The following is a 115,343-nucleotide window of genomic DNA, read 5'->3' as shown; positions in this document are numbered from 1 at the left end:
GATTTGAACATGGAAACAAGCGTGCGCGGTACAATCGCCACCAAAGCAAGATGGACGACAATAAAACCAACGATTAAAATCATCATTGCCAAATGAATGTTACGGGCCAGTACAAAACCGCCAAATAGCGAAACCAGCCCGCCAAACTGCACCGGTTTCCAGATCGACATGCCTGTCAAAACCTCGATCACGAGAATGCAAATCACACCGCCATACAACAGGCGTTGAACAGCATTGTAATGACCGGTCTTATGGGGCAACCGCAGGCAAACTGCGGCCCACATGTCCCGCAGGAACGCTTTGGGTGACGGTGGCGGCAAATCGCGTTTGAAATGGCCCGAAAAAATGCCGTACAGCACATAGGCGGCCCCATTGATCACCAACAACCACATGGCACTAAGGTGCCACGCCAGCGCACCGCCCAGCCACCCGCCCAATGTTGCCCATTGGGGAAACAGAAACGGCAAGTCGGGCGAGGCATTGTAAATTTCCCAACCGCTGAACAACATGCAGCAAAGGGCATAAACATTTACCCAGTGCATGATGCGCACAGGAAGGGAATGCGCGGGTCGCGTCGATGCTTGCGCAGGATTTTTCATAAAAACCACCCTTTTGAAAACCGGTTTGCCGGCAAACGACCCGTTAGGTGGGGCAAGGCAATAATGCACAACGCACATACCCCACCTGAACAAGCCGGATTTTGCCGTTTACATCGGCGGGACAACGCCATCTTTACCAACGGCAATCAACTTGGCCGTGGTGTTATCGCCATCCTGAATAGCCACGATGAAAATGCCTGCACCCGCTGCCAGATCGGCCTTTGTACCGGCCTGCAAGGCAACAATCGGGGCGGTTGGCGGCACAAGAACAGTTTGTTCACCGCCCTTATAGGTGACATTTAAAACGGTAAGTCCGCCTTTGGCCGCAGCAGTGGTTACATTGCCATTGGTCATGGCACTGTTAACATCGGTTTCACCCGAACTGGTAACGGTGGCAACATTGCCATTGGTCATGGCACTGGCTGTGGCCGCACCGGCGGAAAGGGTGGTGTCGGAAATTTTGTCCCATGCATAATGGCCTTCGCCAGCGCCCCGCATTTCCGGCGGAAAGATTGAAACTTCAAGGGCAATCAGTTTGGAACCAATTTCTTTGGTGGCGGTGCCGATATAACTGCCTTCTTTCAGGTTATCGAGACTGGATTTAACCACCGCAGCATAATGGGTCTGATCATCCAGAGTGACAGTAATATCCTTGTCATCGCGGGTATGAACAACCAAAGATTGCGGGTTAAGTGTTGTAATTGTGCCGCGCAAACGGGTTGGCGCGGGATCTGCGCTGGCAAGAGGTACAAACGCAACAGACAGGCCCAATGCAGCCAGGGTAATAGCGATAAAAGGTTTCATTTTAACTTCCTGTAGATTTGGGGGACGGGGGAAACGCGGTGAACTACTTGCTGAAAACCGGCTGGTTTTAGCCAAGCAGGTTCGTTTTCCCGTCAATGGTGCAACCAGTTGACGGCAATGGAAGGCTGGATGGGACGCATTGATCTGGCAGGCCAGAACACAAATGCGCATCGCAAACAAATAAGATTAAAAATGGTGAAGACGGCAGGCCAGGTTGCCAGTGCGGCATTATCGCCCGGCAATGCCCCGGGCTATTTTTCTGGCCGCTGCCAATTCTGATTTACGTCGGATCGTTACGGGGGGCCATCAACAAGCAACCTTTCAAGGGCGGGCCACGCACTTATCCCATAGACGTCAGGGTCCCGCGCGGCACGTGCGGAAATCATCGACCCGTGAACCAGCGTCATTAACATACGCGCTTCTGCCTGGGCCCCGGCCCGCAAATGCACGAGCCCCTTTGCCTCGGCCCGAAGCATCACCTCTGTCAGCCAACCAGCCAAATCATCGAAATGCCCCTGGACTTCATCGGCAACGCTTTCGGGGATTAACGGCAATTCAGATGCCAGCATCACACAAATGCAAAATGGCAACGGTCCTTCGTGCAGGCAACGCTCCCAAAACTGGACAAAAAGCCGCAAAAGCTGAACCGGGTCGTCAATTTCGGCGGCCGCCAAACGAAGCTGATGGTCGGATTGTGCGCGATAACTGACAACAACAGCCTTCACCAGGTCGGCCTTCGCCGGAAAATGGTAGTGAATGCTGGCATTGGTCACACCAAGGGTTTTGGCAATATCGGCATAGCTAAAACCGTTATAGCCGGCATTGGCAATCAGCGAACGCGCAAGATCAATAATTTCGAGGGCTTTGGGCGATGTTTTTTGGGTCATGAAGAAAACTTACTTACTAGTTAGTAAGATGACAATCATCAAATCATGATCCCGAATGTCCCCGGTCGTGCAGCCTTGCCCGTCAGCCCAAAGCGGGAATTAAAATTTATTAATAAAATCAATATGATAAATGAAAAATGCCATCCGTTATCAGGGACATTTCCCGCATCACACCTTTCCGTGAGCTTGTTGTGAGCAGTCTTTTTCATGCTGATTGGGCCCGAATTTACAAATCCGCAAGCACGAATCCTGATCATTTCAGCGCGCAACATGCCCCACCTGCCAGACATAACGACAAAACAGGAAAGATGCCGCCGCATCGCCAAGCATATTGAGGTAGCCCCCCAATAGGCAGCCCGGCGGCGTTTTACGAGGAAGCCCGCGCAATTTCAGCCAGATAGGACCGCACAACCGGTGATGCATGATACCGCGAGGATAACAGCGCCCCGCGTGACATTTGCCGCGCCCCCAGCAGCGGGCGATAACAGATATCGGCAATTTTGATTTCGGCCAGTGTTTCTGGCACCACCGCAACACCCAGCCCCGCCGACGCCATGGTAAGCACCGTTAATGTATTGCTGACATGCACCACATGGGCCGGCGCATCACCAAGAACAGCCGATATATATGCCAGATGATCCCTGTCAGTGTCGCTGGCAGCATAAATAACAAAGGTTTCATCGCGCAAATCAGCTGGCGAAATGCGATCTTTCGCTGCCAGAGGATGATCGGGTGACAGGGCAACAACAAACGGCCAGGAACCGGTTTTCTGACGCAAAATTTCAGGATGTTGCGGGTCGTCAAAATCGGGCACATAGCCGATATCAAGCATCTGGTGAATAATCTGTTCAGCCTGCACGCCCGGGGGCAATTCAACCAGATCAATTGTCACAGCGGGGTAAACCTTGCGAAACTGCCTTAAATCCCGTGACAAAGCCCCGCTAAAAAACGCGTTGCCGACAAAGCCAATTCTGATGACACCAAGCTGGCCACTGGCGGCGCGCCTGGCCGCCAGCCGCGCATAATTTGCCTGGGCCATAATTTTACGGGCTTCTGGCAAAAAAATACGCCCAACGGCAGAAAGCGCAACATGGCGGCTGGTGCGGTCAAACAAAACAGCGCCCAGTTCATCTTCCAGTGCCTTGATCTGAATACTAAGGGCCGGCTGGGCAATGTTCAAAGAAGCAGCCGCGCGACCAAAATGCATTTCTTCGGCCACTGCCAAAAAATACCGTACATGCCGCAATTCCATGACGCCCCACATTCATATAATTTATATATCAATATGTATATTTACGGCATTGGAATTTATTAATCAAACAACGGAGCATGAGGTATTCCTTCATAACCGGAGTTCCCGCCATGTCTTTAGCTGCATCTGTTATTGCACCACGTCGTATTGATGTTCATCAGCATGTTATTCCCCCTGTTTGGGCACAGGCCCTGGGCAAACATGGCGGCGATCCATCGGGGTGGCATATGCCTGACTGGTCCCCAGCGCAGGCGGTTGAATTTATGGATCGTTTGCATATTCAAACCGGTATTCTGTCACTCACCGCGCCCGGTGTTGCCGGTTGGCACGGGCAGGAACGCCGCGATATGGCGGCACGGGTCAATGACTACAGTGCTGAACTGGTGTCCACGCAACCGGCCCGATTTGGCAATTTCATCACCTTGCCCTTGCCCGATATTGACGGCACCCTGCACGAAATTGACCGTGGCTTTGACAGTTTAGCGGCGGACGGCGTTGTTTTACTTACCAATTATGACGGCGAATATCCCGGCGATGCCAGGTTCGACCCGATTTGGGTCGCCCTTAATGCCCGCAAGGCTGTTGTCTTTGTCCATCCGACCAAACCCTTTGGCCTTGATGTGATTGCCGGTATTCCCGCCCCCACGCTTGATTACCCTTTCGACACCACCCGGCTGGCGGCACAACTGGTGTTTAACGGCGTAACCCGCCGCTATCGCGATGTAAAAATCATTCTGTCCCATGCCGGAGGATTTTTACCCTATGCCGCCCAGCGCTTTGCCGAACTGGCAACTGCCTTTCGCAGCGACATTACCGACCCGGCCACTATCCTGGAGGAATTTCGCCGGTTTTATTTTGATACGGCCCTGTCATCCAGCCAATATGCCCTGCCCAGCCTAACGGCATTTGCAAAACCCGGACACATCCTGTTTGGCAGTGATTTTCCCTATGCCCCGGCCCGTATCGGGCAATCGTTTGCCAACCAGCTTGATGAAAACACCACCTTGTCAGTTCAAACAAAAACAGCAATTAACCGCGACAATGCCCTGTCGCTGTTTCCCCGGCTGACACACGCAAAATAACCGCTGACAAACCTTTAAGCCGCGTTATCCGCAGGCTATGCCAGGTTACATTGATGGCTGGCATGGCCTGCTGCCCCGCTTAACAACAATTGCCGTGCTTTAAACTGTTCGGCCACCCAGTCTCCGGCAATACGAATACCTTCGGCCTTGCGTAAATCGCGATGCACAATCAGCCAGATGTCGGAATTTAACACTGCAATCGGTTGTGAAACACGCACCAGCCCCGGGTCTTTATCGCCCAAAAAACAGGGCAAAATGCCCGCCCCTACCCCACTTCGCACGGCGTGTTGCAGCATGGGCGTTGTTCCGGCGCGAAAAACCGGTTTGGCATCGCCCAGATGTCCCAAAATCCAGCGCTGGCTTTCATATAAGTCAAATTCTTCGGCAAAGCAGGCCCAGGGGGCATCGATAAAAATGCGATCTTTGGTCATTGCCAGCATTTGTGCCGCAAGGGCGGGGGCCGCATAAACCGCACAGCCGATCGATCCCAAACGCCTTGTGACAAAATCGCCGGTTAAGGGCAAACCATGGCGTACAGCAAAATCCGCCTCGCGTTTGGTTAACAGCTGGGTATCGTCAGACTGGCGAATTTCCAAAAACAAACCCTCGGGCCGCTGGCCGATTTCACCCGCCAAGAACAAGGCCGACCACGGGCTTGCTGTCAGGCGAACCTGCCGATCACGCACACCGGAAATGGCGTCGCCGTGCCGGTGAAATGCCAAAGCTGCTGTTTCCATCGCTTCGGCCCGCGGCATTAAATCGCGCCCGGCATCGGTCAGGCGTAATCCTTCGGGTAAACGGTCAAACAACGTAACGGCAAGGTCGGCCTCAAGTGCGGTTAAGTGACGGCCAACAGTGGGCTGGCTAATGCCCATTTCCAACGATGCCGCGCGCAGGCTTCCGGCACGGGCAATGCCCAGAAACATGCGAATATGGTCCCAGTCCGGTGTTTTTCCTGGCTGCATCCTGGTCCTGCCCCGTTTGATTTATGGGTTTATACACTGTCGGCCTGCCCCGTTTGTATCAGGCAAATTCGCCCTGCCCCATATCAGGTAAAGTGATACAAAAATGAATAGCCACATCAAAAATACAAGTATAGATATTCATTTCTGAAACGGCAACACTGGGCATAATCATACAAATTTGAGATTTTTCATATGCCTGTTGTCTTATTGCTTATATTAACCACCGTCACCTGGGCGAGCCTTTTGGTCGCCAATCGCGTTGCATTACTGCAATTTCATGCCGATGCCTATGCGATGACATGCTGGCAACTGGCTTTTGGCGGGTTGGCGCTGATTGTTTTATCACCGGGACGTCCCATTCCCTGGCGTCAATTTGCCTTGCCGGTAAACTGGTTTTACGGATTTTTACGTGTCCTGACCGGCGTAAGCTGGACGGCGGCCCTTATTTACATTTCATCGCCACAAAGCGGTATTTTATCGCAAACCGGGATGCCGATGGCCGCACTGGCCGCAACCTTTATTTTGGGGCGCCCACCCCACAAAAGCGAATGGTTTGGCCATGCTGTATTATTGATCGGCGCCGGATGGATGGCATTTCACTTACCCGGTGGTTTCACCAACCCCGCGGTGTGGTTGATGCTGGCAAGCGAGGTAACCGCCATTTCATCATCGGTGGTGGCGGAAAAACACCCCCATAACCAGGTCACCGACAGTTGGGCACATTTACGCTTTACCGGGGTTTTGCTGCTGATCACGTCTGCCATGTTTTTGATTTTTCCGCCCTTGATCGGCATAGTGTCGCCCATCGACCTGCCGTCGCTCTCCCTGGAAAATTTCTTTGGCCTTCAAACTGTTTTGTGCGGACTGGTAATCGGGGTTTTGCTGCGTGGTCCGGCTATGGTGTTAACACTTCGATCTATCAAACTGGCCGGCATTGAAACCTATATTCTGGCCACCAGCTTTTTGCCCTTTATTTTATTGGCCATCGAGGCCGTCGCCGCCCGCTTTACCACCACCCCCAGCCCCAAACCCGATGGTGTTTTCTGGGTCTGTGCCGCACTGGTAGTAAGCGGCATTGCCCTGATCACGCTAAGCAAACGGCGCGGGGCCAAACTACGGACTGCGCGCCTGGCTGCCAGCACTCAATAATTCACCAGGGCGCGTTGGCTGGCTCACAAGCAAGCCGACAGTACAGCGCAAATACCGGTTTGACATTACCCCGGCCCCAAAACCAAAACCCCCGAACCACACCGGACAAGCCGGGTAATTCGGGGGCATGGCAAACCGCACAGGCGGGGTCGGGGGGGAAGACCTTGCGCGGTTTTGTCGTCAGGTCCGAACCTGTTGGGAAATGGACCAAAGGGGATATTAGTGTGCGGGTGCGGCAGCCCCCGGTGTTTTTGGTTTTTTCGCCAATGGCAACAAAATCAGCGCGACCACAAAAGCCGCCGCCATAACCAGATGCACATCGTTAAAGGCGATCATGGTCGATTCACGGGTCAGAATATTGCCAATTGATTTCATGGCTGCTGCCGCGGGTTCGGCCACCCCCAGCGACTGATACCGTGTGGTAAGGGTATTTAGGTAATGCTGATAAACCGGATTGGACGGATTGATATATTCGGCCAGATGCGTCCAGTGCAGGTCGGACCGGTTATCCAGCAATGTGTTGATACAGGCCAGCCCAATGGCCCCGCCAAGGTTACGTGTCAGATTAAACAGGCCTGATGCATTCTTGATTTTATCATGCGGTAAAGTTCCCAATGCCAGATTGGTAATTGGCAACATACAAAACATCAAGGCAAAGCCACGCACGGCCTGGGGAACCAGTAATTCATCAAAGCCCAGTTGGCTGTTTTGAAAACCGTTTAAACCAACACCCAACGCAAACAGCGCCAACCCGAAACCCAGCAACACCCGCGGTGGTAAAACCCGCATCAGTCGCCCGGCAATCGGCGCGGACAGGAACTGGCATATTCCCGTTACCGCCATAATGGTGCCGATTTGCAAGCTGTCAAAACCACGCACCCGCGCCAGTTCAAGCGGCAAAATATACACACTGCCATATAAACCGATCCCCAGCGTAAAGCTGAAAATACACCCCATGGAAAAGTTGCGATCGGTAAACGAGCTTAGATCGACAATCGGCTTTTCATAGGTGAACATCCGCCACAGGAAATACAGCCCCGACAGGGTACAGATCACCGCGCCATACGTAATGGCCCGGTCATCGAACCAGTCATTTCGCGGTCCTTCATCAAGCACATATTCCAGACTGCCCAGAAACGCCGCCATTGCCACCAGGCCTTCGATATCAAAGCCTTTCAGCAAGGAACGATCCCCTTTATCGATGCGCAGGGTCATTGCAACAACGGCACCAACCAGAAGACCGGGTACAACATTGATCAGGAACAGCCAGTGCCACGAAAGCGACTGGGTAAGATACCCCCCCAAGGTCGGGCCAACAGTGGGGGCCATGGTTGCGATCAAACCAATGATCACGCTGGCACCGTTTTGGCGGGATTTGGGGAAAATAATATAGGTGGTGGCAAAAACCGTTGGAATCATCGCGCCGCCAAGGAAGCCCTGCAACGCCCGAAACAGGATCATGCTGTTGATGGACCACGCCATGGCGCTAAACACGCTCATGATCGTGAAACCGGCAGCGGAAAGCACAAACAGCCAGCGCGTCGAAATCAGGCGCGATAAAAAGCCCGACAGCGGAATCATGACAACTTCAGCGATCAGATAGGATGTCTGCACCCAGCCAATTTCATCGGGGCTGGCCGACAACCCGGCCTGAATATCTTCAAGCGAGCTTGCGACAATCTGAATATCGAGAATTGCCATGAACATGCCAATGACCATCGCGATCCAGCCGATAAAATGCAGCGGGTCAACGTGATCAGGGCCTTGCGGGGCACCGCCGCCAACCTTGGCACCACCGCCCGCGCCGCCGGATCCCCCGGCACCGCCAGATACAGACGGAGACGTTGTCGATGACGATGACAAGGACGAGGAAGATGACGTCACAGGCAGCGACGATTCGGACTGTGATTTTGCGGCCTGCTGGTCATTGCCTGCTTGCGCCGGAATATCGGCATGCGAGCGCGTTGACGAGGCAGAACTGATCACGGACCGGTCTGTTGCACTGGCACGCAAGCTATCGTCCTGATCACGCGTGTCATCGGCCATTATTGCAACTCCGATACTTCACGAACCTGGGCCTTGGAGGGCGCAAGCCCGGTACCCGCAGCGTGCATTTCGCCCGATGCGTCGCGCACATCAACATTCACCACCACCGACAGACCTGGACGCAGGGCGTCGGCCACGGGGCTGGAATCCAGTTTGATACGCACAGGAACACGCTGGGTAATTTTGGTGAAGTTACCCGTGGCATTTTCTGGCGGTAACAGACTGAACTGTGCGCCGGTACCCGGGGCAAAACTTTCGATGACGCCGGTAATTTCCGAGTCAGGAAAGGCATCAACTTCCAGTGTCACTTTTTGCCCTGGTGCCATATGGCCGATCTGCGTTTCCTTGAAATTGGCAACGGCGTAAACACCGGGCAACGGCACCAGAACCAGCAATTGCTGCCCCGGCTGCACCAAAGCCCCCAACTGCACCGACCGGTTGCCGATTACACCATCAAACGGGGCGGCAATACGGGTATCGTCCAGCGATTGCTGCGCCAGATCAAGATCGGCGCTGGCTTCGGATACCGCACGTTCAGCTTCAATTTTTTGCGCTTTCAGAACTTCAAGCTGGCCCTGCTGCACAGCAAGGGTTGCCTTGGCGGCATTTACCTGGGCAATGGCCTTGTTCCGGTCGGCAACGGCGTAATCATATTTCTGGCGGCTGGCCGCACCTTTTTTAACCAGGTCCTTATAGCGGTCAAAATCTTCGCCGGTTGTGTTCAGGTCAACCTTTGAAATGGCGACATTTGCGGCAGCCTGGTCAATAGAGGCCTGCTGCAGGGCAATTTGTTTGTCCATTGTATCAAGCGCGGCCATGCGCGATTCAAACGCAGCCTTGGCCTGATTGTACTTGGCCTGATAATCTTCATCGCCAATCACCATCAAAAGGTCGCCCTTTTTGACGGTCTGGTTATTTTCCACCAGCAACCGGTCGATATAGCCCGAAACCTTGGGCGAAATTGCCACCTGGTCGGCATGTAAATAGGCATTGTCGGTTTCTTCGTGATAGCGCCCCTCGGTCACCCAATAGAAACCGTAATAGGCAGCCCCACCAATTGCAGCTATCGCAATAACCGGCAGCAGGATTTTTTTAACGTTCATTTTGAAGCATCATTCCTTTTGGTATTGATTAGTACCATTTGCTGCAATATGGTACTGCTCAGTACCCCGGTCAAGAATTAAATTGATCAAAAATGGAATGGCACCTTGTCCGAAAACAAAAAAATCGATCCGCGTACCGAGAAACGGCGCGAAGCAATCGTTGAAGCCGCACGTGAACTTTTTTGCGAACACGGTCTGGCTGGCACAACACTGGAAATGATCACAGCTGAAGCCGGAGGCTCCAGACGAACGATCTATGAATTGTTTGGCAACAAGGACGGCGTGTTTGAAGCGGTGATTCGCAATTGCACAGGCCGCGTCACCAAAATTATGCGCGACCTGCCAATTTCGCAGCAGCCCCTGCGCGAAACGCTGATAATATTTGGTGAAACCCTGATGACGGTTTTAACCCAGTCCGACACGCTGCGTTATATGCGCATGTTTCTGGCCGAAGTTCCGCGCTTCCCCCATCTGGGCAGGGTATTTTATGAAACCGGCCTGATGACCGGTCGTCGCCTGATGTCGAACTATTTTGAGCAGCAAATGCAACAAGGCACCTTTCCCAAAGGCAACCCGGAACTGGCCGCAAGCTTTCTGATCAGCCTGATCAAGGCCGATTACGATATTCGGCAAATGGCGTTCATTGGCTGGGAACCGCGCGTGCCCGATTTAAAACAGCATGTGACAATTGCTGTCGATATGTTCCTGGCCGGTTACGGGTTGGGCGCACCGATTGACCCGGGCACTGCCCCATCCTCGCTTTTAAGCCCCCATGACGCAAACTTATCGCAAAACTGACCCGGCAAAATCAGGGGCGAAATTATATTGGCGATAACACCGGAACCACCAAATTCCAAAGCGTTACGCCCCTGGATACCGGGCACGTAAATGGCCAGGGCAATTTAACGTATATGGCGACGAAAAGAACTTGCGAGGGAAGTTAAGGCAGCCTATTTGATTTTGCGTTCGCATCCTGTATGTTGCGTTCTCCCGACGCGGCCAGGGCGCTCCCTCGCGCGCCGGATGAAGTTTGACCCACCTTGTCAAATGGCAGCCGCGCTGATACCTGGCAGCGGCCAGAAAGGGAGTATTCTATGAGCAAGATTCAAGTTAAGAACCCGGTCGTCGAGCTTGACGGCGACGAAATGACCCGGATCATCTGGGATTTCATTAAAAACAAACTGATCCTGCCCTATCTTGATATTGATCTGAAATATTACGATCTGTCGGTTCAGAAACGTGATGAAACCAACGACCAGATCACCATTGATGCCGCAAATGCCATCAAGGAACATCGCGTTGGTGTTAAATGCGCCACCATCACCCCTGATGAACAGCGCGTTGAAGAATTCGGCCTGAAAAAAATGTGGAAGTCGCCGAACGGCACCATCCGCAACATCATTGGCGGTACCGTTTTCCGCCAGCCGATCATTTGCTCGAACGTGCCGCGCCTGGTTCCGGGGTGGACCCAGCCGATCGTTATTGGCCGTCATGCTTTTGGTGACCAGTATCGTGCGACCGACTTCAAAGTGCCGGGTGCCGGTAAACTGACCATCAAGTTCCAGCCTGCTGATGGCGGCGAAGCCATTGAACATGAAGTGTTTGATTTCCCGTCTTCGGGCGTTGCGATGTCGATGTACAACCTTGATGACAGCATCAAGGGCTTTGCACGTGCCAGCCTGAATTACGGCCTTAACCTTGGCTGGCCGGTTTACCTGTCAACCAAGAACACCATCATGAAAGCCTATGATGGCCGTTTCAAAGACCTGTTCCAGGAAGTTTTCGACGAAGAATTCGCCGACAAGTTCAAGGCTGCCGGCATTACCTATGAACACCGCCTGATCGACGACATGGTCGCCTGTGCGATGAAATGGAATGGCGGTTTCGTCTGGGCTTGTAAAAACTACGACGGCGACGTTCAGTCCGACACCGTGGCACAGGGCTTTGGCTCGCTGGGTCTGATGACCTCTGTTTTGATGACCCCGGATGGGCAGACCGTCGAAGCAGAAGCTGCACATGGCACCGTGACCCGCCACTATCGCCAGCACCAGCAGGGCAAAGAAACCTCGACCAACCCGATTGCGTCGATCTTTGCCTGGTCGCAGGGCCTTAAATATCGTGGTGAGTTTGATGGTACCCCGGAAGTCGTCAAATTTGCCGAAACCCTGGAAAAAGTCTGCGTCGACACCGTCGAAGCCGGCTTCATGACCAAGGATCTGGCATTGCTGATCGGTCCGAACCAGAAATGGCTGACCACCACCCAGTTCCTCGATAAACTGGATGAAGGTTTGAAAGCTGCGATGGGCCTGTAATTGCCCGGCAGTTTTGCCCAACTGATAAACTCCGCCAGATTAATTTCTGGCGGGGTTTTGTTTTACAATGCAGGCTTTTCTTCAGATGGCCTCAATGCTCGCTGCCCCAATGTTCAGGGTTGGGCCGTAGAACGAATAATAATTTCGCCAACATCGACATCATCGGGTTGTTCAATGGCAAAGGCCATGGCGCGCGCCACCGCATCGGGTGACATACCAAAATCTTTTCCCGCCTGCGTTGCGCTATCACGCAAGGCCATATCGGGAATATGGCTGGCAAAGGCGGTTTGGGTCATACCCGGTGAAATAATGGTAACGCGAAAATCCTTACCCGCTTCTTGCCGCACCCCTTCGGACAGGGCGCGCACGGCAAATTTGGTGGCCGAATAAACCGATTGCACAGCAACAGTTTTATGCGCTGCCGTTGACGCCGTATTAATAACATGGCCCGATTTCTGACGCCGAAATATCGGTAAAACCGCTGCAATACCGTAAAGCACCCCTTTCAGATTAATATCGACCATTGCATCCCAATCATCGACTTTCAGATGATCCAGTGGTGAAATCGGCATCACACCGGCATTATTGATTAAAACGTCAACCCGGCCAAAAGATGTCAGGGCCAGATCCACCAGCGAAGCCACCTGTTTTGCATCGCGCACATCCACCGTCTGACACAGGCTGTTGCCGCCCGCAGCCGTAATTTCATGGTTAAGCTGGTCCAGTCGGCCCTGCCCGCGGGCGCCCAAAACAAGCTTCGCACCGCGTTGCGCCAGCAAGCGTGCGGTTGCCGCCCCGATACCGCTGCTTGCCCCGGTTAAAACAATAACTTTTCCTTCAATCCCCGATAACATGGCAGTTCCTTTCACGGCCGATTTCATATTTGCAAAGGGAACAGCACATATTGCTGATCACGATCAGATGATCTATGCATCAGCATCCAGTTTTTTATATTGATCGTCTAAAATATCGTGGATCCTTTATCGCAAATATTCGCCCTGTTCGAGGTTCGGTCCGTCGCCACTGCCCGTTTCGAGGCCGGGGGCGACTGGGCATTACAATTTCCAGCCAAGCCATATTTGAAATTCAACGCTGTTTTGCGCGGCAGTTGCTGGATCACAATCCCTGACGCACCCCCAATAAAACTGCGTTGCGGCGATACCTTTTTAATGACAGATGCACCGCAATTTGTGCTTTCAAGCGCGCCAGATCTAACCGCGCAGGAAGCAGCCCCGGTATTGTTACAGGAACCGCCCAATATTTTGCGCTTTGGCGGGGATGAAACAGTTTTGATCGGCGGCGGTTTTATTTTTGCCGATAGCGACACACAATTTCTGCGGCATATTCTGCCTGCGTTTATGCATATTCCCGCACAGCAGGAAATGGCGGAAATATCGCGTACCACGTTGGGGATGCTGGACCAGGAACTAAGTCTGCAGCCGGGCCAGATGGGGGCGTCGGTTATGACGCGACGGCTGGCCGATATTTTACTGGTGCAAGGGTTACGGGCCTATAGCAAACAACAGGCTGGTGCAAAAATAGCGGGCTGGATTGGCGCGCTGGCTGATCGCCATATTGGCAAGGTGCTGTTTCAAATTCATAACGACATTGCCCGTCAATGGACATTAGGCGATATGGCAAACATTGCAGGCATGTCACGGTCCGGATTTGCCTTGCGGTTCAAAACATTGGTGGGGGAAGCCCCGCTGGCATATATTGGCATGTGGCGCATGCAGGTTGCACGTACCGAGCTGCGCAATCCACAAACACCCGTTATCGATATCGCCACCCGGCTTGGCTATGGATCGGAAAGTGCATTTGGCAATGCGTTCAAACGCGCATTTGGCACGTCGCCCCGGCGATACTGGCAGGAATACCGGCAAAACGGCCCCACATTTAGCACCAGCAACGCCAATCTTTTGTCGCCCGGACGTTAAAATACATTCCGCCAAGGCTGATAACTATCAGCACAGCGCAGACAAATATGCTTGCCCTCTAATCCATCCGGCCCGATCAAAAAAAACCCCGCCAGATTACGTCTGGCGGGGTATTAGTTTGCACGTGTCCCAACGAGCGGCAGGGCTCAGAAACGACAGAATCACACGTTTCGAGCCGTCAGGTGCCGCTGGTCCCGGTCGTGCTTCCCGTGACACCGTTTACGCCTTGCGGCGCGACAATGGCGGGGCATTTCCCGTCATTGCATAATTTCGTTGCTGGCTCATTCGCCACCAGGTCATTTTTATGCCCGGTTTTTTGCGGCGGTGTTTGCCAACCGTCCCTGATAAACTTGCGTTCCTGTTCCAAACCAATGTCCGACCCGGCCGGTGCGCCAAAAACGTGCCATATGACATGGGGCAGTTCCCCCGCCATGCCTGGAATATCCCGAATACCGGGCGGCAAATCGCCTAACGCGTTTGCGCCCTGATCATTGTATCGGGACCCGGCATGCCCGCTTGCCACCGTGTCACTTTTCGGCAATGAACCATTGTCTGGCGCACCAACCGTGTCGTCCCCATTGGGAGACGGGCCACATGCAGTATCGAAAGAAGCACCTGCATCCGACCTTTCCGTACTGCCCGCACATGTCCCGGCCCCCGCCAGAATATGAAGCGCGCAAATTTCCTTGTGCCTTGCCGTTCCCGCCGTCTGCGTGGCGATTGGCCAAAAGCCATCACGCGCCGTATGGGCCGACAAGGGCGTTACCGCCAAAACAATCGTTGCAACGCAGCTAACTGTGCCTTGCAATAACCATTCAAGCAGCGCCATCTGTCCCTGGGCCATCCGCTTTCTCCCGATGCGAAACCCTGATTTTGTCTGCTCTTGAGGGAACAACGTTCACGTTGCCCTAATTCTTCCAAAAACTTTTTAAAAAATATGCGGAATAAAAATTCGACCCGGTACGTTGTCCCATTAACCGACTTATATGGATGCCATGCAGACAGATAGGTTCGACCCGGCACTGCGTGACGAAATGTCCCGCCTGTTGCCTCGCATACTTCGTTTTGCCCGGTCCCTGACCCGCGATGCTGCAACCGCAGAAGACCTGGTGCAAAACGCCTATATGAAGGCCGTTGAAAGCCTTGCGCAATTCGCACCCGGCACCCGGCTGGATAGCTGGATGTTTAAAATTGTGCAAAACACGTGGATAGATGAAAAACGGCGCGCACAACGGGCGGGAAACGTTATTTCGCTTCAGGATGCGCGCGAGGCAGGAATGCCGGCTCAGGGCCACGGGGGAAATGATCGCGTATTTTTGCGCGCAGCCCTGGCGACCCTGCCAGCAGATCAGCGATCGGCGCTGACGCTGGTACTGATTGAAGGGTATAGCTACCGCGAAGCTGCCGAGATATTGAAAGTGCCCGATGGCACCGTGATGAGCCGCGTCGCCCGCGCCCGCCGTGCGCTGGTTGATTTACATGACGCCGATCACGCTGTGCCACCGCGCGATATAAAACGGGGGACTCCATGACAACAACCCTTACGCCAAACGACGATTTGCTAATATCGGCCTGGCTTGACGACGAATTGGACCCGCCTGCCCGGCTTGAACTGGAACAACGTCTGGACACAGACAAAGCCCTGCGCGAGCGCCTGGAAATTATGGCGCTTCAGGCTGATATTCTGGAAAACCCGGCCGACGACACGGTACCGTTGCAACTTCAAAACCGCATCAATACCATCCTCGACACTGCCTTTGGTATGCAGGCATCATCGGCCGATATATCAGCGCGCCCGGGCAGCAATGTGACACCGGAAAAACACGATACCGATCTGCGCGACATCACGATGCTTTCGGCACCCGAAATGCAGAACGACGAGACGGATGACGTGAACAATAACGACGCGACACCGCAATCGCTGGTGCGACGCGAAAATGGGCAATTGGCACGTTTCATCGCGCATCCCCAATCCGGTCAGTCACATAAAGTTGGCCGGCAAATAGCAACCAGACCGAACGTAAATTATGGTAAAACACGGAACACTGGCGCAAAAACACCACGCTGGTGGGCTGGTGCCGGCATTGCTGCCGCCATTGCCGTGGCATTTGTTGCAGGCGGCTGGTATGGGCGCACAACATCGCCGATTGACCCGGTAATTGCAGCCAATAACAGCGATACCAAGGTGGATAATGCCGGGCTGGATATGCTGATTAATGAAACGCTGGAAACCACGCAAAGCGGACAAATCAAATATGCCGCACTTGCCACCAATTCGGAAAAAATCGGCAAGACCACCATCGAGCCACTGCGTACCTTTCAGCTTCAGGGCCGATTTTGCCGCGAATATCGCGCCGACATTGATTTGGGTCAGGATAAACCGATTACCTTTTTTGGCCGCGCATGCCGCGACCCCAAGGAAGGCTGGCAAACAGTATATCGCCTGTTCCCCGGCTCGTCCGTGGATTTAGGGCCTGAGCCCTTGGCCGCACACCAAAACCTGTAATGCAAATCGCATTTCAGACAAACAGCCATAAAAATAACGGGCGCAGATTTAAATCTGCGCCCGTTATTTCATTTAAGGCATATTTTCCGCAAAGGTGCTTAAACCAGTGCGTGGGTTCAACCTGTTGCTTTGGCCCGCACAAACCGGCCTTTTTGAAAATCTTCAAAAGCCTGCATCAGTTCTTGCCGGGTATTCATCACAAACGGGCCATGCCGGGCGACCGGTTCATTGATCGGGGCAGCCGCAATCAGCAACATCCGCCCGCCTTTGGCGCCACCCTTTAACAAAACCGAGTTGCCGTCTTTTAAAACTGCCAAATGATGGGTGGCAACCGCACGACCGGCAACTTCGGCATCACCGATAAACACATAAACAAACGCGGCATGACCATCTGGCACTGGCAACGTAACCTCTGCACCTGGCGCCAGTTTCACATCCATAAAGACAGGCCTGGTGGCAATGCCCGAAACCGGGCCGGTTTTGCCAAATGCCTTGCCTGCGACCAGGCGAATATCAACGCCCCGATCCGGGCTGATTTCCACAACCTGGTCGGCTTCAAGGTTTTGATAACGCGGACGGCGCATTTTGTCTTTGGCAGGCAAATTAATCCACAGCTGAAAGCCCTGCAAAAGGCCGTCTTCCTGCTCAGGTGTTTCGGAATGGATAATCCCGCTGCCTGCTGTCATCCATTGTACCCCGCCCGAACGCAAGACACCTTCGGACCCAATACTGTCATTATGGCGCATCGCCCCTTCGACCATATAGGTTACGGTTTCAAAACCGCGATGCGGGTGTTCGGGGAAACCGGCGATATAATCATCGGCCTTATCGCTGGAAATGGAATCAAGCATCAGAAACGGGTCAAGCATATCAAGGGCGGGCGACCCGACCGAGCGTTTCAGGCGCACACCGGCCCCGTCAGATGTATCCATCGCCCGGATAATACGGGCAACCTTGCGACGTTCAAGGGTATCAGTCATTTTTCATTCTCCGTGTCCGGGACCGGCACCAATGGCATCATCGGTGCGGTCAATTGGCACTGTTTTCTGCCCTTAAAATCGGCCTGATCGGCACAATTAACAAGGCCCGATGCAGCACCGGATTGTTTCCCGTTGCGAACAATAACAACCTGGCTGCAGCAAAATGCATCGAAAGACCGGAAACACAGCAGGCTGCCCGGTATTTCCAAGGGGCAGCCTGCGACAAAATATAAAAACGTAGGGTTATATTCGTATCAAACCCGTTCTAGCTTGCCAGTTTGGCAGCAAGTTCAGCAACATGTTTGCCTTGGAAACGTGCAATTTCAAGTTCGTTTTCCGAAGGCTGGCGCGAACCATCGGCACCGGCCAGGGTTGTTGCACCATACGGGGAACCGCCGGTAATTTCGTCCATATTGGTCAGGCCAGAACAGCTATATGGCACACCGACAATGACCATGCCGTGATGCAAAAGTGTGGTGTGGGTTGAGGTAATGGTCGTTTCCTGCCCCCCATGCTGAGTGCCGGTGGAGGCGAAGACGGAACCGATTTTGCCAACCAGCTTGCCCTGCGCCCAAAGGCCGCCGGTCTGGTCAAGGAAAGCCCGCATCTGGCTGCACATATTGCCAAAACGGGTAGGTACACCAAAAATAATCGCGTCATAATCGGCCAGTTCGGCAACGGTTGCCACCGGCGCATCCTGATCAAGTTTGGCACCTGCCCCCTTGGCAACGTCTTCGGGCATGGTTTCAGGCACCCGTTTGACATCAACCGTGGTGCCAGCCACACCGCCAGCCCCTTCGGCAATGGCCTTTGCCATTGTTTCGATATGCCCGTACATCGAATAATACAGCACCAATACTTTTGCCATTCCACGACTCCTGTTTAAAGGTTGCGACCAGTTTCTGATCATGTCGCAGGTATGATGGGCTGTTTGACGACCAACAAAAAGAGCGTGATTGGAAACAGTGTATTTCGCTACAAAATAGCGAAAGGGCCGGAACATTTCTGTCCCGGCCCTTTGGTTTTAATACCAATTTCCTGCGTGCCGGCAAAAAGTTTATTCCGGGGTCGCCGCCAGATAATCTACCACCTGATCGGGGAAGTCGGTGAAAACACCGTCGATCCCGGCATCATCAAATACCGCAGTCATGACAATGCGAAAGTCCCCGGCCCATGCCGGCAACTGATCGGCGCGCAGGGTATAAACATGTACGGGCAAATGGCGGCGCTGGGCAGCAACAAGGGTGGGTGTCATCACCGCATGGCCATCCTCGCTTAAGCCCGATATCACCTGGTCAAGCGAGGGGCCAATGGCATCCACCACCTTGGCCATTTCGCCAACACCCTCGTCGGTTTTCAGGAAATCGAAATCAACATTCGGGGCAATTTTCCAGCTATTTTCACCCAAAAGCTGAACCATACGGCCCTGATATTTAAGCTCGTTGCGAATACGTTTGGTTTCGTTCCAGTCAAAACACTGGATATATCCATTGGATTCGCGCGTGCCGTAGCCCCATTTTTCCATCACCTTGATCACGGCTTTGGAAATATCCTGCCCTTCGGAGCGGTGCCACGCCGGGTCTTTAATCTCGGCATAAACGCCAATATCGCGATCAGTGGACTTGTTTAAACCCTGGATCAGTTTGATTTCTTCTTCAAAGGTCGGAATTTTGAAAATGCCGTATTCCAGGGGAAAACGCGCGCCATAAACCTGCTTGCCGGTTTTGGCATCAACCCGTTCATGCACATTAAGGGTTTTCAATTCGGCCAGAGTAAAATCAATCGCATAAAACCGGCCATCCTTGCGGTGCCGTTTGGGGTATTTTTTGGCGACATCGGTGGTGGTATCAAGGTAAATATCGTGCATCACCACCGGCACACCGTCCTTGGACATCACCACATCCTGTTCGATGAAATCCGGGTCCATGCCATAGGCCAATGCCACCGCCGGCAAGGTATGCTCCGGCAAATACCCCGACGCGCCACGATGCGCGATCACAACATGATCATCGGTTATGGCCTGTGCCCTGGCCCCCGACACGGGCAACAGGGCCGCACAAAATAGTCCGGCTGCCAGCGCCATTACCTTAAACATCTGCAACTCCTTAATCCCGAAACGATTTTGCGCGATACTGACGCGCCCAAGCGGCAGGATCAAGGCAGTTCGATGGCATTGTTCACTGTTTATGGTATGGCACCTTCCGGCTCAGGCCATTATGCCCGGTTGTCGGGACAACGAAATGAACAGCAATTACCGGACAAAACGGCGCATTTGCCCGATAATCTGTGCGTTCCTCTGTTACACCAGCAATTTTGCGGCAATTTCGCTCAGAAAATCGGGTAAAACCTTATAACAATAGGGGGCATACAACCGTTCCAGGCGCTGATGATATTCCCGTCCCCACGGGCCAATATTAACCACCGGATATTCCAGCGCATCGGCCACCGGACGATCGACCAGCTCGCCCACAGGGGTGCTTTCGGCAAGAGCTTTCGATTCGTCACTTTCTGGACACTTTCCGAAAAACGACATATCGGAAATACCGCCAAAATAGCCCCGATCAATGATTTTGGTATCATGGCGGGCTTCAATCACCTGCCGGGCTTCGTGAATGGCATCGATAAATTCGCGATCGAGCGACCGGGTGGTATCAAGATGTACGGCAGGGTAATGCAGGCTGGCATTACCGATTACAATTGCCGGAGCCGAAAGGCGAGCCTCCGCCATTGCGGCTTGCACCAGCATGCGCGAACGCAAAAGTGGATTATTGCTATAACGATATTCTTCTTCCACCGCGCCAATACGGGCAAGGGCCGCATCGCCGCCCACATCGCGGGCCATTTCAATTAAGCGCGCATAGGAAACAACTGCCAACGGGCGATAGGCCATCGGGCCGGGTTCACCATTGGCCTGTGCATGGATTTTTGCCCGTTCAAACAGCCGGGTCAGCGCCCGGTTGGCGGCACCCTCAACAATCTCGCCAAACTCGGTCAAAACGTCGGTGGATGTTCTGCCTTGTATCAGCCAGTTAAACGCCATCCATACATGTTCAGGCGTGGTGACTTCGTAATTTTCACGCAAATCACGGCATTCAAGGCATACCGGCGGCGGGGCCATAACATTGCGGGCCATGTCGGAAAGATCGGTATTTCCCTCAATCATCTGCATAATTTCGGCACTGATAACATGGGCACTAATGCCATCAAACGGGTATCCCACATGGGTGGGCTGGCCAACAATCATGGCAAAGGGCATTATTTTACCGATGGAGCCGTGAAAAATCGCCCGGCCAATGTCGCCGTTTTCATAGTCGCTGCTGGCATCCAGATTAATACCGCCGACAATATCAATCCCCCAGCGGCGCACGAGTTCAGGCAGCGCATTGCGCAGGCTGCGCATCCCGCAGCTATTGCGTTCTTCATCCGGGGTTAAAAACAACACCACATTGCCGGTGCGATCTGCCTGTTGCGAAAAATGCTCTAAAAAGGCAATCCCGGCGGCATCGCCACTTTTCATGTCCAGCAAGCCACGACCGGGAATAAAATCGCCGCTTTGCAAATCTTTTAACGCCAGTTTTTCCTTGGCCGTCAGATCGTTACGCGCCGATAAATCCTTGATCAGGGCCGTGCAAAGTTCATCTGGTGAAAAGGCGAGGTCTTGCAAGTCGTGGTAATTTTCAATCGACACCACATCAAAATGGCCTGCCATCGCCAAGGTTTTGCGCCCCTGCCCGCGTACCAGCGCCACCACATTTTTCGCCATCGCCGTGCCATTGGCCACAAGGTGACTGTCAATCACCGCAATATCGTCAGGGTTTTCCTGAAAATAGGGAATTTCGCGCAGCAGCCCAACCAGCCTGTCAGCAAAATCGGCCTCGTCCTTGCTGCCAGTCACACTGGGCCAGCGGGTCAGGCGTTCGGCAATTTCGCGGGTGCGGGCTTCGGGGGCCCAAGGGGAAAATATGGTCGTCATGGCGGTGCGCTGCCCTGATTTGTTGGTATTGGTTAAGTCAAATTACCCTGTCATCAGATCAATAAAAACGTCAATTTTGTGCAATTTCAGGATACAAACTGCGTAAATCAGCTGATAAATTGCCGAAAACAGCAACGGACCCCAAAAATGGACGATCTGGACCGCCGCCTGATTGCCGAATTGCGCATCAATGCCCGCGCCTCTGTGCCCAAACTGGCCGACCTTTTGGGCGTGGCACCGGGCACGGTAAAAGCACGCATGACCCGACTGGAAGAAACCGGCGTCATTGCCGGTTACACCGTGCGATTGCGCGAAGATGCCAGCGACGGCACCATTCGCGGGGTAATGATGATGGAACTCTCAGGCCGTAACGTGAAGGCCCTGGTGGCAACATTGCGCAAAACCCTTGGCTTTCGCGCCCTTCACACCACCAATGGCGAATGGGATTTGATTGCCGAGGTTGAAGTAGGCAGCCTGCCGGAATTTAACCGCATCGTTACCCATATCCGCAGCATGGACGGCATTGCCAAAACCGAAACCTATTTGTTTTTGGGGCCTGCGTGATTTCTTAGCACGGCAAAACACGGATCAAACTGGTTTACGACGCACAAATTTCTGTTCCAGAACTTCACGCCCCCATTGCGTCCCCGGCCATTCGTCTTCCAGCACAAAACCAAAAGATTCATAAAGCCTCCGTGCCGCATCCAAACCACGGAATGTCCACAGACGGGTATTTTCAAACCCGGTATCATCACAAAACCGAAGTGCTGTTTGCAACAATTGCCGCCCGGCCCCTCTGCCGCGCAGGGCATCGTCCATCATGAACCAGCGAAGATGGGCGGTATTGTCGCCTAAATCCGCGCCATCAATGGCAATCGACCCTGCGATACGCCCCCCTTCCATCGCAGCCCAAATCTGGTTACATGGCATATCAAGCCTTCCGAAAAACTCTGCCAGCCCCGATGCAACCCTGGCCTCGAAAAAGGCACCGAAACCCTCGGTTCGGGCATAAAAACGCCCGTGCATTTCCGTCACCTTGCCAATCAGACCGGGCTGATAACCGGGCATGATTTGGATGTCGCTTGCATCGACTTCCTTACCATTTTGTCGGTTAGCAGCAAGGCCTTCGGCATAGGCAACCAACCCCTTCCGCACGGTTTCATGGGCCTGTTTGGGCAAATGTGAAAGGGCTGCGTAAACCTGATTGCGACCATAATGATTGATACGGCTTAACGTTTCACGTCCCTGATCGGTCAGGTGCAAAACCTTTGCCCTTCCATCCCCGGAATGGGCTTCTTCCGTTAATTCACCCGCCCGGATCAGCTTTTGAACCAGTCGGCTGATGCTCGATTTATCAAGCCCCAATATGACCGCAAGATCAGAAGCCTGTAACGCACCATGACGGCCAATTTCGATCAGACTGTGAACGGCAGACGGTGACAAATCGGTTTGGGCAAGGGTTGGTTTCATAAAGCCAAGCTCGCGTACCATCCGGCGCGACGCATCACGAATGGGGTCAATTATTGCGTCGGATATTTCTGCCATCTCGCCCTCATATGGTTGCACAATGCAACTATATGAGCAAACAACTTATCTGGCAAAATAATTCGCGCCGTCCGTTTAAGACCACATGGTAAAAACGCCGCCCTCTCGCCGGGCATGACAGGTCTATTTGGGGAAAGACGGCTGAAAACCTGAAAACAGCATGAACGCCCTAGCGGTTCAACTCGCCTGTCATCCGGTCCAGCCCCTCAAGGGTTAGCGGATACATCCGCCCTTCCATCATCTTATGCAAAATCTGGATCGAGGGGGTGTAATGCCACCATTTTTCCGGTTGCGGATTGATCCAGGCGGCATGTTGAAAATGATCGAGCAAACGCTGCATCCAGACCTGCCCGGCCTCGGCATTCCAATGTTCGACCGAGCCACCGGGATAGGTGATTTCATAGGGGCTCATGGTGGCGTCACCGACGAAAACCAGTTTGTAATCGCTGGAATAGGTATTGATCACATCAAGGGTGGACACCTGCTCGCTCCGGCGGCGGGCATTGTCTTTCCACAGCCCTTCATAGGGGCAGTTGTGGAAATAATAATATTCCAGATGTTTGAACTCGGTTTTGACCGCCGAAAACAGTTCTTCACACACGCGGATATAATCATCCATCGAACCGCCGATATCAAACAGCATCAACACCTTAACCGCATTGTGCCGTTCGGGCCGCATTTGCACATCGAGCCAGCCCTGCCGGGCGGTTGAACGGATGGTGCCCGCCAAATCCAGCTCGTCGGCCGCCCCGGTGCGTGCCCATTTACGGAGTTTGCGCAAGGCAACCTTGATGTTGCGGGTGCCAATTTCAACGCTGTCATCCAGGTTTTTAAATTCGCGCTTGTCCCACACCTTAACCGCACGGCGATGGCGCGATTTATCCTGACCAATGCGCACCCCTTCGGGATTATAGCCATAGGCCCCAAAGGGCGATGTACCCGCCGTGCCGATCCATTTGTTGCCGCCCTGATGGCGCTTTTGCTGTTCTTCGAGGCGCTGCTTTAAGGTCTCCATCAGTTTGTCCCAGCCGCCCAGCGACTGGATTTGCGCCTTTTCTTCGTCGCTTAAATATTTCTCTGCCAGCTTGCGCAACCAATCCTCGGGGATTTCCGCCGAAATTTCGTCCCCCGCATCCGCCAGACTGGCTAGCCCCTTAAAATGCGCGCCAAAAACCTGATCAAACTTATCAAGGTTGCGTTCATCCTTCACCAGCGACGCCCGGGAAAGATAATAAAAGTCCTCCACCGAATATCCGGCAACACCCTTCTCCACCGCCTCAAGCAGCGTCAGATATTCCCGCAAACTGACCGGGACGCGGGCCTCTTTGAGCTTGTAGAAAAAGCCGGTGAACATCGTATACTCACCCCAATCAAAAGTTATCCAACAACAGGAGGGCAGTCATGATCGAACTGGCGGAAAGCCTTGCGTCAGAAATTCGAGCAAGACACAAAGACTCACCCGAGAAAATCTCCAAAATTCATGCCTTACTGGGTGACATAATACCTCAGATAGATGCAAACATTCACTTCTTTAGCAGAAATCACAACTTTCATTTAGCCATTTCATTGATCGTTCTTCTAGATATGTCATGGCAAGTTCTCAGAAAAAACCGTAACGGCGTACAAAAAGATGATGAGTGGATAGAAAATTTTGTCCCAAATTCACCTCCTGAATTCGAGGAATATGTAGACAAAATCCTGTATCGTGAAGATAGAGCGATATTTGAAAATGCGAAGTTTGTGTATGAACTCCATACAGCTATTCGGCACCCTAACGATGAGTTAGCACAACTTCTTGAGAAATACCCTGGGCTATTCCATGATCCGTGGCCTGAAGAGCGTTCACGTAAGCTGTTACAAGCCGCCGAAAATATGCGCGAGATCTTTCAAATTATTCTTGAAAATTTAGATAATTCCTCGCCTTGGAGATCACCACAGCAATCTGTGTGACTTCAACGATTTTTCGTCGGTCTATAAGAATAGCAGCATTTGAGTTCACAGCCCTGCTTGGCGTACGGGCACTTGACCAGCACAACCAATCGGTATTTAATGTTCATTAAATTATACACAATAACTTTAATGTCAAATTTAATGAACACAATAAAGAACCATGAAACGCAAAAGAAGCTATTCACGCGCCACGCATCACGCGCTGTCTATTTTGGGCAGCATGATCCGCATTGGCCGCACCGAACGCAACATGACAGCGCAGGAATTGGCAGATCGCGCAGGCATTAGCCGCACCACCTTGCACAATATTGAAAAAGGTGCGCCGGGCCCCGAAATCGGCACGGTATTTGAGGTCGCCAGCCTTGTTGGCGTGCCACTATTTGATGCCGATAACCGGGTTTTGGCCCTGCAAGATGCCCGACTGCGTGAAAAACTGACACTTATGCCAAAAGCAGTGCGCCCGGTGACACAGGAGGTCGATGATGACTTCTGATGTAAGCGATGCCAGCGAAGCCTATGTCTGGATATGGTTGCCCGGCGAAACGGAGCCCGTGGTTGCCGGTCGCATAACACAAGACGGAGAGCGATTGGTTTTCACCTATGGGGCAAGTTATCGCAGCCGACAAAACGCCATCGCAATTTACGAACCGGAACTGCCACTTCGCCAGGGAACAATCGCACCCTTAGCTGGCCTTTCAATGGCAGGCAGCCTGCGCGATGCTTCGCCCGATGCCTGGGGAAGACGGGTGATCATGAACCAATTGACACGTCAAAAACCAGATGCGAGCCATATCGCACATTTCAGCGAACTGACCTTTTTATTGCAATCAGGTTCCGACCGGATCGGTGCACTGGATTTTCAAACATCTGCAACGCACTACCAGCCCAGACTGGCCGCAGAAGCAACACTGGATGACTTACAGGCCGCAGCAGACCATATCGAAAAAGGCCTGCCCCTCCCCCCGACACTGGACCAGGCGATAAATCATGGCACATCGATTGGCGGCGCCCGCCCCAAAGCCCTGATCGAGGATGTAGAGCGAAAATTTGTTGCCAAATTTTCAGCCAGTTCAGACCTTTATAGCGTCGTAAAAGCCGAGTTCATCGCCATGCGCCTGGCCAAACATTGCGCGTTGAATGTTGCGCCTGTCACCCTGACGCGGGCAGCTAACAAAGATGTTTTACTGATTGAACGATTTGATCGCGTAAAAAGCCAGCAAGGCTGGACACGACGCGCAATGGTTTCCGCCCTTACGCTGCTGGGCCTTGATGAAATGATGGCACGATATACCTCCTATGAGGATTTGGCTGAAATCATCCGTCATCGTTTTGCAGCACCCAAAGAAACCCTCAAAGAGCTTTATGGCCGGATAAGTTTTAACATCCTGTGCGGCAATACGGACGATCATGCCCGCAACCACGCGGCCTTTTGGGACGGCAATATGCTGCACCTAACCCCGGCCTATGACATTTGCCCACAGGGGCGCACTGGTAACGAGGCCACACAGGCCATGTTGATCAAAAATGACAACCGGGCCAGCACGCTGGCAAGCTGCCTTGCCGCCGCGCCCGACTATCACCTGCGCAAAGATGAAGCCGCATCCATCCTTGAAAGGCAGATAACCACCATCGCCGCGCAATGGGACGCTATTTGTCAAACAGCCCAACTGTCGCCGGTTGATCGCACCCTGTTTGCCGGGCGGCAATTTTTGAACCCCTATTGCCTTGAGGGCCTTGATCATCGTCATAAAGGCCTGAAGGATGCGTTCTTACAGGCTCGCGCCAAAATCATGGTCTAAAAACCAGACTTTAGCGCCGCCGTCCTGTTTTCTTAACGTCCTTCGCGCCGCGCCATGAAGGCCAGGCGTTCAAACAGATGCACATCCTGTTCGTTTTTCAAAAGGGCACCATGAAGTGGTGGCACCGAAGATTTGGCGTCTTTGGCGCGCAAAGCTTCAGGCGGGAGGTCTTCGGCCATGAAAAGTTTTAGCCAGTCGAGCAATTCGGAGGTTGAGGGCTTTTTCTTAAGTCCGGCGACATCGCGCATGTCGTAAAACAGGTTCAGGGCCTCGCTGACCAGCCGTTTTTGAATATTGGGGAAATGCACATCGACGATTTGCGCCATCGTTTCGGCATCGGGAAAGCGGATATAATGGAAGAAACAGCGCCGTAAAAAGGCGTCGGGCAGTTCCTTTTCATTGTTCGAGGTAATAATCACAATCGGCCGGTTGGTGGCTGTGACCATCTTTTGCGTTTCGTAAACGTAAAATTCCATCCGGTCGAGTTCCTGAAGCAAATCGTTGGGGAACTCGATATCGGCCTTGTCAATTTCATCGATCAGCAGAACCGGGGCTTCATCGGCTTCGAACGCTTCCCACAATTTGCCTTTAACAATGTAATTGGCAATGTCATGCACCCGTTCATCCCCCAACTGGCTATCGCGCAGGCGGGAAACGGCATCATATTCATACAGGCCCTGCTGGGCGCGGGTGGTGGATTTGATCGACCATGTGATCAGCTTTTTGCCCAGCGATTTGGCGATTTCCTCGGCCAGTACGGTTTTGCCCGTGCCCGGTTCACCCTTGACCAAAAGCGGTCGCTGCAAGGTGATTGCGGCATTGACCGCAACCATCAGATCCTCGGTCGCAACGTAATTTTCCGTGCCCTGAAACTTCATATCGTTCTGCCCTGCAACATAAGTTGACGTTTACGTTAACCTACGCTGCTGACAAGCATTGAGCAAGGGCTGTGGCAACAACTTACCAACCATGTTTCGGCATGGTTGGTATCATCACCAATATGCGCCACTCACGGCGTAAAGATCATTTGATCGCGCAAACGCTGGGCAATGAAGTCTACACACAGCCGTACCTTGGCGGCAACATGGCGCCGATGGGGGAAAACCGCGTGAATAGGCGATGCCGGAAGGGCGATATCGGGCAGCACTATTTCAAGTTTACCAGCTTCAATATCCTCGATCACATCCCAGATCGATTTAATCACCAGCCCCGCCCCTTGCACAGCCCAGTCATGGGCAATTTCACCATCGTTACACGATAGCTTGCTGGCAACACGCACGACCTGCCCGTCGGCAAAATGCCAGTGATCATCGGCGGCAGTGCCAAGCAAAATGGCGTCATGCCCTGCCAGATCGGCAAGGGTTTTGGGCCGCCCCCGGTCGCGTAAATACCCCGGCGCACCGACAATCACCCGATAATTAGGCGCGATCTGGCGGGCGATCAGGGCAGAATCCTGAAGCGCACCAAAACGAATGGCAAGGTCATACCCCGCATCAACAATGTTTACCACTGCATCGCTGGCATCAAAATGCACATGCAAATCGGGATGTTGCACCTGAAACGCACGCAAAATGGGGGCCAACCGTTTGCGCCCGAAAGCCACGGTTGCCGTTATGCGCAACCGGCCACGAACCGTATGGCTGCCTTGTGCTGCCTCGGTTTCGGCATCGGCAAGGTCTGCCAGAATTTGCACACAACGGCGATAAAACCGCTCTCCCTCGTCGGTCAGGGCAAGTGTGCGGGTGGTCCGGTTAAGCAAACGCACCCCCAGCCGGCCTTCAAGCCGGGCGAGCCTGCGGCTGACAACAGGCAATGTCATGTTCAACGACCGCGCAGCCGCCGACAGACTGCCATTCTCAACCACACGCACAAAAATCGTCATATCGTGCAGGTTATCAGCCACGTGTTATTCTTTCATTTTTTGCAATAAACTCTGTTTGAATTTAAGCATTCTTTCGCATGGCAGACAAATATAGAATATCGCCATACAGTCAAACACATGACCAGCACACAGGTGTCGCCATGCAAAACCTTGAAAACAAAAACGTCCTGATTATCGGCGGAAGTTCCGGTATTGGTCTGGCAAGCGCAAAAACAGCCCTTGCCGCCGGTGCCAATGTGACTATTGCGTCGCGCAGCAAAACCAAACTGGAAGCCGCCCGATCCGACTTGCAAAAAGACTTAAATACGCAGCAGTCCCTTGGGATTGCCGTACTTGATACGGGTGACAACGATGCCGTTATCAGCTTTTTTGCCGCCAACGCCCCATGGGATCATATTGTAATTTCAGCGGCGCAAACGCCGGGTGGGCCCGTGCGTGAACTGGCCCTTGAAGATGCCAAAACCGCCATGGAAAGTAAATTCTGGGGGGCTTACCGTGTGGCACGCGCCGCCCGCTTTGCCCCGGCTGCCAGTTTAACTTTTGTTTCGGGTTTTCTGGCCGAACGACCATCGCCCAAGTCTGTTTTACAAGGGGCGATTAATGCAGCACTTGAGGGCTTAACCCGGGGGTTGGCGTTGGAACTCGCCCCGATCCGGGTTAATGCAGTGTCACCTGGCATGATTATAACCCCACTTTGGGACCGGGTTGGCACGCGCGAGGAGCGTGATGCGATATTTGCCAAAACAGCAGAAAGCCTGCCGGTACAGCGGGTGGGTGAGCCAGGGGATATTGCCAATGCCATTCATTATTTAATGATTACGCCTTTCGCCACCGGATCAACGGTCCGGGTGGATGGCGGCGGCGTCATCGCCTGATACGTCCCCAATCAGGCAGGAGCCTTGCCCGGCACCCCAAGGTTAATGACCAGGCGTTCAGCCCCATGCCCGAAACAGCCCTTGCCTGAGCCAATTTAAAAATTATGTTGATACAATGCCTTACCCCGTAAAGGACCACGATATGAAAATTGACCTGACAGGAAAAACCGCCCTTGTTACCGGATCAACCGAAGGTATTGGCTTTGCCATTGCTGCGGGGCTGATCAGCGCGGGTGCCGAAGTTATCGTTAATGGCCGCAAGGATGACAAAACGGCCAAAGCCGTTGAAAAGCTGAAAGCGCAATTCCCTGATGCCACCATTCACGGTGTTGCTGCCGATCTGGAAACAGCCGAAGGATGTGACAAGCTGGTTAAAGCCGTGCCGCATGTGGATGTGCTGGTAAACAATGTGGGTATTTTCGGCCCGCAGGACTTTTTTGAAACACCAGATAGCGACTGGCAGAAATTTATGGATGTTAATGTCATGTCCGGTGTCCGTCTGTCGCGGGCCTATTTGCCGGGCATGGAAAAAAAGGGTTGGGGACGGGTCTTGTTCCTGTCATCTGAATCCGGCCTTAATATCCCCGCGGACATGATCCATTACGGGGTTACCAAAACAGCCTATCTGTCGCTATCACGTGGCCTTGCCAAGCGCATGGCTGGCACAGGGGTCACCGTTAACGCCATCCTGCCCGGACCGACCCTGTCGGAAGGGGTGGTTACGATGCTGGCTGACGATGTGAAAAAGACCGGCAAGCCGGTTGAAGACGTCGCCGCCGATTTTGTTATGTCGGCCCGCCCGACATCGATCATCCAGCGCGCCGCCACGGTCGAGGAAGTTGCGAACCTGGTGGTGTATGTGGCATCGCCGCTATCATCGGCAACAACGGGTGCTGCCTTGCGGGTTGATGGCGGTGTGGTCGATACCATCGCCTGATCTGCCTTATCCGAGCTGACAATACGCAGGATCAAAGCCAAATATTCACCCCCGTTCCAGCCCGAAAGCCGGAACGGGGGTGATTTGTTAGCCAGGAAGACGGGCGTGAGGGAACGCGGGGGGAGACCGCCTATTCCCGACCAACAAAACTTTGGGATTGATAAGCAACACGAACAGCACGCCGCCGGGGAAATTCCCCGTTTACATAACGATGCACCGCAACAAGCAAATCTTCACGCCACGGGGCATCGGGAAAAGCGGCCAGTTCGGCACGGGCCATCATGATGGTTTTCAGGCGATGCACGGGTTCAATATAATCGCTGCACCCATGGTTCAGCACACGGTCACGCAACAGCCCCTGCAAGATGCTTTCGCCATCCTGATGCTCGTCAATGCCCGCACTGGCGGCATAATCGGGCTGGTCCGGGTCGGTGTTAATGTATTTAACATTGCGACCAATGAAACAGCCGATTTGCAACAGGCCATCGCCCCATAATTCGGGCATTTCGGTTGCCAGTTCGCGCACCGCCTGCGCGGTTGTCAGGGCGTGGGTAACATCCAGCCAGTTTACATTCGTGCCAATCGGCATGTTGGTACGATACATAACGCTTTGATCAAAATGGCGTACCTGCCAGGCTGCCGCCCCCAGCAAGGCATGATAACACCCTTGTACGTCCCCGGCCGAACGGCGCACACGCGCCAATACCCGCGAAACAGGCAACCCCAGAAAATCATCCTTTGTCACCGGATCACTGCCAACAAGGCTGTCCCAATCCTTGCGTACAACATGAAACGCCCGAAATTCGGGGATCAAATCTTCGCGGGTCACGGTGCATAAATGCCGGGTTAACGGCAAAAGCAGGCTTTCCAGTGCATCGGCACCCAATACCGCCAGTAACGGGACGACCTTGGAAACATAAATTACCGAATGACCAAACCCGGCATAATGGCGCATGGCGCAACGGGCAAAAGCCGGGCGCAGATCATCCCATGTCAGGCCCGCCGCCATGGCCCCACGCACCAGGGCCACTGCGGTATTTTCATCTTCGGCCTCGACCGCACGGGAAAATTCGGGTTCGGACCAATCCGCCACGTCCGATGTAAACGGATAAACCGGTCGATAGCTGCTATCCCAGGCGATATGTCCGATGGTTTCAGCAAGGCTGGCCAAACGTTCGGTATCGTCTGTCAGTTCGTCACGATACGCCAGCCAGTCCGCCGCGCCCGGCATGGCGTGGGTGGTGCCATATTCAAACCGGTCCATGCGCAGGGAAAAGGCCGTTTTAATGGCCGCAAGCGGGTCCACACCGATCTGCTCCAAACGTGCCATTTCACGGCACAGTCGGTCATAATCATGTTCGTGCAAGGCAACATCAAGATTTGCCAGAATTTCAGCACGTTGCTGGTTTTGCGGCGGGTCGGTCATATCAAGCTCCACAACGCCATCATCGGTAACACGCACCGGATAACGGCGGAGTTTATCGCCGCCGACCAGGGTATCGCCGCTTTCAAGGTCGAACTTCCAGTTATGCCAGTTGCATGTCAGCACACAGCCCTGCGCCATAGAGCCTTCCATTAACGGGAAACCTTCATGCGGGCAGCGATTGTTGCAGGCATAAAGCCCGTTTTCGGTTTGAAAGATCGCAACCTGGCGACCATTGATGCGCACAAGTTTCCGCCCGTTTTGCGAAAGATCGGCCAGGGTTGTGGCGGCCTGCCAATCGCCGTCTGATGTGGCATGTTTTGCAACATCAGACGAAACCGAACCCGTCGAGGTCGGGTCAAAAGAAGGGTTTTGAGACGGTGTTGTGGCGGGTTGTTTTCCCGGCTGGACAGACGATGACATGGCGGCCTCTTTTATAAAGATTATTCTTTCAAAAACAAGCTACGCCGCTTTGCTTGCCTTTTCAATAGAATTTTCTTTATAAATACAACATGACAAAACGAAATCCCAAAGCAGCCGACGGGGAAACCCGCCGCGCCATCCTTGATATCTTGAAAAAGAACGGTCCGTCGCGTGCCGACCATATGGCAACATCCCTTGGGGTGTCGTCGATGGCGGTGCGTCAGCATTTAAAAATGTTGATGGATCAGGGTATGGTCGACGAACAACAAATTGCCTCGCCCAAGGGGCGCCCGGCAAAATTATGGGCACTGACCGCACATTCAAACACGGCCTTCCCCGACGGGCATCAGGAACTGGCGGTGTCGTTAATTGACTGTATGCGCGACAGTTTTGGCGCAGAAGGACTGGCCCGCATTGTAGACGCCCGCGCCGAACAACAAAAAATGATTTACCAGACCCGCCTGCAAAGCTGCGCCCCCGACCTGGAATCCCGGGTTCGGGCACTGGCCGCTGCACGTGACGCCGAAGGATATATGGCCACCACCCTGTACGAGGAAGACGGCACACTTCTTCTGGTGGAAAACCATTGCCCGATTTGTTCTGCCGCATCCGCGTGCCGGTCGCTATGTGCAAAGGAACTTGATGTGTTTCAGTCCGTTTTGGGCAACACCGTTATTGTGGAGCGAACAGATCATATTCTGGCAGGGGCGCGGCGATGCGCGTATCGTATTTACCAGCGCACCTGATCGCCCCCGCCAAAGCTGACCCAAAGCCAGCCCCAAAACCGCCCAATCAAACAGGACACTGCATATGACCACGGCTGATTTTACCAAAATGGGTTTGGAAGCCCTCTCACAAGGGCATTATGACGCCGCGATCAATATGTTGCGCCAAACCCTGGGGCGGAACCAGGACGACCTGCCCGCCCGGTTTGGCCTGGCCGAAGCCCTGCACCGGCGGGGAAATTTAACCGAATCGATTTATGAATATCGCAGTGTTTTGCGCGCCGACCCCAACCACCAACAAGCGCTGCAACAGTTGGCCGAGGTATATTTGCTGTCGGGCAAACCCCGCGAAGCGTTAAACAACCTTGATATTGCCCTGCGCAGCAACCCCGGCGATCCGGATTTGTTAACCGCACATGGCATGGCGCAGCTTGAACTGGGCCGCCATCACACAGCACTTGCCGATTTTCACAGTGCATCGCGCCTGCGCCCCGGCGACGGCATGATCCACCATATGATCGCCCTATGTTACCGGGCAGCAAAAGACAGCGACGGCGAACGCCGTGCGCTTGAACAGCTTTTGCGCATGACGCCCCATTCACTGGCCTGCCTGAATGATTTGGGCCGGCTGGAAATGCTGGACGGCGATTATCATTCCGCGCTGGAATATTTTGATCGCGCCCTGCAAGCCAACCCGAAATCGGCCACCGCGCTTGCCAACCGTGCCATTGCATTGACCGTTCTGGGCGAAGATCGCGCCAAACCGGCATGGGACGACGCCCTTCAAGCCGATGCCGACGCCCCGCAAGACGGGGTACGTACCGCCGCCATTTCGCAACTTTATGAACTTTCCGAAGGCTTGCTTGCCGCCAAAGCCAACACAGACGATGCCGGGCAGCGCCAGTATCTGGCAGCGGGGGCGCTTACAATGTCGACCATCGTTTAAGGACCAGGGCACGGCCCGTTTTGCCCGATTGCATGTTTTACACATCTCGCAAAACAGCCGTGCCCGTGAATGTTTAAGGGGCTGTCACATCGCCAGCATTATGACCCAGCCCCGGTACAGCACGTTTCCATGCCATGATACCGGCCACACAAACCATTGCGGCAACAAAGCCCATGAAAAACGGCGATTGCGGCGATTGCCCCGATAACAACCCACCTGCCAATACCGCCACCGCCTCGGCCATGACATGGGCGGAACGATAAACACCCAATGCCTGCCCCTGCTCGTGTGGTCCTGCGGCATCGGAAATAAACAGGCTGGTTGTCACCTCGCACCAGGCAATGCCAAACGCCGCCAGCGACATCGGCACAAAAATCCAGACCAGCCCGTCGGGCAGCAAAAACGTAATCATGCCAACACCCAAAAACACATGCGCCACCACACTTACCCCGGCAAGGCCGATACGTTTACGTGCCGGTTCCACCAGCAAACCCGCTGCAATCAGCGGCACCGAGATAATCGCAGAACAAGTCCCCAGGAACGAACTGCTGACATCGTGCATCTGCACCAGGTAAACGCCGAAAAAAGCAAAAAAGACATAAACCGCGACATAGCTGAAAAATGAAATGACAAAACCCGGCAGCAGCTTTTTGTCACACACCGTTTGCCAAACCGTGCGGGGCTTAAATGCCGGGTCTTCGTGCTGATCAGGCACCACCGCATCAGCATTGGCCGATAATTCCGCCGCAAGGGCGGGCGAAGATGAACCATCTTCCATGCCAACAGGGCCGGATTTTTCATCGACGGTGCGGCGACGGGCATAATCGGGAATGCGCAGGGTAAAAAACACCACAACGAGATTGACGCCAAACATGCCTGCAGCAAAGAAAAACGGCCAGGACACGTTAAAACCGGCATAAATATCAGGATCGGATAAAAAACCGCCCAGCAACGGGCCAATGATCCATCCAACATTAATGGCCACCGTAATGAGGCCGAAATTGCGGACCTTGGTTTTGGGTGTGCTGATATCGGATGTAATAGACTGCGCAATTGCCATGTTGCCTTCGCACAGGCCCGACAAAAACCGCCCGGCCAGCAATAACGGCAAACTGGCAATGGCAACACCAACGGCGGTTACCAGATAGCCCCCTGCCGCCCCCACAAGCGACCCTAACAAAACCGGACGCCGCCCGATCCGGTCTGACCAGCGGCCCAGCCACGGCGCACCAATAAACTGCCCGACCGGATAAAGGGCAATGGCAATACCCAGCAAAAACGGGCGAAATTCAACCGGAATGGACGGGTCCAGAAAGCCCAGTTCGGGTTTTAAAAACATTGGTCCGAATACCGGGTATGGCAGGCTGAACCCGGCAAAGCCGAACAAAACGGTCATAAAGACCGCGATCATTAATTTACGTTCCTGGGGCATGGGGGCGACTTTGTTTTCAAACGTTAAAACGTGGTAGGGGCGAAATTGGCGGGCAAAGCCCTAGTCACCGGCATCAACTGGCGCAATCGGTGTCATAGGCGCAAAATGCTGGGGCATATAGTGCTGGCCCAGACCGTAAATTACGCCCTGGGCCGCATCGGCCTGCCAACCCGCCCCGACCAGAATGGCGGTTAACCCGTCACAAAAGGTAGGCAACGCATTTTCGCGCAGCAGGCGGCCATAATGGGCATCGGTAATTTCAGAAAGTGCCAGCGCATTCATGCCAAAGGACAAGGCCCAACTGCCCAGATTAAGGGTACGCCCACGATCACGCGAATAATTCTGGCCCAATACCGGTGCCGCCTGATCCAGAAAATCCTGAAACATGCGGGTGGCATCGGCAACCTTGCGCAAAAAATCCTGATGGCGGCCAACCGTGGCCCGTCGCCACACCGACGGCGACATTGCCAGATATTCCATTTCAAATAATTCGGGGTTTTCGATGGAAAAAAGAATATCAAGCAGGCTGGCGACAATGAATTTTTCCAAAGCAGAACCATCATGGTCCCGTGCGGTTTCCAGAAACGCCGTTCGCCTGGCCCCGGCGCGCAAGGCAAGTCCTAACAAAAGGTCTTCCTTGCTGGCGAAATGAACATACAGCGTCCCCACCGAAATACCGGCCGCGCGCGCCAGATCCGACATTTTTAAATCAAAAAATCCATACTCACTGATCAGGTCCTGCGCACAGTCCAGAATAACCGTTTCGCGTTGCTGTCGCTTTTCCTGCTTTACCATCCACTACCTTGCCGGACCGAAAATGACTAAAAATCGAATTTTGTTCATTTTTTAATATCAGGCAATCGTCTTTTTTGCAAAGCTGCTCCACACTGGAAAATGTTCTTTTAATTTCAATGATGTGTGAAAAAAATTGCATTCCCCGACAGGTACCATCGCGGACCTGTCGCAATTTTTTCACATATTGCGCAATAACGGACAGGTTTGCAGGCCCGGCTTATGGCACCATCCGGGGCTATAACAACGGCACAATAAAGGGCGGCACAATTGCAAAACTATCTGGGACGGTTTCGCCGTGTCATGCGCTATATCGACGATCATTTGGCCGAAAACCTGAACGGCGAAAAACTTGGCACCGTCGCTGCCTGTTCGCGGTTTCATTTTCACCGCCAGTTCAGCGCCCTGTTTGGCATTAATCCCGGCCGCTATATTCAGCTTGCCCGGTTTGAACGCGCCGCCCGGCAGTTGGCCTATCGGCCACATGTGTCCGTTTTCGATATTGCACTTGATTGCGGGTTCGACAGCCCGGAATCCTTTAGCCGGGCCTTTAAAAAACTGCACGGGCAATCGCCGTCTGATTTTCGTAAAAACCCACAGTGGGATGTATGTTCCTCCATCTACCAGCCCCTAATAGACGCGCGGAGTAAAACCATGCCCGACAATATTCCCACCCCCGCCATCGAAATTGTCAATTTTCCACAAACCCGGGTTGCAACCCTGCGCCATCGGGGGGACCCGGCCCATATTGGCAATAGTATTCGTCCGTTTATTGACTGGCGAAAACGCAACCACCTGCCGCCACATAAAAACGCGACCTTTAACATCATTCATACCAACCCCGAAGAAACGCCCGCGGCAGATTTCGTTCTGGATTTGTGTGTGGCCACCTCAATTGCCATTTCCCCCAATCCCGAGGGGGTATTTGAACAGATTATGCAGGCCAACCGCTGTGCCCGCATTCGCCATATTGGCCCCGATCAGGATTTAAACCGGTCAATCATCCCCGTTTATGCACAATGGATGCCCCAAACCGGCGAACTTGCCGGTGACTACCCGTTATTTTTTCAACGTATCGCGTTTTTCCCCGATGTTCCCCGCCACGAAGCCATCACCGATATTTATGTCCCCCTTGCCGCCCCGCAACAGAATGCACCGTAAGCCCGCATTCACCCTTTGTGGGAACTGCAAGCGTGTGAAAACGTTTGGTTTACAGGGGCACGGGCATTTTGCCCGCTTGCATTAGTTGTTATCACCTGCCAGCGGTACGTAATATGTCCTGATTTATTCATCAGCTTTACGTCACATGCAGGTGACACTGGGAAAACCATATGTTTGAACGCCTGATCCGCATCTGGGAACGTCTGCGCCACAGTCTGTGGATTTTGCCATTGTTATTCGGGTTTGTCGGGGCATTTCTGGCCACCTGTATCATGTTTTTACCCGGCCTGCCCTTTGAGAAAACCTTAAAACCCCTATGGCCGATTTTTTCCGACACCAGCGATATTCGCAATATGATCGGCATGTTGTTACCTGCCCTGGTCACCATGTTTACGCTGGCCCTGTCGATCACGATGGTGGTGCTCACACTGGCCGCCCAAAATCTTGGCCCACGCCTGATTCGCAATTTTCTGGGTGACCATGCTACCCAAAGCGTAATTGGCATTTTTGTTGCCAATATTACCTTTCTGATCACCGTCCTGTTGATGATGGGCGATATTGGCAAACAAAACGATGTCGCCCAACTGGCCGGGCTTGTCGGGGCACTTATATTTGTCATCAGCCTGTTTTCGCTGATTATTTTTGTTCATCACCTGGGCCGATCGATTGTTGCGGATCAGGTGATCATCCAGGTTGGCGACAGGCTGGAAACCATTATATCTGAAACCCACGACCGGTTGGGCCATGCCATTATCGAGGCCCGCAACGCCGCAACCGTTATTCCCGCAGCCCTTGAAATTGATGCCAAATATGCCATTCAGGCACAACAGTCCGGTTACATTCAGGGAATTGATTATGACGGGCTTTGCCAAAAAATCGCACTCCACCACGCCAGCGTCGAACTTATTCGGCAGCCCGGTGAACACGTCATAAAGGATGAAATCATCGGTAGAATTACCTGTGATCGCGATATGATTGAAACCTTGTGCCCGGCAATTAACGAGGATGTTGCCAAATCGGTGATGATTGGCAATTACCGCACCGCCGCGCTGGATATTGAATTTTCGCTGCGCCAGATTGTTGAAATCGCGTTACGTGCCTTGTCCCCTGGCATCAACGACCCGTTTACGGCCATCGCGTCGGTTTATCGACTGGGTCGGGCCATGCGCCACACCCTGGCATTTGTTTACCCCGCCGGGTTATGGATGGATGACCACAACATCGCCCGCCTTAGTGGCCCCATTTCCGATTTCAGTGGCATGTTAAGTGCTGCAATTGACCAGATAAGACAGGCTGCCGTGCAAAAGCCCGATGTGCTCATTCCAATTGCCGAGGTGCTTGAAGGTTTGATCCCGTTTATCAGCTCGGCCCGCCAGCGCGACGAAATTCGCCGTCAGGCCCAAATCATCATCAATACCGCCCGGCGCGAAATTGGCGAACCTGACGATCGCCGCGATGTGGAAAAAGCCGCCCGTCGAGTTCTACGATCCAGCGCACAATGGCAGGAAACGCCTTTGGAAACCGGCCAAAACTAAGAAAAAACTAGTCCCGAATGAAGGGAGGCATACGGCGTTCCACCGGTTTGGCTTTCACAATTGATGTATTGGTTTCCGCATTATCAACAATTTGATCCAGCAATCCATCAAGCTCGGCGACACTGCGCACATATAAACGCGCCACAAAGCAGTCATCGCCCGTTACTTTGTCGCATTCACCAAATTCGGGAATTTCACAAATAAGCTGTTCAACAATATGCAGCTTTCCCGGTAAAGGACGAATACGCACAATTGCCTGCAACGGATATCCCAGGGCTTCGGGGTTTATATCAACGGTAAACCCCCGTATTACTCCGCGTTCTTCAAGGCGACGCACCCGGTCCGCCGCGGCCGGTGCCGACAAACCAACCCGGGCGGCCAGCTCTTTTTGTGACATGCGCGAATCAGCAATCAACGCGTTTAGTATTTTTTGGTCTGTTTCGTCCATCACCTTATCTTCTTTCGATTTGACCTAGTTTGACCTTTATTAAAAAGGCAAAACTGCAAAAACTTCAACTTCAAACCATATAACAAAAACAGAAAAACCGCGAAAATACCGCCATCACATATTTTCAGATGCGCGGAGAATTCCGATGAATGAAAAGACACGCGGTACAATCGAAATGGCAACCGCCATGATGATTTTAGGCACCATTGGCTGGTTTGTAATCGTTTCAGGGCAGTCAGCCATTAATGTTGTTTTCTGGCGCTGTACCTTTGGCGCGGTTGCCCTGGTTATCATATGCGCGGCCTTTGGCCTGTTACGCGGGCATTTAACCTGGCGCACCTTGTTATGGTCGGCTCTGGGCGGCGGGGCTATTGTTACGAACTGGCTGTTGCTGTTTGCTTCTTTTAAAATGGCATCCATCTCTATTTCCACCGCCCTTTATAACACGCAGCCCTTTATTCTTTTGGGGTTAGGTGCCCTGTTTGCAGGGGAAAAAATAACAGCAAACAAGCTGCTATGGCTTGGGGTGGCGTTTGGCGGGCTGTTGTTGATTATTGCTGGCAACAGCAATGGCAAAGACACCAGCATCACGCAATTTTCAGGGGTTTTTATGGCATTGGCTGCCGCGTTTTTCTGGGCTGTTGCCACCATCATCACCAAAAAACTGAAAGGCACTCCGCCACATCTGATCGCGCTAATACAGGTTTGTGTTGGCCTGCTGATGCTGGCCCCGTTTGCCAGCTTTGATAACCTGCCCGCCACTGCCTTTTCCTGGTTGGCACTAATCACTATTGGCGTGGTTCATACCGGGCTGATCTATGTGCTGATGTATAGCGCCGTTCAAAAACTGCCCACACATCTGCAAGGTTCATTGACCTTTTTGTACCCTGTTGTCGCCATACTGGTGGACGTCATCGCCTTTGACCATCGTCTAAGCCCCGGTCAAATTGCCGGTGCTGCGGCAATTTTACTGGGGGCCGCCGGAATGAATCTGGGCTGGCGCATCTTTACCGACAAAGCCGTTTGCCCCAAAGAACTGATCTGATTGACAGGGGTCAACACAAATAGCACCCACAAACAAAAAACCCCGCTACAGAAACGCAACGGGGTTTTTCGTTTGATATCAGCAAAACAGCACAACGGTTGTGCCGAAAATTTAACCGGCCAGTTTGGCTTCAATCGCGGCCAGTGCCTGTGCGGCCTTGTCACCATCGGGCCCACCGCCCTGTGCCATATCAGGGCGGCCACCACCGCCTTTGCCACCCAGTTCGGCCACACCAATGCGCAGCAAATCAACCGCGTTATGGGTTGCGACCAAATCTTCGGTCATACCAACCACGATGGATGCCTTGCCGCCGTCAAGCGCGATCAGGGCAGCAATGCCCGATCCCATCTGGCTGCGCAATTCATCGACCATGCCTTTAAGTTCCTTGGCCGGAATACCTTCAAGAACACGGAACGAAATTTTAACGCCGTTAATTTCCTTGAAACCTTCGGCACCGCCGGCGCCACCAGCACCGCCGGTCGCCAGTTTTTTGCGCAAATCGGAAACTTCGCGTTCCAGACGGCGACGTTCATCCTGAAGGGCGCGCACACGTTCGGGCACATCTTCGGGAACAGCTTTCAAATCACCGGCGACAGACTGCAACAAACGGTCACGATTTGCCATGTAATTGGCAGCATCAGCCCCGCTCAGGGCTTCGATCCGGCGCACACCGCTGGAAACCGCCCCTTCGGAAACAATTTTAAACTGGCCAATATCGCCCGTGCGTTTGACGTGGGTGCCGCCGCACAATTCCAGCGAATAGGCAAAGGATTTGTCTTCGGGCAGGCCCATGGAAACAACACGGACTTCATCGCCGTATTTTTCACCAAACAGTGCCATAGCGCCCAGTTCAATCGCTTCATCCGGGGTCATCAAACGGGTGACGACTTCGGTATTTTCGCGAACAAGGCGGTTCACATCGGTTTCGATCACGGCAATTTCTTCGGCTGTGACGGGTTTGGGGTGCGACACGTCAAAACGCAAACGATCCGGTGCGACGAGCGACCCTTTCTGGGTGACGTGGCCGCCCAGATGTTTGCGCATCACAGCATGCAGCAAATGCGTTGCCGAATGGTTGGCACGCAGGCTGGCACGGCGGATATGGTCCACCTTGAATTCGGCTTCATCGCCGGTTTTAATTTCACCCGAAACAACCTTGCCGATATGCACATGCAGGCTGCCCAGTTTTTTCTGGGTATCGGCAATTTCAATCACCGCGCCCTTGGCGGTTTTGATCACACCGGCATCACCCTGCTGGCCACCGGACTCACCAAAAAACGGTGTCTGATTGGCCAAAATGGCAACGGCATCGCCAGCTTTGGCTATGTCGGTTTCCTTACCATCCACGATGATGGCCGTAATGACGCCTTCGGCACTTTCCGTTTCATAACCCAAAAATTCGGTCGCACCCAAACGGTCATTCAAATCGAACCAGACTTCCTCGGTTGCCGCTTCGCCCGAACCTGACCATGCCGCACGGGCCTTGGCCTTTTGTTCTTCCATGGCGGATGAAAAACCGCTTTCGTCAATTTCGATCTTGCGCGGTTTAAGGGCATCGGCGGTTAAATCAAGCGGGAACCCATAGGTATCATACAGCTTGAACGCCACTTCGCCTGGCAGAACTGCGCCTTCGCCCATATCAAGCGTCGCGTCATCCAGCATCTTCAAACCACGGTCGAGCATGGTTTTAAAGCCGTGTTCTTCCAGCTTCAGTGTTTCTTCGATCAATGCCTGCGCACGAACCAGTTCGGGGTAGGCAGCCCCCATTTTGCGCACAAGGGCCGGAACCAGCTTATACATCAGCGGATCTTTGGTGCCGATCATGTGCAAATGACGCATCGCACGACGCATGATACGGCGTAACACGTTACCGCGGCCGGCATTGGACGGCAAAACACCATCGGCAATCAAAAAGCTGGTAGAGCGCAAATGGTCGGCAACCACGCGGTGCGACACATTAAACGGCCCGTCGGGGTCGGTATTGGTCACATCGGCCGATGCTTCGATCAGGGCGCGCATCAAATCAATGTCGTAATTGTCGTGCTTGCCCTGCAACACGGCAGCAACGCGTTCCAGCCCCATGCCGGTATCGATTGATGGTTTGGGCAGGTCCAGACGGGTGCCATTGGCCAGCTGTTCATATTGCATGAACACCAGGTTCCAGATTTCGATGAAACGGTCGCCATCTTCATCCGCACTGCCCGGGGGGCCACCCCAGATATGATCGCCATGATCAAAGAAAATTTCCGAACACGGACCACACGGGCCGGTATCGCCCATGGACCAGAAATTGTCCGAGGTCGGAATCCGAATGATACGGTCATCCGTCAGTCCGGCAATTTTCTTCCAAAGACCGTGGGCCTCGTCATCGGTATGATAGACGGTCACCAGCAATTTATCTGCCGGAAGGCCATATTCCTTCGTGATCAGGTTCCAGGCGAATTCAATCGCGTTTTCCTTGAAATAATCGCCGAACGAAAAATTGCCCAGCATTTCAAAGAACGTGTGATGGCGCGCCGTATGCCCCACATTTTCAAGGTCGTTATGTTTGCCCCCGGCCCGCACGCATTTCTGCGAGGTGGTCGCACGCGAATAATCGCGTTGCTCTTGCCCGGTAAAAACATTTTTAAATTGCACCATCCCTGCGTTGGTAAACATCAGGGTCGGGTCATTGCGCGGCACCAGCGGGCTGGAAGAAACGACCTCGTGGCCGTTTTTGCGGAAAAATTCCAAAAACGTGGTGCGGATATCGTTAACGGTCTGCATCTCTCTCCAACCCGGAAAACGCGGAACAAAACACCCGCTTTACGGCGGGTTGACTGCCCTGTTTAGCGGCTCGGCCTTGCGCTGTCCAGTCGGGGAAAGGCTTTTCGGTGTTTATGGCATGATTTCTGCGTTTTATCCGCCGCCAATCTCATGGCCGATATCATCGCAACCATAACCTTGCCGCACAGCCAATCGTAACCGCTAACCAAGAACCGGCCGCATGAAACTACGTTCATAACTCATGATACTGCGGTTACGCTTTTCAAGATCCAGCGTTGCAACACAGTCGGCATCATCCGCCATGCGATTGCGATAATCTTCGTACGCGGCAAGGCTGGGAAAGCTGAACAGGGCATAGGCAATGTTGCTGGCCCCTTCATGAGGCAGAAAATACCCGTGATGCGTGCCGCCCATGCGGTTAACAATGGGAATCCAGCGCCGGGCATAATCCTCGAATTCGGGGATTTTATGCATATCAATCACGTATTTCAAATAACAGGTAATCACGACAACCCTCTTTGGAACACAACACATCAACGTCTTGCAGCACGGCAACAATACAACGTGCTTCACCGGCATATCCGGTGCGACGGGCGCAAATGTGTATGATGTTAATTCGCCTTTTTCTGGATATTTTGCCCCAGCTTTTCCAGATCCTTGCCAAACCCGTCGGCGGTTTCACAACCTGCCAGCGCAACACCAAATGCCATCATCACCAAAATTACCACAGCATTGCGGATCCGCTTTTCCATTACCCGTATTCTCCTGCTTTCGCACAAAGCACATAAAACGTCACAACAAGGATCATGCGCCAGCCCCGAACAGGCAACCGGCGCAATGAACCCGATTTGATTAATGCGCAAAATATAACGAAATCATGCCCGCACCCTACAAAAATTGCGGTCCTGTTATTGTGATAACGGCATTTTCAACCAAAACCGGCAAACCGGCCCCATAACGGGCGACAAAACCCGCTGGTCAAAGTTTCAGAAATGCGGCAATTGCCTTGATAATCTGGTAATGCACCTCTTTTCGGCTGGTGCCTTGCGGGTCAGTGCAAACCGGGTCGTCATCGTCGGCTTGTTTTAATATTTCGGCGGCACCTGGCACACATTCCGCCAGAAATGTCAGGTGGAATGCCGGGCTGAAAACCACTTGCGACGCATTTTTCATTTTCGCCACAAGGTTACTTCCCGTTGACCCCACATCCCCCGCTTTCCAGCCATTTTCGCCACCAAGGCCAATGAACAAAACCGGGGCGGTAACGGCGGCAAGGCTGCTATTGTTAACCGCATAGGTCATGCCCGGTTCGATGGCAACGATCCGGCCAATACGCCCATCGCGGGACGTTGCCGAAAAATCAGCGGGAAGGTGGCTAAAATCGACCCCGCCTTTGCGATAAAACCGGCAGTCTTGCGCCTGATCGCCAAGTTTCGCACAATATTCGGCCATCAATTCAGGATCAAACCGGGCACCGGCCAGGTTTAAGACGGTTGTGCCGCCAAGCGAAAACCCCACGGCAGAAATACGGAACGGGTCGATATACGGCGCAAATTCGGGATTGGCGAGGATCTGATCAAGGGCGGCGGAGATATCGGCTGATCGTTGACCAACATACATGGTACGTCGAGGCGATGAATCACCGCTGGTTGTGCCTGGATGGTTAACCGCCAAAACAATCGCCCCGCGCAACGCCAGCTGTGATGATAACCAGCCAATTTGGTCCATATTACCGCCAGAACCATGCGAAAACACCACCAGCGGATGGCGGCCCGGCGCAATGGCCGCGCCAATATAAGCCTCGGTTGCTTGCCATATCGGGCTTTTGCCAACCGGTGCATGATAAATGTGCGTCCCGGCAGGATACCAGACCGATGCCGAAAGCGGCTGCGAACGATGGGCCGCCCGCACATCAAACCGGTCGTAACCGGCATAATCGCCGGCTGGTGGATTCCCCGCCAACGCCGCCGATCCAGCCAATAACCACAACCCGGTAGCCATACTCAAAACAGATGTTAGATATTTCATGATCTCAATCCGTGTTTTAAATTTCAACGGTTTGAAATTGCCCTGTTATGGCACATCGTTGCGTCCTGAAACCGGTTTTAGGACACGCAAAACCGGTTTTAGAACCCGTTTCTGCATATGTCTTCCTTGGCGAAAACTGGTATGAAACCTGTTGAACCTGATTAAACCCGCCAAAAGCCGGTTGAACCCCAATGGCCGTAAAGTGAAATCTCTCTGATGCTTGTTTTACCGCTGCCCATGATCATTGCCCTGGTGCTGGCTTTTTTGTTTCTGCGCAATATTTCGCGCAGGCGCGGGCAACCTTTTTTACTGGTATTGCTCGTGGCTTGCGCAGTGCAAAGTGTGATTACGTCGCTTGTACAATATTACGGCATAACAGCACTTCACTGGCTTCAACCTGTTACAGCATCGCTTATTCCCGCCATTGTCTGGGTGGCCTTTCTTGAAAGCTGCCTTCGGGTTCAAACCCGGATCAGGGATTACCTTCACCTGCTGGTCCCGGTGCTGGTTATCACCTGCATTTTTCTTGTGCCGATGGCCATTGATGCCCTGCTGATCATGCTGTTTACCGGGTATGGCATTGCCATTTTGACAATGCTGCATGTGATGAAGGACGATCTGGCCCATACGCGCCTGTCGGCGGGGCATTTGCCCGCCACAATATGGCGTGTAATCGCTGTGGCGCTGATCATATCGGCAGGTGGTGATGCGCTGATCAACCTGTCGCTGGCTTACGGCTTTGTCGCTTTTCCCGGCTGGATTTTAAGCATTTCATCCTCGGTTGCGTTGCTGGTAATTGGCTATTTGTGCCTGTCACACGATATCGAAACCAATTACGACACAGCATCGGCAGCCCGAACACCCCAAACCACCGCTACCACCCCGACCGTCCAAACCGATCAGCACGCAAAAATCATGCATCAGCTGGCCGCCTTGCTTGATCGTGACCCGCTATATCTGGACCCGGACCTGACGCTGGCGCGCCTGTCGCGTAAAATGGGATTACCCCTTAAACAGCTTTCAACGGCGATCAATGCGGTTACAGGTGAAAATGTGTCGCGTTATATTAACGGCTACAGGGTTCGCCACGCCTGTTCGTTGCTGTTGCAGGGTCAAAACGTAACGACAGCCATGCTTGATAGCGGTTTTAACACCAAGTCAAATTTTAACCGGGAATTTTTACGCATTACCGGAAAGCCCCCTGGCGAATGGCAGCAAAACGGACAAGAAGCGCAAAAAACATAATAAAAACTGTCGCAAACCCACCTTCCAGACACAAAAACGGACCCTTTGCAGGGTCCGTTTTTGTGTCTGTGGCAATCACTTGATTACCTTCATACGTATCGGCCTAAACGGGCGGGCGGCGCCCCCGCAGGGCGTTGACCAGCAACGACACCACAAATAGAACGATAAAGACAAAGAACAAAATCTTTGCGATTCCAACAAATGTTCCGGCAAGCCCGCCAAAACCAAGAACGGCGGCCAGCAATGCCAAGACAAGACAGAAAATTGCCCAACCAAGCATCAAAATTCTCCTGTTGTTATTATATTTTCAGGCGGCCGGTAAATTGCCCGTGTTTTCTGTTCAAGTTTTATACCAGCCGTCAGCCAAAACCGATCGGTCGCGAGCCTGCGCCCGGAAAGAATCAGTTGGCGCCTTCCTGAATGTTGTCACCCAGCTTTTCGACATCCTTGCCAAAACCGTCAGCGGTTTCACAAGCGGCCAACCCCATGCCGAAACCGGCAATGATGGCCAAAGCAAAAAAGCGTTTCAAGAAAGTAGACATGATGTTCTCCTGATCCTTGATCTTGAGATTGTTTTGTATTCTCTACACACCATCTCAAACGCGGGATGATGTTTCTTGTTCCGCACAAAAGATTGCAATAAGCATGACTTGCGGCTTTTTGACTCAAAATCACTTCAAAAACTGCGGTATTCTGCGATTGAGACAAATCGTGATCATTTTGGGGCAAGATCGGGCAGATACAGTTTTCACACGGGCATCACATTCAAATGCCGCTTTCGGGTTTTATGTGAAGGCTTCCGTAATGGTATTTTCCGCCACCAGCGGCTTTCGCATGAAAACACTGTTATCATCATCCTGATACGGACCGAATGGCGCACAACGAACAAAACCAAGCGACTGATAAAGCAAAATTGCCGCCGTTGATTTGACACCTGTTTCCAGATAAATCGCCTGACACCCCGATTTACGGGCATTATCCTCGATACAGACCATGATCTGTCGGGCAATGCCCTGCCGCCTTGCCAACGGGTCGACAAACAAACGTTTGATTTCCACTGTTCCGGCCCCTTGCCCCGCCGCAGGCGGAGATGGCAACATGTCCGGCACCTCGGTGCCATGATCAGGCATGGGCACATAACCACCGCATCCGACAATCTGGCCGCTGGTTTTATCACAAGCAGCAAAAAAACGTGCCCCCTGCGCGATCAAATGCTGTGCGCTTGTGCCCGAACGATCCAGCCCCGGATAAAGAGAGGCACTGCGATGATCTGCCTGTTGAAACAGATTTTTAATCGCGGGATGATCGGGGGATTGAAGACGTAAAATGACCATGGGAAACCCTGTCGCCGGAACGAAAAAACGAAAACCTGAAACATGCGCCATTGCCACATGGCACGCGCATCATACCGACCCGTTTGAAAAACGGGTCCACCCACCCGCCAAAGCTGCCGATAGAACATCAATATCAATTGCGCCCCAAGGACGTGGCGCAACAATGGGGAAGTATTTACCGGGTACAGACAACACAAAATATCGCCTGTGCCCGCCGCACAGGATCGGCGAATACAACATTTTTTGTGTCTGGTACGGGAAATTTCAGTGTAACTGCCAGGCTGGTTACCCCGCCATTACGCACTACGATCATGCTGGTAGCAAGGACAAACTGCACCATTCACATGACCAAAGACAGAGAAAAGAAAATTGGCCGCAAACCAACAACACCCCGTGCATTTACACGGGGTGTTGTTGGTTAAATTCGGCTTTTTAGATTAGCGTGGTTCGCTTGCCAAACCTTTGACGATGGCATAACAGGCAAGCAACAAAACAAAGGTAAAGGGGAAGCCTGTTGAAACCGCCATTGCCTGCAACGCCCCCAATCCGCCGCCTAGCAAAAGTGCAATAGCAACCAGCCCTTCAAAGCTGGCCCAAAAAACACGCTGCGGAAGGGGCGCGTCAACCTTGCCACCCGCCGTAATCGTGTCGATCACAAGGGATGCAGAGTCCGACGACGTGACGAAAAAGACAATCACCAGACAAATACCAATGAATGACGTGATCGCCTGAAGCGGCAATGCCTCAAGCATTGAAAACAGTTTAAGTTCGAGCGGTGCATCAACAACGGCCTGATACCCGTCATTGACGATCTGGCTGATTGCAGTGCCACCAAAGGCTGTCATCCAGAATACCGAAACAAGCGACGGAATAATGAGAACACAAACAATGAACTCGCGAACCGTTCGCCCCCGCGAAATCCTGGCAATAAACATACCAACAAAAGGTGACCACGAAATCCACCAGGCCCAGTAAAAGGCGGTCCAACCATCGCGGAAATTGTCATCCGTACGGCCAAAGGGGTTCGACAATTCGGGCAAATAGCGGGCATATTCGTAAAGGTTGGTGAAAAAGCCTGAAATGATTGCCCAGGTCGGACCGACAAGCACCACAAACAGAAGCAGCAATGCTGCCAGCACCATATTAATTTCTGACAGGCGCTTCACACCCGCATCAAGGCCCGCAACAACGGATACCAGCGCAATGCCTGTGATGCCGACGATCAGCAATACTTTTGAGACTTCATTAACCGGCAGGCCAAAAACGTGATGAAGGCCTGCATTGGCCTGCTCTGCCCCGAAACCCAATGACGTGGCAAGGCCAAAAAGCGTCGCGAAAACGGCAAGAATATCAATAATGTGACCAGGCCACCCCCATATCCGCTCGCCAAACACCGGATAGAATATCGAGCGCATCGTCAAGGGAAGGCCCTTGTTATACGAGAAAATCGCCAGCGACAGCGCCACAATGGCATAGATCGCCCACGGATGCAGGCACCAGTGAAAGATGGTTGCAGCCATCCCCAGATGCCGGGCTTCCAGGGCATTGCCTGGTGCACCGCCAAGTGGCGCCCAACTTGCTGCTGTTCCTGCATTGTCTGCGAAGGATGATGAAAAGTGAGAAATCGGCTCCGAGACGCCGTAGAACATCAGGCCGATGCCCATCCCCGCTGCAAACAGCATGGCAAACCAGCCGGAATAGGAATAATCCGGCGTTGCATCTTGTCCCCCGATCCGAACCTTGCCATAGGGCGAAACAATCAGAAACAGGCACAGCAGGACAAAAACATTGCCTGCAAGAAGAAAGAACCAGTCAAATGTCGAGGTAAGCCAGTCCCGTAGTTCGTTAAATACGGCGCCCGCCTGATTTTGAAGCGCCAATGTCAGCAGGACAAAAGCAACAATCGTCAATCCGGATATCACGAAAACCGGATTATGAATATCAAGGCCAAATGGGCCAATCTGTTTGGAAATATTATCCTGACCAATGACATAATCGGTCTCGATTACCTCTGAATCACCCTCTGGCGCGGGTATACCAGTCTCACTCATATACTGCCCTCCTCTGCCTGATTGCCCCCGAATATTTTGAGGCTTTGATTATTTTATTTTTTATATTTCCAATCACCTAAAAGGTGCGAACCCTGCCGTTTTATGAGTTTCGTCAGATATTCATTTTGGAATAAAAAAGATTCTCATCTTTTCAATGAAATGCAGAACCCAAAGCAGCGGCAGAAGGGAAATATTGCGTTTCGACGCCGCGCACCTTTCACCGGAACAAAAGACCATGTGAAAAGGCACCCTCAAAAAAATAAACCCAAAAGTTTATTATTTGCAAGGTTGACATAACCATTGCGGTGCAAATTGAATATTTGCGACAGAATGTTGGTACATTTGCGCGTTTTCTGTATAGGGCAATGCCAAAAGCCCACAATACTGGCCGATAAAAAAAGCAACCGCAGATCACAAGCCAGCGACATTGACCAAAGCTTGTTGACCGAAACCGGTTAACAAGCCGCTTACCCGGCGGGCGGACGCGACGAAGCCTTTGTCTTTCGCGGCACGGGGTGCGCAACACCGTCGCACCTATCGAATTATCGATGCGTTCTTCTTATCGATAATGGGTATAGAACGGAAAAAAGCCGTTAAACCCCGCGCAAATTACCCCACACATGGACATGCCATTGCGGCACGACACGCACATCAAACCAGCCTTTTTGCGCAACCTGATCTACCAGCCAGCGGTATTTTTCGGTCAGGGCATCAATATCGACGCCATTTGCCCCGTCGGGATGCGGGGCAGCAGGGGTGGCATTTACCGGTTGCAGATAGCACGGAATATCCGCATGTAACTGTCGCACATGATTGGCAAAAGCCAGGTCATCGTCATCTGCTACGGGAAATTTCAACGTAATGGCGGGCCCGGCTCCCTCGCCCTTGCGTGCTGCGACAATGCAGGCAGCAAGATCATCGGCCTTAAAAACGGTACCACTTGAGGGCGGCTTGGGGCTTAAGGTCAAATGATCAAGTTTGGCAAACCATGGGCGTGCGATGCTGCCCTGGGTTTCAATGGCAAAGGTAAAGCCCTGTTCATGCCCCTGATCAATCAGGGTTTCCAGCGGCTGAATGGCCGGGTTTCCGCCGGAAAGTGTCACTAAAACAGGCCGGTCATTGGACAGTTCGCAAACCCGGGCCAAAATGCCATTCGCATCCATTGGCTGCCAGTCGGCACGAAAGGCCGGGTCCACGGCATATAATGTATCGCACCACGAACACCGAAAATCACACCCGCCGGTACGGACAAAAACCGTCGGCATCCCCAAAAGCGCACCTTCCCCCTGAACCGTGGGGCCGAATATTTCGGAAATGCGAATTTTGCCGTGCTGGCGCACTTTGTCGCTGTCGCCATCCATAACGGGGTCGGCCACAGACGAACAATCCGGTGCAAGCAAGGCAGGGGCGCTGTGCTGGCTCATGGGCGATATTCCGCCCAGGTTTTAGGGGTTTCCGACACCCGTACAGCGGAAACCTCCGGCCAGCGGCCCTTGGCCCAGTCATAAAAAAACTGTGCCATGTTTTCAGCCGTGACGTGATCATGACCCAGAACATCATTTAAATGGCGATGATCAAATTCATCGTCAATCAGGCGTTTTAGCGGGGTCAATTCGCGATAATCGCGCACAAAACCCCGGCTATCAAGCGTTGCAGCCTGCAATTCAATCTCGACAATATAATTATGCCCATGCAGGCGCGCGCACGGATGATCCTGCGAAAGCCCCCCCAGAACATGAGAGGCCGAAAAAGCAAACTGCTTGGTAATTCTGAACATTTATTGGCTCTGTTATACGGCGCGGTCCGGGCGTTTCAAACCTGGCTGGGTATGACATATCCGGTCGCGCAAAATTTACACGGTATCATCCATGGTTAATCCCGCCCCCAAACAGGGCCGCATTAACCGGTGTTAGAAATAGCCATAATCGTACGGTGACCCGTTGTTGCGCCCGGCGAAAATGCCTTTTGTGCATGACCCGTAAAGATAACAAGACTGCCGGTTAGCCAACAGGTGCCGGAATTTTCAAACGTGCAAGGCTGGCACATGCTGTGTACCGCGCCCGGCATGTTTTTGCCTTCCGGGGCGGATCAAACCTTGGGGGCGTTTTCTGCCATTTTGCGCATGGCATGTTCAGCACGGGCCTGTTTCCAGTATTCACGGTCAATATAAACCGTGGGATCAGGTACACGGGCCAGTTCCAGCGCCTCGCGACGTTCAACACAGGTACCACAACGCCCGCAATGAACTTCTTCCCCTTTATAACACGACCATGTCCGGTCAATCGGCACACCCAGCCGTCCGGCTTCGGCGGCGATATCGGCCTTGGTCGCGTTGATAAACGGTGTATAGAGACGGATTTTCGCGACACCGTCCAATGCGTGGTTTTGCATTTTCTGAAAGGCGTCGATAAAGTCGGGCCGACAATCGGGATAGATAAAATGGTCACCGCCATGCATGGCCGCAGCAACCGCGTCAGCACCGGCACTGGCCGCCGCACCAAACGCCACTGACATCATAATGGCATTACGATTGGGCACCACGGTAATCCGCATGGTTTCTTCTGCGTAATGGCCATCGGGCACAGCAACATCGTCGCTGGTCAATGACGACCCCGTCAGCAATGCGCCAACCGGTGTTAAATCAACCACATGATGGCGAACCCCCAAATCCCGGGCGGCATCAGCGGCGAAATCCAGTTCCTTTTTATGGCGCTGACCATAATCAAAGGAAATCAGGGCGTGCAGACTGTGTTCACGCGCAACCTTATGCGCCAATGTAACAGAATCCAGCCCGCCCGAACAGACGACGATGGTTTTCATTATCCCAAACCTTTGCGTGTTTTTTACCTGGTGCTACGACAGGGGGAGCCATTACGCCGGTTTTTAACCCGACAGAACGGCTCGCCAAGCTTTCCATCTCGCACGTGCAGCAAAAAAAGGCAAGTTTTTTTGACCTATTAAAGTTTAAGTCCCCCTACTACCGGATAGGATATGAAAGCATACAGGCACCCGAAAATAAGCCTCATCAACAAATTGCGCCAGTTCTGCCCGCATGGCAGCATCAATTGCCAAACACCGTTTTTCCCCGGCATGGCGCAAATATGGTCCAAACAGCATTTCCATCTGCGGTCGCCAGAAGGCCGCATTTTCGGGAATGCGCCCCACGGGGGCCCGGGTGGAAAGCGATATATCGGTAAATCCGGCCTTTCTCATCCGTGCAAGTGATGTTTCCGGATCAGCAAACCCGAACAAATTCAAGCCGGCACTGTCAAATCCAATGCCGATTTCAGCACGCAAAACCTTATCCATTGCAATAAATAACGGGTTATCCGCCATGGGGGCCCACACCATAAACCCGGCCCTGCCCCCAGGCACCAAAACACGATAACTTTCAGCAAGAGCCAAATCGGGCCGATGACAAAACATCACACCAAACCGGCACGATATGGCATCAAACGTCCGAGCCGCAAACGGCAAGGCTTCCATGTCCGCCGTAACGACATTCAGGTTACCAATGCCTTCAGCCACGGCGCGCGCGGCCAACCCGCGACACATGCCTGACACAATATCAGAGGCAACAACCCGGCCCGCCAGCACTGGTATAGTCCCGTCGGCACCGTTTCCGTTGTCTTTGTTTCCGCCCGCACCAGCGGCACTATCGTCACCACGGCCGGTCGTATTCCCGGCCAGCATCTGCGCAATCGAAAATGCCGGTTCCCCAACCCCCGATGCCAGATCAAGCACCTGCAAATCCCGGCCCGGGGATGCCGCATCAAGGGCTGGCAGATTAAGGGCATCAATCAGATAACGATTAATTTTTCCGGCCTGCGCAGCAAGACGGTCCGCCCAGTTAAGCCAGTCAGCCGAAAGGTCTTGCCAGACATTAGGCGGGTTGTTCTTGGTCATGCATTTTTCCTGCCCTGCAAATTTTGTTTTTAACTGACGCAACGATCATTAAGCAGATCGTCAACCCGTTTGGACTAACAATACCTGTGCATGGTTTTCAGGAAATTGTTTTCTACCACAGGTGACAAAGCCACCCAATTTTCATGAAAACCGCTTACGGCTAAATGCCCATAAATTTAGCAAACTGCCTGTTTTAAAGGCAACATTCCGCGATGATGTGAACAAAATCACTGCATGAAAAAAGATGTTTAGAATCATCGAGTCGCATCACATTGCCCAACTGAAAATCTTCGTCGTCGAATCGGTTAACGCGATTTTGCCATTTTGAGAATTAATTATTTATTTTCAAACGCTTATTCCAGAAAAAATCACATGAACACCGGGGCTTGCCTGCCCATTCGCCCAGAAGGTGATTAGCAAAAAATTTATGCGCGCAACCCAGAAGGCAGGAAAATACATAGCTTGATCAAGCATATGGGCGGTTTAGGCCAGCCTGGTTGCCATGCTTTATCAAGCCTTGCGCAGCAACGGTTTAGGCAAATCTCATGACATTGTACTACGCCCCAACAGGCGCAACTATAAACCGTCAATTGGTTGTATTTGGAAATATCACCTAAAATTATCTCAATTTTGCGCAAATAATTTTCAATTGTTTCCAATTTATGGAATTGCCGCTTGCAGGAAACAATGTTTGTCATCAGTATTTTCGCGTACGCATTAGTGGGGATGCTTCCCGCTCCAGGGCGACCAAACAAAAACAAAGGGAGACATACTGAATGTCATTCATCACGAAGACCAAAGGGGGTCTCGTGCACGGCTTCTTTAATTCGTCACGAGCTTTCCTTATCGGCACTGGCCTTCTTGCAGGCAGCATGGCTGCACTCGCGCCGGTTGCAGCACAGGCTGAAATGGTGCTGAACCGTGGCAATGGCTCCGAGCCGGGCAGCCTTGATCCGCAAATTGCCGAAGATGTTCCAGCCTCGCACATTCTGCGTGATCTGTATGAAGGCCTGGTTGGTGAAGAAGCCAGCGGTAAAATTGTACCCGGCGAAGCCGAAAGCTGGAAAGTCAGCGAAGACGGCCTGACCTACACCTTCAAAATCCGCGATGATGCCAAATGGACCAACGGCGACCCTGTTACAGCCGGCGACTTTGTTTATGCCTGGCAGCGCGCAGTTGATCCCAAAACCGGTTCTGAATATTCGTTCCTTCTGGCGCCGATCAAAAATGCCGATGACATTACATCTGGCAAAATGGAGCCAAAAGAACTCGGCGCCAAGGCAATTGACGACAAAACCCTTGAAGTGGACCTTGCTGGCCCGACCCCCTATTTCCTCGGTTTGCTGACCCACTCCATCAGCTATCCGGTAAACAAGGCTGCTGTTGAAAAATTTGGCGACCAGTGGACCCGCCCGGGCAATTCGGTCACCAACGGTGCCTTCAAACTGGACGAATGGAACCCGCAATCGCGCATCGTGCTAAGCAAAAATGACAGCTACTGGAATGCCGATAGCGTCAAGCTTGACAAGGTTATTTACTATCCGACCGAAAGCACCACCGCCGAACTGAAGCGTTTCCGCGCCGGCGAACTGGACTGGACCTATGAAGTCCCGAACGACCAGATCAAATGGATCCGTGACAACATGAACGACGAATTCGTCGTGTCGAACTATCTGGGCGTTTATTACTACGGCTTTAACATGACCAAGCCGCCGTTTGATAATGCCAAGCTGCGCGAAGCCTTTTCGCTGGCAATCAACCGCGACATCCTGATGGACAAAATCGTCACCGCTGGCGAAGTTCCGGCTTATGCCTATGTCGTGCCGGGCATGACCGGTTACACCCCTGTCTATGCCGATTTCAAGGACATGACCCAAAAGGAACGTAACGAAAAAGCTTACAAGCTGTATCAGGAAGCCGGTTATTCCAAGGATAACCCCGTTACTGTCGAAATTCGTTACAACACCAACGACAACCATAAGAAAATCGCCATTGCGATTGCCTCGATGTGGAAAAGCGTCTTTGGCGCCAAGGTCAACCTGGTTAACGAAGAATTCAAGGTCTTCCTTGAAACCCGTAAAGCCAAGGAAAAAACCCAGGTCTTCCGCGCTGGCTGGATTGGCGATTACAACGACCCCAACACCTTCCTGGAACTGTGGAAATCAGACTCCGGCCTGAACGATACCGGCTTTGACGACCCGGAATTTGACAAGCTGATGGACGAAGCCTCGAACGAGCAGGATTCCGAAAAACGGATGGAACTGCTGCGCAATGCCGAGGAAATCTTCCTGAAAGCCAACGCTGTTGCCCCGATCTATCACTATGTGACCAAGCACATGATCAAATCCTATGTCAAAGGCTGGGATGCCGATGGCAAAGGCCATGTCAACGTGATGGACCATGTTCGTTCGCAGTACCTGTATATCGAAAAATAATCGTTCGATTAACAGTCTGAACGCACTGTCCGCCGCGTAACCACCTTGCGCGGCGGACAGGCTTTGGGGATAATCAGATGCTTGGCTTTACGCTCAAACGATTGCTCGGGGCGATCCCGACGCTTTTTATCATTGTCACCCTGTCATTCTTTCTGATCCGCACCGCACCGGGCGGACCGTTTGACAAGGAACGTTCTGTCCCGCCCGAGGTCGCCGCCAACCTGAACGCCGTTTATCACCTTGATGAACCGTTATGGATGCAATATGGCCGCTATCTGGGTGATGTGGTACAGGGCGATTTCGGCCCGTCTTTCCAGTATCGCGACTTTACCGTGACCGAACTGATATTTCGTGGCTTCCCCGTGTCGCTGACATTGGGGGGATCGGCCATTTTTCTGGCTTTGATCTTTGGCACGCTACTGGGAACGCTGGCGGCTTTAAAACAAAACTCCAAACTTGATTACGCGGTTATGGCAACGGCCATGACAGGCATTACCATTCCAAACTTCGTTATGGCGCCGCTTTTAACCCTTATATTCGGGGTTTATTTGCGCTGGCTACCTGTTGGCGGCTGGGAACAGGGGCTTGACCAGGTTGTTCTGCCCATTATCGCCCTTGCCCTGCCGCAAATCGCCTATATCGCCCGCCTCACCCGCGGCTCCATGATCGAGGTTTTACGATCCAACTTTGTCCGTACGGCCCGCGCCAAAGGCCTGCCGGAACGGGTCATGATCACCCGTCATGCCCTGAAAGCCGGTATTTTGCCGGTGGTTTCCTATCTTGGCCCGGCAAGTGCGGCAGTTATCACCGGTTCAGTTGTGATCGAACAGATTTTCTCCATCCCCGGGATCGGGCGTTATTTCGTCCAGGGGGCACTTAACCGCGATTACACGCTGGTGATGGGGGTCGTCATTTTCTATGGCACGCTGATTATTCTGTTCAATCTGTTGGTCGACCTTGTGTATGGCCTGCTCGATCCCAAGGTGAGGATGCAGTAATGTTTGCAAAAACCACACCCGGTTCCGCAACCGAGGCCGTCGATCTGGCCATGGCGGGCGGAAACGTCAAGGGCCGCTCTCTGTGGGAGGATGCCTTTCGCCGCCTGCGCGCCAACAAGGCCGCAATGGTCAGTGTCACCCTGCTGGTGCTGATCACCCTGACCGCCATCATTGTGCCAATGGTCCACCCCCATCCGTTTGATGAAATCTATTGGGACTACATTCAGGCCCCGCCCGATATTCAGGCCGGTTTCCTGTTTGGCACCGACACCAATGGCCGCGACCTTTTTGTTCGCTCCATGTATGGTATTCGGGTTTCACTGATGGTCGGCATTGTTGCCACCTCGGTTTCACTGCTGATCGGTGTGACCTATGGGGCGATTTCCGGTTATATGGGCGGGCGCACCGACAACATCATGATGCGCATTGTCGATATCATGTATTCAATGCCCTTCATGTTTTTCGTCATCATGCTGATGGTGGTTTTTGGCCGTCACATTTACCTGATTTTTGCTGCCCTGGGCGCGGTTGAATGGTTGACCATGGCACGCATTGTGCGCGGTCAGGCACTATCGATCAAAAATCGTGAATTTGTCGAGGCCGCACGGGCATCGGGCGTTTCAAACTTCAACATCATTCGCCGTCACATTGTGCCCAATGCGCTTGGCCCGGTGATTGTGTATGTCACCCTGACCATTCCACAGGTGATTCTGATTGAAAGTTTCCTGTCGTTTTTGGGGCTGGGTGTGCAAGAACCAATGACCAGCCTGGGTGTTTTGATTTCCGAAGGCGCGCAGCAAATGGAAAGTGCCCCCTGGACACTGCTGTTTCCGGCAACAATCCTGGCTGCCATTCTGTTTTGCTTTAACTTCATCGGCGACGGGCTGCGCGATGCGCTTGACCCGCGTGACCGCTAAAGGAGCATGACGCCATGAGCAATATTCTTGACGTTCAGGGCCTGACAACGGTCTTTAAAACCCACGATGGCGATGTGAAAGCCGTTAATGATGTCAGCTTTTCAATCAAAGCTGGCGAAGCATTGGGTGTTGTCGGTGAAAGCGGATCGGGCAAAAGCCAGACATTTTTGTCGATCATGGGTCTTTTGGCATCAAACGGTTATTCGACCGGGTCGGCCAAACTGACCGGGCAGGAATTGATCGGCCTGCCCACATCCGACCTTAACAAGGTTCGCGGGTTGCGCATGTCGATGATTTTTCAAGACCCGATGACATCGCTTAACCCCTATATGCGCATTTCAAAACAGCTTTCCGAAGTGCTGGTACATCACAAGGGCATGAGCGAAAAAGACGCCCGTGCCAGCGCACTTGCCATGCTAGACCGCGTACGCATCCCCGAGGCTCGCAAACGGTTTGACATGTACCCGCACGAATTTTCGGGCGGGATGCGCCAGCGTGTTATGATCGCCATGGCTCTTTTATGTGAACCCGAACTTCTAATTGCCGACGAACCGACAACGGCACTTGATGTGACGGTGCAGGCACAAATTCTGGACCTGCTGGGCGATTTGAAACGCGATTTAAACACCGCGATTGTCATGATCACCCATGATCTGGGCGTTGTCGCCGGTATTTGCGACCATGTGCAGGTGATGTATGCCGGGCGCATTATTGAAAGTGCGCCGGTCAACGAACTGTTTGCCAACCCGCAACATCCCTATACCGCCGGGTTACTGGCATCGTCACCGCGCCTTGATGTGGTTAATAGCGACGAAAAACTCATCACCATTCCCGGCCAGCCGCCCAACCTGCAACGCCTGCCTGCCGGGTGCAGCTTTGCCCCGCGCTGCCCGCATGCGTTTGATCGTTGTATTGCTGAATTACCCATACCACGAACAACCACAACAACAAGCAGCACGGATACCCCGCACATAAAAGCCTGCCACCTGGAAGACAACAAGGGACTTGCCGCATGACTGTTGAACCCGTTCTTCTGGATGTCAAAGACCTGAAGGTGCATTTCGATGTACCTGCGGGTGGTATTTTGTTCAAAAAAACTGTGCCGCTTAAAGCGGTTGATGGTGTCAGCTTTCAGATAAAATCTGGTGAAACACTGGGTGTTGTTGGTGAGTCCGGGTGTGGCAAATCCACACTGGGGCGGGCCATTTTACGCCTGATCGAGCCAAGTGCCGGTGAAGCCGTTTGGCTGGGCCGTGATCTGGCATCGATCAATCACAAACAGATGCAGGCATTACGGTCCGATCTTCAGATTATTTTTCAGGATCCGTTGGCATCGCTTGACCCGCGCATGACCATCGGCCAGATCATTGCCGAACCGCTGATCACGCACCGGCCCGAACTAACCAAGGCACAAGTGCGCGATGAAGTGCGCGAAATCATGGAACGTGTCGGGCTTCTGCCCGACATGATCAACCGCTATGCTCACGAATTTTCCGGCGGGCAGTGCCAGCGTATCGGTATTGCCCGGGCCATGATTTTGCGGCCCAAGCTGATTGTGTGTGACGAGGCCGTTTCCGCCCTGGACGTTTCCATTCAGGCGCAAATTGTTAACCTGTTGCAGGAATTGCAGCGCGAATTTGGCCTGGCTTTGCTGTTTATCAGCCACGACCTGTCGGTGGTGCGTCACATAAGCCATCGCATCCTGGTTCTGTATCTGGGCAACGTGATGGAGATTGCAGATCGCGATACCATTTATAACGCGCCCAAACACCCCTATACCAAGGCGCTGATTTCGGCTGTTCCCATCCCCGATCCGATTTTGGAACGCAACAAGGAACGCATTGTTCTAACCGGCGAACTGCCCAGCCCGATCAACCCGCCATCGGGATGTGTGTTTCGAACGCGGTGCCCCTATGCACGGGAAAAATGCACAACCGATATCCCCGCTATCGAGGTTTTAGGCCCCAAACATCAGGTCGCCTGCCATTTCCACGACGAAATGTAAGATCAATCGGGATATGAACATCAAAAGGGGTCGTTCTTACAACGGCCCCTTTTCACATAAAACACGGGATGATCTTATTGTGCCGTGGCCCGGTAAAGCAACGGCAAGGGCTTTAAAGAATTCCGCCCGTCGGCTAAGGGGCCTGTCGATCGGTTTCGATCAAAGAGCTTTGATATAGCGGGTGACATCAACCTCGTCACGCTGATCGGGTTGTAAATAGATATCACCATATTGGCGATAGGCACCGCTGGTTAGAAACAGCTCAAAAAGATCGCTGTCGATTTTGCCCTGATCGCGCATCCCCCCCAAAATATCAATACATTCCGACAGCTTCTTGGGCTTTTTATAGGGGCGGTCAACGGCTGTCAGGGCCTCGAAAATATCGGCAATAACCATGACTTTTTCCAGCGTTCCCATCTGGTCGCCCTTCAAGCCACGCGGATATCCCGAACCGTCCATTTTTTCATGATGGTTCCCGGCAATGGCAGGCACATTATGCAGCCCAGGCGGAAACGGCAATTGCAACAACATGTCCTGGGTCAGAACAACATGGTCATTAATAATGGCGCGTTCTTCCGGCGTTAACGTGCCCCGCGGGATCGACAGGTTATAAATTTCACCATTATTAACCTGGTTGTAAACCTGGTCCTGGCGGTCTGATAACAGGGGTTCAGGGCCGGGTTGCGACAGGATCGCCGCTTCTTCGGGGTTTATCCGGCTGCTTTCGGCCCATGAAAGGCCCGAAGTGCGGTCAAAATTGCGTTGCCAGTTCTGGCTGGCAATTTCACGCATGGCCGTGACGGTGTTAAGATCGATATTTTCGCTGCCAATATTGCTTTGCGCCACAAGTTCAAACTGCTGTTGCAACTCATCGCGCCGCGCGTTGAAATCGGCCTGGCATTGTGCGGCGTCCTCTCCGGCAAGCTGACGACGCAACATATCAATTTCGGCGTCGCGCAGCATCACTTCAAACCGGGTGCGAATTTCATGAATACGGTTATGAATGGTTTCAAGTTTGGTGGCTTTTTCCACCACATGTTCGGGCGTAACGATTTTGCCAATGTCATGCAGCCATGCGGCCAGGTCGAGTTCGTACCATTCCTGATCGCTTAGGCTGAAACCGGCAAACGGGCCGTTTTGTTGCTCGACCGCCGCCTGTGCGAGCATTTTGGCCAAAACGGGCACGCGTTCACAATGCGCACCGGTGTGGGGCGATTTGGCATCAATCCCCTGGGCAAGAATACGGACGAAGCTGTCGATCAGGTCCCGCTGGGATTGTAACAGACGGCGATTTTCCAGCGCCACCGCCGACTGACTGGTCAGGGCCGTAATCAACGGTTCGATCATGGGATCAAACGCAATAACCGTCCCGTCGTCGCTGCGCGCATTGATCAGTTGCAAAACACCAATCACCCGGCCCCGCGCACTTTTAAGCGGCACCGTTAAAAACGATTGCGACCGATAGCCGGTTGCAGCATCGAACCGGCGCGTGCCGGAAAAATCAAACCCGTCGGCAGCATAGGCATCAACGATATTGATGGTTTCCCCGCTTAGGGCAACATAACTGGCGATGTTCTGGTGGTTCGGGGTGCCATCGGGCAGATAAAGCGGCAAAGGCGGAAACGGATATTGCTGCTGGTCCCCGTCGGCAACATAGCGATCAAGGGTATCATTTGCCATAATCCGAAAATGCAGTTCGCTTTCATCTTCATTGATCAAATAAAGCGAACCACCATCAGCGTTGGTAAAATCGCGGGCCGCCTGAAGAATTTTTTGATTAAGGGCACCACGATCATGCTCTGCGGACAAAGCGATCCCCAGATCGACCAGCTTTGCCAATTGGCTTGCTGCGATGCTTTTATTCTGTCGGGCCGACCCGACATCCCGGGGAAAGGTATTTTCCGCTAGTCGCATTTCAAACTGCTTCCTGTGCCAACAGAACGAAGCACCACGCCATCCTGCTGGTTTTTACGTAATCCTGCCTAAAAGGTTTACCGCTCATTCTTAAGTATATGCAATCACAACTGCGTCAATCCAGCCATGCCGAACAAAAAACTTATCATCAGACTTATATCAAATGCGCCAAAAAACAAAAAAACGGGCCGGGCGACATCATCGCCCGGCCCGCCTGACCGGCTGCGCACCATTGGGGAAGGGAGGCCGATCAGAAAGTGTAAACAGCACCAAAGGACAAGCTCAGAATATAATCCTCGTCAACAATCGGGCTGTCGGTATAGGCATCGGGCAAATACTGAATTCCGGTTTTGCCAATAAGAACAAGGCTGTCATACAGCGGATAGCTTGCCATCAGATCCAGATGGGGAATAAAGGCCGCATCGGGTTTGTAATAAGCCCGATCACTGCGCACCTCGTTACGACGAACACCTGCCATGTAATCGGTCAGGTCCTCGCTTTGCCAGGTAACGCCACCGCCCCACACCAATGTTACGGCCTGCACCTGGGTTGGCTGGCCGTAACTGACATCAATTTCCTGGCCATCATGGGCGTCGCTAACATCAAAAAGGTGGGATGCCTTAATTTCCCCTGCCCCAGCCTTTGCCGTAAACTCCGCCCCGGCTTCAAAGGCGATATCGCGGTCTTCCATCCCGGCAAGGTAAGGTCCATCGCCGGAATCAAACGGAGACATTCGTACAGACCCGATGGCTGATACGCTAAACCTGTCATTTTTCCAGGCTGTAACCCGTAAACCATCTATGCCGACATGGAGGCGTTCGGCATCGTAGGCAATCAGCGGCAACCCGCCGGGTTTCCAATCATCGCCATCACGGTAAATGCTGGTCGACACCTCACCCATTGCGCCAATCTGCCACGTCCCGCCAAGCCACGGGTCTGCGTTTGGCGCGGTATTTCCCGGGATATTGGCGGGTAATTCCGTCATGACAGGTTCTGTTTGTGTCGGCTTAATTGTTGCAGTTGCAATTTCCTGCACCGCTGGCTCCGCCGGTTCCGCATGTGCCATTTCCGCCAATGTCAGCATAACCGCAAAGGCACAAAACCCCACCCCCAGGGCAATCGCCCCATAAGCAAGACCCTGCGATATGTTTTTAAACACCATTTATCCTTACACCCCGAAACTGGTTGGTGACCGGATAGTGCAGGGTATTAAATGAAACGGCGTCCGTTTCTACAAGTTCGAACCCGCCTTGAAACATAACCGTGGACGAATGAACATTCACACGGGTCAAACATTTGATATTGTTCGAAACACTCAGCTTCACCCCAAGCCCGCCTGTGCGTGCATTCAAACATCTGAAACCGGGCACGGCAGAGAACAGACAACCGTTTAAAGCACGCAAAAGCGTCGTGAGGCTTGATAATCGGCGGCGAATCCTCTATCCGACGCACACAGCGTGCGGATGACGTGCCAAAAGGGCCCCCGCACCGCAACCCTTGCCCGGAGACCCTGCATGATCCCCCGTTATTCCCGCAAACAGATGACCGCCATCTGGGAACCGGCGAACAAGTTTCGCATCTGGTTTGAAATCGAGGCCCACGCTGCCGACAAACTGGCGGAACTCGGTGTGATCCCGGCGGCTTCCGCCAAACTGGTTTGGGAAAAAGGCAACAAGCCCTACACCCAGGACCGGATCGATCGCATTGACGGTATTGAAGCCGAAGTCAAACACGACGTTATTGCATTCCTGACCGAGCTTTCCGAACAGGTTGGCGAAGAAGCCCGCTTTGTTCACCAGGGCATGACCAGTTCCGACGTACTTGATACCTGCTTTAACGTGCAGCTGGTTCAGGCAACCGACATTCTGCTTGAAGACATGGACAAATTGCTGGCCGCCCTTAAAAAGCGCGCCTATGAAACCAAAGACGTGCCCTGCATGGGCCGTTCGCATGGCATCCATGCCGAGCCGGTAACCTTTGGTTTGAAACTGGCAACCTTCTATGCCGAATTTAACCGCAACAAAAAGCGCCTGCTGGCTGCGCGCGAAGAAATCGCGACCTGCGCCATTTCGGGTGCGGTTGGCACCTTTGCCAATATCGACCCCAGCGTTGAAGAACATGTTGCCGCCAAACTGGGCCTGGCCCCCGAACCGGTTTCAACCCAGGTTATCCCGCGTGACCGCCACGCCGCCTACTTTGCGGCCCTTGGCGTAATCGCATCGTCGGTCGAACATCTGGCAACCGAAATTCGCCATCTGCAGCGCACCGAAGTCCGCGAAGTCGAAGAGTTTTTCTCAAAGGGACAAAAGGGTTCGTCGGCCATGCCGCACAAACGCAACCCGGTCCTGACCGAAAATCTGACCGGCCTTGCCCGTCTGGTGCGTTCAATGGCCATCCCGGCGATGGAAAACGTCGCCCTGTGGCATGAACGCGATATTTCGCATTCATCGGTTGAACGTAATATCGGCCCTGATGCAACCGTAACACTCGACTTCGCCCTGATGCGGTTGACCAATGTGGTTGAAAATCTGGTGATCTATCCTGAACGGATGGACGAAATCCTTAATCAGATGGGCGGTTTGGTGTTCTCGCAGCGCGTGCTGCTGACCCTGACCCAGTATGGCGTTTCACGCGAAGATTCCTACCGGATCGTGCAGCGTAACGCCATGAAGGTCTGGAACCGCGAAGGCGACTTGCTGTCGCTTCTCAAAACCGACGAAGACGTGACGGCACGTATCCCTAATGACAAGCTCGAAGCCCTGTTTGATCTGGGTTATCACACCAAGCATGTCGACACGATTTTTGCCCGCGTCTTTGCTGACTAACCCTGTTAGCTGACACCCGAAAATACCCAACACCCCTGCTTTGAAAGCAGGGGTGTTTTGCTTTGGCAACCAAAGCATTTTTAAATCGAGATGTCCTGTGCCTCGTTTAATATCCAGTCCCGAAAAAGTTTCACCTGCCCGCGCAGTTCAGCATTTTTAGGATGCACCAGATAATAGCCAAACGGCACCGCCAACACGCATTGCGGAAATAACGGCACCAGCTTGCCCTGCAATACATCTTCTTCGGCCAGTAATGGCACCGCCATTAAAACACCCTGACCATGAATGGCCGATTCAATTGCCACGGATGTTAAATCAACATCAATTTTACGAATCGCCTTGATCCGGTTTTTATCAAGCCCGGCAAATTCACCAAGCCATTCCGGCCACCAGGCATGTAACGTATCGTTCAAAAGCGTCGCACGCATCAGGTCGGCGGGCTGGTTTAACCCGATGCGTTCCCGGTATTCGGGCGCACAAAACAGGGCGGCTTGCCCACGATGCAATAATATTGATTGCAGGTGGTCGGCCTCGCCGCTGAAATACCGAATGGCAATATCGACCGGGTCGCGGTCAAAATCGGCCACCTCGGATGATGATCCAACATGCAGTTCTGTGCCGGGATGGGCGATTAAAAACCGCGACATCCGCCGTGAAAACCATTTGGCGGCAAAACTGGGCGGCATCACCACCCGCACCGAATGGGCGTGCTGGTGGCGTAAACTGCGACTTGCTTCTGTGATCTGGTCCAGCGCCGGGCGAATACGCGCGGCATAAGCCAGGCCATCGGCGGTGGCTTCCACCCGGCGGACATGGCGGGTAAATAACGCCACCCCCAGCCAATCTTCCAGTTTGCGTATTTGCTGCCCCACCGCCCCCGGCGTTACATTCATTTCCTCTGCTGCCAGAGAAAAACTATTCAATCGCATAGCTGCATCAAACGCATGCAGTGCTTTTAAGGGCGGCACATCAGACATGATATAGTTTTTCTACTTTATACATCAGATAACATGATTTGTAGCCGATATGACGGGCTTCTACAATCACGGTTAAATTCAGCCCTTCACGCAACGGATTCGCCATGAAGAATACCGGATATATCGCCTATATTATCCTTGGCCTGATTTGGGGAACGCCCTTTATTTTCACCCATTGGGCTGCGGTGCATATTAACCCCGCGCAAATCGTTTTATTGCGCGTGGTATCGGGGTTTATCCCGGTACTGGTCTTTGCCCTCGCCACCCGGGTATTGAAATGGTGGCATTTGCGCCATGCCCACCATTTTCTTGCCATGGCGGGTTTGGCGACGGCCCTTTATTATCTGGCATTTGCCAAGGGTACCATTTTGTTACTGTCCAGTGTTGCAGGCATGCTCAGCGGGGCAATCCCGTTATTTTCGTGCCTGTGCGCGCTGGTGTTTTTGCGAAGTGAACCTTTAAATCGACGCTCCATCGGCGGAATGGCGCTGGGCTTTGCCGGGGTACTTGTCATTGCGCGGCCCTGGGAAACCGGGCTTGGCACGGTGGACCCGTTTGGGGTGCTATACATTGTTCTTGGGTCGTTAAGCCTGGGCGCATCCTTTGTTTATGCCCGCAAATTTATCAGTCCACTGGGCATTGCCCCGGCGGCGCTGTGTACTTATCAAATGGGGCTGGGTGCAATCGCATTATTGGTAACCGTGGATATGAACGGTGCCGGCGCAATTTTTAACGAGCCAAAAGCCGCCATTGGCCTGATCGTTGGTCTTGGCGCGGTTGGCACCGGTATGGCGTACATCCTGTATTATCTGATCGTGCAAAAGCTGGGCGCTGTAACGGCAGCCAGTGTTACCTATATTCCACCGGTCGTGGCCCTGTTCATTGGCTGCGCACTGGCGGGGGAACCGCTGCACGGGATCGACGTGGTTGCAACAATTGCCATTCTGGCAGGTGTTTTCACCATGCAAACCGGCCGCCAGCCCCAACCGGAAACCAAAGCGCAGTGCCACCAAAAATGCCCGGCCTGATTGCCCCTTCCCCGCCATTTCCCTGGCCTTGCCGGGGCACCACACAATAATTGTCCGCTCTCAACCAGCGGGCTGGTTCCTGTGACATCCAACAGGAACATCAAAGCCCCCCGTTAACAAGAAACGGGGGGCTCTTTTTAATGGATCCCAGGTGTTCCTTAAGCGGCCATATGGGCCGCCGCCTTAACAAAGGCCGAAATCAACGGGTGGGTTTCGCCTTTCAGGGCTGATCGTTCGGGTTGAAACGCCGTACCGATGAAAAACGAATGATCCCGCAATTCAATTGCACGCGGATCGTCGTGATCATCCCACGCGCTGACAACCAGGTCACTTTGCGCAAATAGGGGCACATATTCCCGGGCGAACCCGTAACTGCAGCGATAGGTTTCATTGACGGAAACTGCACCGTAATATTTGGCGATCCTGCTGTGCGGGGCCAGCTTGATATCACCAGCCTGATCGATCAGGGCGCATACCAGCGGCGCGATCAGGGGCAAGGCCGCATCGGGGTTTGTCTCGGCATTGTCGGCATCAGATAACCCCAACACGTTACGGGCATATTCCAGCACTGCATGCTGATACCCGCCACAGGTGCCCAAAAACGGCACGTTATGTTCGCGGGCATACCGAATGGCAAACAGGGCGCCTTCCATGCTGTCATACGGGCTGGCTGGCACACACCAGATACCCGAAAAACCGGCCAGTAAAGTTTGCACGTCATCATCGGCCAGCCGCGACGTAGGGATCCATTCAATACTGGCATCACAGCCATTGGCAGTTGCGGCGATATCGATGGCGGGGGGAATGGCCTGATGGGCGGTAACGGCAGGGTTAAAATCGCCGATCAGGGCAATGCGGATTTTCGTCATGTTCAACCTCGTTCACCGGGGAAAATCCCCTTAAAAAAAACCGAGGGAACTGCGGCTTGCACAAAATAAAACCGGCCCGCAAAACGGGCCGGAATACAAAGCGTTTTCACCGCTGCCTTTGTCAGAAATACTACAAAGAACCTGATCGCGCCATATCTTCTAACGCAATTTTTACAGCCTGTGCCCGGTTGGACACATGCAGTTTGCGATAAACGTTTTTAAGATGATATTTAACCGTGATTTCACGCAAATCGAGATGACGGGCGATATCCTTGTTGGGTCGCCCCTCGGACAGCAACGCCAGCACTTCGCGTTCGCGCGGCGTCAGACGGGCAAAATCGCCATCAACGCCAAACTGGCCGGCATGGCGCATGCTGCCATGTTCGTTTTTATTACCAAATCCTTCGGCAAAATTGCTCAGGATGCTGGATGGCAGGTATTTTTCCCCGGCCAGAACCAGCCGAATGGCATTTGCCAGGGCTTCGCCCCGCAAGGTTTTCGGAATAAAACCCTGTGCGCCATTTTCGATCGCATGGCGAACATCTTCGCCGTTATATGCGCCGGAAAGCAGCACGACAGGAACCCCGACCCCAACCTTGTCAAGCGTTATCCTTAAACCGTCCAACCCGTTCATGCCCGGCATACGAAGATCAAGCAAAATCAGGTCAAACGGATTTTCCGGATCAATCTTTTCCAGCGCAGGCTCAAGAGAACCAGCCTCGACGACTTCGCACTCTTCGAAATACTGCTGGAATAAAAGAGATAACGCCTCACGGACCAGATCGTGATCATCTGCAAGAAGGATACGCAAAACTCTCGCCTTTCTCTAGCGGATGCAAGGCATTTTGCCCCAAACCGTATACATGTTTATATGTTGTCACTTATGCGATGACAATTCCGACCAAAGTCGATTGGACATGCAGAATAAGCGAGCCCCTAGTAGTTTGCAAATCCCAACTGGTTAATTTGAGGCGTTTTATTCAATTTGATGAATAAAACGCCTCTCAAGAACCATCCATGCATCCGGTTTTACAGAACTTCTGCCCGTGCCTGTGGGCGCAATTCCTCTAGTCTGGTGGTTAATTGCGATATCGTCATATCGATATTGTGGCGGGCGAAGTCAGCCAGAATGGCAACAACCACCCCGTTTTCACGGGGGTCGGCAACAACATCGCCGATAATTTTATGGGCATATTGTGCGCATTCCGCATCATTCATGCCCATTTCCCGCCCGGCCCACATTGCCAGTAATTTATATAAATGGGCCTCGACACGAAAGTTCTGCTCCAGATCAAAGCTGTATTTGGCTTCAAATCCGCGTTCACGATCCGACATTTTGCTCATGGGTGCCTCCCTTTCCATTGGGCCAGTAGCGATATATCCTGTCTTGCCTATATATCTGTGGCCGATAACAGTCTTTGTCACGCGACGAACCTGTTTTTTCTTTTCAATTTGACAAATACCACCTCGAACGGCTTTGATCTGGAACATGTGTACAGTCATTATTTTACGACGCCCCGACCACGAATGGCCAGTCCTGATCGGCGCCAATCGCGACGAAATGAAGAACCGCCCCTGGCAGCCCCCTGCCCGCCACTGGGATGACCGCCCCGATGTTATTGCCGGGCTGGACGAACTGGGCGGAGGCACATGGCTGGGCATGAACGAAGAAGGTGTGGTGGCTGCGGTTTTAAACCGCTATGGCACCCTTGGCCCGGCAGACGACAAACGATCACGCGGGGAATTACCGCTTGAGGCCCTAGACCATGCCGATGCCATTGTTGCCGCCCAGTCGCTGGCGGCCCTTGATGGTGACGCCTATCGACCGTTCAACATGGTTATTGCCGATAACCGCGATGCCTATTGGCTGGCAAACCGAGGTACGGGCAAAATCGAAATCCATGAAATCCCCGAAGGATTTTCAATTCTGACGGCGCATGACATTAACGACACGAAAAACAGCGAACGCACGGCGCGCAATCTGCCCCGGTTTATCAGTGCGCCCGTTCCCAACCCCGAAGCCGACGACTGGTTCGCCTGGCAAGCGTTAATGGCCGACACCGGTATTTTGCCGCCCGATGTTGATCATCACGATATTCGCGGGGACGCCATGCTGGTGCGCAGCAATATCGGATTTGAAACTGTTTGCTCGTCCCTGATCGGGCTTCCTGGTATACCTGTTGTCGAAAATGAACTGCCCCGTCGGCCGGTTTGGCTGTTTGCCAATGGCCAGCCCGACCACGCGCCGTTCCAGCCAGTTGAAATTTAGACCCGAACGTTGCAGAATTTGATTATCAAACCTGCGTAAATAGACCTTACGCGACAATTGAGTTTCCAGGCCAGCACTGCTATAGGAAGGGCGTTTCCAGGGTGCATGGGCCTGCCCCAACTGCCAAAATGTGAAAGATCCCGCCAGATGTCGAGAAAACGACCGATTTACGAGGGTAAAGCCAAGGTTTTGTACGAAGGCACAGAACCAGGCACGATCATCCAGTATTTCAAGGATGATGCCACCGCGTTCAACGCCCAGAAGCGCGGCACCATTGCCGGCAAGGGCGTTCTGAACAATATGATCACCGAATTCGTGATGCATCGCCTGGCTGAAATCGGGATCCCGACGCATTTCATTCGCCGCCTCAACATGCGCGAACAACTGGTTCGCAAGGTCGAGATCGTGCCGATTGAAGTTGTGGTTCGCAACATTTGCGCCGGTTCCATGGCCAAACGTCTTGGTCTTGAAGAAGGCATGAAACTGCCGCGTCCGATTGTCGAATTCTATTATAAAGACGACGATCTTGGCGATCCGCTGGTTTCAGACGAACATGTGCTTGCCCTTGGCTGGGCATCGCCCGAAGAACTTGAAGAAATTGTTGGTTATTCCTTGCGCATCAATGACTATCTGTGTGGTCTGATGCGCGGTATCGGCCTGAAACTGGTTGATTTCAAACTGGAATTTGGCCGGATTTTCGACAACGAATTTTCACAGCTGGTTCTGGCTGACGAATTCAGCCCCGACAATTGCCGCCTGTGGGATGCCATCACCAACGAAAAGATGGACAAGGATCGCTTCCGCCGCGATCTGGGTGGTGTCGAGGAAGCCTATCAGGAAGTGGCGCGCCGCCTTGGTGTCCTGCCTGAATCCGCCGAAATAGAGTCGCTGAATAAAGATGCGACGACCTGATTGCGAAGGGCCGCGCTTGCGCGGCCCTTTCATTATATATGCGCCGGCTCGGTGGTACGACCGGCATTGTCTGAATTAATTGACGATCGCCTTTGGCGACTGCGAACCAACCAAGGAGCTTCTCGTGAAAGCACGTGTTCATGTCACCCTGAAAAACGGTGTCCTCGATCCGCAGGGCAAGGCAGTTCATCACGCCCTGCAAGGCCTGGGATTTGCCGGCGTCGAAGATGTCCGCCAGGGCAAGTTTATTGAACTTGAACTTACCGGTACCGATGTGGACAAAGCCCACAGCGACGTTACCGAAATGTGCGAAAAGCTGCTCGCCAATACGGTGATCGAAAACTACGAAATCGACATCATCGCTTGAACCGGACGCGGGTCAGGCGCACAGCGCCCCAAAGCCCGCCCGAATAAACGGGAGATTGGCCAGTGAAAGCTGCTGTCATCGTATTCCCCGGTTCGAATTGCGACCGGGATGTCCAGGTCGCCCTTCAGAACCGGATGGGCACCGCACCGCATATGGTGTGGCATCGGGAAACTACCCTTCCCAAAACCGATCTGATCGTCCTGCCGGGCGGTTTTTCCTATGGCGACTATTTGCGTTGTGGCGCCATGGCCGCCAACAGCCCGATCATGCGCGCTGTTGTTGCCGCCGCCAGGGCTGGTACCCCGGTTCTGGGTATTTGCAACGGCTTCCAGATTTTGATCGAGGCCGGGCTGCTGCCAGGTGCGCTGATGCGCAACCGCGATCTGAAATTCATCTGCAAGGATGTGAATTTGCGGGTCGAAACCACCGACAGCATCTTTACCAGCCGCTTTAACAACGGCGAAATCATCAAAATCCCGGTTGCCCACCATGATGGCAACTATTTTGCCGATGCTGAAACCGTTAAACGCCTGAAGGGCGAAGGGCAAATTGTCCTGCGTTATTGTGATAGAGACGGCGAGGCGACCGATGCTGCCAATATCAACGGGTCGGTATCGAATATTGCCGGGATCGTTGATGAAGAACGCCGTATTTTCGGTCTGATGCCCCACCCCGAACGCGTGATCGAACCGCTGCATCGCGGTACGCACGGTGCAATGATATTTGATTCGCTGATGGAGGCGCTGGCATGAGCGAGATCACCCCGGACGTTATTAAAAGCCACGGCCTGACAGATGACGAATACAAACTTGTTCTCGATATCATGGGGCGCGAGCCGAACCTGACAGAACTTGGCATTTTTTCGGTCATGTGGTCCGAGCATTGCTCGTACAAATCATCAAAAAAATGGCTAAAAACCCTGCCGACCAAGGCACCCTGGGTTATTCAGGGCCCCGGTGAAAATGCCGGTGTCATTGACATAGGCGACGGCCAGGCCGCCATTTTTAAAATGGAAAGCCACAACCACCCGTCCTTTATCGAACCCTATCAGGGTGCGGCAACCGGTGTTGGCGGCATCATGCGTGATGTGTTCACCATGGGTGCGCGTCCGGTTGCCAACCTGAATGCCCTGCGTTTTGGTGCCCCCGAACACCCCAAAACCCGCCACCTTTTGTCGGGTGTGGTTGAAGGCATTGGCGGATACGGCAACTGCATGGGTGTTCCGACCGTCGGCGGCGAAACCAATTTTCATCCGTCCTATAACGGCAATATTCTGGTTAATGCCATGACCGTTGGTCTGGCTGATACCAACAATATTTTCTATTCCGCCGCTGCGGGTGTTGGTAATCCGGTGGTTTATGTCGGCTCGAAAACCGGGCGTGACGGCATTCACGGGGCGACCATGGCCTCGGCTGAATTTGATGATGCCTCGGCCGACAAACGCCCGACCGTTCAGGTTGGCGACCCGTTTACCGAAAAACTGCTGCTTGAAGCCTGCCTTGAACTGATGGCAACCGACATGATCGTCGCCATTCAGGATATGGGCGCTGCCGGTCTGACGTCATCCTCGTTTGAAATGGCATCCAAGGGCGGCGTCGGTGTCGAGCTGTGGCTGGATAAAGTGCCGATGCGCGAAGAAGGCATGACCCCCTACGAACTGATGCTGTCAGAATCGCAGGAACGCATGCTGATGGTGCTTAAACCCGGTTGCGAAGATGCCGCCAAGGCCATTTTCGACAAGTGGGAACTGGACTTTGCCGTGATTGGCAAACTGACCGACAGCAAACGCATGACCCTGATGTGGCATGGCGATGTTGCCGGCGACCTGCCGATTGATCCGCTGGCCGAAGCCTCGCCGGAATATGACCGTCCGTGGGAAGAAACCCCGAAACAGGACCGCATTTCAGCCGACAGCATCGAACAGAAAATGCCGCACAGCGAAGCCCTGAAAACCCTGATGGGCTCGGCTGATTTGTCGTCGCGGCGCTGGATATGGGAACAGTATGACCATATGGTGATGGCCGATACGGTTGTCCGCCCCGGTGGTGATGCCGCTGTTGTCCGGGTTCACGACACCCGCAAGGGCATTGCCGTCACCACTGACTGCACCCCGCGTTATGTTAAGGCCGACCCGGTACAGGGCGGTATGCAGGCCGTTGCCGAAGCCTACCGTAACCTGACAGCTGTTGGCGCAACCCCGCTTGCCATCACCGATAACATGAACTTTGGCAACCCCGAACGCCCGCGCATCATGGGCCAGTTTGTCGGGGCCTGTAAGGGCATTGGCGAAGCCTGTATTGCGCTGGACTTTCCGGTGGTTTCGGGCAACGTATCGCTTTACAACGAAACCAACGGCGAAGGCATTTTGCCGACCCCGGCAATTGGCGGCGTCGGCGTTATTCCCGATGTGGGCCGCATGGCAACGATTGCCCTGAAAAGCAAGGATTCGGTTCTGGTTATGCTGGGGTCGCCCACGGGCGAACTGGGCCAGTCGGTTTATCTTAAAAACATCGAATGCCGCGAAGAAGGCGCACCGCCCCCCGTTGACCTGAATTCGGAAAAACGGGTTGGCACGCTGGTGCGTGGTCTGATCACGGCCAACGTGGTCCGGACCTGCCACGACATTTCGGATGGGGGCCTTTTGGTTGCCGTTGCAGAAATGTGCCTGGCGGGCAATATCGGTGCCGATTTGCACCTGCCCGAAAGCGGTAGCGAAATTGCATGGCTGTTTGGTGAAGACCAGGGCCGTTACATTGTTGCCACCCGCGACCCTGACAGTGTGATCAACGCCGCAGCCAATGCCAATGTCCACGCCGTGATTATCGGCAATGCCGGTGGCACCGCCATCACCATCGAAGGCGAAGACCCGCTGGAACTCGATGATTTGCGCGACGCCCACGAAGGCTGGATGCCTACCTATATGGCAGAAACCATCAACTGATCGTCGGTGATTTCGCCAGTGTCAGACCAAACGTCAAACCCCGCCGCGGCATCGCCCGGCGGGGTTTTTCTTTACCCCTTTTAGAGCACGTCGCGTTTAATCTGCGCCATTTTGTTTGTTTTTGGCGAACCGTTTGGCAAGGCACAGCGTGCAGAGCGATGCGGCGCATCGGTCAAAAGGTGTAACGCCGCGAAACGTCGCCAAAATCAAACCCTTCGGGCCGGGACAGTCTTCCGCCCCACCACGTCAGGACCCTTGACCGTAGCCCCGCTACGCTCTGCGGATCTTTCCTTGTGCGACAGAAGACTGTCTCCGGCAAAATGGTGCAGATTAAACGCGACGTGCTCTAAACCAGCCCGCTGGCGACTTTCGCAGGAAAGACATCTGCCAGCCAGTCAATGAACACACGCAGGCGCGGCGTCACATACCGGTTTTGCGGGTAAACAACATGAAAGGGATAGGATGCAGGTCGCCAGTCCCTTAAAATCTCAACAAGGTTCCCGTTTTGCAAATCTGCCCCGGCGGCATAGGAAAACGTTTGAATAATCCCCAGCCCCGCCACCACGGCGGCAAGATGGGCGTTGCTTTCGTTCACACTAAAGCGGCTTTCAACCTTGATCTCCACCTTCTCGCCGTTCTGCAAGAAGCGAAATGGAAACGGCCTGCCGTCGCGGGTCGAATTATAACTGATCAATCTGTGCCCGTTCTTTAGTTCGTTCGGATAAGCCGGAATACCATATTTTTTCAAATATGCCGGCGCGGCACAGGTGATCATGGGCGCTTTGCCGATCTGGCGTGCAATCAGCGACGAATTTTCCAACGGCCCACCGCGAATAACGCAGTCAACATTATCGCTGATCATATCGACCGTGCGGTCGGAAACGCCCAGTTCTATTTTGATATCGGGGTAAAGATCAAAAAATACAGGCAGCAACGGAATTAAAACATCACGCGCGGTTGACCCGCCAATATCAATTCGCAGCTTGCCGCCGGGATTGCTGCGTGATGCATTAAACGACGAATCAATCGCCTCCAGATTCCGTAATATACACAAGGCCTTGGCGTAATATTCGTCGCCTTCCGGCGTCACGGTAACCCGGCGCGTTGTCCGCTGAAGCAGTCTGACACCCAAATGAGCCTCCAGCTCCTGAACCAGTTTGCTCATGGTGGCATTGGGCATATTCAATGAATCTGCCGCGCGGGTGAAACTGCCCGCCTCGACCACGCGGGAAAATGCCCGCATTGCCAGTAACTGGTCCATTCCGGATTGCCCTTTTGTTGTGTCCTTTATTATACACACAGGTGAATAGTCATTTCAATTCCAAGGGATTTATTAACAAACATTCACCCTCTACCTTCTGGTCATTCACCGAACAACAGGCCGCGGGCCAAGGGCGCATCCCCCGCTTGATGTGGTTGCCCGACCCGGCCAAAATTGAAAAGGAAATGACCATGACCAACCAGCTTGAAGGAAAAGTCGCACTTGTAACGGGTGGCAGCACCGGTATCGGTCTTGCTTCTGCACAGGAACTGGCGCAACAAGGGGCGCGCGTTTTCATTACCGGCCGTCGCGAAGAAGAACTGAACGCCGCCGTCCGGACCATTGGCGCAAATGCCACCGGTATTCGTGCCGATGCCGCAAACAACCAGGACCTTGATGCGCTATATGCGCAAATCGCCAAATCCGCTGGCAAACTCGATATCCTGTTTGCCAATGCGGGTGGCGGCGACATGCTGCCACTTGGGGCCATCACAGAAGAACAGTTTGACCGCATCTTTGGAACGAATGTGCGCGGGGTTCTTTTTACCGTGCAAAAGGCACTGCCTTTGCTGACAAAGGGGGCATCGGTGATTTTAACATCCTCGACAACCTCCATCAAAGGCACTGAAAATTTCAGCGTCTACAGTGCAAGCAAAGCCGCCGTTCGTAACTTTGCCCGTTCCTGGGCCCTGGACCTGAAAGACCGCCAAATTCGCGTGAATGCCATCAGCCCCGGCCCGGTACGCACCCCGGGTTTAGGTGGACTGGTGCCCGACGATGCGCGGCAGGGCCTTTACGACTCCCTTGCCGCACTGGTGCCGCTTGGCCGTTTGGGTGAACCCGAAGAAATCGGCAAAGTTGTCGCGTTTCTGGCGTCTGACGCCGCAAGTTTTGTAAACGGCATCGAAATGTTTGTGGATGGCGGTCAGGCACAGGTCTAACGCCCGAAACGCCCCTATCCAGGCGCCCTCGTCAAACCCCGCCGCGGCATCGCCCGGCGGGGTTTTCGTTGGATGGCAATCTGTTGCAGGCACGCAAAAAAAAAGGCCGGTCAGCAAAACTGACCGGCCCTTACCTGAATTCAGAACGGCAATTCGCACGCCTTACAGCGTATTGTCAACGAAAGCTGATTTTCGGAAACAGGCTTTTCTTCGGCTTGGTTTTCGGGCCAACCTGTTCGTCAATTGAAGCAGCGATCTGGCGTGCGATGTTGGCGTAGGCCTGTGAATGCGCACCGTCGGGGTCGGTTTCGATAATCGGTTTACCCTCATCTGCCCCAAGGCGAATTTTAAGGTCCAGCGGGATTTCGCCCAAAAATGGCACACCCAGTTCATCGGCTGCCTTATGTGCGCCACCATGGTCAAAAACATGGTCCACATGCCCGCAATTGGGGCATTGATAATAGCTCATGTTTTCGATCAGGCCGAAAATCGGCACATTGACCTTGCGAAACATGTTCAGACCCTTGCGGGCATCAAGCAAGGCAACATCTTGCGGGGTGGAAACAATCACCGCGCCGGTCACTGGTACGCGTTGCGCCATGGAAAGCTGAATGTCGCCTGTGCCCGGTGGCATATCAACCACCAGCACATCAAGTTCGCCCCAGTCGGTATCGCGCAATAATTGCTCCAGCGCGCCCATCGCCATCGGGCCCCGCCATATTACCGGCTGCTCTTCGTCAATCATAAAACCGATCGACATGATCTTGACGCCAAAGGCCGAAGGCGGCGTAATTTTGCCTTCCTTTTTCGAATGGGTCGGCTTGGCTGTGCGCAGCCCCATCATGCGTGGCAGTGAGGGGCCGTAAATATCGGCATCCAGCAGCCCCACCGACAGCCCCTGACGGGCCAGTGACAGTGCCAGGTTCACGGCTGTTGTCGACTTGCCAACACCGCCCTTGCCCGATGCCACCGTAATGACAGACCGGATCGCTCCCAGATCAAGCGGGCGTTGTCCGCCGCCGGGTCCGGCTGCCCCGGCAGGTGGTCGTGTACCAATGCCCGGCGATGCGGGTTTATGGGCCGGGTCGTGGCTATGATTATGACCGTGATTATGACCGTGCGAATGTCCCGCATGGGACGGCGACGCGGGGGCCGAGGCGGCTTTTGCCCCGCCGCTGCGCTCTGCCGTCAGGGCGACGCGGGCTGTTGTGACCCCGTTCACACCATTTACGGCGCGCTCGGCGGCCTGGCGTAAATCTTCCAGTGACGGGCCACGCTCGGGATCGACACCGATCATAACTGTTACATTTTCACCACTTATATCAATGCCTTGCACCATATTTTTATCAACAATGCCTTTGCCATCAATCGGGTCCTGAACCTCGTTTAAAGCGGCAAGTATTGTTTCGCGTGTGGGGGAAGTCATATTGCGGTCTCCGATTTTTGGCTTATGTCCTTGATCAGTTGGGACATATGGGTGCCTATCGTTGTTTTGCGCGGCTAGCTGTCATATAAGGCGGAAGAGCAGCGTAATCAAAGAGAAACACGGAACGGCAAGGAGGGGAAGACACTCGATGCCATGGAATTCGCAAGGGGGCGGTGGCCCTTGGGGTAACGGCGGCGGCAATAATGGCGGCCAAAACCCATGGGGAAAACGCCCTTCAGGCGGGAACGGCGGCGGCGGAACGCCCCCCGATCTGGATGAAATGATTCGCAAGGGCCAGGACCGCCTTAAACGGCTGTTTCCTGGTGGCGGCGGCGGTGCCAAGGGTATTATCCTTATTGGTCTGGCCATTGTCGGTATCTGGTTGCTGACCGGTTTTTACCGTGTTCAACCAGGTGAACAGGGTGTCACCCTGTTATTTGGCAAATGGGTCGGCACGACGGGGCCGGGTTTGAATTATTTTCTGCCAGCCCCGATTGGCGAGGTCATTACCCCGAACGTCGAACGCACCAATCAGATCGAAGTTGGCTATCGCGGGTCAGGCATGGGGGCAAATTCCACCCGTGACGTCCCCGAGGAAAGCCTGATGCTGACCGGTGACCAGAACATTATTGATATCGACTATGTCGTTCAGTGGCGCATCCGCGACGCTGGCGCGTATCTTTTCAATATTCGTGACCCGGAAACCACGATCAAACTGGCCTCTGAAAGTGCCATTCGCGAAGTGGTTGGCAAAACCGATCTGGAAGCTGCGTTAACCATTGGCCGTGTTGAAGTTGAAGACCAGACACGGACATTGCTGCAAAGTATTCTGGATGGTTACAAATCCGGTATTTTCATTTCCGAAGTGAAAATGCAGAAGGTTGACCCGCCCAAAGAAGTTATCGACTCGTTTAACGACGTTCAGCGGGCCCGTCAGGACCGTGACCGTTCGCGCAACGAAGCCCTTGCCTATCGCAACGACATTATCCCGCGCGCCAAAGGTAATGCTGAACGCATGATCATGGAAGCCCGTGCCTACAAGGATCAGGTTGTGAAGGATGCACAGGGTGAAGCCGCACGTTTTGACTCGGTCTATAATTCCTATCTGACCGCCAAAGACGTGACCAAACGCCGCCTGTATCTTGAAACCATGCAGGAAGTGCTGAAAAGCTCGACCAAGGTTATTCTGAACCAGAAAGATGGCAGCAACGGCGTTGTGCCGTATTTGCCACTGCCTGAAATTCAGAAAAACACCGCCAGCCAGAACACCGGAGGCGACAAATAATGGCCAGTACAAAACTTATTATCGCCGCTGTCGTTCTGGTCATTGTTGCGATTGTCGGCTCGATGTGCGTGTTTACCGTCCGTCAGGACAAACAGGCACTGGTGCTGCAGTTTGGTAACCCGGTTCACGCAATTTCCGAACCGGGCCTGCATTTCAAACTGCCGATCCAGAATGTCGAGTACTACGAACGCCGTATTCTTGACCTTGACCCGCCGGTACAGCAGGTTTTGCTGTCTGATCAGAAGCGCGTCAATATTGACAGCTTCGCGCGCTGGAAAATCGTTGATCCGCTTCAGTTCCGTAAACGTGCGCTGAACGCGGACCAGTTTGTCCAGATTTTTGGTCAGCGCCTGAATTCGGTTATCCGGGGTGAACTGGCGCAATCGCCGCTCATCGCCCTGTTGTCCGATAACCGGGCCCGCATCATGGAAAAAATCCAGGCGGCTCTGGTTGAACCGGCCAAGGATTTTGGTGTTCAGCTGATCGATGTCCGAATTGGCCGGACGGATCTTCCTCAGGAAACATCGCAGGCGGTTTATAACCGTATGCAGTCCGCCCGTATTGCCGAAGCCTCCCAGCTTCGCGCAGAAGGCGAGGAAATCAAGTCCAAGACCCAGGCCGATGCCGAACGTGAAAAGGTCATTCTTTTGGCCGAAGCACGCCGCCAGTCCGAAACCCTGCGTGGTGAAGGCGACGCGGAACGGAACAAAATCCTGGGTGAAGCCTATAACAAGGATGCGAAATTCTTCGAGTTTTATCGTTCCTTGCAGGCATACCGTGAAGCCCTTTCAAACGGGACAACCATGGTGTTATCGCCGGATTCTGAATTCTTCAAATATTTTAATCAGTCAGAACCCGACGCAAGCCGCTAGACAAATTGATAAGGCGACCGGCATACTCTGCCGGTCGCCTTTTTGATTCATAAATAAAAAACGGGAACGTCCGCCCCCATGAAAGAACTCGCCACAGCCATTCTTCTGGCAATCGCGCTGGAGGGAATGTTTTATTCGCTGTTTCCGCGCGGGGCGAAACGGGTCATGGAGCTGATGCAGGAAATATCCGAAACCCAGCTTCGCATCGGTGGTCTGGTTGCAGCTGTTTTATGTGTGGCGGCAATTTGGGCAATGCGCCAGTTCTGGCAATAATTCCCTCGTACAAACCTGCCATTACCTGCTTTCTGGTCACAAACAGGCCGATTGACACAATATCCCCCACAGAAAACAGACTTCCACCTTACACTTGCCCTTTTTTCGCCAAACTCCCCCCTAATTTGGGAGAGGTGCGATGCAGTCCCTTGCATCGTCTGCTGCATAAATCATAAAAATCTCCGTGAACGCGGCAACAAACAGGATCAGAAACCATGCGAAAAGCATTTTACAATCCGGCCCGCAAGCTGTCTGCGGCGCTCGTGATTGTGTTATTCGGTGTGACCAGCATCGCGCAAAGCGCGTATGCCCGCGGCGCACCCGACAGTTTTGCCGATATGGCTGAGCGACTGCTGCCCGCAGTTGTCAATATTTCCACCAGTCAGCTTGTCGCTGATCGCCAGGGACCGGACTTCCAGTTTCCTCCCGGCTCGCCCTTCGAAGACCTTTTCCGTGATTTCATGGAACGCAATGGTCAGGGTAAAGGCGACGATCAGGGACAAAATGCGCCGAAAAAACACCGTGCCACCGCATTGGGTTCGGGCTTTATCATTTCGGCAGACGGTTACATCGTTACCAACAACCACGTGATTGATGGCGCGGATGAAATTTCCGTCACCCTGCATGACAACGAAACCCTTCCGGCAAAATTGATCGGCCGGGATACGAAAACCGACGTTGCCCTGCTGAAAGTCGAACCGAAAAAAGACCTGCCCTTTGTCAAATGGGGTGACTCGGACAAAGCCCGCGTTGGCGAATGGGCCATGGCCATTGGTAACCCGTTTGGCCTGGGTGGCACCGTTACCGCCGGGATCATTTCGGCACGTAACCGTGACATCAACCAGGGTCCGTATGATGACTTCATCCAGACAGATGCCTCGATCAACCGGGGGAACTCCGGCGGGCCGCTGTTTAACATGGATGGTGACGTGATTGGCATTAACAGCGCCATTTATTCGCCCTCTGGCGGGTCTGTCGGCATTGGTTTTGCCATTCCTTCGGCGATTGCCGAATCCGTTGTTGACCAGATCAAGGAATATGGCCGTCCGCGTCGTGGCTGGCTGGGTGTTCACATTCAGACCGTCACCGATGACATCGCCGATTCCGTTGGCCTTGATGAAGCCTATGGCGCGATGGTTGCCGGTGTCACCAAAGATGGCCCGGCCGAAAAAGCCGGCATCAAACAGGGTGACGTCATTTTGAAATTCGACGGTAAAAAAGTCGAAAGCATGCGTCGCCTGCCCCGCATTGTCGCCGAAACCAAAATTGGCAAATCGGTTGATGTGGAACTGTGGCGTGACGGTGCGAAAAAAGACATCAGCGTTGACCTTGGCGAAATGAAAGAAGACGCCACGGCCGACAGCAGCACCGATGATCATCAGGAACAGGCACCGGCACAAACCTCAAGCGAAGCCACCATTGATGCGCTTGGCCTGAAAGTTGCCAATGTCGATGACGAGCTGCGTCAACGTTTCAACCTGACCGCTGATACCGAAGGTGTGGTTGTGACCGATGTTGATACCGCCAGCTTCTCGGCTGAAAAGGGTGTTCGCCCGGGCGATATCATTCTCGAAGCATCGCATCAGTCGGTTAATACGGTTGATGAAGTTCAGAAAGCGGTTAAATCGGCACAGGATGATGGCAAACGCACCATTCTGATGTTGATCGAAACCTCGGCTGGCCCGCGTTACTTTGGCCTGACCCTGGACAAGCAAGACAAAAAAGACAAATAATCTGCCGGTAAATTCGCAGATTTAAACAATAAGGGGCGGCCTGAACAGGCCGCCCCTTTTGCATTATGGGCATTTATAAACCGGAAACAGACAGGTCTGCTGCGGGTCAACCGCCAACAAACTGATCGCGTGCATAACCTTGCAAATATAACAAAGCCGTCAGATCCCCATGGTTAATGCGAATGCGGGCCTGTTTTTGCACCGATGGTTTGGCATGAAAGGCCACCCCGGTTCCGGCAATCGAGATCATTTGCAAGTCATTGGCTCCATCGCCAACGGCAATGGCATCGCGTGCCGTAATCCCGTTTTGTGCGGCCAGCATTTCCAGTGCGTCCACCTTTGCCTGGCGGTCCAGAACCGGTTTTTGCACCTTGCCCGTCAGGGTGTTGTCGTCGTTGGTTAACAAGACATTGGCCTGATCAAAATCAAAGCCCAGGTCTTGACGTACAGCGGATGTAAAAAAGTCAAACCCGCCCGACACCAGGGCGGCATAAGCCCCGTTTGCCCGCATGGTGGCAACAAGCACGCGGGCACCACCGGTATATTCAATGCGCTTCCAGGCTTCGTCCAGCATTGCGGTTGACATCCCGGCAAGCAAACCAACCCGTTCGTCAATGGCTTCTTCAAAATCAAGTTCGCCGTTCATGGCGCGTGCCGTAATGGCGGCAACACGGTCTTTAACACCGGCAAAATCGGCAAGTTCATCAAGGGTTTCGCCGGTTACCATTGTACTGTCCATATCGGCTATCAACAGTTTTTTGGCGCGTCCCGCAGCTTTCTGCACAACCTTGTCTGCAGAAAAAACACAATTTCCCAATGCCTTTTCGGCTTCCTCAAGCGTTATATTCTCAAAGGCAATATCGCAGGCTTCATTTTGTGCAAGCCAGCTTGTATCGCCAACCCTGGCCCCGGCCTGCGTTAGCGCGGCGGTTGCCTCGTTAATCATATCATGGGTCAGGGCGCCGGAATTTGGCGCGGTGATCAGGGTCAACACCAGATCCATTTAATGCAGGCTCCTTGCTGGCTGTATTGGGGGATTATTGCCGTCTTTATCCTGATTGCGCGCCACAAAGACAAGAAAAGTTTCGCCAAAGACGGAACATCACCGGAGTAGAAACATTGATACAAGTAAGACACCTGCTATTTTGACGTTCGTTTTGCAGCCACGAATAACAGAAAGCCCATCATGGAGATCAGCACATTCACCGCCCGCGAGTTTAACCAGGATACCAGCAAAGCCAAAAAGGCCAGCCATAAAGGACCGGTTTTCATCACAGACCGGGGCAAACCCGCTCATGTTTTGCTGTCGATTGAGCAATACCAGAAAATCCTGGGCCTTGCGCCGTCGATTGTCGACCTGCTGGCAATGCCGGAAACCGTCGAAATCGATCTGAAACCCCAACGCATAGAAAATATGTCCGACCTGACGGATTTTAAATAATGTATCTGCTTGATAGTGACGTTATCGTTGAACTGCGTAAGGCAGGCAGCGAAAAAGCCAACGAAAATGTTGTCAAATGGGCCAATTCTGTGCCCACAGCAGGAACATTTCTGTCGGCTATTACCATTCTGGAACTTGAAATTGCCATTCTGGAATTTGAATGGGAAGACGAGGACCGCGGGCCGCTCATGCGCAAGTGGCTGGATGACCACGTAATTCCCGCCTTTGATGGGCGTGTGCTCCCCATCAACGAAAAAGTCGCCCGCAAATGCGCCCAGTTTCACAGCCGCGCGCCCCATTCCGAAGGGGCAACCCTTCTTGCTGCAACTGCCCTTGTGCATGGCCTGACCGTGGTTACCCGCAACACCGACGAATTCAAACCAACAGGTGTCACCATTTGCAACCCGTGGGATGCCCCGGAAGAGGCCCCGTGCAACCCCGAAGGTTAGAACATTTCGGGCCTTTTTGGCCGAAACCGGCAGGTAGTGGTGTGCCTGCCTGCTAACTTCCTTTCACGCATAGCGCCAACAACGGGATAACGATCCACCCATCGCAAAACATAAAAAGGCGGCAAACAGAATTGGCTAAACAAAAATCATGCCCTCGGGGCGTTAGGTAAGCCCGGGTCTGTTTCACTTAATAACGGGTTTTCGCGCATCACCTGCCACCATGCCGCCAACCTGGGAAATGTGGCAATCATCGCCTGGCCTTCAGAAGCGGCGGTAAAATAGGCAATCATTGCCCCTAAATGCAAATCGGCCAGGCTTAAACCGCCCCCGATCAGAAATTCCCCACCACTGGCAATATCCTCAAGCGCATGACAAACCTGACGAGAGGTTGCCAATCCCGCCTCAAATTCCGCAATATCGGGTGTCCCACCCTCGGCCACTCTGAACACTCCCTGTGAAAAGACCTGCCGCACCATCGGCCAATAGCCATAATTATCCGTGATTGCGATGATCTGATTCATCCGTGCGAGGTCACGCGGGGTTTTGGCGCATAATGTTACCTTGCCTGAAACATCATCCAGATATCGGCAAATCGCCGCAGTTTCGTATAAAACAAAACCATCCTCCTCGATCACCGGCACCCGGCCAAACGGATGCAGGCCGCACTGGGCGTGATCGGATGTCTCGGTAAACGGATCAATTTCAACATAGCGATACGCAATCGACCTGGCGGCCAAGACCATTCTTACAATCCGCGTATAAACGCTATATTGATAACCGTGCAAAGTGATGAACATCTTGTGGCTCCGGTTGTAACTGCCCTCGGCCAAAGATCATAACATACGCCGCGTTACCCCGATGATGATTTGCCGATCTGACACCAAACGAAAGACGTTACCTTGACCCTGCCAGCACCATCCCCCAGCCAACCTGTCGTTATTGTTGCCGGCCCTACGGCCAGTGGCAAATCAGCCTTGGCGCTGGATCTGGCGCGGGAATTTGACGGTGTTATCATTAATGCCGACAGCATGCAGGTGTACCGCGAGCTTCGCGTGCTAAGTGCCCGACCGGATGACGGCGAGTTATCACGCGCGCCCCACCGCCTCTATGGCGTGCTGTCAGGGCGCGAGGCGTGTTCGGCGGGCAAATGGCGCGAAATGGCCCTGGCCGAAATTGCCGCCTGCCATGCCAACGGGCAGTTGCCCATCGTCACTGGCGGAACCGGCATGTATTTAAACGCCCTGACCAACGGCATTGCCCCGATCCCCGATATTGATAAATCAATCCGCGAAACCGTCACCGCCGAACTGACCGAGCTGGGCCACGAGGCGTTTTTTGCCCGCTTGCAAAAAGACGACCCCGCAACGGCCGCAACGCTGGATTCTGCCAATACACAGCGGCTGATTCGCGCGGCCGAGGTTTTACGCGCCACCGGGCACGGTTTGGCGCACTGGCACGGCGCTGCAATGCTGCCTCCACCAAATGGCATGGCTTTTCTGAAGTTCTGTTACATGCCGCCCCGCGACATTTTATATGACCGCTGCAACAGGCGTTTTGACCTGATGATCGAACAGGGCGCGATTGACGAGGTTAAATTTCTAATTGAGCAAAACCTGCCACCCGAATCCCCGGTAATGAAGGCCGTTGGCGTGCGCGAGCTTGCATCCTGCCTGGCCGGGACGCTCTCGCTAGACGAGGCAAAGGCCCTGGCACAACGCGAAACCCGCCGTTATGCCAAACGCCAGTTAACGTGGTTTCGCCATCAAATGACCGACCGCGAGACCATCGACACGCAATATTCGGAAAGTCTGGAAGGCAAATTGCGTAATCTTGTTCACCAATTTCTGTTGACCGCGCCAAAGTGAGGCGATAGGTTGGCCTTTCCGCCGGTGAAATGGCGGAAAACCGCCGTTTCGGCGGCTTTTTCAACCCCAATCACAGGGTAGATCGATCATGTTTCAATCACGCGGTTATCACGCGACACGTTGTTGTCGCTAAACAAGAGGCTCGGAAAATCATGGCAGAACGTATTATGAATGGTTCGGAAGTAGTGTTGCAGGCCCTGACAGACCAGGGTGTGGAAGTCGTATTCGGCTATCCCGGCGGCGCCGTCCTTCCGCTATATGACGAAATATTCAAACAGAATCACATTCGTCACGTTCTTGTCCGCCATGAACAGGCTGCCGTCCACGCTGCCGAAGGCTATGCGCGCTCCACCGGCAAGGTTGGCTGCGTACTGGTCACCAGCGGCCCGGGTGCGACGAACGCCGTTACCGGCCTGACCGACGCGTTACTGGACTCGATCCCGATCATCTGCCTGACCGGCCAGGTGCCGACCCATCTGATCGGCAACGATGCCTTTCAGGAAGCTGACACCACCGGCATCACCCGCCCTTGCACCAAGCATAACTATCTGGTCAAGGAAAGCAGCAAGCTGGCCCGCACCATGCACGAGGCCTTTCATGTTGCCACCCATGGTCGCCCCGGCCCGGTCGTGATCGACCTGCCCAAGGATATTCTGGTTTCGCCAGCCCCGTATATTGACCCATCCCAGGTTCAGCATCGCACCTATAACCCGCCGGTGAAGGGCGATCGGTCCGAGATCGAAAAGGCAGTTGAAATTCTGGCCTCGGCGAAAAAGCCGGTTCTGTATTGCGGCGGTGGTGTTATCAATTCCGGCCCGCAAGCCTGCAAATTGCTGGCAGAATTTACCCGTCTGACCGGCGCACCGATTACCCTGACCCTGATGGGGCTGGGTGCCTATCCGGCATCGGATAAACAATATCTGGGCATGTTGGGCATGCACGGCACCTATGAAGCCAACCTGGCGATGCATGATTGTGATGTCATGGTTGCCATTGGTGCACGCTTTGACGACCGTGTGACCGGCAATATCGATTTCTTCTCGCCTGGCTCAACCAAAATCCAGATCGATATTGATCCCAGCTCGATCAATAAAAACGTTGCTGTTGATGTGGGCATTGTGGGCGATGTCGGCCATGTCATTGAAGACATGATGAAAATCTGGAAGGCCAAACAATACAGCATTAACCAGGCTGCATTGGATTCCTGGTGGGGTGAAATTGAAGGCTGGCGCGAAAAACGTTGCCTGTCTTATGTTCAGCCTGCCGATATTATCAAGCCACAGCATGTTATTCGCCGTATGCACGCGCTGACCCGCGATCGCAAAACCTTCATCACCACCGATGTCGGCCAGCATCAAATGTGGGCCGCCCAGCATTTCGGGTTTGAACACCCCAATGAATGGATGACATCGGGTGGTCTTGGCACCATGGGTTATGGCCTTCCGGCTGCCATGGGCGTTCAGGTTGCCCATCCCGATGCGACGGTCATTTGCTTTAGCGGCGATGCCTCGATCATGATGAACATTCAGGAATGCGCGACGCTGACCCAGTATCGCCTGCCGGTAAAAACCATCATTCTGAATAACCGCTATATGGGCATGGTTCGCCAGTGGCAGCAATTGCTGCACGGATCGCGCTATTCCGAAAGCTATAGCGAAACCCTGCCCGACTTTGTCAAACTTGCCGACGCCTTTGGCTTTACCGGCCTGACCTGCAAGGACCCGGCCGATCTCGATGCCACCTTGCAGAAAATGCTTGATATTGACGGCCCGGTGATTGTCGACATTGCGGTGGATGACAAGGAAAACTGTTTCCCGATGATCCCGTCTGGCAAGCCGCACAATGAAATGTTGCTAGGCCATGAAACAAGTGGCGACCAGGCCATTGATTCCGATGAAGGGATGGTACTGGTCTGACCGGCCTGCTTTGTACAAAGCACACCCGGAACACCGATATTTTCATTATGACAGGTGGGGCTGGTTGCGATGGTTCATCGCCCGCCCCGACCGCAGCGGAGCAAGACCGTGAAAGAAACCGAAATTTCAAAACACACCATTTCTGTTCTGGTGGACAACGAAGCGGGCGTTCTGGCCCGTGTTATCGGCCTGTTTTCGGGCCGTGGCTATAACATCGAAAGCCTGACCGTGGCCGAAGTTGACGCCGGTTCGCGCCTGTCGCGCATTACCGTTGTCACCTCGGGCACCCCCATGGTGATCGAACAAATCAAGGCCCAGCTCGGGCGTCTGGTTCCGATCCACAAGGTCAGCGATTTGACCCTGGCCGGCCCCAGCGTTGAACGCGAGCTGGCATTGGTCAAGGTCATTGCGACCGGTGAAAAACGTGTTGAATCCCTGCGCATTGCCGATATTTTCAAGGCGCGTGCGGTCGATGCAACCAACACTTCCTTTATTTTCGAAATCATCGGCAGCCCTGAAAAGATTGATGCCTTCAATAAATTGATGGAACCGCTTGGCCTTTCGGAAATTTCCCGTACCGGTGTTGCCGCCATTTCGCGCGGCACCCTGATGATGTGAATTTGTCCCTCCCGGCATGGGTCGGGCGGCAAAAACATTTCAACCCTTTTAATCCAGCGGCCCTGCAAAATGATAAAAAAGCAGGGCCCCACGTCCAGAGGTATCGAAAGATGCGTGTTTATTACGACCGCGATGCAGATGTTAACCTGATCAAAACCAAAAAAGTTGCCATAATTGGTTACGGCTCACAGGGCCATGCCCATGCCCTTAACCTGCATGATTCCGGCGTTGCCGAAGTTGCAGTTGGCCTGCGTGAAGGGTCTTCCTCGCGTAAGAAAGCCGAAAAAGCCGGCCTGAAAACCATGACCCCGGCCGAAGCCGCCGCATGGGCCGATGTCGTCATGATCCTGACGCCGGACGAAAACCAGGCTGCCATTTATGCCAACGAACTGCGCGATAACCTTAAAGAAGGTGCCGCGCTGATGTTTGCACACGGCCTGAACGTTCATTTCGGCCTGATCGAAGCCCGTGCTGACCTTGATGTCATGATGGTTGCACCGAAAGGCCCGGGCCACACGGTTCGTTCCGAATATGCGCGTGGCGGCGGGGTTCCTTGCCTTGTTGCTGTCGAACAGAACGCATCGGGCAATGCCCTTGAACTGGCCCTGTCCTATGCTTCTGCTATTGGTGGCGGTCGTTCCGGCGTTATCGAAACCACCTTCCGCGAAGAATGCGAAACCGACCTGTTCGGCGAACAGGCTGTTCTGTGTGGCGGCCTGACCCAGCTGATTAAATACGGCTTTGAAACCCTGACCGAAGCTGGCTATGCGCCGGAAATGGCCTATTTCGAATGCCTGCACGAAGTGAAGCTGATTGTTGATCTGATGTATGAAGGCGGCATGGCCAACATGCGTTATTCGATCTCGAACACCGCTGAATATGGTGACTATGTTACCGGCCCGCGCGTGATCGATGCTTCGGTTAAAGAACGCATGAAAGATGTCCTCAAAGACATCCAGGAAGGCAAATTCGTACGTGACTTCGTTCAGGAAATGCATTGCGGCCAGCCGATGTTCAAGGCAACCCGCCGTCTGAACGCCGAACACGAAATCGAAGAAGTTGGCACCAAACTGCGCGCCATGATGCCGTGGATCGCTGCCAACCAGCTGGTTGACAAAGAAAAGAACTAATCTTTTCGATTTGAACTAAAAATGGCCGCCCATTTTATAACGGGCGGCCATTTTTTTATAACTACGCGCTGCAATGTGCGCGGGCGTTTAGTGGGTTTTGCACCGACCATACATACAAAAATGGCCGCAGATATGGGGCTGTTAATGCAAGCCGGGTGCATGACGCATCCGCTTCAAAGGCATGCGAAATTCCGTCACGGCCCAAAACAGGAACGAAACCAGCGACACCGCTGCGCCAATCATGCAAACGCCGCTCCACCCTGCGATACCATAAAATGTTGCCGACAAAGCCGAACCAGCCGCCCCGCCCAGAAAATAGCAGGACATATAACCGGTGGTCAGGCGGCTTCGGGCATCGGGGTTCAGGCGGTAAATTTCGCTTTGATTGGAAATATGCGCGCCCTGCACACCAAGATCGAGAAACACGACCCCCAAGCCAAATGCAATGATTGACCATTGCCCGGAATATAACAGCCACCAGCTTAGTGTCGTCATCAGGATAAAGCCGCCAGTCCCCAACCGGGCCCACCCCCGGTCAGCCAGCCTTCCGGCAAATTTTGCCGTCAGCGCGCCAACAGCTCCTAACAGGCCGAACATGCCAATCACGCCTTCGCTATAATGGAAATTTTTGACCAGCATAAAGGCCATCGACGTCCATAAAATGCCAAAGACGGCATATTGCATCCCGCCCAGAAAACCGCGCCGACGCAATACCGGTTCATCGCGAAACAGATGCAGGATCGAAACATAAAGCTGGCGATAGGTGGTATGGGACGTTGGCGCGATATGGGGCAAAAAACGATAACAGGCGAGGGAAAACATCGCCATCAAAATGGCCGCAACCATATAAACCGCGCGCCAGCCGCCCCATTCGGCCACCAGCCCGGCAAATGTCCGTGCCAGTAAAATGCCAATCAAAAGGCCACTCATAACTGTGCTGACGGTGGCGCCCCGTTTGGCCGGGGTGGCAAGGTGGGCGGCCAACGGCACCAGAATTTGCGCCGTCACACTGGTCAGCCCCACCACAACCGCCACTGAAAGCAGGATGCCAAAGCTTTGTGCAAAAGCCATTCCCATCAGCCCGGCGGCGGTAAGGGCGGTTGTTAAAGTCAGCAGTTTGCGGCGTTCGTGATGGTCCCCAAGGGGCACGATGCAAATCAGCCCGGCAAGATAACCCAGTTGCGATACCGTCACAATCAACCCGGCCTGGGTGGAAGACAGGGCAAATTCCTGTGACAAAAGGTCAAGAAGGGGCTGGACATAATAGTTGCTGGCAACAGAAAGCCCACTGCCGACAGCCATTAATGCAATTAGTCCCGGGGTAAGTTCGGGTTTGCGCGACATATTCGGATGCCTGAAAAGTTTAATTGATCGTGATAACGATAGGGCTTTGGCACTTGCGGAACAATCGGGCAGGATGCACAGTATCTTTGCAATAACTGCAAAGAAACCAGCAAAAATGCCCCTGCCATGAATGATGAAATCAGTGATCTTCGACTTTTTTGCAAAATTGTCGATGCCGGCAATCTGTCCGAAGCTGCCCGCCAGTGTGACAGTTCCCCCGCCACCATGAGCCGACGCCTTTCAGTTATGGAAAAGCGCCTGTCCGTCAGGCTGTTTCAACGGTCATCGCGGCGGTTTTCGCTAACAGACGAAGGCATTTTATATTACGAACGCGCCCAGAATATATTGGCACAGCTTGATGCGGCCGAGGCGGAAATTACCGCCAAAACGGTAAAGCCCAGCGGCCTGTTACGCATTAGCGCGCCGATGCAGATCGGTCGCACCCTGATCACACCGATTATTGCAAAATTCAGTGCGCTTTACCCCGATATCGATATTCGCTTTACCCTGTCGGATGACCAGCCCGATGTAAATGACGCCAATATTGATGTTTCCATTCGTATCGGCCTGCCCGAAGCCCCCGACATTGTTGTGCGCCAGTTAATCACCAGCCGCCGGGCCGTGTGCGCCACGCCGGAATATCTGGCAAAAAATGGCACGCCCCAAACCCCGGAAGATTTGCTGACTCACCACTGCATTTGCCTGATGCGCAAGAACCGCAAGTTTGACCGCTGGGTATTTCAGGAAAATGGTAAAAAGCGCCACATACAGGTGAAGGGCCAACTGGCAACCAGCAGCGGCGAGGTTTTGCATGCCCTGATCCGGGCCGGGCGTGGCATTGGCCTGAAAGCCATGTGGGACATTGCCGATGACATTCAAACCGGGGCCCTGATTGAATGTCTGGGCGATTATGCCTGCGATGACATTGCCCTTTACGCAACCTTTGAAAAACACCCGTTTTTGCCGCCACGCATTCGTCACTTTCTGGACGTTTTGAGCAGCGAATTACAACACACACCCGCAATGTAAGTCACACGCCGCAATACGAACCGGCCAACAATGACATGATGCCGACAAACTGGTCGATCAACCCAAATCCTCGATCAGACGAAAGCGTTCCCATACGATTTGCATGTCGGGGGAAAAACCGCCATTACGCTCAAAATAGGCGCTGTGCCCCACCCGCCATTCTTCAAGGCTGTCATCCTCGCCTTCGGCCAGGGCCATTTCTTCGCTTATCTCGTCAAATCGGCACTGAATGATTTCAACGGTTTCAATGACAAGAGCGGGCGTATCATCCCAGTTAAGGGCAATATCCCGGCGGCCAACTTCCGGCATGGCCTCGCCGTTCTGATAATCGCGTAATGCCCCGCAGGTCGCGACTTTTTTCCCCGCACGCACCAGTCCAACAAGAGACGCACACAAACCGGCACTATCGCCAAATTTAAAAGTCGCAGCCGTCGGATAACGCTGTGTAAGGCATTTCAAGGCCTCGGACATAACGGCCATTCCCCTTTCTTCGACCCAGTGATTGGTCAGAACGCTTTTCGGCACAAAACGACCGCCAACCTGATTACAGGCTGCCCTGCCTTACATCAAGCCACCTATCCGGAATTATAGCTGGCAAATGCAGAGCTCTTTATTTAATCCTGAACCTTAAAACTTTAACCGTGATAAGAGCATGAGAATGTCCGAATTTATTGATCTTGCCCCCGAAGTTGCCGAAGCCTTTGCCAGCGGCGCGCCGGTCGTTGCCCTGGAATCAACGATCATTTCGCATGGCATGCCCTATCCGCAAAACCTGGAAACCGCACAGGCCGTTGAACAGGATGTGCGCGATAACGGTGCCATTCCGGCCACCATCGCCGTTATTGGCGGGCGCTGCAAAATCGGGCTTTCCCCGGCGGAGCTGGAATATTTCGCCAAAGGCAGCGATATTTTAAAATTGTCGCGTCGCGATATTCCCTATGCCATTGCCAAAAAATGCGACGGGGCAACCACGGTTTCCGCCACCATGATTTTGGCCGAAAAAGCCGGGATCAAGGTTTTCGCCACTGGCGGCATTGGCGGCGTTCACCGCGAACTTGCCACCAGCTTTGACATTTCGGCCGATTTGACCGAATTGGGCAAAACCAGCGTGGCCGTTGTGTGTGCAGGGGCCAAGGCGATTTTGGACATCCCCATGACGCTGGAACATCTTGAAACGCTGGGCGTGCCGGTTATTGCCTATGGCACCGATGAATTTCCGGCGTTTTACACGGTCAAAAGCGGGCAAAAAGCACCCTTGCGCCTTGATACACCGGGCGAAATTGCCGCGTTTCTGGCATCGAAATGGGAATTTGGCCTTGAAGGCGGCGTTGTGATTGGCAACCCGCCACCTGCCGACAAGGCCCTGGCACTTGAAGCCATTGAACATGCCATTGACTCGGCCCTGGTCGAAGCCAAGGGGCTGAACATTCACGGGCGTGATGTAACCCCGTTTTTGTTACAACGGGTGACCCAGCATACCAAAGGCAAAAGTCTGGAAGCCAACATTGCGCTGGTGCGCAACAATGCCCGGCTGGGCGCGCAAATTGCTGTTGCAATGGCGAAATAACGCCACCGCGACAAATCATAAATGCAAAAAATGCGGGCCACACGGGTCCGCATTTTTTTATGAAAATGGCGCAGGGCCAGCCGGTTGAGAGCAACCCTGCGCCAGTTCGCAGCTTCTAGGCAGGGGTGGCATCGCCTAAAATGCTGCGGTCAAGCCGGCTATCATCTATCGGTGCATCCCAAACAGTGCGACAGGGCAAAACCCCGGCCCAAACCGGCAAGGCATAATCTTCTTCGTCATCAATAGGGTCGCCCGCACGAATTTTCGCCGAAACTGCTTCCATGTCGAATTCCAGGAACATGGTCGCCTTTAGTTCCTGCGGGTTCGGATGGCGAATTTGCTCCCAGCGCCCCTTGGCCAGTTTTTCAATAAACAGGGCGGCCTGTTCCATTTTCGACGCCGGATCCTCAATGACACGTGCTTTGCCATACATCACCACCGAACGATAATTGGCCGTATGATGCATGGCGGAACGGGCCATTACCAACCCATCAAGATGGGCGATGCAAATGCATGCCTCCGCCCCATTGGCAAGCGCGGTCAATATGCGGTTTTTTGACGACCCGTGAATATAAAACTGTTCGCCCACCCGCCAGTGTGCGGTGGGGATCATTACCGGGCGCCCATCCAGCACCGTGCTGACATGGCAAATAATCGCTTCATCAATAATGCGATGCACCGCTTCACGGTCATAGCTGGCGCGCTTGGCACCCCGAACCACTTTGGTATGGGGCTGAGTATCATAATTGGTCGCGCTCATTGCTCTCTCCCTGGCTGTCACGGGCCCACCGATATAAATTGCTTTGCCCGCATCATCGCCAAAATTGGACTTTTCATAAGAACCGATATAAGAAAATTGATAGAACCAATTTTGCAAAGCACAGCCCGGCATGAGCACCGTTTTCTCCTGGATATTCGCAAGCCGCCCTGATGAGGCCAGCCAACCGGCATATCGGCGGCTTTACCTGGGCATTCGCGCGGCCATTTTGGACGGCCGATTAAAACCGGGCGAAAAACTGCCCGCCACCCGCGACCTGGCGCAACAATTGCGCATGTCCCGCAATACCGTGGTCAATGCATTTGAGTTGCTGATGTCGGAAGGCTATCTGGAAGGTCGTGTGGGCGCGGGAAGCTTTGTTGCCGCCAGCCTGCCTGACCGGTTATTTAATACAGGTGAAACGGTTACCCCACCCGGCATCGACGCAGCCGCCCATGCAAACCCGTTAAGCCCCCAAATTCCGGCCATCAGCCCGGCGGCAACCGGCACAACCGCCCCCCACCCCGAACACGGTAATAGCAAGGCCCCGCCACGGCCGCTTCGGATCAGCAAAAGTGCCCTGCGCAGCCTTGCTTACAACCGTCATCACCCGCATTTTCCCACATCAAGGCCATTTAACCCCGCCACCCCTGATTTATCGGCGTTTCCGTTTGATATATGGGCACGGTTATTACGCCGGACGTGGCGCCTGCCCAAACAGGCCCTGTCCACCCCGACGGACAGCATGGGACTGCACGGATTGCGCAGTGAAATCGCGGCTTGGTTGCGCCAGTCACGCGGGGTGAATTGCGATGCCAGCCGCATCATGATTGTATCGGGTGCCCAACAGGCGCTTGATCTTATCGGGCGCGCCCTGATTGACCCGGGCGATGTGGTTGCCCTTGAAGACCCCGGATATGAAGGCATACGCGGGGTACTGGCCGCCAATGGTGCGGTTATTCACCCCATTGCCGTAGATCAGGAAGGCTTGCAGGTTAGCGCGCTGACAGCCGAAACAACCGCCCCCGTCCGCATGGTTGTCACCACGCCATCCCGTAACTACCCGATGGGCACCACATTGTCGCTGGCACGGCGATTATCGCTGCTACAATGGGCGCGCGATGTTGATGGCTGGATCATCGAGGATGATTACGACAGCGAATATCGTTATGACGGCCCGCCTTTGTCATCCCTGCAAGGGTTGGACCGGGATAACCGTGTGATTTATGTTGGCACGTTTTCACGGGTTCTGTTTCCGGGCATTCGACTGGGCTATCTGGTATTACCCCCCGATCTGGTGCCGGTTTTTCGTGGTTTGCGCGGCTTTGCCGACGGTGTTCCGGCCCCCACAGCCCAGGCAGCCCTGGCCGCATTTTTCACCGATGGCCATTTTGGAAGCCACGTTCGCAAAATGCGCCAGCTATACGGGGAAAGACGCCTGCATCTTTTATCGTTGATCACAACCCAGGCCCCTGACCTGCTTGATGTTGTGCCAACCGATGGCGGATTGCACGTTTGCGCCCGCCTGGTTAATGGCAAAGCAGACCAAACCTATGAAAAGGACCTGCTTGCCAGGCAAATCGACTGCCGGTTTTTATCGTCCTATTTCCATAACAGGGCAGCCCCTGTTAACGATCCAGCACGTCAGGGGCTGATACTGGGATTTGCCGGGTGGGAGAAAAAACTGCTGGACGAAAGTTTTCGTGATCTGGTTACGATTTTACGCCGTAAATCTTAATGTACCCCGAGCCAGAGCACGAGCGCGTCATATACTTCCCCTGGTATTGATAAAGTGACGCGCTCTGCTCGCCTTTGGACCCGCGATAACAAGAGGCCCGGATGCCCCGCCCCCCGATTGCCATTATGTGGTTTCGCAATGATTTGCGGTTAACCGACAATCCCGCCTTAGATGCTGCCGTAACATGGGCCCAAGAGAACGATGGCGTTGTTCTGCCCGTTTATATTCTTGATGACGTTATGGAAAACCAGCTAGGTGGTGCGACACGCTGGTGGCTGGAAAAAAGCCTGACCGAACTTGAAATGGCCATCGCCACGCTAGGCGATCAGCCTGCGCCGCAAACGCCGGGTAAAATCCTGCATCTGTTTCGCCAAAATGCAAAACAGACCCTTTCAAAACTATGCCATGACCACGATGTCGCGGCGATATTCTGGAATCGCTGCTATGACCCGCAATCGGTCAAACGCGATACTGCCCTTAAAAACCATTGTCGCGATACTTTAAACCTGCTGTGCGACAGTTTTAACAGCCACTTGCTGTTTGAGCCCTGGGAAGTCAAAACCGGCGCGGGCACATCGTTTAAAGTGTTTTCCCCCTTCTGGCGGGCCTGCCTGAAAATGCCGCCACCCCGGCAGCCCAAACCGGCACCCAAAAACATGCCGTTATCGGGCATCACGCCAGATGACGCGATGGCGCTGAGTGACCTCGACCTGTCGCCCGTGCCGGTAAATTGGGCAGGCGGACTGGCCGAGCGATTTACCCCTGGTGAAAAATCCGCCCGCCAGAAATTACATGACTTTATCGACGATCGCCTGGTGGATTATGCTGACCTGCGCGACCGACCTGATCATTTGGTAACATCCGAACTTTCCCCGCATTTACGTTTTGGTGAAATCAGCCCGCGTGAAATATGGCACGCGCTAACCCACCATGCCGAAGCCGAGCCCGGGCACGGCAAAACTGCATCAAAATTTTTATCCGAACTGGGCTGGCGCGAATTTGCCCATCATGTGCTGTTTCATGCCGATGATTTGCGCCACACCCCCCTGCAGGCGCAATTTGCCCACTTCCCGTGGCGCGACGACAAAGCCGACCTGAAGGCATGGCAACGCGGGCAAACCGGTTACCCGATTGTGGATGCCGGCATGCGCGAACTTTGGCATACCGGCTATATGCATAACCGGGTCCGCATGATTGTCGGGTCGTTGCTGGTCAAACATTTGTTGCAACACTGGCACCATGGGCTGGAATGGTTTGATGACACCCTGGTCGATGCCTGCCCGGCGGCGGACCCGTTTTCATGGCAATGGATTGGCGGTAGCGGGGCAGATGCAGCACCGTATTTTCGCATTTTCAACCCGGTTTTACAGGGTGAAAAATTTGATTCAAACGGCGATTATGTGCGCCGGTGGGTGCCGGAACTTCGCGAATTGCCAAACACCCACATCCATAAACCGTGGGAGGCCCCTGCCCTTATCCTGCACGGGGCGGGTGTTAAACTCGGGCACACATACCCCGAACCGATTGTCGATTTAAAAGGGGGGCGCGACCGCGCCATGAATGCCTATCGCGACATGAAAGCCGCCAGCACCGGGGACGATACGCAGTAAAGGAAAAGTGCTTTGACCCCTACCCGGCCTGTCGCAATCTGACAGGACCGGGATGAATTGCCGGTTTAGCGGAACCAGACACCGCAAACAGCCAAAATCAGGGGTTCTTTAACGCCAAAACGGCTTTTGTTTATCAAAGGCTTTCCATGCGGCGGCTATTCCCTGTAACCGGTAATCAGCCCGCGCGCCATACCAGCCCGCAATTCGCCCGACGCCGATCAAACCTGCGGCATCAAGGTCAGGTTGCAGTACCGATAGTCTGGCTTCGGCAACGGCAGCATCATTTAACTGACCCAGAATATCCTGCAATTCGGCCAGGCTGCTGCGAAATTTTTTAACCGATTTACCGCCATAGATTTCATAGAAAAAATCACAGGCATAACGCATCTGTTTTACATCCAGCCGCCAGGCATGCAGGCCGGTGATGCTAAGTTCGGTCAAATTATCGCCGCGACGGGCCATGCGCTTGCGCGCTTTTTCCAAAAGTGATGCGGCCAGTTCGCCAATCGGGGCGGACATGGCTCGCATTTGTGCCGCACTGGCCCCCGATGCCCAGCGCGAATAGCTCGACCATGCACCAAGCAGCAAACAAAGTTGCTGATAATCTGACGATTCCAGCATTGCAATTGCGACCTTGAAGGCCAGCGCACGCTGCCCTTCGGCGGCTTTGCGCAATTCGGCATTCGGGCCGTGTTCGGTTTTGTCAGGAAACCGCAGCTCAATGGTCGGCAGAGTTTCGTCCAAAAACACGTCCCAGTCGCGCAAGGCATCCAGCCCCTTGGCGCAGGATTTTAACAGGCGGCGAATTAAAACAGCTTCGCCCGCCGGCAGGTTATGGCGAAACAGGCTAAAGGCAACACGCAACCTGCGCATTCCGACGCGCATCTGATGGCACCCTTCGGGGTGCAGGTCTTTGCGCACACAGACTTCGTTGCCCAAAATCATGGTTACACCCTGGGCAATCACCGCGCGAAAGGCTTCTTCCGCACTCATATCGGCCTGCAAACCAACCGGATCGGCACGATAAAATGTTGGCTGTTCATCAAAATAAAGCGACCGACCGCGTGATGCCTTGGAACGCAAACTTAAATACAGCGGCACGGTGCGCTGCAATTCCAGCGCCAGGTCAAACAAGGTGGCAGGGTGGCCTTCCTTTAATTCCAGTTCAACTTCGGAAATCGGGGATTCGCGGTTTCCGGCACGCACCACACCCTGGTCAATTGCCAGTTCCATCACCGCATCCCGATACCCCAGATCAACGCTGGTGCGCGCAAGATCGGTTTCAAAAATGCGTTCGATTTTCTTGCTTTTAACCATCTTGTCGAGCAAGGCGAGAACGTCCTGATCGCTGAATTTTGACAGATCAAGTTCACCGTTTTCAAGCTCGACCGTCCATTCCTGTCGCTCTGGCAGGGCGGCGCGCAGTCCGTTGGATGCCTTAACCGTTTGCTCCCATCCGGTGGCACCTTTTTTTCGCACCCGAATCGCAAGCCCTTTGCGTGACAGCGATAATTTCGGCGTATCGTAATAGATCGACACCAGTTGCGTTGTCGATAAACGCCGCCCTTCTTTTACTTCGCGCAGAACCGGCGCTTGTTTAAGACGATTCACATGCTTCGGATCGATCCGCATCTTTAGCTCGATCTCGATCTGTTTCTCCGCCATGCCGGATCCTTCTAATGCAACCTGTTTCTGATCAAGCGTCTAACGCCGCATCACACGGTTCGCTCAAACAGCTATTCTATCGTGAAACATATTTCAGCAATTTGAAATGATATCGCTCATACATGCATCAATTCTTTGTAATATTCCTGTAAAAATCAGGGTAAATCGCGGAAATGCAAGCATTTTTACGCCAAAACACCGGTATGTGAAGTACGATGTTCATCTGAATATCGAACCCGGCCAAGTCATGTTCATACAGTCACGACTCCGGTCTGTTTCGCACATTTTCTACCCTGTTTTACGCAGGACAAAAAACAGGCCGGGCTACGACAAATCCCGAATGGCGGATTCTTGCAAACAGATGCACCGTTGCAAAAGAATAAAGTATTGTGGAAATTGACCCTGAAAAAAGGCACAAAAAAACCCGGCCAAAGCCAGGTTTGTTTTGATCTTCAAGTGGTGCCCGGAGGCGGATTCGAACCACCGACACGCGGATTTTCAGTCCACTGCTCTACCAACTGAGCTATCCGGGCAACCTTGAAGCGTTTCCGTTTCCGGAAGCGTTCCCTGCGGAACGAGCGGGGTTATACAAGCTGGCTTTCACCTTGTCCAGCCTGTTTTCGCATTTTTTTTGAACTTAAAATTCGTCTTCATCTTCAAGGTCTTCAAGATACTCTGGCGGCTCGGTCGCGGGGACGGCATAGCTGGCGTTCAGCCATTTGCCCAAATCCAGATCCGCACAGCGTTTTGAACAGAACGGTTTGTATTTTTCCACCACCGGGGCGCCACACATCGCACATTCCGTAATCTTCGATTGCGCCTTGCTGGTTCCCGATGCCGTCATTTTACCTGCCATACCCTAAACCCTTTCAATCACATATTGATCCAGTGCCAGATCGGCATCTGCCACCCGTTGCGGCAACACACCAAACAGGTCGGTTAAAATACGCTGGCAATTTTCCTGTTCGTTAAACATCCGGGCGATAACCGGATGCAGGCGCAAGCAACATTGCCCCATCGGCTGATGGCGCAAGGCACCTGCAATGCCACGCAAAACGGTGTTTTTGGCTGCTTCGTGCCTGGGCACGCCCCATTGGGTTAACGAACCACCTTTATCAAACATCAGCGATGCCAAATCGGCCCCGCTGCGCTGGCGCGTCAGCTCATATAAACCTAACCGGGTGAAACCGCCCATTTGCACCGCACCATCCATTTCGGCGCCAAACCGGGTTCGCAAGGCTGCTTCAAACGCATCACGGGCGGCCCGGCCCGGCATTCGGATCGGGTCGATCACCACCAAACCGCCAATATTGCGTATAATCACCTGATCAACAATTTCAGATGCCGCAGCCAGATTAACATCCAGATTGCGCCGGTCGGCATTTGCCCCGGTTCCGGTTTGCGCGCCGCCTGCATTAACATCGATGGCGCAAAGTGCTGTTGTTTGTTCAATTGCAATCCAGCCACCGCCGGGCAAGTCCACCCGCACCCCCAGCGCCTCGTCCAGCGCCTTTTCAACGCCTTGATGGGTAAACAGCAATGAATTGCCCTTATGTGCGCTCAGTGCCGCATCATCGGCCCCATGTGCGCGCAAAAGACCCCGCAGCCGGATATATTCAGCCATACCATCCACGATACATGGCAAACCGGCCATGACATGGCGTTCAATCACCTGATCAACATCGGACAAGGCCCGAAAAACCTGCCGGGGTTTTTCGGCATTTTTATGCGCCGCCACCGCCTGTTGCCAGACCGATTTAAGCCGGGCAAATTCACCACGCAAGGCATCATCGCTCCAATCGGCGGCAGAACTGCGCAAGGTCAGGCTTTCGCCCTGTTGGGTCAGCGATTTTAAAAAACCCGCCAAATGGTCACGTCGTGCCGGGTCATTTATCTTGCGGGGAATATCAATAACATGGCCGGCGGGGCGAAAAATCATCGCCATGCCTTCAATGGCAATACGACCGGTCAGTTTGGGACCTTTGTCGTCAAATCCCAGGCGCGAGACCTGCACAACAACCCATTGCCCTTCATGCAAAGGGCCATCTATGCGGTCAAGGGGCAACAATCCATCGCCGCCCCCCTCCAATACCACCATTGCAGCGGCCATTTCGGGCATAACGCGCGAAACCCGGCCAATATGAATATCAAACCGGCGTGGTCCGCCCCGATCCAGCCAAATACGCCTTACACGGTCATCGGCAACCAGAGCAACCCGGCGCTCATCGGCCACCGCATCAATCAGTAACAGCCTGTCGCGCCAGTTTGCCTGATCGGGCATTTATTCTGCCTCCGGGTAATATCCCAAACCACGTAGTAATGCATCGGCATCATACAGCGACAAACCAACCACGTTGCTATACGACCCGGAAACATGGCGAATAAAAACCGCTGCCTGCCCCTGGATGGCATAGGCACCGGCTTTTCCCTGCCATTCGTCCCCGGCAAGATAACGATTGATGTCACCTTCGTTCAGGCCGCGAAAAATAACCTGTGTTTCCACCACACGTGATCGCAAGGTGCCATCAGGGGCGATCACACAAATGCCGCCATGCACCCGGTGACGCCGCCCTGACAACATACGCAAAAACTTGCGCGCCTCGGCGGCATCTTCGGGTTTGCCCAGGGCGCGCTGCCCGCAGGCCACCACGGTGTCAGCCGCCAAAACAAACGCCCCCTCGTGATTTTCGGCCACGGCACGGGCTTTTTCCTCGGCCAGGCGCAGGGCAAGGCGGCGCGGGCTTTCGTCACGCTGCGGTGTTTCATCGATATCGGCAGGCGAAATCGCATCGGGTGTAATGCCGATCTGGGTCAGCAATTCAACACGCCTGGGCGATGCCGAGGCCAGAACAAGTTTGGATGAAACAGTCGTGGACAAAGGATGGCTCTCCGTTTGCAAAATGCGGTGCAAAGTCGAACCATAGCAGGACAAACGCCCCGATAAAACCGGCCCGGTTGCCCTTTGCCGTAAACAAAATGCGATTTAATAAAAAGGGCTATAAACAGACAAATGCCGCCAGATCAAAGATCATGCGGCATTGCGTCGGTTCGCGCAGGATAAAGACTGTTCCAGTTTTAACGGGGTGTTTTACACACCCCTAGCCGCCCTGTGAACAAGGCGGCAACAAACCGGAACTTCTGCTGCGGATTATTTAAAGCGGAAAGTGATCCGACCTTTGGTCAAATCATACGGCGTCATTTCAACGCTGACGCGATCGCCAGCCAGAACGCGAATACGGTTTTTCCGCATCTTGCCCGAAGTATGAGCGAGAATTTCGTGGTCATTGTCCAGCTTCACGCGGAACATCGCGTTGGGCAAAAGTTCTGTGACTGTGCCCTGAAACTCGATAACGTCTTCTTTAGCCATGTGACTCCTAAACTTTCGTGCTGCAACACCAACGACCGGTTGGCGCAAACTGCGCTGTTCACGCGAAAAGGTCAAGCCCTTTCGCATGTCGCACAGTGCGCCCCGGCAATGCGGTACGTGCATGTTTCGTTTAATATAGGTAACATCCCTGCGCAGGGCCACCCCCGCCTGCGTTATTTATGCCAAAAGATGGATGTTTGATGAAAACGGTTCTAACCCCCGATCAATTCCCCAAAATTCGCCCCGCCACCGCCAAGGATGCCGGGCACATGCACGCCATGCTTAGGGAAATTGCCCGGGTCACCGAGAGCCTGGACAAATTTACCAGCACAAAAGAAGACATCATCCGCGACGGATTTGGCAACATCCCCGCCTTTCATGCCCTGATTGGCGAAACAGATGCCGGAATGCCACTGGCGATGTGCCTGTATTTCGACAGTTATTCAACTTTTCGCGGCAAGGCCGGCATTTATATTCAGGATTTATATGTGGATTCGTCCCTGCGCGGCGGCGGATTTGCCCGTTACCTGTTCGCCCATGTCGCCGCCCACGCCCGGCAAAACAATCGGCATTACATTCGCCTGTCGGTGGATGCCGAAAACATGACCGGGCAAAAATTCTATCGCAAAATTGGAATGAAAAGTGCCGTCAATGAACGCATTTTTGTTCTGGATGGCGATGCCCTGAGCAACCTTGCCAGCGAGGCCGAGATCCTGGAGTAAATATTCAGATAATCGGCAGGTCTTAAACCTTGGGCGGCGGAGCCAGCGGAAAACGTTCAAGAATGCGTTTTTTAAGCTGATCGCGCACCTGACGATAGGCTTCCAGCCGGTTTTCGCGCGATCCCTCGATCAGGGTGGCATCGAAGGTATTCCAGAACTCGACATCGCACGCCATGGTACGGGTCATCTCCATCGCCCGGTGCTGGGCTTCGGGCGACAGGGTGACAATCAAATCAAAAAAGCCGTCTTCAAGTTCGTCAAAGGTTTTAGGCTTGTAGTTTGAAATATCAAGGCCGATTTCATCCATGACGGCCACGGCAAAACCATCAAGGTCGCCCGCCCGCAACCCGCAACATTCAACATAAACCCGGTTACCGTGAAAATGCCGCATCAATGTTGCTGCCATAATGGAGCGAACGGCATTGTAACTGCAAGAAAACAGCACGGCACCGGGAATATCCTGCGCCACCTGCCCTTACCCCCGAATATGCAAAACACAAATCAGGGTAAACAGCCGCCGGGCTGTGTTTTCGTCCATCACAACCTTTTCCGACAGCACATCACGCAATTGTTCCGACCCCTCATTGTGCAAGCCACGCCGTGCCATATCGATGGTTTCAATTTGCGCCGCCGACGCCTTTTTGATTGCATCATAATAGCTTTCGCAAATCATGAAGTAATCCTTCACGATGCGACGAAACGGCGTGAGCGGCAAAACAATGGTTGTCAGGTTTTCGCTGTCGTTGTCGCCACGCACATCCATATAGATGCGGTTATCCTCGATGCGCATATGCACAGAATAGGGACCGGTAAAATCACCCGCCGGGGCAAAGTGATTTTCTTCCAGCAAATCATAAATCGCGACCGCCTGCTCGTGTTCCACTTCCGGGCGGCGGCGTATGGTATATTTCTGGTCAAGATATATACCGGCGATACACTGATTGTTTTCGGTGCGTGCCATCATCTTTTCCCCTATCCCCGGTGGGTGCATGTCATGCTGTGGTGCACAACCTTACATGCGGTTGGAGCGGATCGCTACTGAAAGTCCATGCGCATGCAAACCTTCGCTTTCGGCCAGAGCAATTGCCGCCGGGCCAATTTTAGCCAGGCTTTCGGGTGTGCATTTGATCAGGGATGACCGTTTGATAAAATCCAGTACCCCAAGCCCCGATGAAAACCGTGCCGAACGCGCCGTTGGCAACACATGGTTCGGCCCGGCAACATAGTCGCCAATGGCTTCAGGGGTATATCGGCCAAGGAAAATTGCCCCGGCATGGTGAATTTTATCGGCCAGCGCATCAGGATCGTCGACGGCAAGTTCAAGGTGCTCGGGTGCCAAACGGTCAACCAGAGCCGGAGCCTGGTCAAGTTTTTCCACCACAATAATCGCCCCGAAATCGCGCCAGCTTGCCCCGGCAATTTCCGCACGCGGCAAGGTTTCCAGATGAACATCAATGGCTTTTTGCACCGCCTCGGCAAAATCGGCATCATCCGTAATCAGAATCGACTGTGCCACCGGGTCATGTTCCGCCTGCGACAGCAAATCGGCTGCCACCCAGGACGGGTCATTGCTGCCATCCGCCACCACCAGAATTTCCGACGGTCCGGCAATCATATCAATGCCGACCTGGCCGAAAACCCGGCGTTTTGCCGCTGCCACAAAGGCATTTCCGGGACCAACAATTTTGTCAACCGGGCGAATGGTTTGCGTACCATAAGCCAGCGCTGCCACTGCCTGCGCCCCGCCAATGCGGTAAATTTCATCAACCCCGGCAATGCGGGCGGCAGCCAAAACCAGCGGATTCATTTTATTATCCGGTGTTGGCACCACCATTACCAGCCGTTCCACCCCGGCAACCTTGGCCGGAATCGCATTCATCAAAACCGATGACGGATAGGACGCCAACCCGCCAGGCACATAAAGCCCCGCCGCGCTAACCGGACGCCAGCGCCAGCCCAGTTCAACACCGGTTTCGTCAGTATAGCGTTCATCTGCCGGCAATTGCCGGTCATGATAGGCGCGAATACGCGCGGCAGCCGTTTTTAACGACTCCAGCAATGCCGGTTCAATGTCGGATAATGCCAGATCGACTTCTTCCGGCGTTACCGCCATGCCTTGCGCATCAATCGATAAACGGTCAAAGCGATTGGTATATTCCACCACCGCATCGTCGCCACGTTTGCGCACATCGGCAATGATATCGGCAACGGCAGCGTCAACATCGGCATCCGATTCGCGCTTCATCCCCAGAAGTTTGACAAACTCTTCTTCAAACCCGGCATCGGTAATCGACAGCTTAATTGGCATTGCGCACCTCGGAAAAACGGTCGATCAGGGGCTGAATTTCAGTCGGGCGGGTTTTAAGGGCAGCCCGGTTTACAATCAAACGCGATGAAATATCGGCGATATGTTCAATTTCACGCAAGCCATTGGCCACCAACGTATTGCCGGTCGATACCAGGTCAACAATACGGCGGCACAAGCCCAGGGTCGGGGCAAGTTCCATCGCCCCGTTAAGTTTAATACATTCAGCCTGCACACCGCGCGCGGCAAAATGATTACGCGTAACATTGGGGTATTTGGTGGCCACCCGCACATGCGACCAGCGCGACGGATCATCCCCTTCGATCATATCTTCGGGTTCAGCCACGGCCAGGCGGCAATAGCCAATGCCCAGATCCAGCGGGGCGTAAATTTCGGAATAATCAAATTCCATCAGCACATCGTTGCCGCACACCCCGATATGGGCCGCGCCAAAAGCAACGAAGGTTGCCACATCAAAGCTGCGCACCCGAATAATATCAATATTTGGATGGTTGGTGGTAAAGCGCAACGCACGCGATTTGGAATCATCAAAGGCTGCTTCAGGCTCGATGCCAGCCGCCCGCACCAGGGGCATTACCTCGTCCAGAATGCGTCCCTTGGGCAGGGCCAGCACCAGCTTTGCGTCGTCAGTCATTAATCAGTCGCCTTGCGCTTTGTTATCTTGTCATATCCCGAACCGGGCCGGGCGAAATTACATATTGTTCCCCGCCCCGCAACCCGGGGCGGGTATCACATTTACGGGCGATTTATTCGCTTACCCGTTCAATTTTGGCCCCGCAGGCCGCCAGTTTTTCTTCCAGCCGTTCATAACCACGGTCCAGATGATAAACACGGTTAATCACTGTTTCGCCCTCGGCGGCCAAACCGGCCAAAACCATTGAAACCGACGCACGAAGGTCGGTTGCCATCACTTCGGCACCTGAAAGTTTGGCACTGCCACGCACAATGGCCGAACGGCCATGCACATTAATGTCCGATCCCATACGGCTTAGTTCGGGGACATGCATGAAACGGTTTTCAAAAATGGTTTCCGTAATCATCGATGCACCATTGGCGACCGTCATCAAAGCCATAAACTGGGCCTGCATATCGGTCGGAAAACCGGGATAGGGTTCGGTCATCACATCAACCCCTTTCAGGGTCGCACGATTGCCGCGCACGATCATGCCGTCTTCGGTTTCGGTAACTTCAATACCGGCCTCGCGCAGGGCATCAATCAACGAACTGACCAGCGCAATCCGCGTCCCCACCAGTTCAATCTCGCCGCCGGTAATGGCGGCAGCAATGGCATAGGTGCCGGTTTCGATGCGGTCGGGCACCACCGAATATTCCGCGCCGTGCAGCCGCGGCTTACCGGTAACTTTCAGGGTATCGGTGCCAATACCTTCAATTTCGGCCCCCATCGCCACCAGGCAATGGGCCAGATCGGCAACTTCGGGTTCGCGTGCTGCATTGGCAATGGTCGTGACACCATCGGCCAGTGATGCCGCCATAATGGCATTTTCAGTCGCACCAACCGAAACCTGCGGAAACAAAATATGCCCGCCCTTAAGGCCATCGGGGGCACGGGCCTCGATATAGCCCTCGGTCAAATGAATTTCGGCCCCCATGGCTTCGAGTGCCTTTAAATGCAAATCAACCGGTCGGTTGCCAATGGCACAGCCACCGGGCAGCGAAACACGGGCAATGCCACACCGTGCCACCAACGGCCCCAACACCAGCACCGATGCGCGCATTTTGCGCACCAGATCATAAGGAGCGGTTGTCGAGGCGATTTCCTTTGCCTGCATATCCAGCACCCGGCCAGTATGCCCGCCATTGGGTGCATTACCGTTCAAATGCAGGGCAACCCCGTGCTGGCCTAACAATTTCGCCATCGATGTAATGTCATCAAGATGGGGCAAATTGCTAAGGGTCAGGGTTTCGTCAGTTAACAGGGCTGCAGCCATCAGCGGCAGCGCCGCATTTTTGGCCCCGCCAATTGCGATTTTGCCCTGCAGACGACGGCCACCGGAAATCTTGATTTTGTCCATTCAATCCTCGTTAAACCGCACAATGGTGCGGCATATATATTTTCAGGAGTGCGCCCCGGTCTTAAAGACGCGGCAGGGTCACACCTTTTTGGCCCATATATTTCCCGGCGCGGTCGGCATATGACGTGTCACATTCTGCCTCGGCCTTTAGAAAAATAAACTGACACGCCCCTTCATTGGCATAGATCCGTGCCGGAAGCGGGGTGGTATTTGAAAATTCCAGCGTCACATGCCCTTCCCATTCGGGTTCAAGCGGCGTGACATTGACGATAATGCCACAACGGGCATAGGTCGATTTCCCCAGACAAATCACCAGTGTGTCGCGCGGAATACGGAAATATTCCACCGTGCGCGCCAGGGCAAAACTGTTGGGCGGAATCACACAAACATCGGTCTTGCGATTCACAAATCCCTGATCGGAAAACTCCTTGGGATCGACAATTGCCGAATCGACATTGGTGAAAATCTTGAATTCATCGGCAACACGCGCGTCATAGCCATAGGAACTAACCCCGTAGGAAATGACACCATCGCGCTTGATACCATCGACAAATGGCTCAATCATGCCATTTTCTCGTGCCATCTGGCGTATCCAGTGATCCGGCCTTACCGACATATCCTCACCTCCGCCAAAAACATTACAATCGTCACCAAGGTTTTACCCGCCCCGGCCCTGCAAGATCAACCAGACGATGCCAACAAAGCGGCCTTTGCCTGCATTTTTATGCCGATCAGCCCCTACAGATAACACACAAGCCGTTAATCAGGCGTTTGGGCCATGTTTTCAGGCCTTGTCATTTCCCGCATTCGGGGCTTCGTCCGTTGAAACATTATCGGCTGTATTCGCAGCATCGCCCGACTCATCATCCTTACGCCCGCGTTGCTGTTGCTTGCGTCGTGCAAGATTGGCCCGCAGGGCTTCTGCTTCACGTTTCAGGCGTTGCGGCGAGGCAACGGGCTTGGCCTGTTTTTTCTTTTCACTCATGGTCACTTCTGATGTTTGAATTTCTCTGAAACAAGCAGGTCAATCCGCGCGAAACATACACGATAAGGTGGCAAAATCACGGCTATCACCCTGCCGATTTAAAAGGTGCATATTTCGGGCTTGACCAGACGCTAGGCAGTAGCCTATAACCCGCCCGCACCGCAAGGGTTCTTGCTGCCGTAGCTCAGGGGTAGAGCACTCCCTTGGTAAGGGAGAGGTCGAGAGTTCAAATCTCTCCGGCAGCACCATTTGCCCGAAATCGGCCTGTTACAGGCTGCCGTAGCTCAGGGGTAGAGCACTCCCTTGGTAAGGGAGAGGTCGAGAGTTCAAATCTCTCCGGCAGCACCATTTTCCAGACATTGCTGATCTTCAAAAAACATTTGGACCTGGCTTTAACAGTCAACCGGGTTTTATGCTGCGTGCCTTCCGGCAGCTTTTTCCTACACTTTTGGTCGGGCCGGTAATTTCGCCCATCCCTTTTGTGGCCTTTGCCCTGTTTTACCCCATACCAACACGCGCAAAGCACTGCAAAACCGGCATATTCTTTGCTTGTTCCTATCAGTTTCACTGTTTGGGAAAGGCAGGATCATGTCAGGGATCGAATCTGCAACCAGTGCCTATTATGCCACCACACAATCCGGTAGCGGGGCCGGGGCCACATCGGGCAATGATGACAGCTTTACGGACAATTTTGATTTCAGCGAGGAAATGTATTCAGACCCGGCGATGCGCCCCTATCTGGAAAAATATTACGAAAAAGCCTATGCCCCGATGCGCGAGCGGATCGCTGCGATGCGCGACAGCGATTATGAACCTGTCACCGTGACAGGGCCGGACGGATCAACCGCAACCGAGCTTTCCGCCGATCAATATGAAAGAATGATTCCCGGCTTTGACAAATGGCTGGAACTCCAGCAGCAATTTTCGCCGTTTGATTTCGAGCAACAACAGGCTGCGATGCTGGAACATGCCAAGCAATCGGTGGCGACACTCGAAGCAAGAAGTCCTGATTCACCATCTGACGTGCGGGTGGTCTTTTCCAATGGCGACCAGATTTTGGGTTACATGGATGAAGCAGGCGGTGTTGCATCCCATAGCGGCGGGCATGCCTTACAAAGCGTCGTCCAAAAGGCCAATGAATTAGGGCTGCGCGGCCAGGCCCGCGAAGATTACATCACCCGTGAAGGCACCAAAGCCCTGTCCGGGCAATATCCGAACTTGACCGTGAACCACTATAGCGACGAAACCGCCCCAACCCGGCGCGAATTTTCGCAAAAATGGTATCCAAACCACGATATTGACCAGAACTATGCCACGGCCCTCGCCGACGCACGCGAACATCTGTCCCAACAACAAAGCCAGTATGACCGCATGCAGTCCAACATGCGTGACATGCAGACTTTTCTGCTTGGCCTGATGGAGCAAAATGCGGCTTAATTTTTTCGGCAAAACCGCTTTAAAACACATCAGGCACGATTGCCTTACGTGCAATCGTGCCTGAAAGCCATTTAACCGAATAAAACCGTTAACCGTAAAACTCGCGATACCAATCGACAAAATTGCCAATGCCGGTTTCAATCGATGTTTCGGGCTTAAAGCCCACCGCATCAATCAGGGCATCGACATCGGCATAGGTGGCGGGCACATCGCCCGGCTGCATTGGCAACAGATTTTTTTGGGCTTTCTGGCCCAGTTTATCTTCCAGCGTTTCAATCATGTGCATCAGCTCTACCGGGCTGTTATTGCCGATATTAAACACCCGATACGGGGCGGAGCTGCTGGCCGGGTCCGGGTTGGCCGGGTTCCAGTTCGGGTTCGGCTGGGCGATGCTGGAAATGCAGCGATAAACGCCTTCGACGATATCATCGATATAGGTGAAATCGCGGCGCATTTTGCCTTCGTTAAACACATCAATCGGCCGCCCTTCAAGGATGGCCTTGGTAAACAGAAACAACGCCATGTCCGGGCGGCCCCACGGGCCATAGACGGTGAAAAAGCGCAACCCCGTTGTCGGCAAACGATAAAGATGGCTATAGGTATGGGCCATCAATTCGTTAGCTTTTTTCGATGCAGCATACAGGCTGATCGGGTGATCAACATTGTGATGCACGGAAAAAGGCATTTCCGTATTCATGCCATAGACCGAACTGCTTGAGGCATAAACCAGATGCTTCACACCATTGTGGCGGCAGCCTTCAAGAATGTTGGTAAAACCAACCAGATTGGCATCAATATAGGCATGGGGGTTGGTCAGCGAATAACGCACCCCGGCCTGTGCGGCCAGATTCACAACATAGGTCGGCTTTTCAGTGGCAAACAAATCGGCGATACCGTCGCGATTTTCCAAATCCATGCGAACAAACCTGAAACCATCACGGCCTTCCAGCCGGGCCAGGCGGGCTTCTTTCAACGTCACATCATAATAATCGTTAACATTGTCCAGCCCGATAACCTGCGCCCCCTGATCCAGCAGCTTGTGGCTAAGATGCGAGCCGATAAAGCCCGCGGCCCCAGTGACCAGCACAGTTTCATTGGCAGGAATAACAAACGACGTCATATGGATTGCCCTGTTCAAGCTGTTTTGCTGCGACCATCGCCCGCAGACCAATAACTTTACCCGTTTCACAGATGAGGGCGTATAGCATAAGCAAACGCCCCCGGAATGACCATGATCTAGCAGCGGACCATACAAGGTGCAAGCCTTTGCCCGGTGCGCACATAGTGCATTCTGTGTTCACCGTCACAAGACTCCCGGGCAAAAATGCGTTATGATTTCGCTGTTCAGTTCTTAAATCAACGCATGAAGGCTTTTAGACGGTCATGATCGGACCCGGTGGTGTGGTAACAAATGCGGCCAAAGGCAGTTTGGGAGTTATCCTGAATGTCCGCGAGATCGCACGCACGGCCAGTGGCGATATTCTGACTGAATATGAAGCAACCGAAATCCCGTCGCAAGGCAGTGGCAGCAGCAGTGGCACAGGTGCCTATGGGGGTATTGAAGCCAAACGAACCCGGCTGATCGATGCCAGCAATCTGACGGCGGCACAGGCCCGTGAAGGCGGCATTTCAACAGCCGAATATCAGGAAGCCCGCGACGCGGCGACCCAAAAGGGGGCGGGCGCAGCCAATGACGCGGCAAAAACGCCTGCCGAAATGACCGATGCCGAACGAGCCGAACTTTCCCGCCTTCAGGCCCGGGATTCGGCAGTGAAGCAGGAAGAAAAGGGCCACGCCGCAGCCGCAGGGCAATATGCATCCGCCCCGCAATATCAATATGAAATCGGCCCGGATGGCAACGCTTATGCCGTTGGCGGCCATGTCGATGTCAGCATTGCCTCGCAAGGTGGCAGCGATACCAGGTCGGCCCTGGCCGCCTTGCAAAATGCCGCTCTGTCACCCAATGCCCCATCGGGGGCGGATATGGCGGCTTTTCGTCAGGCGACGATGTTGCTTGGAATGCAGGACCAGCAAAGTCCCCCCACATCCGACGCTAAGCCCGACATGGAACCAGCACAAATTGCCCTAAATACCAACAATACCCCGGCGTCGGCGCAATCCCTCGTTAATACGGCATTATCTGCATATGCGGCAGCAGGCCAGAAGCCGGATGCAGATGAAAACGAATCCCCCTTTGCCAGTTTGGCAGGCACGGCAGCGCAAGACCGTCAGCAACGCGGCAGTTTTTTCAACTCAAAAGCGTAACCCCAGCCAATCAAACGCATTTTAGGGTTTTAAATTGCGACTCCCCTATACCATTACATTATGCTGATGTTGAGGAAGCCGATTTTGTTTAGGATTGCATGCCACCCACCCGTATAATCATGCTAACACCGTAATCTTCATCCGTTTGACAGCGGTTCGGTTTTATTTAATTCTACGACCACACTTAGTGAAAGTGTGGTTTGGGAAAATGTACAATATCGCGCTGCAATGCACTTTTCCCGGTGCGGCAGCGCCAGATGTGTGAATGTAATGTATGTTCACACGTCAAAGAAAGAATATGGCAAATAACATGAACATCCTGCTTGCGGACGACCACGATCTTGTCAGGGATGGCATCACGTCATTTCTGCAAACTGCGGCACCAGATGTAACAGTTGCCCAGGCGAAGGATTTCGCCGAAGCACTGGCAATTGTAAATGGTGAACGATCAATCGATTTGACCATCCTTGACTTGAACATGCCTGGCATGAACGGGCTTTCGGGCCTGACTGTTATGCGTCAGAAATACCCGGATGTTCCGGTGGTCATCCTTTCAGGGTCGGTTAAACGCAGCGATGTCTTGAACGCACTGGAACATGGCGCATCGGGTTATCTGCCCAAAACATTGTCTGGTAAATCGCTGATCAATGCCTTGCGACTGGTTTTGTCGGGCGAAAAATATATTCCGTCGGCTCTGCTTGAAGATGACGGCGGCACCATCCGCCCCGGCGAGATTGACCTTGACGGCCTTGAACCTGATAACCCCCTGCGTCAGTTGACCAACCGCGAACGCGAAGTTCTGGCATTGTTGACCAAGGGCCTGTCAAACAAGGAAATCGCCAAACAGCTTAGTGTGCGGGAAATTACCGTTAAGGTGCATTTGACCGGCATTTTCAAAAAGCTGGGCGCGGCAAACCGGACCCAGGCGGTTAAAATTGCCATGCAGTTAGGCTGGGAAGCCTGATCATCACAAGCTATCGGCACGTTTTGGTACTCGCGTAACCTGTCGTACCTTACTTGCCCCCTGACCGGTTCGACATAACAGGCGCCTTTGTGCGCCTGTTTGTATGTCCGGCCCTGGCCGGGTTGATCTTTTCAAAATCAACTTAATTCAGGCCTGCCCGCCCATCAGCTGCCATACAGGTTCTTGTCTGGCGGGGCCTCAATGCGACAATTTAAAATCGCCCCTCAGCCACCAATATCAAGTGCCAGTACCAGTTCATCAATAATCGCGTGCAATTCCTTAAGATCCAATGGCTTGGCCATAACCATGACCGGCGCATCCTCGCTGGTATCATGCGGCATTTCGGCATCCCCCGGGTGCCCCGTCATCACAATAACCGGGATCATCGGGTTGCGCTCGCGAATGGACCGGATCAACTGGTTTCCATCCATCTGGGGCATCCGAATATCGGTAATTAAAATATCCGGGGCAATAATACCGGCAATGGCCAGGGCATCTTCGCCGTCATTGGCCGCACTAACCGCGTATCCCTGCCCTTCGAGATAGGCCGATATAATTTCCATCGCATCGATTTCGTCATCCACGACCATGATGCGAATATTGCTGCGCCGTAAAATCTGGTCCGGGTCTTTGTGGTATTTTTCACGCGCGGTTGCGTCAACATCAACCGCAGCCGGTGCTGCAATTTTCTGGCCGATATTTACCGCCGGCAAAATAATTTCAAAACAGGCGCCATCGCCTTCGTTCCGGGCTTCAATTTCACCGCCCATGCCCTCGACAATGCCGTAACTCACCGAAAGCCCCAGGCCCGTGCCCTTACCCACATCCTTGGTGGTGAAAAAAGGATGAAAAATCAAATCAATGGCGTGTTGAGGAATACCTCCCCCATTATCATTAACCGCAATGCGTAAAAGCTCGTTTTCCTCATCCACCGTGGCAGTCACCCGGATCAAACCATCAATATTGCCCAGATCCTCGTGACTTTCGACAATGGCATCGCGCGAATTGGTCAGCATATTGACCAAAACCTGTTCAAGCTGCACCAGCCGCCCTGACACCTGACAGGGGATGGGCGATATCACCACATCCACATTAATTCCGGCCAGGTGGCAATCATGCTCCACCATGTTTACAGCCCGCTCAATGGCCTGCATCGGCTCAAATAATTCGAAATCGTCTTCATCCGGGCGGCTATAAACCCGCAAATGACGAATAATTTCAGCCATGCGTTCGGTTTGCCCGCTAATCAGGTTCAGCTTTTCGCGTTGAAACGCCGGGGAAACGCCGTCCATGTCATATTGCAATGCACAGGTATCGGCCGCCATACGAATAACATTCAATGGCTGGTTCATCTCGTGGGCAACGGATGCTGCCATTTCACCCAGGGTCGCCAGTTTTGATGTTTGCACCAGCTGGCGTTCAATTTTGCGTTTTTCCGTCACATCTTCGGCCACAATCAACATCGCCGGGTCGCCTTCGTGGGTAAAGGCAATGGCCGACACTTCCAGTTCCACCGTCACGCCATCGCCACGACGGCACAAAATCACAAAATCTGCCCGGCCATTATACCCGCGCGCATAACGCTCGATATGTTCCTCGGCAATTTCACGGCTATCGGGCAACAGCAATTCAAAAATGCTTTTACCAATCAGGGCGTCGGTATCTTCCACCCCTAAAATGGTAAGCCCTTGCTGATTGACATAGGAAATACGATCCCCCGTCAGAACAGCAATCAGTTCCGGGGCCAGTTCCACCAGCTTGCGATAACGCTCTTCACTTTCCTTAAGGGCCTGTTCCGAACGCGAACGCTCGATCGCATACCGAATAGAACGGCGGATCATTCGGCCATCGGGAAATTCCTTGGTCAGGTAATCTTCGGCACCATGCTGAAGGGCATCAAATGCCAGTTCTTCGTCTTTATGTCCGGTTAAAACGACAATCGGCACGCGGCTATCTGCATCGCGGATGCGGCTAATGGTTTGCACCCCCGATGAATCGGGCAATGTCAAATCCAGCAAAACCAC

Annotated in this window: 110 protein-coding genes and 3 tRNA genes (2 of these 113 running past the window's edge); 52 read left to right on the top strand and 61 right to left on the bottom strand. The window is 53.5% G+C overall.

All coding sequences use genetic code 11. The annotated features are described in order from the left end of the window. The 4 genes from J4E05_RS15670 to J4E05_RS15655 form a co-directional block, all read right to left on the bottom strand. Window positions 1–599, bottom strand: partial view of a cytochrome b/b6 domain-containing protein gene (locus J4E05_RS15670; protein WP_349597287.1) — the 5' portion only. 37 nt of this gene lie to the left of the window's left edge; the window shows 599 of its 636 coding nt (coding positions 1–599); its start codon is at window positions 597–599; the stop codon falls past the left edge of the window. Between the two features lie 108 nt (window positions 600–707). After that, window positions 708–1,403, bottom strand: a complete 696-nt coding sequence (locus tag J4E05_RS15665) for a hypothetical protein (protein WP_349597284.1) — start codon at window positions 1,401–1,403, stop codon at window positions 708–710. A 293-nt stretch (window positions 1,404–1,696) separates the two neighbouring features. Next, entirely contained in the window at window positions 1,697–2,290 is a 594-nt protein-coding gene (locus J4E05_RS15660; RefSeq protein ID WP_349597282.1) for a TetR/AcrR family transcriptional regulator, read from the bottom strand. Between the two features lie 367 nt (window positions 2,291–2,657). Then, a complete protein-coding gene (locus tag J4E05_RS15655; protein ID WP_349597279.1) occupies window positions 2,658–3,542 on the bottom strand; it encodes a LysR substrate-binding domain-containing protein in 885 nt (294 codons plus the stop codon). A 110-nt stretch (window positions 3,543–3,652) separates the two neighbouring features. On the opposite strand from J4E05_RS15655, the gene J4E05_RS15650 reads away from it, so the two are divergent. Then, on the top strand, window positions 3,653–4,624 hold the full coding sequence (locus J4E05_RS15650; RefSeq protein WP_349597276.1) for an amidohydrolase family protein: 972 nt from the start codon (window positions 3,653–3,655) through the stop codon (window positions 4,622–4,624). Between the two features lie 35 nt (window positions 4,625–4,659). Here the strand turns inward: J4E05_RS15650 and J4E05_RS15645 are convergent, their stop codons facing one another. Continuing rightward, complete coding sequence (locus tag J4E05_RS15645; protein ID WP_349597273.1) at window positions 4,660–5,589, bottom strand: LysR family transcriptional regulator; 930 nt, start codon at window positions 5,587–5,589, stop codon at window positions 4,660–4,662. A gap of 192 nt (window positions 5,590–5,781) precedes the next feature. Here J4E05_RS15645 and J4E05_RS15640 point away from each other — a divergent pair, with 192 nt between their 5' ends. Further along, the gene (locus J4E05_RS15640; RefSeq protein ID WP_085594697.1) at window positions 5,782–6,738 is read left to right on the top strand and encodes an EamA family transporter; all 957 of its coding nucleotides are present in this window, start codon (window positions 5,782–5,784) and stop codon (window positions 6,736–6,738) included. A gap of 219 nt (window positions 6,739–6,957) precedes the next feature. Here the strand turns inward: J4E05_RS15640 and J4E05_RS15635 are convergent, their stop codons facing one another. Both J4E05_RS15635 and J4E05_RS15630 read right to left on the bottom strand, forming a co-directional pair. After that, a complete protein-coding gene (locus J4E05_RS15635) occupies window positions 6,958–8,784 on the bottom strand; it encodes a DHA2 family efflux MFS transporter permease subunit (protein ID WP_349597269.1) in 1,827 nt (608 codons plus the stop codon). Beyond that, the gene (locus J4E05_RS15630) at window positions 8,784–9,887 is read right to left on the bottom strand and encodes an HlyD family secretion protein (RefSeq protein ID WP_349597266.1); all 1,104 of its coding nucleotides are present in this window, start codon (window positions 9,885–9,887) and stop codon (window positions 8,784–8,786) included. Before J4E05_RS15630 ends, J4E05_RS15635 begins: the two co-directional genes overlap by 1 nt. Window positions 9,888–9,992: 105 nt before the next feature. Between J4E05_RS15630 and J4E05_RS15625 the strand changes: the two genes are divergently transcribed. Then, window positions 9,993–10,685, top strand: coding sequence for a TetR/AcrR family transcriptional regulator (locus tag J4E05_RS15625; protein WP_349597263.1), 693 nt, complete (start codon window positions 9,993–9,995; stop codon window positions 10,683–10,685). Between the two features lie 296 nt (window positions 10,686–10,981). Next, entirely contained in the window at window positions 10,982–12,199 is a 1,218-nt protein-coding gene (locus J4E05_RS15620) for an NADP-dependent isocitrate dehydrogenase (RefSeq protein ID WP_085594703.1), read from the top strand. A gap of 113 nt (window positions 12,200–12,312) precedes the next feature. Here the strand turns inward: J4E05_RS15620 and J4E05_RS15615 are convergent, their stop codons facing one another. Beyond that, complete coding sequence (locus J4E05_RS15615; protein WP_503012341.1) at window positions 12,313–13,068, bottom strand: SDR family oxidoreductase; 756 nt, start codon at window positions 13,066–13,068, stop codon at window positions 12,313–12,315. Between the two features lie 102 nt (window positions 13,069–13,170). Here J4E05_RS15615 and J4E05_RS15610 point away from each other — a divergent pair, with 102 nt between their 5' ends. Beyond that, complete coding sequence (locus J4E05_RS15610; protein ID WP_349597260.1) at window positions 13,171–14,136, top strand: AraC family transcriptional regulator; 966 nt, start codon at window positions 13,171–13,173, stop codon at window positions 14,134–14,136. Window positions 14,137–14,314: 178 nt separating this feature from the next. Here the strand turns inward: J4E05_RS15610 and J4E05_RS15605 are convergent, their stop codons facing one another. Continuing rightward, window positions 14,315–14,980 carry a hypothetical protein gene (locus J4E05_RS15605; RefSeq protein WP_085594709.1) on the bottom strand — a complete coding sequence of 222 codons (666 nt, stop codon included), beginning with the start codon at window positions 14,978–14,980 and terminating at the stop codon, window positions 14,315–14,317. A gap of 151 nt (window positions 14,981–15,131) precedes the next feature. On the opposite strand from J4E05_RS15605, the gene J4E05_RS15600 reads away from it, so the two are divergent. Both J4E05_RS15600 and J4E05_RS15595 read left to right on the top strand, forming a co-directional pair. Beyond that, the gene (locus J4E05_RS15600) at window positions 15,132–15,668 is read left to right on the top strand and encodes an RNA polymerase sigma factor (protein ID WP_349597258.1); all 537 of its coding nucleotides are present in this window, start codon (window positions 15,132–15,134) and stop codon (window positions 15,666–15,668) included. Beyond that, window positions 15,665–16,642, top strand: a complete 978-nt coding sequence (locus J4E05_RS15595) for a hypothetical protein (protein WP_349597255.1) — start codon at window positions 15,665–15,667, stop codon at window positions 16,640–16,642. Before J4E05_RS15600 ends, J4E05_RS15595 begins: the two co-directional genes overlap by 4 nt. A 116-nt stretch (window positions 16,643–16,758) precedes the next feature. Here the strand turns inward: J4E05_RS15595 and J4E05_RS15590 are convergent, their stop codons facing one another. The 4 genes from J4E05_RS15590 to J4E05_RS15575 form a co-directional block, all read right to left on the bottom strand. Continuing rightward, complete coding sequence (locus J4E05_RS15590; protein WP_349597252.1) at window positions 16,759–17,622, bottom strand: pirin family protein; 864 nt, start codon at window positions 17,620–17,622, stop codon at window positions 16,759–16,761. Window positions 17,623–17,887: 265 nt separating this feature from the next. After that, on the bottom strand, window positions 17,888–18,490 hold the full coding sequence (wrbA, locus tag J4E05_RS15585) for an NAD(P)H:quinone oxidoreductase (RefSeq protein WP_085594717.1): 603 nt from the start codon (window positions 18,488–18,490) through the stop codon (window positions 17,888–17,890). Between the two features lie 189 nt (window positions 18,491–18,679). Continuing rightward, a complete protein-coding gene (glpQ, locus tag J4E05_RS15580) occupies window positions 18,680–19,717 on the bottom strand; it encodes a glycerophosphodiester phosphodiesterase (RefSeq protein WP_349597249.1) in 1,038 nt (345 codons plus the stop codon). A gap of 204 nt (window positions 19,718–19,921) precedes the next feature. Further along, the gene (locus J4E05_RS15575) at window positions 19,922–21,595 is read right to left on the bottom strand and encodes a M20/M25/M40 family metallo-hydrolase (RefSeq protein ID WP_349597246.1); all 1,674 of its coding nucleotides are present in this window, start codon (window positions 21,593–21,595) and stop codon (window positions 19,922–19,924) included. A gap of 147 nt (window positions 21,596–21,742) precedes the next feature. On the opposite strand from J4E05_RS15575, the gene J4E05_RS15570 reads away from it, so the two are divergent. Continuing rightward, entirely contained in the window at window positions 21,743–22,159 is a 417-nt protein-coding gene (locus tag J4E05_RS15570) for an Lrp/AsnC family transcriptional regulator (protein ID WP_085594722.1), read from the top strand. Window positions 22,160–22,183: 24 nt separating this feature from the next. Here the strand turns inward: J4E05_RS15570 and J4E05_RS15565 are convergent, their stop codons facing one another. Together J4E05_RS15565 and J4E05_RS15560 are read right to left on the bottom strand one after the other, a co-directional pair. Continuing rightward, window positions 22,184–23,140, bottom strand: coding sequence for a helix-turn-helix domain-containing GNAT family N-acetyltransferase (locus J4E05_RS15565; protein WP_349597241.1), 957 nt, complete (start codon window positions 23,138–23,140; stop codon window positions 22,184–22,186). A gap of 169 nt (window positions 23,141–23,309) precedes the next feature. Further along, complete coding sequence (locus tag J4E05_RS15560) at window positions 23,310–24,494, bottom strand: vWA domain-containing protein (RefSeq protein ID WP_349597239.1); 1,185 nt, start codon at window positions 24,492–24,494, stop codon at window positions 23,310–23,312. 47 nt (window positions 24,495–24,541) lie between these two features. Between J4E05_RS15560 and J4E05_RS15555 the strand changes: the two genes are divergently transcribed. The 3 genes from J4E05_RS15555 to J4E05_RS15545 all read left to right on the top strand — a co-directional run bounded on the left by J4E05_RS15555 (window position 24,542) and on the right by J4E05_RS15545 (window position 26,889). Further along, entirely contained in the window at window positions 24,542–25,090 is a 549-nt protein-coding gene (locus tag J4E05_RS15555; protein ID WP_349597236.1) for a hypothetical protein, read from the top strand. A gap of 160 nt (window positions 25,091–25,250) precedes the next feature. Next, window positions 25,251–25,583 (top strand): helix-turn-helix transcriptional regulator, encoded by a 333-nt coding sequence (locus J4E05_RS15550; RefSeq protein ID WP_349597233.1) that lies wholly within the window; start codon window positions 25,251–25,253, stop codon window positions 25,581–25,583. Further along, window positions 25,570–26,889: a type II toxin-antitoxin system HipA family toxin gene (locus tag J4E05_RS15545; RefSeq protein WP_349597230.1), complete on the top strand. Its 1,320-nt coding sequence runs from the start codon at window positions 25,570–25,572 to the stop codon at window positions 26,887–26,889. The genes J4E05_RS15550 and J4E05_RS15545 overlap by 14 nt, the downstream gene beginning before the upstream one ends. Window positions 26,890–26,921: 32 nt before the next feature. Here the strand turns inward: J4E05_RS15545 and J4E05_RS15540 are convergent, their stop codons facing one another. Together J4E05_RS15540 and J4E05_RS15535 are read right to left on the bottom strand one after the other, a co-directional pair. Next, the gene (locus J4E05_RS15540; protein WP_349597227.1) at window positions 26,922–27,767 is read right to left on the bottom strand and encodes an AAA family ATPase; all 846 of its coding nucleotides are present in this window, start codon (window positions 27,765–27,767) and stop codon (window positions 26,922–26,924) included. Window positions 27,768–27,898: 131 nt separating this feature from the next. After that, window positions 27,899–28,792 carry a LysR family transcriptional regulator gene (locus J4E05_RS15535; RefSeq protein ID WP_349597225.1) on the bottom strand — a complete coding sequence of 298 codons (894 nt, stop codon included), beginning with the start codon at window positions 28,790–28,792 and terminating at the stop codon, window positions 27,899–27,901. 119 nt (window positions 28,793–28,911) lie between these two features. Here J4E05_RS15535 and J4E05_RS15530 point away from each other — a divergent pair, with 119 nt between their 5' ends. Both J4E05_RS15530 and J4E05_RS15525 read left to right on the top strand, forming a co-directional pair. Further along, window positions 28,912–29,646, top strand: a complete 735-nt coding sequence (locus J4E05_RS15530) for an SDR family oxidoreductase (RefSeq protein ID WP_349597223.1) — start codon at window positions 28,912–28,914, stop codon at window positions 29,644–29,646. Between the two features lie 142 nt (window positions 29,647–29,788). Then, on the top strand, window positions 29,789–30,583 hold the full coding sequence (locus J4E05_RS15525) for an SDR family NAD(P)-dependent oxidoreductase (RefSeq protein ID WP_349597220.1): 795 nt from the start codon (window positions 29,789–29,791) through the stop codon (window positions 30,581–30,583). A 130-nt stretch (window positions 30,584–30,713) separates the two neighbouring features. Here J4E05_RS15525 and J4E05_RS15520 read toward each other — a convergent pair whose 3' ends face one another. After that, window positions 30,714–32,429, bottom strand: a complete 1,716-nt coding sequence (locus tag J4E05_RS15520) for a Rieske (2Fe-2S) protein (RefSeq protein ID WP_349597218.1) — start codon at window positions 32,427–32,429, stop codon at window positions 30,714–30,716. A gap of 89 nt (window positions 32,430–32,518) precedes the next feature. On the opposite strand from J4E05_RS15520, the gene J4E05_RS15515 reads away from it, so the two are divergent. Beyond that, the gene (locus J4E05_RS15515; RefSeq protein WP_085594744.1) at window positions 32,519–33,175 is read left to right on the top strand and encodes a helix-turn-helix transcriptional regulator; all 657 of its coding nucleotides are present in this window, start codon (window positions 32,519–32,521) and stop codon (window positions 33,173–33,175) included. A 64-nt stretch (window positions 33,176–33,239) separates the two neighbouring features. Then, entirely contained in the window at window positions 33,240–34,100 is an 861-nt protein-coding gene (locus J4E05_RS15510; protein ID WP_349597215.1) for a tetratricopeptide repeat protein, read from the top strand. Between the two features lie 73 nt (window positions 34,101–34,173). Here J4E05_RS15510 and J4E05_RS15505 read toward each other — a convergent pair whose 3' ends face one another. Together J4E05_RS15505 and J4E05_RS15500 are read right to left on the bottom strand one after the other, a co-directional pair. Then, the gene (locus tag J4E05_RS15505) at window positions 34,174–35,511 is read right to left on the bottom strand and encodes an MFS transporter (RefSeq protein ID WP_349597213.1); all 1,338 of its coding nucleotides are present in this window, start codon (window positions 35,509–35,511) and stop codon (window positions 34,174–34,176) included. Window positions 35,512–35,592: 81 nt separating this feature from the next. After that, complete coding sequence (locus J4E05_RS15500; protein WP_349597210.1) at window positions 35,593–36,327, bottom strand: TetR/AcrR family transcriptional regulator; 735 nt, start codon at window positions 36,325–36,327, stop codon at window positions 35,593–35,595. 267 nt (window positions 36,328–36,594) lie between these two features. On the opposite strand from J4E05_RS15500, the gene J4E05_RS15495 reads away from it, so the two are divergent. Next, window positions 36,595–37,485: an AraC family transcriptional regulator gene (locus J4E05_RS15495; protein ID WP_349597207.1), complete on the top strand. Its 891-nt coding sequence runs from the start codon at window positions 36,595–36,597 to the stop codon at window positions 37,483–37,485. Window positions 37,486–37,655: 170 nt separating this feature from the next. Further along, complete coding sequence (locus tag J4E05_RS15490) at window positions 37,656–39,020, top strand: DUF2254 domain-containing protein (protein ID WP_349597204.1); 1,365 nt, start codon at window positions 37,656–37,658, stop codon at window positions 39,018–39,020. Window positions 39,021–39,027: 7 nt separating this feature from the next. Here J4E05_RS15490 and J4E05_RS15485 read toward each other — a convergent pair whose 3' ends face one another. Then, complete coding sequence (locus tag J4E05_RS15485) at window positions 39,028–39,468, bottom strand: Lrp/AsnC family transcriptional regulator (protein ID WP_503012340.1); 441 nt, start codon at window positions 39,466–39,468, stop codon at window positions 39,028–39,030. Window positions 39,469–39,613: 145 nt separating this feature from the next. Between J4E05_RS15485 and J4E05_RS15480 the strand changes: the two genes are divergently transcribed. After that, window positions 39,614–40,513 carry a DMT family transporter gene (locus J4E05_RS15480; RefSeq protein WP_085591871.1) on the top strand — a complete coding sequence of 300 codons (900 nt, stop codon included), beginning with the start codon at window positions 39,614–39,616 and terminating at the stop codon, window positions 40,511–40,513. Window positions 40,514–40,624: 111 nt separating this feature from the next. Here J4E05_RS15480 and alaS read toward each other — a convergent pair whose 3' ends face one another. The 4 genes from alaS to J4E05_RS15460 all read right to left on the bottom strand — a co-directional run bounded on the left by alaS (window position 40,625) and on the right by J4E05_RS15460 (window position 45,307). Further along, window positions 40,625–43,279 carry an alanine--tRNA ligase gene (gene alaS, locus J4E05_RS15475; RefSeq protein WP_349597194.1) on the bottom strand — a complete coding sequence of 885 codons (2,655 nt, stop codon included), beginning with the start codon at window positions 43,277–43,279 and terminating at the stop codon, window positions 40,625–40,627. Between the two features lie 201 nt (window positions 43,280–43,480). Beyond that, a complete protein-coding gene (locus J4E05_RS15470) occupies window positions 43,481–43,786 on the bottom strand; it encodes an NIPSNAP family protein (RefSeq protein WP_349597191.1) in 306 nt (101 codons plus the stop codon). A 104-nt stretch (window positions 43,787–43,890) separates the two neighbouring features. Further along, on the bottom strand, window positions 43,891–44,031 hold the full coding sequence (locus J4E05_RS15465; protein WP_349597189.1) for an entericidin: 141 nt from the start codon (window positions 44,029–44,031) through the stop codon (window positions 43,891–43,893). Between the two features lie 226 nt (window positions 44,032–44,257). Next, on the bottom strand, window positions 44,258–45,307 hold the full coding sequence (locus J4E05_RS15460; protein ID WP_349597186.1) for an alpha/beta hydrolase family protein: 1,050 nt from the start codon (window positions 45,305–45,307) through the stop codon (window positions 44,258–44,260). Window positions 45,308–45,523: 216 nt separating this feature from the next. Here J4E05_RS15460 and J4E05_RS15455 point away from each other — a divergent pair, with 216 nt between their 5' ends. After that, entirely contained in the window at window positions 45,524–46,552 is a 1,029-nt protein-coding gene (locus J4E05_RS15455) for a helix-turn-helix domain-containing protein (protein ID WP_349597183.1), read from the top strand. Between the two features lie 103 nt (window positions 46,553–46,655). On the opposite strand, the gene J4E05_RS15450 is transcribed toward J4E05_RS15455, so the two are convergent. The 8 genes from J4E05_RS15450 to J4E05_RS15415 form a co-directional block, all read right to left on the bottom strand. Further along, window positions 46,656–46,832: a DUF1328 family protein gene (locus J4E05_RS15450; RefSeq protein ID WP_085591857.1), complete on the bottom strand. Its 177-nt coding sequence runs from the start codon at window positions 46,830–46,832 to the stop codon at window positions 46,656–46,658. Between the two features lie 121 nt (window positions 46,833–46,953). Beyond that, a complete protein-coding gene (locus J4E05_RS15445) occupies window positions 46,954–47,094 on the bottom strand; it encodes an entericidin (protein WP_085591855.1) in 141 nt (46 codons plus the stop codon). Between the two features lie 243 nt (window positions 47,095–47,337). Continuing rightward, window positions 47,338–47,886: a GNAT family N-acetyltransferase gene (locus tag J4E05_RS15440; protein WP_349597178.1), complete on the bottom strand. Its 549-nt coding sequence runs from the start codon at window positions 47,884–47,886 to the stop codon at window positions 47,338–47,340. Between the two features lie 437 nt (window positions 47,887–48,323). Next, window positions 48,324–49,937, bottom strand: a complete 1,614-nt coding sequence (locus J4E05_RS15435) for a BCCT family transporter (RefSeq protein ID WP_349597175.1) — start codon at window positions 49,935–49,937, stop codon at window positions 48,324–48,326. Between the two features lie 593 nt (window positions 49,938–50,530). Beyond that, on the bottom strand, window positions 50,531–51,361 hold the full coding sequence (queE, locus tag J4E05_RS15430) for a 7-carboxy-7-deazaguanine synthase QueE (RefSeq protein ID WP_503012339.1): 831 nt from the start codon (window positions 51,359–51,361) through the stop codon (window positions 50,531–50,533). Then, entirely contained in the window at window positions 51,358–51,714 is a 357-nt protein-coding gene (queD, locus tag J4E05_RS15425; protein ID WP_349597172.1) for a 6-carboxytetrahydropterin synthase QueD, read from the bottom strand. Before queD ends, queE begins: the two co-directional genes overlap by 4 nt. A 311-nt stretch (window positions 51,715–52,025) precedes the next feature. Next, window positions 52,026–52,757: a 7-cyano-7-deazaguanine synthase QueC gene (queC, locus tag J4E05_RS15420; RefSeq protein WP_349597169.1), complete on the bottom strand. Its 732-nt coding sequence runs from the start codon at window positions 52,755–52,757 to the stop codon at window positions 52,026–52,028. A 144-nt stretch (window positions 52,758–52,901) separates the two neighbouring features. After that, window positions 52,902–53,843 carry a class I SAM-dependent methyltransferase gene (locus tag J4E05_RS15415; protein WP_349597166.1) on the bottom strand — a complete coding sequence of 314 codons (942 nt, stop codon included), beginning with the start codon at window positions 53,841–53,843 and terminating at the stop codon, window positions 52,902–52,904. Between the two features lie 776 nt (window positions 53,844–54,619). Between J4E05_RS15415 and J4E05_RS15410 the strand changes: the two genes are divergently transcribed. The 5 genes from J4E05_RS15410 (at window position 54,620) to J4E05_RS15390 (ending at window position 60,198) form a co-directional block, all read left to right on the top strand. Beyond that, window positions 54,620–56,278: a peptide ABC transporter substrate-binding protein gene (locus tag J4E05_RS15410; RefSeq protein WP_349597163.1), complete on the top strand. Its 1,659-nt coding sequence runs from the start codon at window positions 54,620–54,622 to the stop codon at window positions 56,276–56,278. Between the two features lie 77 nt (window positions 56,279–56,355). After that, a complete protein-coding gene (gene oppB / locus J4E05_RS15405) occupies window positions 56,356–57,276 on the top strand; it encodes an oligopeptide ABC transporter permease OppB (protein ID WP_085591841.1) in 921 nt (306 codons plus the stop codon). Next, complete coding sequence (locus tag J4E05_RS15400; RefSeq protein ID WP_085591839.1) at window positions 57,276–58,193, top strand: ABC transporter permease subunit; 918 nt, start codon at window positions 57,276–57,278, stop codon at window positions 58,191–58,193. The genes oppB and J4E05_RS15400 overlap by 1 nt, the downstream gene beginning before the upstream one ends. Before the next feature lie 14 nt (window positions 58,194–58,207). After that, window positions 58,208–59,209, top strand: coding sequence for an ABC transporter ATP-binding protein (locus tag J4E05_RS15395; RefSeq protein ID WP_349597159.1), 1,002 nt, complete (start codon window positions 58,208–58,210; stop codon window positions 59,207–59,209). Then, entirely contained in the window at window positions 59,206–60,198 is a 993-nt protein-coding gene (locus J4E05_RS15390) for an ABC transporter ATP-binding protein (RefSeq protein WP_085591835.1), read from the top strand. Before J4E05_RS15395 ends, J4E05_RS15390 begins: the two co-directional genes overlap by 4 nt. A gap of 159 nt (window positions 60,199–60,357) precedes the next feature. Here the strand turns inward: J4E05_RS15390 and J4E05_RS15385 are convergent, their stop codons facing one another. Beyond that, window positions 60,358–62,112, bottom strand: a complete 1,755-nt coding sequence (locus J4E05_RS15385) for an HD domain-containing phosphohydrolase (protein WP_349597155.1) — start codon at window positions 62,110–62,112, stop codon at window positions 60,358–60,360. Window positions 62,113–62,362: 250 nt separating this feature from the next. Beyond that, window positions 62,363–63,274: a MipA/OmpV family protein gene (locus J4E05_RS15380; RefSeq protein WP_349597152.1), complete on the bottom strand. Its 912-nt coding sequence runs from the start codon at window positions 63,272–63,274 to the stop codon at window positions 62,363–62,365. Between the two features lie 352 nt (window positions 63,275–63,626). Here J4E05_RS15380 and purB point away from each other — a divergent pair, with 352 nt between their 5' ends. After that, complete coding sequence (gene purB / locus J4E05_RS15375) at window positions 63,627–64,937, top strand: adenylosuccinate lyase (RefSeq protein ID WP_085591830.1); 1,311 nt, start codon at window positions 63,627–63,629, stop codon at window positions 64,935–64,937. Between the two features lie 80 nt (window positions 64,938–65,017). Here purB and J4E05_RS15370 read toward each other — a convergent pair whose 3' ends face one another. Further along, a complete protein-coding gene (locus J4E05_RS15370; protein ID WP_349597149.1) occupies window positions 65,018–65,914 on the bottom strand; it encodes a LysR substrate-binding domain-containing protein in 897 nt (298 codons plus the stop codon). Between the two features lie 104 nt (window positions 65,915–66,018). Here J4E05_RS15370 and J4E05_RS15365 point away from each other — a divergent pair, with 104 nt between their 5' ends. After that, window positions 66,019–66,942 (top strand): DMT family transporter, encoded by a 924-nt coding sequence (locus J4E05_RS15365; protein WP_349597146.1) that lies wholly within the window; start codon window positions 66,019–66,021, stop codon window positions 66,940–66,942. Between the two features lie 158 nt (window positions 66,943–67,100). Here the strand turns inward: J4E05_RS15365 and J4E05_RS15360 are convergent, their stop codons facing one another. The 3 genes from J4E05_RS15360 to J4E05_RS15350 all read right to left on the bottom strand — a co-directional run bounded on the left by J4E05_RS15360 (window position 67,101) and on the right by J4E05_RS15350 (window position 69,155). Continuing rightward, the gene (locus J4E05_RS15360) at window positions 67,101–67,811 is read right to left on the bottom strand and encodes a CTP synthase C-terminal region-related (seleno)protein (protein ID WP_349597143.1); all 711 of its coding nucleotides are present in this window, start codon (window positions 67,809–67,811) and stop codon (window positions 67,101–67,103) included. A 130-nt stretch (window positions 67,812–67,941) separates the two neighbouring features. Then, window positions 67,942–68,622: a response regulator gene (locus J4E05_RS15355; protein ID WP_085591822.1), complete on the bottom strand. Its 681-nt coding sequence runs from the start codon at window positions 68,620–68,622 to the stop codon at window positions 67,942–67,944. Between the two features lie 218 nt (window positions 68,623–68,840). Further along, window positions 68,841–69,155 carry a DUF1476 domain-containing protein gene (locus tag J4E05_RS15350; RefSeq protein ID WP_349597139.1) on the bottom strand — a complete coding sequence of 105 codons (315 nt, stop codon included), beginning with the start codon at window positions 69,153–69,155 and terminating at the stop codon, window positions 68,841–68,843. 145 nt (window positions 69,156–69,300) lie between these two features. Here J4E05_RS15350 and J4E05_RS15345 point away from each other — a divergent pair, with 145 nt between their 5' ends. The 5 genes from J4E05_RS15345 (at window position 69,301) to purL (ending at window position 74,300) form a co-directional block, all read left to right on the top strand. After that, window positions 69,301–70,080 (top strand): NRDE family protein, encoded by a 780-nt coding sequence (locus J4E05_RS15345; protein ID WP_085591818.1) that lies wholly within the window; start codon window positions 69,301–69,303, stop codon window positions 70,078–70,080. Window positions 70,081–70,227: 147 nt separating this feature from the next. Further along, window positions 70,228–70,992 carry a phosphoribosylaminoimidazolesuccinocarboxamide synthase gene (gene purC, locus J4E05_RS15340; RefSeq protein WP_073955996.1) on the top strand — a complete coding sequence of 255 codons (765 nt, stop codon included), beginning with the start codon at window positions 70,228–70,230 and terminating at the stop codon, window positions 70,990–70,992. A gap of 124 nt (window positions 70,993–71,116) precedes the next feature. Then, window positions 71,117–71,359 (top strand): phosphoribosylformylglycinamidine synthase subunit PurS, encoded by a 243-nt coding sequence (purS, locus tag J4E05_RS15335; RefSeq protein ID WP_085591816.1) that lies wholly within the window; start codon window positions 71,117–71,119, stop codon window positions 71,357–71,359. A gap of 62 nt (window positions 71,360–71,421) precedes the next feature. Further along, entirely contained in the window at window positions 71,422–72,111 is a 690-nt protein-coding gene (purQ, locus tag J4E05_RS15330) for a phosphoribosylformylglycinamidine synthase subunit PurQ (RefSeq protein ID WP_349597135.1), read from the top strand. Further along, window positions 72,108–74,300, top strand: a complete 2,193-nt coding sequence (gene purL / locus J4E05_RS15325) for a phosphoribosylformylglycinamidine synthase subunit PurL (protein ID WP_349597132.1) — start codon at window positions 72,108–72,110, stop codon at window positions 74,298–74,300. Before purQ ends, purL begins: the two co-directional genes overlap by 4 nt. A gap of 346 nt (window positions 74,301–74,646) precedes the next feature. Here the strand turns inward: purL and J4E05_RS15320 are convergent, their stop codons facing one another. After that, window positions 74,647–75,561 carry a LysR family transcriptional regulator gene (locus J4E05_RS15320; protein ID WP_085591810.1) on the bottom strand — a complete coding sequence of 305 codons (915 nt, stop codon included), beginning with the start codon at window positions 75,559–75,561 and terminating at the stop codon, window positions 74,647–74,649. Between the two features lie 191 nt (window positions 75,562–75,752). Between J4E05_RS15320 and J4E05_RS15315 the strand changes: the two genes are divergently transcribed. Then, complete coding sequence (locus J4E05_RS15315) at window positions 75,753–76,502, top strand: SDR family NAD(P)-dependent oxidoreductase (RefSeq protein ID WP_349597129.1); 750 nt, start codon at window positions 75,753–75,755, stop codon at window positions 76,500–76,502. Between the two features lie 175 nt (window positions 76,503–76,677). Here the strand turns inward: J4E05_RS15315 and J4E05_RS15310 are convergent, their stop codons facing one another. Next, on the bottom strand, window positions 76,678–77,928 hold the full coding sequence (locus J4E05_RS15310) for an Mrp/NBP35 family ATP-binding protein (protein ID WP_349597126.1): 1,251 nt from the start codon (window positions 77,926–77,928) through the stop codon (window positions 76,678–76,680). A gap of 148 nt (window positions 77,929–78,076) precedes the next feature. Between J4E05_RS15310 and hflK the strand changes: the two genes are divergently transcribed. The 4 genes from hflK (at window position 78,077) to J4E05_RS15290 (ending at window position 82,091) form a co-directional block, all read left to right on the top strand. Next, complete coding sequence (gene hflK, locus J4E05_RS15305) at window positions 78,077–79,213, top strand: FtsH protease activity modulator HflK (RefSeq protein ID WP_085591807.1); 1,137 nt, start codon at window positions 78,077–78,079, stop codon at window positions 79,211–79,213. Next, window positions 79,213–80,085 (top strand): protease modulator HflC, encoded by an 873-nt coding sequence (gene hflC, locus J4E05_RS15300; RefSeq protein ID WP_085591805.1) that lies wholly within the window; start codon window positions 79,213–79,215, stop codon window positions 80,083–80,085. Before hflK ends, hflC begins: the two co-directional genes overlap by 1 nt. Window positions 80,086–80,163: 78 nt before the next feature. Continuing rightward, window positions 80,164–80,358, top strand: coding sequence for a DUF2065 domain-containing protein (locus J4E05_RS15295; protein WP_085591803.1), 195 nt, complete (start codon window positions 80,164–80,166; stop codon window positions 80,356–80,358). Between the two features lie 215 nt (window positions 80,359–80,573). Then, window positions 80,574–82,091, top strand: coding sequence for a DegQ family serine endoprotease (locus J4E05_RS15290; RefSeq protein WP_349597121.1), 1,518 nt, complete (start codon window positions 80,574–80,576; stop codon window positions 82,089–82,091). A 106-nt stretch (window positions 82,092–82,197) separates the two neighbouring features. Here J4E05_RS15290 and serB read toward each other — a convergent pair whose 3' ends face one another. Then, window positions 82,198–83,094, bottom strand: coding sequence for a phosphoserine phosphatase SerB (serB, locus tag J4E05_RS15285; protein WP_085591799.1), 897 nt, complete (start codon window positions 83,092–83,094; stop codon window positions 82,198–82,200). Window positions 83,095–83,277: 183 nt separating this feature from the next. On the opposite strand from serB, the gene J4E05_RS15280 reads away from it, so the two are divergent. After that, on the top strand, window positions 83,278–83,532 hold the full coding sequence (locus J4E05_RS15280) for a type II toxin-antitoxin system Phd/YefM family antitoxin (protein WP_349597118.1): 255 nt from the start codon (window positions 83,278–83,280) through the stop codon (window positions 83,530–83,532). Then, window positions 83,532–83,981: a type II toxin-antitoxin system VapC family toxin gene (locus J4E05_RS15275; protein ID WP_085591795.1), complete on the top strand. Its 450-nt coding sequence runs from the start codon at window positions 83,532–83,534 to the stop codon at window positions 83,979–83,981. Before J4E05_RS15280 ends, J4E05_RS15275 begins: the two co-directional genes overlap by 1 nt. 146 nt (window positions 83,982–84,127) lie before the next feature. Here J4E05_RS15275 and J4E05_RS15270 read toward each other — a convergent pair whose 3' ends face one another. Then, the gene (locus tag J4E05_RS15270; protein ID WP_349597115.1) at window positions 84,128–84,778 is read right to left on the bottom strand and encodes a glutathione S-transferase family protein; all 651 of its coding nucleotides are present in this window, start codon (window positions 84,776–84,778) and stop codon (window positions 84,128–84,130) included. Window positions 84,779–84,880: 102 nt separating this feature from the next. Between J4E05_RS15270 and miaA the strand changes: the two genes are divergently transcribed. The 4 genes from miaA (at window position 84,881) to ilvC (ending at window position 89,510) form a co-directional block, all read left to right on the top strand. Beyond that, complete coding sequence (gene miaA / locus J4E05_RS15265; RefSeq protein ID WP_349597112.1) at window positions 84,881–85,846, top strand: tRNA (adenosine(37)-N6)-dimethylallyltransferase MiaA; 966 nt, start codon at window positions 84,881–84,883, stop codon at window positions 85,844–85,846. Window positions 85,847–85,998: 152 nt separating this feature from the next. Continuing rightward, complete coding sequence (locus tag J4E05_RS15260) at window positions 85,999–87,762, top strand: acetolactate synthase 3 large subunit (RefSeq protein WP_349597110.1); 1,764 nt, start codon at window positions 85,999–86,001, stop codon at window positions 87,760–87,762. 108 nt (window positions 87,763–87,870) lie between these two features. Continuing rightward, window positions 87,871–88,380, top strand: a complete 510-nt coding sequence (ilvN, locus tag J4E05_RS15255; protein WP_371455627.1) for an acetolactate synthase small subunit — start codon at window positions 87,871–87,873, stop codon at window positions 88,378–88,380. Window positions 88,381–88,442: 62 nt separating this feature from the next. Beyond that, a complete protein-coding gene (gene ilvC / locus J4E05_RS15250) occupies window positions 88,443–89,510 on the top strand; it encodes a ketol-acid reductoisomerase (RefSeq protein WP_256376800.1) in 1,068 nt (355 codons plus the stop codon). A gap of 141 nt (window positions 89,511–89,651) precedes the next feature. Here the strand turns inward: ilvC and J4E05_RS15245 are convergent, their stop codons facing one another. Beyond that, a complete protein-coding gene (locus tag J4E05_RS15245) occupies window positions 89,652–90,854 on the bottom strand; it encodes an MFS transporter (RefSeq protein WP_349597107.1) in 1,203 nt (400 codons plus the stop codon). Between the two features lie 126 nt (window positions 90,855–90,980). Here J4E05_RS15245 and J4E05_RS15240 point away from each other — a divergent pair, with 126 nt between their 5' ends. Continuing rightward, complete coding sequence (locus J4E05_RS15240) at window positions 90,981–91,883, top strand: LysR family transcriptional regulator (RefSeq protein WP_349597104.1); 903 nt, start codon at window positions 90,981–90,983, stop codon at window positions 91,881–91,883. Between the two features lie 57 nt (window positions 91,884–91,940). On the opposite strand, the gene J4E05_RS15235 is transcribed toward J4E05_RS15240, so the two are convergent. Continuing rightward, window positions 91,941–92,363: an ASCH domain-containing protein gene (locus tag J4E05_RS15235; RefSeq protein ID WP_349597102.1), complete on the bottom strand. Its 423-nt coding sequence runs from the start codon at window positions 92,361–92,363 to the stop codon at window positions 91,941–91,943. 178 nt (window positions 92,364–92,541) lie between these two features. Between J4E05_RS15235 and J4E05_RS15230 the strand changes: the two genes are divergently transcribed. After that, window positions 92,542–93,450, top strand: coding sequence for a pseudouridine-5'-phosphate glycosidase (locus tag J4E05_RS15230; protein ID WP_085591782.1), 909 nt, complete (start codon window positions 92,542–92,544; stop codon window positions 93,448–93,450). Between the two features lie 115 nt (window positions 93,451–93,565). Here J4E05_RS15230 and J4E05_RS15225 read toward each other — a convergent pair whose 3' ends face one another. After that, complete coding sequence (locus J4E05_RS15225; RefSeq protein ID WP_349597098.1) at window positions 93,566–94,210, bottom strand: pyridoxamine 5'-phosphate oxidase family protein; 645 nt, start codon at window positions 94,208–94,210, stop codon at window positions 93,566–93,568. A gap of 130 nt (window positions 94,211–94,340) precedes the next feature. Between J4E05_RS15225 and pdxR the strand changes: the two genes are divergently transcribed. Beyond that, window positions 94,341–95,945 carry a MocR-like pyridoxine biosynthesis transcription factor PdxR gene (pdxR, locus tag J4E05_RS15220; RefSeq protein WP_349597095.1) on the top strand — a complete coding sequence of 535 codons (1,605 nt, stop codon included), beginning with the start codon at window positions 94,341–94,343 and terminating at the stop codon, window positions 95,943–95,945. Window positions 95,946–96,046: 101 nt separating this feature from the next. Further along, entirely contained in the window at window positions 96,047–97,555 is a 1,509-nt protein-coding gene (locus J4E05_RS15215) for a cryptochrome/photolyase family protein (protein WP_349597092.1), read from the top strand. 108 nt (window positions 97,556–97,663) lie between these two features. On the opposite strand, the gene J4E05_RS15210 is transcribed toward J4E05_RS15215, so the two are convergent. The 6 genes from J4E05_RS15210 to infA all read right to left on the bottom strand — a co-directional run bounded on the left by J4E05_RS15210 (window position 97,664) and on the right by infA (window position 102,587). Then, window positions 97,664–99,220, bottom strand: coding sequence for a CYTH and CHAD domain-containing protein (locus J4E05_RS15210; protein ID WP_349597089.1), 1,557 nt, complete (start codon window positions 99,218–99,220; stop codon window positions 97,664–97,666). A gap of 457 nt (window positions 99,221–99,677) precedes the next feature. Further along, a tRNA-Phe gene (locus J4E05_RS15205) sits at window positions 99,678–99,753 on the bottom strand. Between the two features lie 104 nt (window positions 99,754–99,857). Next, the gene (locus tag J4E05_RS15200) at window positions 99,858–100,076 is read right to left on the bottom strand and encodes a DNA gyrase inhibitor YacG (protein WP_246832960.1); all 219 of its coding nucleotides are present in this window, start codon (window positions 100,074–100,076) and stop codon (window positions 99,858–99,860) included. 3 nt (window positions 100,077–100,079) lie between these two features. Then, the gene (locus tag J4E05_RS15195) at window positions 100,080–101,501 is read right to left on the bottom strand and encodes a ribonuclease E/G (protein ID WP_349597086.1); all 1,422 of its coding nucleotides are present in this window, start codon (window positions 101,499–101,501) and stop codon (window positions 100,080–100,082) included. Then, window positions 101,502–102,098 (bottom strand): Maf family protein, encoded by a 597-nt coding sequence (locus J4E05_RS15190; protein WP_085591772.1) that lies wholly within the window; start codon window positions 102,096–102,098, stop codon window positions 101,502–101,504. It lies immediately after the preceding gene. A gap of 270 nt (window positions 102,099–102,368) precedes the next feature. After that, on the bottom strand, window positions 102,369–102,587 hold the full coding sequence (infA, locus tag J4E05_RS15185) for a translation initiation factor IF-1 (protein ID WP_073955974.1): 219 nt from the start codon (window positions 102,585–102,587) through the stop codon (window positions 102,369–102,371). Window positions 102,588–102,787: 200 nt separating this feature from the next. On the opposite strand from infA, the gene J4E05_RS15180 reads away from it, so the two are divergent. Continuing rightward, window positions 102,788–103,309 carry a GNAT family N-acetyltransferase gene (locus tag J4E05_RS15180; RefSeq protein WP_349597083.1) on the top strand — a complete coding sequence of 174 codons (522 nt, stop codon included), beginning with the start codon at window positions 102,788–102,790 and terminating at the stop codon, window positions 103,307–103,309. A gap of 22 nt (window positions 103,310–103,331) precedes the next feature. On the opposite strand, the gene J4E05_RS15175 is transcribed toward J4E05_RS15180, so the two are convergent. From J4E05_RS15175 to J4E05_RS15145, 7 genes are all read right to left on the bottom strand, one after another. After that, window positions 103,332–103,778: an arsenate reductase/protein-tyrosine-phosphatase family protein gene (locus J4E05_RS15175; protein WP_085591768.1), complete on the bottom strand. Its 447-nt coding sequence runs from the start codon at window positions 103,776–103,778 to the stop codon at window positions 103,332–103,334. A 6-nt stretch (window positions 103,779–103,784) separates the two neighbouring features. Beyond that, window positions 103,785–104,270 (bottom strand): UPF0262 family protein, encoded by a 486-nt coding sequence (locus tag J4E05_RS15170; protein ID WP_085591881.1) that lies wholly within the window; start codon window positions 104,268–104,270, stop codon window positions 103,785–103,787. A gap of 51 nt (window positions 104,271–104,321) precedes the next feature. Then, on the bottom strand, window positions 104,322–105,617 hold the full coding sequence (gene hisD, locus J4E05_RS15165) for a histidinol dehydrogenase (protein ID WP_085591766.1): 1,296 nt from the start codon (window positions 105,615–105,617) through the stop codon (window positions 104,322–104,324). Continuing rightward, window positions 105,607–106,269 (bottom strand): ATP phosphoribosyltransferase, encoded by a 663-nt coding sequence (hisG, locus tag J4E05_RS15160; protein WP_085591764.1) that lies wholly within the window; start codon window positions 106,267–106,269, stop codon window positions 105,607–105,609. The genes hisD and hisG overlap by 11 nt, the downstream gene beginning before the upstream one ends. 112 nt (window positions 106,270–106,381) lie before the next feature. Then, window positions 106,382–107,668 (bottom strand): UDP-N-acetylglucosamine 1-carboxyvinyltransferase, encoded by a 1,287-nt coding sequence (murA, locus tag J4E05_RS15155; protein WP_349597081.1) that lies wholly within the window; start codon window positions 107,666–107,668, stop codon window positions 106,382–106,384. A gap of 61 nt (window positions 107,669–107,729) precedes the next feature. After that, window positions 107,730–108,284 (bottom strand): dCTP deaminase, encoded by a 555-nt coding sequence (dcd, locus tag J4E05_RS15150; protein ID WP_085591760.1) that lies wholly within the window; start codon window positions 108,282–108,284, stop codon window positions 107,730–107,732. Between the two features lie 168 nt (window positions 108,285–108,452). After that, window positions 108,453–108,653 (bottom strand): hypothetical protein, encoded by a 201-nt coding sequence (locus J4E05_RS15145; RefSeq protein ID WP_349597079.1) that lies wholly within the window; start codon window positions 108,651–108,653, stop codon window positions 108,453–108,455. A 173-nt stretch (window positions 108,654–108,826) separates the two neighbouring features. On the opposite strand from J4E05_RS15145, the gene J4E05_RS15140 reads away from it, so the two are divergent. The 3 genes from J4E05_RS15140 (at window position 108,827) to J4E05_RS15130 (ending at window position 110,090) form a co-directional block, all read left to right on the top strand. After that, a tRNA-Thr gene (locus tag J4E05_RS15140) sits at window positions 108,827–108,901 on the top strand. 25 nt (window positions 108,902–108,926) lie between these two features. Continuing rightward, a tRNA-Thr gene (locus J4E05_RS15135) sits at window positions 108,927–109,001 on the top strand. Window positions 109,002–109,241: 240 nt separating this feature from the next. Then, on the top strand, window positions 109,242–110,090 hold the full coding sequence (locus J4E05_RS15130; RefSeq protein WP_349597076.1) for a hypothetical protein: 849 nt from the start codon (window positions 109,242–109,244) through the stop codon (window positions 110,088–110,090). An 88-nt stretch (window positions 110,091–110,178) separates the two neighbouring features. Here the strand turns inward: J4E05_RS15130 and J4E05_RS15125 are convergent, their stop codons facing one another. Then, entirely contained in the window at window positions 110,179–111,210 is a 1,032-nt protein-coding gene (locus J4E05_RS15125; RefSeq protein ID WP_349597073.1) for an NAD-dependent epimerase, read from the bottom strand. Window positions 111,211–111,473: 263 nt separating this feature from the next. Between J4E05_RS15125 and J4E05_RS15120 the strand changes: the two genes are divergently transcribed. Both J4E05_RS15120 and J4E05_RS15115 read left to right on the top strand, forming a co-directional pair. Next, entirely contained in the window at window positions 111,474–112,355 is an 882-nt protein-coding gene (locus J4E05_RS15120) for a putative metalloprotease CJM1_0395 family protein (protein ID WP_349597071.1), read from the top strand. Between the two features lie 310 nt (window positions 112,356–112,665). After that, a complete protein-coding gene (locus J4E05_RS15115) occupies window positions 112,666–113,319 on the top strand; it encodes a response regulator (RefSeq protein WP_085591879.1) in 654 nt (217 codons plus the stop codon). Window positions 113,320–113,543: 224 nt separating this feature from the next. On the opposite strand, the gene J4E05_RS15110 is transcribed toward J4E05_RS15115, so the two are convergent. Further along, window positions 113,544–115,343 carry the 3' portion of a response regulator gene (locus tag J4E05_RS15110; RefSeq protein ID WP_085591751.1) on the bottom strand. Its footprint extends 171 nt past the window's final position, so 1,800 of the gene's 1,971 nt are visible here — the last part of the coding sequence; its start codon lies beyond the right edge, outside the window — the gene reads right to left on this strand; it ends in the stop codon at window positions 113,544–113,546.

Source organism: Thalassospira sp. NFXS8, from assembly GCF_040148805.1.
Classification (GTDB): domain Bacteria; phylum Pseudomonadota; class Alphaproteobacteria; order Rhodospirillales; family Thalassospiraceae; genus Thalassospira.
Note: the sequence above shows the minus strand (reverse complement) of the source record. Positions and strands in the feature narration are given on the sequence as shown.

Excerpts from the sequence above, each read along its gene's own strand:
- J4E05_RS15665 (WP_349597284.1), bottom strand. The coding sequence starts at position 1,403 with ATGAAACCTTTTATCGCTATTACCCTGGCTGCATTGGGCCTGTCTGTT.
- J4E05_RS15660 (WP_349597282.1), bottom strand. The coding sequence starts at position 2,290 with ATGACCCAAAAAACATCGCCCAAAGCCCTCGAAATTATTGATCTTGCG.
- J4E05_RS15655 (WP_349597279.1), bottom strand. The coding sequence starts at position 3,542 with ATGGAATTGCGGCATGTACGGTATTTTTTGGCAGTGGCCGAAGAAATG.
- J4E05_RS15650 (WP_349597276.1), top strand. The coding sequence starts at position 3,653 with ATGTCTTTAGCTGCATCTGTTATTGCACCACGTCGTATTGATGTTCAT.
- J4E05_RS15645 (WP_349597273.1), bottom strand. The coding sequence starts at position 5,589 with ATGCAGCCAGGAAAAACACCGGACTGGGACCATATTCGCATGTTTCTG.
- J4E05_RS15640 (WP_085594697.1), top strand. The coding sequence starts at position 5,782 with ATGCCTGTTGTCTTATTGCTTATATTAACCACCGTCACCTGGGCGAGC.
- J4E05_RS15635 (WP_349597269.1), bottom strand. The coding sequence starts at position 8,784 with ATGGCCGATGACACGCGTGATCAGGACGATAGCTTGCGTGCCAGTGCA.
- J4E05_RS15630 (WP_349597266.1), bottom strand. The coding sequence starts at position 9,887 with ATGAACGTTAAAAAAATCCTGCTGCCGGTTATTGCGATAGCTGCAATT.
- J4E05_RS15620 (WP_085594703.1), top strand. The coding sequence starts at position 10,982 with ATGAGCAAGATTCAAGTTAAGAACCCGGTCGTCGAGCTTGACGGCGAC.
- J4E05_RS15605 (WP_085594709.1), bottom strand. The coding sequence starts at position 14,980 with ATGGCCCAGGGACAGATGGCGCTGCTTGAATGGTTATTGCAAGGCACA.
- J4E05_RS15600 (WP_349597258.1), top strand. The coding sequence starts at position 15,132 with ATGCAGACAGATAGGTTCGACCCGGCACTGCGTGACGAAATGTCCCGC.
- J4E05_RS15595 (WP_349597255.1), top strand. The coding sequence starts at position 15,665 with ATGACAACAACCCTTACGCCAAACGACGATTTGCTAATATCGGCCTGG.
- J4E05_RS15590 (WP_349597252.1), bottom strand. The coding sequence starts at position 17,622 with ATGACTGATACCCTTGAACGTCGCAAGGTTGCCCGTATTATCCGGGCG.
- wrbA (WP_085594717.1), bottom strand. The coding sequence starts at position 18,490 with ATGGCAAAAGTATTGGTGCTGTATTATTCGATGTACGGGCATATCGAA.
- glpQ (WP_349597249.1), bottom strand. The coding sequence starts at position 19,717 with ATGTTTAAGGTAATGGCGCTGGCAGCCGGACTATTTTGTGCGGCCCTG.
- J4E05_RS15575 (WP_349597246.1), bottom strand. The coding sequence starts at position 21,595 with ATGACGACCATATTTTCCCCTTGGGCCCCCGAAGCCCGCACCCGCGAA.
- J4E05_RS15570 (WP_085594722.1), top strand. The coding sequence starts at position 21,743 with ATGGACGATCTGGACCGCCGCCTGATTGCCGAATTGCGCATCAATGCC.
- J4E05_RS15565 (WP_349597241.1), bottom strand. The coding sequence starts at position 23,140 with ATGGCAGAAATATCCGACGCAATAATTGACCCCATTCGTGATGCGTCG.
- J4E05_RS15560 (WP_349597239.1), bottom strand. The coding sequence starts at position 24,494 with ATGTTCACCGGCTTTTTCTACAAGCTCAAAGAGGCCCGCGTCCCGGTC.
- J4E05_RS15555 (WP_349597236.1), top strand. The coding sequence starts at position 24,542 with ATGATCGAACTGGCGGAAAGCCTTGCGTCAGAAATTCGAGCAAGACAC.
- J4E05_RS15550 (WP_349597233.1), top strand. The coding sequence starts at position 25,251 with ATGAAACGCAAAAGAAGCTATTCACGCGCCACGCATCACGCGCTGTCT.
- J4E05_RS15545 (WP_349597230.1), top strand. The coding sequence starts at position 25,570 with ATGATGACTTCTGATGTAAGCGATGCCAGCGAAGCCTATGTCTGGATA.
- J4E05_RS15540 (WP_349597227.1), bottom strand. The coding sequence starts at position 27,767 with ATGAAGTTTCAGGGCACGGAAAATTACGTTGCGACCGAGGATCTGATG.
- J4E05_RS15530 (WP_349597223.1), top strand. The coding sequence starts at position 28,912 with ATGCAAAACCTTGAAAACAAAAACGTCCTGATTATCGGCGGAAGTTCC.
- J4E05_RS15525 (WP_349597220.1), top strand. The coding sequence starts at position 29,789 with ATGAAAATTGACCTGACAGGAAAAACCGCCCTTGTTACCGGATCAACC.
- J4E05_RS15520 (WP_349597218.1), bottom strand. The coding sequence starts at position 32,429 with ATGTCATCGTCTGTCCAGCCGGGAAAACAACCCGCCACAACACCGTCT.
- J4E05_RS15515 (WP_085594744.1), top strand. The coding sequence starts at position 32,519 with ATGACAAAACGAAATCCCAAAGCAGCCGACGGGGAAACCCGCCGCGCC.
- J4E05_RS15510 (WP_349597215.1), top strand. The coding sequence starts at position 33,240 with ATGACCACGGCTGATTTTACCAAAATGGGTTTGGAAGCCCTCTCACAA.
- J4E05_RS15505 (WP_349597213.1), bottom strand. The coding sequence starts at position 35,511 with ATGATCGCGGTCTTTATGACCGTTTTGTTCGGCTTTGCCGGGTTCAGC.
- J4E05_RS15500 (WP_349597210.1), bottom strand. The coding sequence starts at position 36,327 with ATGGTAAAGCAGGAAAAGCGACAGCAACGCGAAACGGTTATTCTGGAC.
- J4E05_RS15490 (WP_349597204.1), top strand. The coding sequence starts at position 37,656 with ATGTTTGAACGCCTGATCCGCATCTGGGAACGTCTGCGCCACAGTCTG.
- J4E05_RS15485 (WP_503012340.1), bottom strand. The coding sequence starts at position 39,468 with ATGGACGAAACAGACCAAAAAATACTAAACGCGTTGATTGCTGATTCG.
- J4E05_RS15480 (WP_085591871.1), top strand. The coding sequence starts at position 39,614 with ATGAATGAAAAGACACGCGGTACAATCGAAATGGCAACCGCCATGATG.
- alaS (WP_349597194.1), bottom strand. The coding sequence starts at position 43,279 with ATGCAGACCGTTAACGATATCCGCACCACGTTTTTGGAATTTTTCCGC.
- J4E05_RS15465 (WP_349597189.1), bottom strand. The coding sequence starts at position 44,031 with ATGGAAAAGCGGATCCGCAATGCTGTGGTAATTTTGGTGATGATGGCA.
- J4E05_RS15460 (WP_349597186.1), bottom strand. The coding sequence starts at position 45,307 with ATGAAATATCTAACATCTGTTTTGAGTATGGCTACCGGGTTGTGGTTA.
- J4E05_RS15455 (WP_349597183.1), top strand. The coding sequence starts at position 45,524 with ATGCTTGTTTTACCGCTGCCCATGATCATTGCCCTGGTGCTGGCTTTT.
- J4E05_RS15450 (WP_085591857.1), bottom strand. The coding sequence starts at position 46,832 with ATGCTTGGTTGGGCAATTTTCTGTCTTGTCTTGGCATTGCTGGCCGCC.
- J4E05_RS15445 (WP_085591855.1), bottom strand. The coding sequence starts at position 47,094 with ATGTCTACTTTCTTGAAACGCTTTTTTGCTTTGGCCATCATTGCCGGT.
- J4E05_RS15440 (WP_349597178.1), bottom strand. The coding sequence starts at position 47,886 with ATGGTCATTTTACGTCTTCAATCCCCCGATCATCCCGCGATTAAAAAT.
- J4E05_RS15435 (WP_349597175.1), bottom strand. The coding sequence starts at position 49,937 with ATGAGTGAGACTGGTATACCCGCGCCAGAGGGTGATTCAGAGGTAATC.
- queE (WP_503012339.1), bottom strand. The coding sequence starts at position 51,361 with ATGAGCCAGCACAGCGCCCCTGCCTTGCTTGCACCGGATTGTTCGTCT.
- queD (WP_349597172.1), bottom strand. The coding sequence starts at position 51,714 with ATGTTCAGAATTACCAAGCAGTTTGCTTTTTCGGCCTCTCATGTTCTG.
- queC (WP_349597169.1), bottom strand. The coding sequence starts at position 52,757 with ATGAAAACCATCGTCGTCTGTTCGGGCGGGCTGGATTCTGTTACATTG.
- J4E05_RS15415 (WP_349597166.1), bottom strand. The coding sequence starts at position 53,843 with ATGACCAAGAACAACCCGCCTAATGTCTGGCAAGACCTTTCGGCTGAC.
- J4E05_RS15410 (WP_349597163.1), top strand. The coding sequence starts at position 54,620 with ATGTCATTCATCACGAAGACCAAAGGGGGTCTCGTGCACGGCTTCTTT.
- oppB (WP_085591841.1), top strand. The coding sequence starts at position 56,356 with ATGCTTGGCTTTACGCTCAAACGATTGCTCGGGGCGATCCCGACGCTT.
- J4E05_RS15400 (WP_085591839.1), top strand. The coding sequence starts at position 57,276 with ATGTTTGCAAAAACCACACCCGGTTCCGCAACCGAGGCCGTCGATCTG.
- J4E05_RS15395 (WP_349597159.1), top strand. The coding sequence starts at position 58,208 with ATGAGCAATATTCTTGACGTTCAGGGCCTGACAACGGTCTTTAAAACC.
- J4E05_RS15390 (WP_085591835.1), top strand. The coding sequence starts at position 59,206 with ATGACTGTTGAACCCGTTCTTCTGGATGTCAAAGACCTGAAGGTGCAT.
- J4E05_RS15385 (WP_349597155.1), bottom strand. The coding sequence starts at position 62,112 with ATGCGACTAGCGGAAAATACCTTTCCCCGGGATGTCGGGTCGGCCCGA.
- J4E05_RS15380 (WP_349597152.1), bottom strand. The coding sequence starts at position 63,274 with ATGGTGTTTAAAAACATATCGCAGGGTCTTGCTTATGGGGCGATTGCC.
- purB (WP_085591830.1), top strand. The coding sequence starts at position 63,627 with ATGATCCCCCGTTATTCCCGCAAACAGATGACCGCCATCTGGGAACCG.
- J4E05_RS15370 (WP_349597149.1), bottom strand. The coding sequence starts at position 65,914 with ATGTCTGATGTGCCGCCCTTAAAAGCACTGCATGCGTTTGATGCAGCT.
- J4E05_RS15365 (WP_349597146.1), top strand. The coding sequence starts at position 66,019 with ATGAAGAATACCGGATATATCGCCTATATTATCCTTGGCCTGATTTGG.
- J4E05_RS15360 (WP_349597143.1), bottom strand. The coding sequence starts at position 67,811 with ATGACGAAAATCCGCATTGCCCTGATCGGCGATTTTAACCCTGCCGTT.
- J4E05_RS15350 (WP_349597139.1), bottom strand. The coding sequence starts at position 69,155 with ATGAGCAAAATGTCGGATCGTGAACGCGGATTTGAAGCCAAATACAGC.
- J4E05_RS15345 (WP_085591818.1), top strand. The coding sequence starts at position 69,301 with ATGTGTACAGTCATTATTTTACGACGCCCCGACCACGAATGGCCAGTC.
- purC (WP_073955996.1), top strand. The coding sequence starts at position 70,228 with ATGTCGAGAAAACGACCGATTTACGAGGGTAAAGCCAAGGTTTTGTAC.
- purL (WP_349597132.1), top strand. The coding sequence starts at position 72,108 with ATGAGCGAGATCACCCCGGACGTTATTAAAAGCCACGGCCTGACAGAT.
- J4E05_RS15320 (WP_085591810.1), bottom strand. The coding sequence starts at position 75,561 with ATGGACCAGTTACTGGCAATGCGGGCATTTTCCCGCGTGGTCGAGGCG.
- J4E05_RS15315 (WP_349597129.1), top strand. The coding sequence starts at position 75,753 with ATGACCAACCAGCTTGAAGGAAAAGTCGCACTTGTAACGGGTGGCAGC.
- J4E05_RS15310 (WP_349597126.1), bottom strand. The coding sequence starts at position 77,928 with ATGACTTCCCCCACACGCGAAACAATACTTGCCGCTTTAAACGAGGTT.
- hflK (WP_085591807.1), top strand. The coding sequence starts at position 78,077 with ATGCCATGGAATTCGCAAGGGGGCGGTGGCCCTTGGGGTAACGGCGGC.
- hflC (WP_085591805.1), top strand. The coding sequence starts at position 79,213 with ATGGCCAGTACAAAACTTATTATCGCCGCTGTCGTTCTGGTCATTGTT.
- J4E05_RS15295 (WP_085591803.1), top strand. The coding sequence starts at position 80,164 with ATGAAAGAACTCGCCACAGCCATTCTTCTGGCAATCGCGCTGGAGGGA.
- J4E05_RS15290 (WP_349597121.1), top strand. The coding sequence starts at position 80,574 with ATGCGAAAAGCATTTTACAATCCGGCCCGCAAGCTGTCTGCGGCGCTC.
- serB (WP_085591799.1), bottom strand. The coding sequence starts at position 83,094 with ATGGATCTGGTGTTGACCCTGATCACCGCGCCAAATTCCGGCGCCCTG.
- J4E05_RS15280 (WP_349597118.1), top strand. The coding sequence starts at position 83,278 with ATGGAGATCAGCACATTCACCGCCCGCGAGTTTAACCAGGATACCAGC.
- J4E05_RS15275 (WP_085591795.1), top strand. The coding sequence starts at position 83,532 with ATGTATCTGCTTGATAGTGACGTTATCGTTGAACTGCGTAAGGCAGGC.
- J4E05_RS15270 (WP_349597115.1), bottom strand. The coding sequence starts at position 84,778 with ATGTTCATCACTTTGCACGGTTATCAATATAGCGTTTATACGCGGATT.
- J4E05_RS15260 (WP_349597110.1), top strand. The coding sequence starts at position 85,999 with ATGGCAGAACGTATTATGAATGGTTCGGAAGTAGTGTTGCAGGCCCTG.
- J4E05_RS15245 (WP_349597107.1), bottom strand. The coding sequence starts at position 90,854 with ATGTCGCGCAAACCCGAACTTACCCCGGGACTAATTGCATTAATGGCT.
- J4E05_RS15240 (WP_349597104.1), top strand. The coding sequence starts at position 90,981 with ATGAATGATGAAATCAGTGATCTTCGACTTTTTTGCAAAATTGTCGAT.
- J4E05_RS15235 (WP_349597102.1), bottom strand. The coding sequence starts at position 92,363 with ATGGCCGTTATGTCCGAGGCCTTGAAATGCCTTACACAGCGTTATCCG.
- J4E05_RS15230 (WP_085591782.1), top strand. The coding sequence starts at position 92,542 with ATGTCCGAATTTATTGATCTTGCCCCCGAAGTTGCCGAAGCCTTTGCC.
- J4E05_RS15225 (WP_349597098.1), bottom strand. The coding sequence starts at position 94,210 with ATGAGCGCGACCAATTATGATACTCAGCCCCATACCAAAGTGGTTCGG.
- pdxR (WP_349597095.1), top strand. The coding sequence starts at position 94,341 with ATGAGCACCGTTTTCTCCTGGATATTCGCAAGCCGCCCTGATGAGGCC.
- J4E05_RS15215 (WP_349597092.1), top strand. The coding sequence starts at position 96,047 with ATGCCCCGCCCCCCGATTGCCATTATGTGGTTTCGCAATGATTTGCGG.
- J4E05_RS15210 (WP_349597089.1), bottom strand. The coding sequence starts at position 99,220 with ATGGCGGAGAAACAGATCGAGATCGAGCTAAAGATGCGGATCGATCCG.
- J4E05_RS15200 (WP_246832960.1), bottom strand. The coding sequence starts at position 100,076 with ATGGCAGGTAAAATGACGGCATCGGGAACCAGCAAGGCGCAATCGAAG.
- J4E05_RS15195 (WP_349597086.1), bottom strand. The coding sequence starts at position 101,501 with ATGCCCGATCAGGCAAACTGGCGCGACAGGCTGTTACTGATTGATGCG.
- infA (WP_073955974.1), bottom strand. The coding sequence starts at position 102,587 with ATGGCTAAAGAAGACGTTATCGAGTTTCAGGGCACAGTCACAGAACTT.
- J4E05_RS15180 (WP_349597083.1), top strand. The coding sequence starts at position 102,788 with ATGAAAACGGTTCTAACCCCCGATCAATTCCCCAAAATTCGCCCCGCC.
- J4E05_RS15170 (WP_085591881.1), bottom strand. The coding sequence starts at position 104,270 with ATGGCACGCACCGAAAACAATCAGTGTATCGCCGGTATATATCTTGAC.
- hisD (WP_085591766.1), bottom strand. The coding sequence starts at position 105,617 with ATGCCAATTAAGCTGTCGATTACCGATGCCGGGTTTGAAGAAGAGTTT.
- hisG (WP_085591764.1), bottom strand. The coding sequence starts at position 106,269 with ATGACTGACGACGCAAAGCTGGTGCTGGCCCTGCCCAAGGGACGCATT.
- murA (WP_349597081.1), bottom strand. The coding sequence starts at position 107,668 with ATGGACAAAATCAAGATTTCCGGTGGCCGTCGTCTGCAGGGCAAAATC.
- dcd (WP_085591760.1), bottom strand. The coding sequence starts at position 108,284 with ATGTCGGTAAGGCCGGATCACTGGATACGCCAGATGGCACGAGAAAAT.
- J4E05_RS15145 (WP_349597079.1), bottom strand. The coding sequence starts at position 108,653 with ATGAGTGAAAAGAAAAAACAGGCCAAGCCCGTTGCCTCGCCGCAACGC.
- J4E05_RS15130 (WP_349597076.1), top strand. The coding sequence starts at position 109,242 with ATGTCAGGGATCGAATCTGCAACCAGTGCCTATTATGCCACCACACAA.
- J4E05_RS15125 (WP_349597073.1), bottom strand. The coding sequence starts at position 111,210 with ATGACGTCGTTTGTTATTCCTGCCAATGAAACTGTGCTGGTCACTGGG.
- J4E05_RS15120 (WP_349597071.1), top strand. The coding sequence starts at position 111,474 with ATGATCGGACCCGGTGGTGTGGTAACAAATGCGGCCAAAGGCAGTTTG.
- J4E05_RS15115 (WP_085591879.1), top strand. The coding sequence starts at position 112,666 with ATGAACATCCTGCTTGCGGACGACCACGATCTTGTCAGGGATGGCATC.